Genomic DNA, 115,343 nt, shown 5'->3' with positions numbered 1-115,343 from the left:
CCGCTGCATAGTCATTAAAGCAAATCAAATGGTCAAATTTAAAATCAATCTCAATTAATCGTGTCGCGTAAATTCGCTTGCCCGTGTGTTGTTCTGATACTAGTTTTAAGGGTTTTACATGAAGTTGCTGTTGAAACCACCATAATATTTCATGCATTGGTAGTGGTGTATTATTGCTAATGATATAACTTGCTTCAACTTTAGCTAAATTAACTAATAGCGCTAAAAACTTTGCTAAATCATCAATATGAATGCGATTACTAAAATGGATTGCGGGATAAGTTAGACTCTGTTCTGCCATTTTTTTGAGTCGGGCGATTGAAGTCCCATAAATACCAGTCGGACGCACAATAATACTCTGCTGCGGATAATGCACTTGCCAAAGTAACTCCATCTCCCTAAGAATGCACCCTTGCTCATCAGCAGGCTGTATCAGCGACTCATCATCAATCCGCTCACCTGCATTTTCACCATACACCCGAGTCGAGGACACGATCACGATCCGTTGCACAGCATGTCCCCTAAGTGCTGCAACAATCGGTGCAACACTGTCGACATAAGTATGTTGATAAGCATCAATCCCGCTTTGAGAGGGCGCCAAAATCACATAGACCACATCAATCGGGGCTATGCCTGTCAAATCCAGTTGTTGCACATCCTGAATATAATGGGTCGCGTAACAATCTGTTTTTTCACTGCGACTTATTGTGCTAATGTGGTGACCTTGCTCAAATAAGTGTTTAGCGACACGTTGAGATGTTTTACCATAACCAATAAATAAAATATGCATACACACCTTTGAGCAGAGATGACATCAGTTCAGCAATTACAAGGCGTTGGTGCTGCCGCAGCGACCCTCTTAGAAAAGCTTCATATTTTTAGCACGGATGATTTGTTATTCCATCTTCCTCGTGACTATGAAGATCGTAGCACTATTATTCCAATGAATCAGCTGATCGTTGGACGAAGTTACTTGCTTGAAGGTGAGGTTCGTTCTGTCGATTTCCCTCCGGGGAAAAAGAAATCGCTCGCTGCCCTGCTACAAGATGATTTTGGCAAAGTCACTTTACGCTTTTATCATATTTATAAAGGTCTGACTGATCGCATCCAAATGGGGCAACGATTACGGATTTTTGGTGAAGTCCGTGTTGGTGCACGGGGTTTGGAGCTATACCACCCTGAAATTCAGGTGATTCAACAACATACTGCTTTACCGAAAACCCAACTCACCGCGATTTACCCCAGCACCGAAGGCTTAACGCAGCCCAAGCTGCGTGAATATGTACGCCAAGCACTTAAGCATCATAGTGATGACTTAGCTGAATTATTGCCCAGCAAATACAGCAATGGTTATGAACTAAAACAGGCCCTACATTACATCCATGAACCACCGATTGATGCCAATATGTTGCAACTCAATCAGGGTTCACATCCAGCACAACAACGCTTGATTTTTGAAGAACTGGTTGCTCATCAAATCAGTTTACTCACCCGTCGTGCTTATATTCGGCAAATTTCTGCCCCGCGCTTTAGCAGCAGTAAAGTACTTGCCAAGAAGCTGTTAGAGGGTCTGCCCTTCCAAATGACCAATGCACAAAAACGGGTTTCCAAAGAAATTTTGCAGGATCTTAAACAAGATCAACCGATGTTACGTTTGGTGCAAGGCGATGTCGGTGCAGGTAAAACCCTTGTGGCTGCCGTGGCTGCCTGTCATGCGCTGGAAGCCGATTGGCAAGTGGCGCTTATGGCACCGACTGAGATTTTAGCTGAACAGCATTATTTAAACTTTAAACGCTGGTTTGAGCCTTTGGGCATTCAGGTTGCATGGCTGTCAGGCAAACAAAAAGGCAAAGCCAGAACTCAAGCTGAACAACAGATTAAAGAAGGTCATGCGCAACTGATCGTGGGTACGCATGCTCTATTTCAAGATACAGTCGGTTTCTCAAAGCTTGGTTTGGTGATTATTGATGAGCAGCATCGTTTCGGTGTTGATCAACGTCTTGCCTTACGCAATAAAGGTGCGGACCAGTTTACACCACATCAATTGGTCATGACTGCTACCCCAATTCCTCGGACACTCGCCATGAGTGCTTATGGGGATTTAGATACCTCGATTATTGACGAACTTCCGCCTGGACGCACCCCGATTCAAACCGTGACCATTCCATTAGAACGGCGTGAACAGGTATTACAACGCATCGCCACAAATTGTCGTGAAGGTAAACAAGCTTATTGGGTCTGTACTTTGGTGGAGCAATCCGAAACACTGGATGCGCAAGCGGCTGAAGCCACTTATCAAGAAATTAAAGAGCGCTTTCCAGACATCAACATTGGTCTGGTACATGGCAAGATGAAGGCCGATGAAAAGCAAAGTGTCATGCAAGCCTTTAAAGACAATCAGTCTCAGCTGTTAATTGCCACTACGGTGATCGAAGTCGGAGTCGATGTCCCGAATGCGTCGATCATGGTGATTGAAAATGCCGAGCGCTTGGGTCTTTCCCAATTGCATCAATTGCGTGGTCGAGTGGGTCGTGGTGCAACCGCCAGTTTCTGTGCCCTACTGTATAAAACCCCATTATCGCAGAATGGTCAGGAACGCCTTTCGATTTTACGTGAAAGCAATGATGGCTTTGTAATCGCAGAAAAGGATTTGGAAATTCGTGGGCCGGGAGAATTACTCGGCACCAAACAAACCGGAGATATGGGCTTTCGTGTCGCACGTTTAGAACGCGATGATCATCTGCTGACCCAAGCACATTATGTGGCTGAGCAAATCCTGAAAGAGTATCCACAGCATGCGGATGGACTACTCAAACGCTGGCTACCTGAAGCCCCAAGATATGCCTATGTTTAAACGACTTGGCACATCAGCACAGCAGATTTTTGATTATTTTACGCCTTGTAATCTCTGTGATATCGGCATGAAACGTCAATTTGGTGTATGCCACAGTTGCTGGCAACAACTGCCGTGGCTAAAGCAAAGTATTGAACGTAACCAACAACAAGTCTTGGTCGCCTGTGATTATGCCTATCCGATTGATCGGATCATTCAACAGTTTAAATATGAGCAAAAACTGCATCATCAAAGAATATTAGATGGCCTACTATTACAACTCAAACTTCCCAAAGTGCAGGCAATTGTGCCGATGCCCATCTCAGCTGATCGTCTAGCAGAACGTGGCTTTAATCAGGCCCTTCTACTCGCCAAGGCATTGAGCAAAAGCTTGAATGTCCCCGTCTGGCAACCCGTACAACGCTTGGCTCAGCACTCACAAAAAGGGCTATCCCGTTTAGAACGTCTTGAAAATATTGAGCAACAATTTGTGGCTGCACCACCCAACTCAATACGTTATCGCAAAGTCCTCATTGTCGATGATGTGTTGACCACAGGCAGCTCAATCAGCGCCTTATCCCAAGTCCTAAACCAACTCGGCTGCCAACACATCTATAGTGCTTGCGTAGCCGCCGCACAACCACGACAAACTAAGTTAATTGATTTTGCTGACACCACGGAATCACAATCTCTCTAGTTAAAGGCGCCAACACAGTGGCTTGATCATCCAATTCAATCCATTTCATTTCAGCAATTTCAGCAGCAATTTGAGGGGCCTGTTTTAATTCAACCGCATACACATAACTCACCAGCATATGATCTGGTTCATTGGCTGCAGCCGTTTCAAAACGACCAATGAATTGTTTCAATTCACATTCACAGCCAATTTCCTCCAAAATCTCACGTTGCATCGTGATTTCTGGTGCTTCATTGATTTCGAGCTTTCCGCCGACTTGCATAAAAGCATGCGTATTTTGTTTACGCACTAACAGCAATTGATTTTGTGCATTCAAAATCACAGCAGCCGCCACAGTGATGATTTTCACAAGTTGCTCCTTAAGCTTGAATTTCGGTCGTGGACATCCATTTTGGTGTCACTGGCTGGTAAGCCGAGAATGCCGCCAGAATATCCTCAATCTGCTCTGCAACAATCAGTTTATCGACAAAGCGTTCTTGACTAAAACCACGCTCAACAGAACCTTGCAGCATTTTAAGCAGATCATCATAGAAGCCCACAACATTTAAAAAGGCACACGGTTTCTGATGAATCCCTAATTGGCTCCAGGTCCATTGTTCAAAAATTTCTTCCAGTGTTCCTGCACCACCAGGCAATGCCACAAAGGCATCAGACAGCTCCGCCATTTTGGTTTTACGCTCATGCATATTGTTGACGACATGCAACTCGGTAAGACCTGTATGTGCCAACTCTCGATCAACCAAAGCATGAGGAATTACCCCAATGACACGACCACCAGCCTGTAAGGCACTATTGGCGACAACCCCCATTAAACCAGAACGGCCACCGCCATAGACCAAAGTTTGGCCTTGTGCAGCAATTGCCTGACCTGTTGCCTCTGCCATTTGCTGATAAATGGGATCATTACCGAGTGAAGAACCACAGAAAACACATATAGAATTCATACAATTAAAACCGTTTTATATAACTGTCATGCTGATAAAGTAGGCTATGTAACAAGATTTTTGAGAAAATAACGTTTAGGCAAGTGTTTTTCGTTTCATCCTTGTCTAAAATACACCCTGCTTTTCGGTAAACGACCGAAAACATTACACCGACTGCGCGAGGAAAAAAGACATGCTTGAAGCCTTTTATGCCACAGAGCGCGGTAGTCTAGAAGATGCAACCATCAACGGAGGTTTCGACCTCCACCCCGAACTGGTCTGGATTGATCTCATCGCCCCCTCCCAAGAAGAACAACAATGGGTTCTAGATGCGTATGACCGAAACTTACCGACCCTAAAGTCGCTTGAAGACATTTCATCATCGGCACGATTTTACCGTGATGATGATGGAATTTTGCATATCAGCACCTATTTTTTAACAAAGAATAAAAACTTTCAAGTCGATGGTGATACTGACGACTCCTTACCGATGCTCGCAATGGTACAAACGGTTGCATTTATTTTGCATAAAGATCGCTTATTTACCATGCGTGGTGAAAAGTTGGTTGCATTCCGTGCATTTCGTGCCCGCGCTCGTCGTAATGACTATGATATGGACTATAAAGACCCAACCTGGATCTTGCTCGGCCTACTTGAAGCGAAACTGGATGAGCTTGCGGATATCTTAGAAGATATCCACAAAGACCTAGAACGATATTCCACAGAAGTCCTGAATAACCACCATCGCGAAAAAATACTCGACTTAGATGACATGATTACACGCCTCGCCCAGCAAGAAGATATGCTGGGAAAGGCACAACTGTGTTTAATTGATTTACGCCGTGTATTGACCTTTTTAGCGCGGCCGCGTGCCTTAGGCAGTCATATTTATGATGCCGACATTCGCGAGTTGAGTGAAGATGTTCGCTCACTGGTCGAACATGATGCCTTCTTATTCCAAAAAGTACGATTCTTACTGGATACCACCTCTGGATTCATTAATACCGAACAGAATGACACGATTCGTCGATTCTCGATTTTACCCAGTATGCTTGCACCACCGATGCTAATTGCCAGTATTTATGGGATGAACACCGATGTACTGCCCTTTGCACACGGTAGCCTCAGTTTTTGGATTGTGATTGGTATTCTGATGGCCTTCCTAGTCCTACCCATGTTTTACTTCCGTTGGAAAAAATGGATCTAGACAAGAAAGGATTATTTCTATTTTTGAATATAATCCTTTCAATCTCAACAGCGTTTGCATGTGCACCACACTCCCCCAAAGATGTGTTTATCACACGTGTCCAATCTATACAAAAGCGGTCTTCTGACACCCAAAATCAATTTGAATTTCAGCATGTTCGCTTTGTATTTCAGCATTTTCTCACCAAGTTATTTACACCTAAACCCACCCAATGGCACAGTGATTTCCCTGCCAAAACAATAAAAACCAATGATTTAGTGATTGGTCTTGCCTATCCCGCAGATTCTGACGCCCCCAACAATTACCAGATCAGCACTCTGGCATTATTAGGTTGTGAGAAAAACATCATATCGATCGATCATCCCATTGCCCCCTTTACGGCATGGGATAACAAGTTAAAAGCTGCAGTAATACCCCATCTAGCATCAAATTATTGGATGGTTTTTTAGAATATGATCAAAATTATTATCTAGCAAAGTTACATCAAAAATATCCAAGCTGTGAGGCGCTATTTTCTGCTTTTCCCAAAAGTTAAGCATAAAAAAAGAGAGCTAAAAATAGCTCTCTTTTTCCACGCTGCCAGATCAATCAAATCAATTTCAAATCGTCTTGTAAATGGCACGCTTGGATGATTTTCAGCATCTTCTCAGACACATTTTTAAAATGCAGCCCTTTATTCTCAGGGGTTTGACGCAACCATTGCACCAAAACCGCCAAAGATAAAGTATTACCTTGTTCAAGCTGGGCCAAATCCACAACCAAAGGAAAATTCTTGTGTTGCTGAATATACTTTAAACCTGCCTGATAGATTTGCCCTGCATTTTCAAAATTAATCGTTTTAGAAACAATTAGTTGCTGATCAATATACTGAATCACACCACCACCTTATTTTTTGCTAACAGCAGCATCTGCATCTGGTTTAAATGTTGCAATCGCTTTATTGATGTCACCACCATTACGTTGAACCGTTGCAGCAAACTGGTTACGGAACTGTAAACCAAGGTCAATACCAGACACATTGATATTACGTACCTTCCATTGATTGCCCTTGTCGGTTAACTGGAACGATACTGGAATTTTTTCGCCATTATGCAAGAAGTCTAAAGTCACCACAGGGTTTTTACTGTTGGTCGATTTAAACGGACGCATGGTGTAGCTTTCGTTGGTATATTTCGCGAAAGCGCCGCCATAGTTCTCAATAATAACCGCACGGAAATTCTGTTCAAACTGAGCACGCTGTGCAGCCGTAGTGTACTGATTATTTGCATAAGTACCCAACACAATACGGGTAAACGCTTGTGAGTCTACATATGGGTCAAGGTTTTGACGAATAATGGTACGAACCAAAGCTGGATTATTCTGTAATTTTGCATTATCTGCTTTTAAACGTGTAATCAAGCCATCAGCCACACGCTTCACAAAATCAGGCGGGGTCTCTGTAGGTGCTGCAAATGCCGCACTTGCAAGCATAGTTGATAAAACGCTTGCTGTTAGAGTTTGTTTCAATAATGTATTCACTTCAATCTCCTAACCTGAATTACTCAACAAAAGACGGTTCTGCTTCAGCAGCGGGCTGCGAAGCTGAACTTTCTGTCGCAGTTGAGCTTGATGTGGCTTTGCCAGCACCGCCAGTAATAAACTTACTGATTAAATCTTCTAAATCCATTGTTCCTTGGGTATTTGAAACCACGTCACCACGTTTTAAGTAGTTCACACCACCACCGGGTACAACTTTCAAATATTTCTCACCCAAAAGACCATTGGTTGCAACCATAATATAAGCATCTTCATCCAAAGTTGTGATGGAGGTCATGTTTGCAATAAGTTGCTGTTCCATTTCTTTTTGTTTCGCAGCATCTGCCTGTTGATAATCAGCGCTATAACGCAATTCTTCAAGTGCATTCTTTTGCACTTCTTTTAATTGCTCTGGGTTAAAACTCGTCAACTTACCATCCAGATCAAATTTGACTGTTGCTAGACGTGTCACAGGATCAAGCGTAATCGACTCCACACGACCAATTGTCACACCACTCATGGTCACTTTCGCACGTGCCTTTAAACCATTTACGTTATCAAACTGCGCTGTCATGCTATAGCTATCACGTAAATTAGTACCGACTAAACCACTGACTTTCATCGCAAGAAAAAATAGAGCGATACCGAAGATAATGACAAAAATACCTACGGCCAGCTCACTAGTACGTGATTTCATTAAATCCCTCCGAACATGACCGCAGTCAACACGAAATCAAAACCTAATACACAAAGTGAAGAATATACAACCGTTCTCGTCATTGCGGTCGCGATACCTTCTGGCGTCGGATCACAAGCATAACCTTGATAGACCGCTACCCATGTACAAACTAAAGCAAATACAATGCTTTTGATGATGGTGCCATTAAAAATGTCATGCCAGAATTGTACGCTGCTTTGCATACCTCCCCAGAATGAACCTTCATCTGCTCCCAAGAAATCAACACCAACCATTTTGCCGCCAATAATACCAATGGTTGCAAAAATCACCGTGAGCATTGGCAAGCTGACAATCCCCGCCCACAAACGAGGTGAGACGATTTGTCTGAGTGGATCAACACCAATCATTTCCATGCTAGCAAGTTGTTCACTCTGTTTCATCGAACCAATTTCAGCGGTTAATGCTGAACCCGCGCGTCCCGCAAATAACAATGCAGCAACCACAGACGCCAGTTCACGAAGCAATGTCAATGAAATCGCTGTACCTAGCATTGCTTCACTACCGAAGGTCACCAAAATGCTGTACATCTGCAAGCCCAGTACTGCACCAATAAACAAACCTGAAACCGCGATAATCAGCAGGGACATGACCCCGACACGATACATCTGATAAATAAAGCGCTGAAACCCGCCTTTCGATGGCATGGAAAATAAAACTTGTAAGAGCATCAGCGCCGCAGCACCAATCCCCTTTATCCGCTCAATAACGAGTCTACCTAACCAGGCAATCGCATTCATGGACGAACCTCGTTATCTAAATATGCTTGGTGTGTAAATTGATATTCCACAGGTCCTTCTATTGAACCTGTTAAAAATTGGCGTACAAATGGTGAGGCATGATTTTTTAATTGTTCAGGTGAGCCTTCACCCTGAATTTTACCTTCAGCAACTACATAAATATAATCTGCAATCGACAAGGTCTCTGCAACATCATGCGAGACAATAATCGTTGTTAAATCGAGTGCTTCTCTGAGTGAGCGAATGAGACGAGTTAAGACCCCCATAACAATCGGGTCTTGGCCTGCGAAAGGCTCATCATACATAATCAATTCAGGATCAAGAGCAATCGCACGCGCCAAAGCAACACGACGGTTCATACCACCAGACAGCTCAGACGGCATTAACTGTTCAGCACCACGTAAACCCACTGACTCCAGTTTTAAACCCACCAATTCTGCAATGATATGTTCAGGAAGCTGGGTATGTGCACGAATTGGGAAAGCGACATTTTCGTAGGTCGACATATCAGTAAATAAGGCACCACTTTGAAATAACATCCCCATACGCGCACGCGCAGCAAATAATTCGTGGCGAGACATGGTCGCAATGTTTTTACCATCGAGCAGCACTTCGCCCTGATCAGGAATCAATTGCCCGCCGATCAAGCGCAATAAGGTGGTCTTACCTGTACCAGAAGGACCCATAATTGCAGTAATTTGACCACGTCGAATTTTAAGACTGATATCGTCATAAATGACGCGTTCTCCTCGACTAAAGCTCAAGTTTTTAACTTCAATTAAGGCTTCTGTATCGAGAGGAGAGTTGTTATTCATAATGGCATTCATTCCTGCACTTTTTATGCACGCATACTATACACTGAAACATTAAACGCTTGTTTTTATTTTGATAACCGATGTATCAAGATTATTTAATTTATGTAGTTATTCTTTGAAACAGTTTGACTGGTGGTATGTTGGGAATTGGCATTAAAAGAATCAGAGTGATTGGTATCAAACAATGCATACGCAAAAAATAAGCCATTACAGAGCATTAAAATGACAAATAGACACGGCAGCCCTTCACTACACATGAAAGACCAAGTTTGACTCAAAAGACTTTTATTTTGCTTAACCCTATTCATTTCTTATTTAAAATTTGAATTAGTACACATTTTTATAATTTTACATGACTAACACAAAATAAAAAAGCCAGTTTTTCAACTGGCTTCTTGTTTTTATCGGTTTTTAACGATTAAAAATCGTTTTTGCGACGACGGTCGCCACCGAAAGTTTCTTCACGTGAACCGCGTACTGGACGCTCATCGCTACCAAACTTACGCTTTGGACGGTCTTCACCACCGAAACTGCGTTTTGGACGATCATCACCGAAGCTACGCTTTGGACGGTCGCCGAAGCCACCTTCACGTTGTGGACGATCACCGAAATCACGTTTTGGACGGTCACCGAAGCTACCTTCACGACGTGGTTTGTAGTCTACACGGTTACCACGGTTGTCATCATTCGAATCAAAACGCGGCTTATCATTGAAACCACCTTCACGACGTGGGCGATCAGAATTGAACTCGCGACGTGGACGGTCTTCACCACCAAAGCTACGCTTTGGACGATCATCAAAACCACCTTCACGGCGTGGACGATCTGAATTGAACTCGCGACGTGGACGGTCTTCGAAACCACCTTCACGGCGTGGACGATCAGAGTTGAACTCGCGACGTGGACGGTCTTCGAAACCACCTTCACGGCGTGGACGATCTGAATTAAATTCGCGACGTGGACGATCTTCACCACCAAATGATGGACGTTCACCACGAGGTTTGTCATCGAAGCTACGACGTGGACGATCATCACCGCCTTCACGACGTTTGAAGTTACCTTCGCCTTCAAAACGACGACCACCGCCGAAACCACCACGACCACGACCGCCGCCATCACGACCACCGCGACCACGACCACCGCCATCACGACCTGAACGCGCAGGAGGTGGAGATGGCTCTAAACCTTCGATTTCAGATACATTCAAACGTGCATCTAAATAATCTTCTAAAGCACGGATTTTACCACGCTCACGGTAAGTCGCTAAAGTTACCGCCTGACCTGTACGGCCAGCACGACCTGTACGACCAATACGGTGTACATAGTCTTCATTTTTCATCGGTAAACCGAAGTTAATGACGTGAGAAATGGTTGGTACGTCTAAACCACGTGCTGCTACGTCAGTTGCAACCAAGATTTTTGCACGACCTTCACGAATGCTACGTAAACGACGGTTACGCACTGTTTGTGGCATTGCACCGTGCAACGCAACAACTGAGTGACCTGCTTCCGCTAATTCTTCAGCAAGCATATCGGTATCTTCTTGCGTGCTTGCGAATACAACAGCTTGATCTACTGATTCGTCAGATAACCAATGTGTAAGTAATTTTTTCTTGTGTTCAAAACCATCCGTCCAATGTAATGTTTGAGTTACATCAGTGTTGGTGCTGTGACCTGTTTCAATCGCAATACGTTGTGGATCATTCATCATGCGCTCAGCAAGACGGATAATACGATCTGCAAAAGTTGCAGAGAACATCAACGTTTGGTTACGGTTAGCAGCTAATTCACCAATTGCTTCTAAATCTTCAGCAAAGCCAAGATCAAGCATACGGTCAGCTTCGTCAACGATTAAAGATTCAACTTTATCAAGTTTTAATTGACGACGGTTTACAAGATCAAGTAAACGACCAGGAGTCGCAACAACTACTTGTGCACCTTTAAGCTGTTGGATTTGTTTACCAAAAGGCATACCACCCATAATTGCAGCAATACGAACACCTTTCATGTGACGTACAAATGCAATCGCGTCTTGGCTAACTTGTTGAGCCAATTCACGTGTAGGAGAGATAACTAAAATTGTTGGCTGGGTAACAGCTTTCATGCGCTCTTTAAATGGCACAAAAGTTTCTTCACCCGCTAACGCGTTTAATGTAGGAAGTAAGAATGCTGCTGTTTTACCAGAACCTGTCTGGCTTGAAACTAATAAATCTTTTCCTTCTAACGCAGCTGGAATCGCTTGTTCTTGCACAGGAGTTGGCGTAGTAAAACCTAAACCTTCTAGGGCTTGTTGTAAGGTTTCGTGCAAAGAAAATTCGGCAAAAGTTTTGCTCATAGAGAGTTTCACCCTTGTGGGTGCTCCATTTTAATAAATACAAAAAATAGACATCGGCAACAAGCGGCAAAGCGACTCAAGCTGAAAATAGATGAAATTCAGCGGCGATCCGAATAACGACGATGTGGACTAAACGCACGCTTGATTACTGCCTCAACCTGAAGAATCGCTAAGCGATTTGGGCGCAAGATGTGGTCCTCTCTATGGACAGCGTGCGCTAATATGAATAGAACTGAATGTTCAGGTAATGAACTGGAATTTAAGTGCGTGGGCGGATTATAGCAGAATAATTTTAAAAGTCACCTTTTTTAATTGGTTTTTTCAATTTCATCACACTTTATATTTGTATCCAAGCCACAGCAAAAACAAAAGATTAAGAATAATTAGGTACTTGAGTAAAAATTTTTCCTATATCTAAAGATTCATCATTTAATATATTTTCAATAGTGCTTACCAAACACTCAATCGTCATTTCTTTAACAACCAACATATCGGCGCACCAAAAATAAGAACCCAAAGCAGACTCACCTGTTCTACTATCTTTAGTCATTAAATATTGAATATTAGCGAGTGTAAACGCACTTCCAGAAAATGTCTTACCATTCACAGTTAACCAAAAATCAATATTTTGTTCTTCAATTTTATCCTCCTGTATTTCATGAGATGTTTTTATATAAAATCGCTCATTCTCATAAATGATCTTCATAACTTCCACTAACCAAAAGTAAAAAAACCCTCAAATACTGAGGGTTTTTTTTGAAATCTACAAATTATTTTGCAGCATCGCCCCAAGCTGGAACAACCGCTTGCATTAATGGTTTTAACATTTTAAGCGAACATGCAAGCACTTGACCATTGTCAAATGACTCACTCCCACCACGCGCATCAACCACAACACCGCCTGCTTCTTTCACAATCAACTCACCCGCAGCGATATCCCACGGTTTTAAGCCCAACTCAAAGAAACCATCAAAACGACCAGCTGCAACATAAGCTAAATCTAATGCAGCAGAACCACCGCGACGGATTTGTGCGCCTGCTTTAGTTACAGCCAATAATGAAGCGAAATGTTGTTCTGCATAAGAAACAATTTCACCATTACGCTTTGCACGATATGGATGACCGACTGCAAGGAAAGTATTTTCCAAGCTATCTTTTACATTGACACGAATACGGCGTTGATTCATCACTGCACCGCGACCACGGCTAGCAGAGAATAATTCATCACGGACTGGATCATAAATCACACCGTGTTGAGTCACACCTTTATGTTGTACAGCAATCGAAATACAGAAATGCGGAAAGCCGTTGATAAAGTTTTGCGTACCATCTAAAGGATCAATCACCCAGCACCAATCTGCATCGTGACCTTTACCTTCTTGCATACCAAACTCTTCACCAAGGAAGCTGTGGTTTTTATAACTTTTACGAAGCGTTTCAATTGTCAATTCTTCCAAGTAACGATCAACACGCGTTACTGGGCCATCAATGCCTTTTTCTTCAACTTGTAAATCGAGTTTATGACGATTTTGATGAGCCTTTAAAAGCTCTTGACCAACTGTTTGAGCCGCACGCGCAGCCATAACCACCATAGGTTCCATTGAACACCCACTACAAATTTGAAGATTTTGACAAAGAATAATGCATAAAAGCCCCTATATTCTATCAAATATAAGCGCTTTTAGGGGAAAAATGTTGCTAAAAATTATTCTAACTTTTACATCAACTTAGTGATGAGAAAACCAAGCTTGCTCAATTGAAGCCAAGATTCCTTGAGTATCTAAACCACAATCATGCAGCATCTGTTGATGCGTAGCTTGATGTAAGAACGTATCTGGCAAGCCCAGATTCAAAATCGGCTTGAGAATACGTGCTTGGGCCAAAAATTCATTGACGGCACTGCCCGCGCCTGCCATCACCGCATGTTCTTCAACAGTCACAAAAAGTTCAGTCTGTAGTGCTAAGTCACGCAGTATTTGTTCATCCAATGGCTTCACAAAGCGCATATTTACCACACGCACAGCAACCGCATGTTTTTGTGCAAACTGTTCAGCAGCATCGATAGAGGCTGCAACACGACTACCAAAGGCAAGGACACTAATCTGCTGTTCAGCATCCAAATTAAATTCAGCCACGATTTCAGCTTTACCTATTTCCATCGTGGTCATCTGCTGCTGAATTTCAACGCCTGTGCCGACACCACGCGGATAACGTACCGCTGTTGGCCCTTGGTAAAGGTAAGCGGTATGCAACATTTGACGACATTCATTTTCGTCTTTTGGTGCCATGATCACCATATTGGGTACAGTACGCATATAAGCATAATCATATGCACCTGCATGGGTTGGGCCATCTTCACCGACCAGACCTGCACGATCTATTCCAAAAGTAACATCGAGATTTTGCAGTGCCACGTCGTGGATCAGCTGATCATAGCCACGTTGTAAGAAAGTCGAATAAATCGCAACAACTGGTTTTAAACCTTCACATGCCATACCTGCCGCTAAAGTCACCGCATGTTGTTCTGCAATGGCCACATCAAAGAAACGCTCAGGATATTGCTGCGCAAATTTAACCATGCCTGAGCCTTCACACATCGCTGGCGTAATTGCCAATAAGCGTTGGTCTTGTGCTGCTTCATCACACAGCCATTGCCCAAATACGTCTGAATATTTAGGTGGCGCTTTTACCGTTGATGTTTTTGCAGCGGTAGCAACCACTGGTGCAATCTTGGTAATGGCGTGATAGGTAATTGGATCAGCTTCCGCAGGCGCGAAACCTTTACCTTTTTTTGTATAAATATGAACTAAACGTGGGCCTTTCCGTTTTTTCAGCGCATGGAAAACTTGTGCCAGCTGTTGCACGTCATGACCATCAAATGGTCCAAAATAATCAAAACCAATCGCTTTAAATAAATTATCAGCGGCATCAGTCGCAGATTGATGTAAGCGCGAATTATAAGTCCACTTTGGATGTGGCTGAACATAGGCTTCCCCTTGCTCATTCACATTAATCAATTGACCTGTTTCCCAAATCGCCGCCAAATGCTTGGCAAAACCACCGGTACTACAAGAAATGGACATATCGTTGTCATTTAAAACTACGATTAAATCGGCATCATGTGCAACCGCATCATTCATGGCTTCAAAAGCCATCCCTGCCGTCATCGCACCATCACCAACAATCGCCACCACATCACATGGATCTTTTTGATAGCGACGCGCCAAGGCCATACCCAAACCAGCTGAAATTGCAGTTGAGGAATGCCCTACGCCAAAAGTATCGAACGCAGACTCATCACGTGCTGGAAAAGCAGCTAAACCATCCTTACTGCGAATCGTGGTGATCCGCTCACGACGACCTGTTAGTACTTTATGTGGGTAAGCTTGATGGCCAACATCCCAGACTAAACGATCATCAGGCGTGTTAAAACAATAATGCAAGGCAACCGTCAGTTCGATCACCCCTAAATTTGCACCAAAGTGTCCACCGCTTTGTCCTGCTGCATACAAAATATATTGACGTAACTCATCCGCCACTTGTTCGAGTTGGCTTTGTTCGAGCTGACGTAATTGTTGTGGATGGTCAATTCCATCTAACAATGGCGTAACAGGACGTTGAGTTGGAATTTCGGTATACAACATAATGTGGCAAAGCCTTTTTAAGCCTGGCAAATCCGAAGCTGGGTTAAATGGGGGCAATCATACAATTAAATACGATCTACCTTCAATCAGCCACATGAGCAAATGATGCAGTGCTGAACATTTGCATGTCAATCTTAATGACTGGCCCGCAGATTATCCTGAATTATGTCACTGTTTATCAACCATTATTGTGTGCTTTGTATGAAAAAGAAAAACTTATGTGAAAAATCAGAAATTCCAATTCACGCAATCTTCATACATTAGGCTATACTCAGACTGTTTTTATTATCATAGTGAGCTCTCTGTGCCGATTGAATTTATTGCAACATCAAAGCTTCCCACCGCTTTTGGTGACTTCAATATTTCTGTGTTTCAAGACCCTAAAACGGGCGAAGAACATGTGGCGCTTTCCAAAGGTTTAGAAACGGCTCCAGACCAGCCGGTACTCGTGCGTATCCACTCAGAATGCTTGACAGGCGATGCTTTCGCCTCGCTGAAATGTGATTGTGGCCCCCAGCTCCAAGCCACTCAACGCTTAATTAATGAGGCGGGTCAAGGCGTGATTTTGTACTTACGCCAAGAAGGCCGTGGTATCGGTTTGACCAACAAAATCCGTGCTTATGCCTTGCAAGATCAAGGGCATGATACGGTTGATGCGAACCTGTTATTGAACCTACCTGCCGATGCGCGTCGTTATGATATGTGCAGCATTATGCTTGATCATCTTCAAGTTAAAGAAGTGAAATTAATCACCAATAATCCTTTAAAACTAAAAGCATTAACGGATTTAGGCATCAATGTGGTTGATCGTGTCCCATTGACAGTGGGTCGAAACCCATTTAATGAGCAGTATTTAAAAACCAAACGTGAGCGTATGGATCATCTCTATAAAAAGGATGACTTCTGAGTTTAGAGTCATCTCGCTCGTTAAAGAGTATTTATTAATATGCAGTTATTCAGTATTTTCTTAGTAACAGGTCTCCTGTTACTAAGTGGCTACACTCAAGCAAATGAGCATAAAACACCCTCTTCAAATACTAAAATTATCAATCAATTACATAAATTTAAGCAGCAAGATCATTTTCTAAGTGATGGCTATCTCTATACAGGCGTTCAAGATAATCAATTGAAAAGAGTATTGAATCAAAAAGTAGCCCACACTGCTGAAGCGTACATCCAGCTTTATCAGCACTCTGATCAACCGAGTAAACAACAGCGACTGAAAATACTTTCTGACGGTATTCATCAAATTGATCCTGATTCACTTGGTACAGATGACAGGGAGCAAGTTGCAGGTACATTTGAACATTTTTTAGATATTACGGGCTTGGAAAGTTCTGAAGGTATTTTAAATACTTGGCTATATAACGAAGAAATTAATCGGCTTATTGAAAAGAGTCGCGCTGCGCAGTCTAAGTAAAAATAGGGTTATCCCCTAGCACCACACCCTAGACCATGCATTTTTCATCTTGACTCAAAAATCCCTTACTTTTCTTATGGAATTGTGTTTTGATATCAATAATTCCTAGATCACTTTAAAAGGATCATCATGCAGCATCCAACTTCAGCTGATATTCAACGTGTTCGTGAGTTTTTACTCGATCTACAGGCACGGATTTGTGCAGGACTAGAGCAACAGGAACGTGCTGGCGGTGGCACCGCTGAGTTTATCATTGATGATTGGCAGCGAACCGAAGGTGGCGGTGGTCGCTCTCGCGTTTTGCAAAATGGTGAAGTGATTGAAAAAGGTGGGGTGATGTTTTCCCACATCAATATCAGCAAGCTACCTGCTTCTGCGACTGAACGTCATCCACAAATTGCAGGCGCGAAAGCACAAGCTTTAGGTGTCTCGTTGGTGATTCACCCGAAAAATCCCAATATCCCAACCTCGCATGCCAATGTTCGCTTATTTGTCGCTGAGCCTGAAGGCCAAGATCCAGTGTGGTGGTTTGGGGGTGGCTTTGACCTAACCCCGTTCTATCCTGACGAGCAAGATGTTCTCAACTGGCATCAAACTGCGTATGACTTATGTCAGCCCTTTGGCGACACGGTTTATGCAGAACATAAGCAATGGTGTGATGATTATTTCTATTTAAAGCATCGTGATGAGCAGCGTGGTGTCGGCGGTTTATTCTTTGATGATTTAAATCAATGGGATTTCGAAACTTGCTTTAAATACATGCAAGCTGTAGGTAATGGCTATTTAGCAGCGATTTTGCCAATTTTTGAAAAGCACCGTGAACAGCCATATACTGAAGCTCAACGTGAGTTCCAGCTGTATCGTCGTGGTCGTTATGTCGAATATAACTTGGTTTATGACCGTGGTACCTTGTTTGGCTTACAAACTGGTGGCCGTATTGAATCGATCTTGGTGAGTTTGCCGAATCTTGCAGGTTGGTCGTATCGCCCTGAGTGGGATGAGAACTCAGCAGAAAAGCATCTTACCGATTATTATCTAAAACCAAGAGATTGGTTGGGTTTGAATGCTTAACCATCTAAAAGCCAAAGCAACCATCTGCTTTGGCTTTTTTCTTAATCTAAATGCATCCGATACTCAATAATCCCTGGCTTTTCTGCAATCCAGTCATAGAGTTTCTGTGCCGTATGATTCGTTTCCTGTGTATGCCAGTATAAGCGATCACACTGATGTTCCCTCGCTTGTTGCTGCACATATTCGATTAAGCGCTTTCCGATCAACTGCCCCCTTTGTGCTGGTGAAACGAATAAATCTTCTAAATAACAATAGTTATTTTTCGCCCAAGTTGAACGGTGAATGACGTAATGTACAAAACCTAAAAGCTGATCTCCTTGTTTTGCAACCGCACAGTAGACGGGCTCAGTTTGATCAAGGAAACGTTGCCATGTGGTTTGTGTAACGGCGCTAGACAGTTCCACCTTGTAAAAATTCTGATAGGCCAGCCAAAAGGGTAACCACTGTTGATAGTCATCTTGTTGCACAGGAGTCACGTGGATGTCTTGATGCTGCATGAAATTTTCCTTAAATTTTATGGTCTTGGAAATGAAGTTAGCAGTGTAGTTTTGATTGTGGATGGTTTATAAGATACAGTTTTGATTTATTTGACAGTACCAGTTTACTCGAAATGAAAAATTCATCTGCTGCCCATTTTCCTCATCTCGTCTTAGCGCAAGGCAACATTAAAGACGCCTTATACACAGCCTTACATACCGCCATTTTAGATGGCAGGCTTCATGCTGGAACAAAACTTCCATCAAGTCGCACATTAGCAGAAATGATGTCTATCTCTCGTAACTCGGTTTTAGCAGCATTAGAGCGCTTATTGGATGAAGGTTATCTCACCACCAAACCAAGTTCTGGAACCTATGTCAGTACGCTCATCCCCGACCAATTCATTCAAGCACAAGCTCAACCTCCTATTAATTCTTCAATAACAGCTCAAAACTTAGATATTAATCATGATCTGGCCCAACATCTTAAAACTTGGCAATTACAACAAACATCACAAGAAAAAAGAGTTTTTCATGTAGGAGTCGGATGTGTTGATCTTTTCCCACACCAACTTTGGGAGAAGCTGCTGAGCCGAGCTTGGCGGCAGTCATACCACCAATTGGGGCAAACGCATGACCCTCGTGGTTACTTGGCTCTACGACAAGCAATTTGTAACTATGTTCGTTCAACACGCGGCTTGAATTGCACAACACAACAAATTTTGATTGTGAACGGAACCCAACAAGCGATCCATTTAACCGCTTTCGCCTTATTGCAGAAGCAGGATCAGGTCTGCATGGATGAACCTGGTTATGATGCCGCTTTAGCAGTTTTCCAGAGTTTTGGGGCAAAAACACAACCCATTTTAAGTGATGATGAAGGGATGAATATTCCAGACATCGTTCAACATCATGCACAAAGTAAATTGATTTATACAACACCCTCACATCATTTTCCATTAGGCGGTACATTGAGTTTAAAACGCCGCTTAATGCTGTTGGAATGGGCTACGCAACAGCAAAAATGGATTTTTGAAGATGACTATAATAGTGAGTTTCGTTACGGCTCTCGTGCTATTCAAGCCTTACAAGGATTAGATCATCAGCAACGTGTGATTTACTCAGGAACATTTTCTAAAATGATGTTCCCTGAGTTTCGCTTAGGCTTTATGGTGATACCAGAGGCATTAGTCGAACTATTTAGTCTTGCAAAGAAGCAAATCGACAGCCAATGTTCTTATTTAGAACAAGTTGCTTTAAGCCTTTTTATCCAAGAAGGCCATTACGCAAGGCATGTCCGCAAAATACGTAAAGCATGTTATGAGCGTCAACAGGTATTAATTCGCGCGATCCAAACCTATCTCGCAGATATTTTAACAATTCAAGTAACTGACTCAGGAATACATTTACTCTGTTGGTTAAATACAGATTGGACGGAACAAGAGTTTATTGCTTACTGCTTAAAGGTTGATTTGGCGGTTCAACCCCTTTCTCGATATTGCCAAACCGACGATTCCCCAAGCGCAGTCTTATTTGGTTATGCGGCACATCAACCTGATGAAATTTGGCGCAATATCCAAAAGCTGGCTGAAGCCATCAAAGTATCCATGATCTGATTGCGATCAAATCAATAACTTTATACACTTCAGCTATTTTCTTCAGTTGATCGTCGCACAATGACCAAACAATTTGCTGTAATTGGAAATCCGATTGAACAATCCCGCTCACCTGAGCTTCATCATGCATTCGCAGCAAAAACTGGGGTCGATCTACACTATAAAAAAATCCTTGCGCCCTTAGATGGTTTTGAAAATGTCGCCAAAGATTTCTTTGCGCACAATGGCGTCGGTATGAATGTCACCGTACCGTTTAAAGAGCAAGCTTTTGCGTTGTGTGATCAGTTGACTGAACGTGCCAAGATCGCCAAAGCTGTCAATACGTTATGGATGCAGGATGGCAAGCTCTATGGTGATAATACTGATGGTCAAGGCTTGGTTGCGGCAATTCAGGCATTGGATTGGAACTTAGAAAATAGCCGTATTTTAATTTTAGGTGCAGGTGGCGCAACCCGCGGTGTGATCTACCCTTTGGTACAAGCAGGTGCACAACAGATTGTGATTGCCAACCGTACCCTCGCCCGCGCTGAACAACTCGTTGACGATTTAAAGGACGCAGTCCCGCAAGCTGAGCTGAAAGCGATTGGCTTAGATCAATTGACAGGTGAATTTGATCTTGTGATTAATGCAACATCCGCAAGTTTAACTGGGGATACGCTACAACTGCCTGAAAGCTTAGTGTTTCATCATGCTTATGAAATGGCTTATGGCAAGCCCTCCAGTTTCCTCGATCAAGCCAAACAACGCCAGATCCCGTCTACTGATGGTTTTGGCATGCTAGTGGGTCAAGCGATTGAAGCATTTTCGATATGGAATGGGGTAAAACCTGAACTCAAAGACTTTTTATAATTATCCAAATACAAAATAAAAAAACCTGCATTTTGCAGGTTTTTTATTGAGGATAAAGAAATTATTTAACGGTCAGCATCTTCTGATACACCTCTTTAAAAATCTCATAATCAATAAATTCGTTATGCTCGATTTTTAAAGACTGAATCGACTTCCCAGACAATTTATTCTTACGCGCATCTACATACACTTGCCCTAAGATATTTGCGGTCTGTCCAAGTAAGACTTTTTCCTCACTTGAAGCGCCGTTCTCTTGTTCGAACTGGATTTGATATTGCTTGGCAAATAACTGCTGTGGTTGCTTATATTGCGCTTGTAGCTTTTTCCACGCTTGGCGATATGTATCACCATGTACTGCATCCAGTACAATACGATTCACCGCTTGTCCCAAAGTATCATCAAACTGGTCTTCGTTTTCAAGATGATGCTTCTTCTGTAAGGCTTCTATGCTTTGTAGCACTTTCCCTTTTGGATTATAAACCTCTTCATTGGCATACCAGTATGCATATACAGTGGCAATTTCTTGCAACTCTTGACTTGAATAACGCTGTACAATTTGTGGTGCATTTTCTGTCAATTTTGCAATGAATACTGCTTTATAGGTTTGGTCATAAGCATGCGTTGCATCATAGCGTTGTTCCGCAATTACTTTGAGTTGATCTTCCAAAGACATGGTATATGGTTCTGCTGAACGTTCTTGAACCCCTGCTTGACCTAATTTCTCAGAGAAACTGTTCACTGCTTGTTCTAGCATAGAGCCTTTACTTGCTTCTGACCAACTCTTCGCACGTTTCAATTGTGCCTGATCAATTGGGGTGGCTTTGCCATAATTTGAAATCAACATATCGGCTTTGACACTAAAACGTGACTTCAACTCAGATAGGCCATAGTTTAAATCATAGTCTAATTTAACCGCACGCCCTTGGGCATCCAAACCAATATCCATAGTAAATGGATTTCGTTTCTCAACTGGTGGCAATGCTTTTGCAATATCCGCTTGATGCTTGATCCAAAGTGCCTTAAATGCCTGATCATCAATAAATTGATTTTGATCATAGGCAGCAAACTGTTTTTCGACCGCTTGTAATTTAGTGATATAACTCAAGAAACCAGATTCAGCTTGCGTACCAAAGACATCAATGTCATACATACTTTGGCAATACTGTGCATCGCCATATGTGGTTTTTGCTGTATTTTGCAGAGCTGTACATTGCTCCTCAGTTAAACCCGCCTGTTCGTCTTTGGATACTTCTGAATCATCGGATACTTCAGCATATTCAGATGCTTCTGGATCATCAGCCGCTGCTGCAACTGCTCGCGCCGCTGCGGCTAACGCCGTATCTTCCTCGGCCTGATCCATATCTACTGCTTCAGCATCATATTCAGTTTCCTCATCCTCCACACCAAAGTGTTTATTCACCAAGCGATACAATTCTTGGCTTACCACACTGGCATCATCCGCTGAATTTTTCTTATCCAATAATGAAGCGGTTTTTTCTGATTTACTTGCAGCATCAACTTCATTGGCAATCAGTTTCTCAAGATTCTCTTCCTTAATGTTGAGAACATTTTGCATGAAGTATTTTTCATTGACCTTGCTATACAAATTGGCTTGTAAAATCAGTTCTTCAATTGAACTTTTTAAACGAATTTTCTCGACCACACCTGCTGCTTGATCAGCAGAAGAAACCGATAAGGCTTGAAGGTTATTTTGATCTGCAAGACGATAATAGACGGCGCCAGAAGCTTTCGTATATTCAGCAAATTTTTTGTAATCCACGTGCTTGAACATATCCTGATATTTAGAAAAATCTAAATAAGCCAGATTATTCTGACTGTCATTATTGACCAAATACGGCATCAGGGCAAAATAGTTGATATAAAATTTATAATTATTCAGATCAATGACCATCGGTATTTTAGCTTGTACCAGCAAAGTTGGCTTTTCATAACGTGCTGTCAGGTTAAATGAGCCCATTTTCTGGCGATAATGCACTGAACCATCATATTCAAACTGCATGTCATTGAGAACATTGGCCATGATTTGGGTAAACTTATCCACCTTGGTCTGACCATTGCTTTTTTGTTCTTGTGCCAAGGCCACATACAACGCTTGTTTTTGTTTTGCGTTTAAATTGACCTTCTGATCTCGTAAATATTGATCGACTTTTTGTTTCAATGCCGTATCCAGAACAGCATTTTCTGCTTTTGTATTGCTATGCTGTTGACTCGGTTCAACATGAATATTAAATTTTCCGCGATAATCATAGCTCGGATATTCATACATCGCATTCATACTATTGATGGCTTTCTGTTCCAGATTGGTCGAAGCTGTATTGGTTTTAATGACATGTTGTGAACATGCAGAAAGACTCAGACCCATTAAGCATAAAGTTAAATATTTTATACGCATAGCTTTACCAAACACCTTTATATCATTATATTTTCAATTCTAAAATTGAGTAATTTTCACATTTCATATCCGTTTTGACACCAACAGAAATGTGGTTTTTCTAAGAACTTATCTTCAAGGAAATTCGCTTTTCTGACATTCTTTTCCCAAGTGATTATCAATGTATTTTTATCACCATTGTGAATAATCAAAGTATCGAAACAGATAATCCAAAATGATTCAAATACAGGATTAAGATTATGCCAGCTTATAAAGCCCCGCTCCGTGATATTCGTTTCTTAATGAACGAAATGTTAGATTATCCAGCACATTACCAAACTTTGACAAGTGGTCAAAATGCGGATGCTGAAACAGTTGATATGATTCTTGAAGGTGCAGCAGATTATTGCGAAAACGTACTTTCACCATTGAATCAATCTGGTGATGAAGAAGGCTGTACGTTTAACAACGGCGAAGTCACTACACCAAAAGGTTTTAAAGAAGCATACGACCAATTCGTTATGGGTGGTTGGCAAGGTCTTTCTTATCCAGAAGAGTTTGGCGGTCAAGGCTTGCCAATGTCTTTAAACCTGATCAAATCTGAAATGATGGGAACGGCGAACTGGTCATTCACCATGTACCCAGGTTTGAGCACAGGCTGTATGAACACGATCATGCAGTTTGGTACAGATGAGCAAAAAAATACCTATATGCCTAAACTGGTTGAAGGGACTTGGTCTGGCACAATGTGCTTAACTGAACCTCAATGTGGTACCGACTTAGGTCAAGTTAAAACTAAAGCAGAACCTGCTGCTGATGGCACCTACAAAATCTCTGGTACTAAAATCTTCATCTCTGCGGGTGAGCACGATTTAACCGAGAACATTATTCACATCGTACTTGCGCGTCTTCCAGATGCACCAGCAGGTACACGTGGTATTTCGCTGTTCATCGTACCTAAGTTCATCCCGACTGAGGATGGTGGCGTAGGTGAGCGTAATACCGTTTCTTGTGGTTCAATCGAACACAAGATGGGGATCAAAGCCTCTGCTACTGCAGTATTGAACTTTGACAATGCAACGGGTTACTTGATCGGCGAAATCAACAAAGGTTTACATGCAATGTTTACCTTTATGAACACTGCCCGCATCGGTACAGCAGTTCAAGGTATTGCGCACGCTGAACTGTCATTCCAAGGTGCTTTACCATATGCAAAAGACCGTATGTCTATGCGTGCCCTTTCTGGTAAGAAAGAGCCTGAGCGTGTAGGTGATGCGATCATTCACCACGCTGACGTTCGCCGTATGTTATTGACGCAAAAAGCGATTGCTGAAGGCGGTCGTTCAATGATCTATCATGCTGCTAAACTTGCAGACAAAATGACAGATGCATTGGTCAATGGCGATCAAGCAGCGTATGAAGCTTATGATGACAAACTTGGTTTTTATACCCCGATCTTAAAAGGTTTCTTGACTGAGCTTGGCTTAGAAGCAGCCAACCACGGTATGCAAGTCTACGGCGGCCATGGCTATATCCGTGAATGGGGTATGGAGCAAATCGCACGTGACGCACGTATCTCTACCTTGTATGAAGGCACGACGGGTATCCAAGCACTTGACTTGATTGGCCGTAAAGTGCTGTTAAGCTCAAAAGGTAAAGTGGTTCGTGACTACACTGCTGAAATCTTGAAGTTCTGTGCAACGCACGCACGTAACAAGTATCTCCGTCGTTTTGCTTGGGACTTAACTAAGCTTTGCGCACAATGGAATACCTTAACCGTTCGTATCATGCTTGCTGCACGTAAAGATCGTGACATCGTTTCTTCAGCTTCAGTTGATTTCTTGATGTTCTCTGGTTATGTCATGATGGCTTACTTCTGGGCACAACAAGCAGTGGTGGCTTCTGAGAAATTAGAAGCGGGTGACGGAATCGAAACACCTGAATTCTATAAAGCAAAAATCAAAGTTGCAGATTTCTACTTCGACCGCCTATTACCACGTGCACAAGGCCATGCGGAATCAATGGTGACAACCTCTCGCACCTTGACTTCACTTGCACCTGAACATTTCAGCTTCGATTACTAATCGGAACTAAAACAAAAAAGAGCGCTGAATGCGCTCTTTTTTGTTTTGAATATAGGTGATTTAATCTACTTTCTTAAATATATAGGCCTGTTCTGGGAATGGATATTCTTTAAAGAACTTACGGTTACGTCCATTATCGCCATTCCAGATCTTGTCCAGATCCATCACCAAGTCCTGATTTGGACTGACTTGATAATACAAATTGACATCCGCAGCATCACAACGAATCATAATTTCATTCAGTTCTTTATGCACATGCCACTGGACCTGCTTACAGGTTTGCTCAATCTTGGCAATATTACGTGACGGGTCTGAACCAAGTCGGCTAAAACTGGTATTGGTCCAAAATACGGAGCCATCCGCCATTAAATTCAGAATATATTCCGCTTCTTTCTCATTATTGACGCAGCCCGCAAAGGCATCACTACAAGGAATACGTGCATGATAACGGCCCGCATAGACCAAATCGGCTTCTGAAGGCTTACTCAAATTATGTTTACGGTCCGCAGAGTATGGCAATGTTGCTTGACCAGCCACTTGGGTCAATGACAAGCCTTGTGTATCAGAGGCAACGGATTCCTGTTCATCGGTCAGCACTTCACTTGCATTACGACTCGATTGCATCTGGGCTTGTTGTTGCTTCATTGGCTCGGGATGATGGCTATCACAAGCACTCAAACCAAGACTCAATAGAACTCCTACACTCACATACTGTAAGAATAACCTGAACTGCATATTCATAAATCTCTAACATCAATATCGTTATCGCGTGCGTTTCACAAACAGACCCCGAACCTCGGAAAATATAGGGATCATTGCCGTGTTCGTCTATTCCCCAAATGGGTAATAGCCAATGCGATAGGACTGAAATAGCAAATTGACAAAGCAGTATGCTTTAATTCGGTGCATTTTAGGCGATGCTGTTGGTTTTTCCATCAAAGATTTACACAACTTAACTAATTTCCCATCTGTTTAAACTTTAAAAAATTCAGTTCGACCCTATTTCTTAATTAACAGCATCCTAAACTGAAATAATTTAATTTTTTACTGCTGTTTCATAAATTTAAGGAGACAAACTCGATGGCCAACTCTGGTTTATATCGCTCAAACCAACAAAGCATGATCGCTGGTGTGATGGGCGGTATTGCGGAACGGTTTGGTTGGAACGCAAATTTATTACGCCTGATCTTTGTTGTGATCTCACTCATGAGTGCAGCCTTCCCAGGTATCTTGGTCTATTTGATTTTATGGTTGGTGATTCCAAAACAACAGCAAGCCCGTGTTGATCATGTGCAAGGTTATAACCAACCTGTAAAAACGATTTATGAAGACCAAAGCATAAAACGTTAATTCTCTTTTACCTTTTTGGTCGCTACGGTTGAAATTACCCCTAATCCAACCGTAGCTTTTTTTAGCTAAAATTTAGGCTTGACGATTCAGTTGTTGTTGCAAGGCTGCAATCATATCCGCACGGCTGATTATCCCAATCAAGCGTTGCTCTTCAACCACGGGAATATAGTTAAACGACTTTTCGACAAAGTAAGGCACCAAATCCTGAATCGGCTGCGTAGGACTGACCGTCACGACTGTATGGCTCATGATTTGTCGCACATAATGCTGCCAAGAGTTGCGTGGATCTGTTGCACCCTTAAACCACTCCACCACTTCATATAAGGCCAAAGTCCCAACCAAATGATCATCGGCATTCACGACTGGCAAACTCATTAAATTCACCGCCTTAAACTTATCTAAGGCCTGATGAATATCATCATGCTCATGTAGCTTAATCACATCACGACTCATAATATCCTGACAAACGAATGTATTCACCAAGCGTTCATTGGCATGCGATTGCGCTTCCAGAATAATTTTTTCTAAATCGTACTGGCTAATATCCAACAGCTCCGTGTGATGCTCTAAGGCATATTCAATATCTTTGGGTTGAATCGAAACTTTCTGGGTCGGTGTCGGATCTTTAGAACGCTCATTCACATGGGCTGTGAGTGGATAATGTCGTCCAATCAAACGATTAAAGAACACCGCAAATACGAGTAATAAAATAGAGTTCAATAACACTGGATATAAGATGAAATGAAAGCCCAATCGATGCACTGCATCCCCACCTAATACAGCGGTAATCGCAACCGCACCACTTGGTGGATGTAAGGAGTCCGTTGTCATCATCAGGAAGATCGCCAAACCGACAGCAACGCTAAAAGCACCAGTTAAGTCAGGTAGATATTGCGTACAAACCACACCAATAAACCCAGCCAAGGTATTTCCGACAATCACATTCCATGGTTGTGCCAAAGGACTATTGGGTACTGCAAATAACAGTACAGAAGATGCGCCCATCGGTGCGATATACCATGCATTCATCCCACCCAGCACATACCAGCTGATCAGTGATGAAATCGCCAAGCCGCATAATGCACCAAGCGCGGAAAGCCCCCTCTCTTTTAAAGGTAGAACTTTATAGTTGGGTTTGAGAAAATTTAGCCAGTCTGATCGGGTCAAGCTCACAATGCACCTTGCTGGAATCGTGTTGTTTTATTCGATGCAGCAGTATACGCCTACTCAAGCTTAAGATGTATTTAAATTACAGTTTTAAGTAATGACTAAAACGATTAAATAAGGAAGCTGATCAATTTAAATATTCTTTTAGCTGTTCCAATCGCTCAGCATATTTTTGCATCGGACAAAATTCATACATTGGTGAACCGATATAGGCACCCGCATTACGACATTCCTGATCCACAAAATTTTTCCAGAGTTGCTGCGATTTCATAATGTCATTATAACGTTCAGGCTGCTTATACTCCTGACTCTGTTTTTTAATTCGATCCAATAATTGTACAATCTGCTTGGTATATAAGGTTTTAGTTCTGGTACTACAGATTTCCACCACTGCATTGTTGATATTACCCAATTTTAGCTCTTGAATGGTTTCGTCAACACATTGGCTATAAGGATCTATGGTTTTATCCTGTGCTTTGGCAAAAGCATGAGCACTCAAACAGGTCATTATCAGTAATGCGACTTTAAACATTAATTTTGTCATTGATTGGCTCTTTTGTTTTTTGTCATCTTTTCAAATCATAATCAAAAATTACGCTGATGCTGATTTTTTTATTCTTCCACATACGGCTGGTCATGGTTGTGAAGCAATCTATTTTGCAAGGATCCAACTAGGCTAAACATATTTTTCATTCAGATAACGCCAATAACGTTTCGGCAGATATTGCACATGCAATTTAATATTTTGCCGTTCTTTAATATTGATACTCTGAAAATAATCTTTCCAAAGCTGATCATATAAGATCTCTTGTTCATCCAACTCTAACTGAAAACTTTGGCTACCGCCCTTTTGCAGATTGCAATCAATCTTATCAGCATCCATAAAGACCTCATGAATCTGCTTGAGGTCGTAATAAAGACCATAGTTACGCTGCTCATCATAAATCAGCCAGCGCTGATCCTGATAACGGCGTCTAAAATGCGGTTGAATCAAAGGCAGTACATTAAAATCGGGACGAACCAAACTTAAAAACAGCCCATCCGTGGTTTTCTTAAACCGTACAAAAGCCTCCATCCGATGCTTTTCACGGCCAACTTTTTTAGTCCATTGAGAAATGGCCAGCACACTCGGATGTAAATAATCTTTTTCAATCGAATAGGACTGCTGAAACACATAGATGCAATAATTAAAGAGATGCTGATAAGCCTCTAGTGACTCAGACAAGGAGGCAAAATAAATCTGCTTTAGCGCAGCTGGAGAAAGCTTCTGTTGTAAAGCAGACCAAACCCGTTGGGCATGTGGCTCATGATTGGCGACATCAACAACATCGGAAAATAAACCATGTTGTGTCTCACCCAATAAACACAGTTGTACCTCAAATTCTTTAAACTGAAAAGCGCGAAATACACAGCTCAGCAAACCTAACATGGAACCATCAAAACAATAGCTCAGTTGCTCATTCAACATCACTAGAACCCCAAACTCAACTGAGGCGAAAGTGGCTTGATATATTTGGATGTACTTTGGGTCAAAATTTGCTGACGAATAAAACCAGAAGAAAGTTCTTTCTGGAAACGTGGACTATCCTCACAACGAATAAAATATTGTGCACGTGAATAGGCCACACCTAACTGCTTTAATAAATCGACATGAATTTTGCCAAAACGACGCGCCTGTACAATTTTCTTGGCGGATCTCACTCCAATACCCGGCACGCGTAAAATCATCAGGTAATCAGCACGATTTAAATCCACGGGAAAATGCTCTGGATGACGCAATGCCCAACTAAGTTTCGGGTCAACATCCAGATCCAGAAGCGGGAATTTTTCATTGACGATTTCATTGACCTGAAAGCCATAAAAACGCATCAACCAATCACTTTGATAAAGTCGATTTTCTCGTAGCAACGGTGGTGCAGAGCCAACCGCAGGTAGATAATTATTCTCGGTATTAATCGGGATATAACCTGAGAAATAGACCCGTTTTAATTTAAATTCTTTATAGTGGCGATCAGCCATAAACAGCACATCTTGATCGGTTTCCTGATGTGCCCCGACTACCATCTGTGTGGTCTGCCCTGCGGGGACATATTTCGGCACATGCTTGATAATCTGACGTTCATCTTTAAGCTGAATCAAGCGATCACGAACCAGCCCCAAATCTTTTTGTACTTCTTGATGTGATTTTTCTGGGGCAAAGGCTTTTAAACCGACCTCGGTTGGCATTTCCAGATTAATACTCATTCGATCGGCATACAGACCCGCTTCATGAATCAATTCAGGCGAAGCACCTGGAATGGTTTTAAGATGAATATAGCCATTAAAGTTTTCTTCCAAGCGGAGTTTCTTCACCACTTGCAGCATACGTTCCATGGTATGGTCGGCTGACTTGAAAATACCAGAACTGAGAAATAGCCCTTCGATATAGTTACGGCGATAGAAATTAATGGTCAAGTCAACCACTTCCTGTACCGTAAATGCCGCCCGTTTGACATCATTGGAACGACGTGACACACAATAGGCACAATCAAAAATGCAGACATTGCTGAACAGGATTTTCAACAAAGAAACACAACGTCCATCTTCGGTATAGCTATGACAAATCCCTGCCCGACTCGCGTCACCAAGACCTTTATCTTTATTTTTACGGTCACTGCCACTGGAGGAACAGGACACATCATATTTGGCAGCGTCCGCTAAAATTTGCAGCTTTTCACGAATGCGATCAGACATTTCAAACGACCTGAAGAGAACAGAGAATATCGTTTAAAAATTAACATTTCAAAGTTGTGAAATTAAGCGCATGTGAGATGCAATACGTCATGAGCTGACGTATAGTTGTGGGTCGAGGACTTGTTATAAGCAAAAATCAAGATAATTCAATGCAATAGCTTGATTAACTCTACAACCTAAATATAAACAATTGAAATAAATAAAGATTAAAATACCATGAACCCCGTACTTCAAAAACTTGCACAACCATTCACTCAAAAACTGATTGTCAGCAAAGCACAAATTTGGCGCTGTTTGATCCAAACACCCTTCTATGCAGGTGTTCCCATCTATCTTATATTGGTGGCTTTTTTTTCGCCCCACGATTACTTTTCTGTCCAAATATTCAAAGTATGCTATGAGATGTTCTTGGTTGTCCTGTACATTGCCTTGATCTATTTCATTCTTGTTTTTCTTCCAAGCTATTTTGTGCAACTGTTGCTACAAAAATACCAAGTGCTGAATTTCTTTTCCATTATGGCTTATGCTCTTTTATTTACTGTTATTGTCCCGAGCTTGATCATTATTTTAAATACCGCCCAAATCAATATTGTCCCATTCAGATTCTTTGTTATTCTCTGTTTTTTCTCTCTTACATTTGCCGTGATCAATTGGATCCTATTAGTCAGAACAGCAAATAAATCTAAAAGCTGTTCAAAGCTGAAATTCCCCAACTAGCCTTTGCCACTCACCACCAAAATCCTTATACTTAAGCACAATTTTTGTTTGATTCCAGTGGATGCACCATGAGTCGTGCTATATCGCATATTGATACCTTTCAGGGCTTAATTCTTGCCCTACAAAACTATTGGGCGGAGCAAGGCTGCGTCGTATTACAACCATATGATATGGAAATGGGCGCAGGTACTTTCCACACTGCAACCTTCTTACGTGCATTGGGGCCAGAAACCTGGAACGCGGCTTATGTTCAACCATCACGTCGTCCAAAAGACGGTCGTTATGGGGAGAATCCGAACCGTTTACAACACTACTATCAGTTCCAAGTGGTACTTAAACCAAACCCAGACAATATCCAACAGCTTTATCTTGATTCGTTAAAAGCCATCGGTATTGATACCCTCACTCACGACATTCGTTTCGTCGAAGACAACTGGGAATCTCCAACCCTCGGCGCATGGGGCTTAGGTTGGGAAGTTTGGTTAAATGGTATGGAAGTGACTCAGTTCACTTACTTCCAACAAGTCGGTGGTATTGAATGTTACCCAGTGACAGGTGAAATCACTTATGGCTTAGAACGTCTCGCCATGTACCTGCAAGGTGTAGACTCAGTTTACGATCTGGTTTGGACCAAAGGCCAATTCGGTACCGTAACTTATGGTGATGTATTCCATCAAAACGAAGTTGAGCAATCAACCTATAACTTCGAATACGCGCCAGTCGATAAAATGTTTGAATTGTTTGACTTCTATGAAGCAGAAGCCTCTCGTTTAATCGAAGCTGAACTACCACTTCCTGCTTACGAGCAAGTCATCAAAGCCTCTCATTGCTTTAACTTGTTGGATGCCCGTGGTGCGATTTCGGTAACTGAACGTCAACGTTATATTTTACGTGTTCGTACTTTGGCGCGTTCAATTGCTCAAAGTTATGTGGCGGCCCGCGCGAAACTTGGTTTCCCTATGGCAGAACCGCATTTGCGTGATGAAGTATTGGCTCAACTTAAAGCACAAGTTGAAGCAGAAGCAGCCCAAGCTGAAAAAGCGAAGGAGAATAAATAATGACTAAGCATACAGTTTTATTCGAACTTGGCTGTGAAGAACTTCCACCAAAAAGCTTAAAAACTTTGCGTGACGCACTCAAAGCAGAAACCGAAAAAGGCTTAAAAGATGCTGGCTTAAACTTCGCTGCTATCGAAGCCTATGCTGCACCACGTCGTTTAGCCTTGAAAATTGTTGATATCGATGCGGCTCAAGCAGACACGCAAAAACGTTTTGATGGCCCTGCTGTACAAGCAGCTTATGATGCTGAAGGCAAACCGACCAAAGCACTTGAAGGATTTATGCGCGGTCAAGGCATCACGGTTGACCAGCTTTCGACGTTCCAAGCAGGTAAAGTTGAAAAAGTATGCTTCTTGAAAGATGTCAAAGGTCAAAGTCTTGACGTTTTACTGCCACAAATTTTACAGACTGCATTGGATAACTTACCAATCGCAAAACGTATGCGTTCAGCGGCAAGCCGTACTGAATTCGTACGCCCAGTAAAATGGGTCGTGTTACTGAAAGATGATCAAGTGGTTGAAGCAACCATTCAAGATCATACAGCAGGTAATGTGACTTATGGTCATCGTTTCCATGCACCTGAAGCCGTGACTTTGATGCATGCAAATGACTATTTAGCAACTCTAGAACAAGCCTATGTGGTTGCGAACTTCGAAAAGCGTCAAGCAACCATTCAAGCACAAGTGAAGACATTGGCAGATGAAGTCAATGCGACCGCTATTGTGCCAGCAGACTTGCTTGATGAAGTCACCAGTCTGGTTGAATGGCCTGTAGCTTTACGTGCAACTTTCGAAGAACGTTATTTAGCGGTTCCACAAGAAGCCTTGATTACCACCATGCAAGATAACCAAAAGTATTTCTGCTTAATCAACGCCGAAGGTAAATTACAGCCTTACTTCATTACCATTTCAAATATTGAGTCGAAAGATCCGATTCAAATTATTGAAGGGAATGAGAAAGTTGTACGTCCTCGTTTGTCTGATGCGGAATTCTTCTTCTTACAAGACCAAAAGCAACCGCTTGCGTCTCGTAAAGAAAAATTAGCCAATATGGTGTTTCAAGCACAATTGGGTACGCTGTGGGATAAATCACAACGTATTGCGAAACTGGCTGTAGCATTATCTCCAATGACGGGTGCCAATGTTGCTGATGCTGAGAAAGCAGCATTACTTGCTAAATGTGACTTAACTTCTGAACTGGTGGGTGAATTCCCAGAACTTCAAGGGATTGCAGGTACTTACTATGCACGCCTTGAAGGTGAAAATAATGAAGTTGCCGAAGCGTTAGGTGAGCAGTATTTACCGAAATTTGCTGGTGATGTATTACCGCAAACCAAAACAGGTACTACTATTGCCCTTGCGGATCGTTTAGATACATTGGTCGGTATTTTCGGTATTGGTCAAGCGCCAACAGGTTCAAAAGATCCATTTGCATTACGTCGTTCTGCAATCGGTATCTTGCGTTTAATCATCGAAAATGAACTTGATGTGACCATTGAAGAATTGGTGAACTTTGCCTTACAAGGTTATGGCGACATCATTAAAGATCACGATAAAACCCGTGCGGATGCGGTTGCATTCCTTGAAGGTCGTTACCGTGCCAAATATGAAGACCAAGGCGTTGCGGTTGATGTGATTCAAGCGGTACAAGCACTTGCACCAAAATCGCCACTTGATTTTGACAAGCGTGTAACTGCGGTCAACCATTTCCGTACATTGCCTGAAGCGGCAGCATTGGCCGCAGCCAATAAACGTGTTGCCAATATTCTTGCCAAAGAAGCGACACCGGAAGGTGCTGTGGTTGAAGCCAATCTGGTTGAAGCGGCTGAAAAAGCACTTTATGCAGAATTGTCTGCACTCACGCCTGTGGTTCAGCCTTTGCTTGCTGCACGTAACTACACAGAAGCCTTGTCTAAGCTGGCTGCGCTTCGTGCACCAATTGATGCCTTCTTTGAAGGCGTGATGGTGATGGCAGATGATGTAGAGTTAAAAGCCAACCGTTTACGTTTACTCGCTCAATTACGTGATTTATTCACGGCAATTGCAGATGTAAGTGTATTGCAAGGCTAAGCCTGTATTTATTTGAAATTATTAAAAAAACCTGCTAAAAATAGCAGGTTTTTTTATTTACACTTTTTATAAGACTATAACGACATGAAAAAATACACTTTATTGCTCTCTATTCTTTTAGCGATTGGACAAAGTGCTTGTTCTTTAAATCCTAGTTCTAGGGCTCAGCCAGAGATAGAAAACCATCAAAATATACAGAACCCTATCGCGATTGGCATGGCTCGAAGTGAATTTATTACCAAAGTGATTACACCAAGCTCAAGTAAATTAATCGGTGATCAACGGATTGATACTTTTATATTCTATAAAAGAGAGGACAGCGCTAAGATGTACGGACAAGCTTTATACAATGGTTTAGTCGCAAGTACATTGCCCTTTGATGCATTAATAGAAAAGGTATCAATCCCAGACTCAGCGTTTAGAGGAGACAAAGCAATTATTCAAGTGATCTATGACTCATCTGATCGCGTGGAAAAAGTTGTAAGAATCCAATAAATCAACTTTGAAAATGAGTACTGTCTCAATTTGCTCAACCTCGTTCATCAATGAATGCATTCATTCAAAGTGCCATCGTGCTGACGCAGCTAAGTGTATGTAGGGTTAAGCTGATATTTGCAGCTATTCAACAAACCTGCTAGTAATAGCAGTTTTTTAATAAACATTGATTAATAAAAATGACGCTACCTAAAAATTATTATCGTATCGATATCATTCTGACCGTTATACATGCCGCTTTACTCTTAATCAGTTGGATAAGCTACACAGTATTTCCATTTATTCGAACCAAACCCGATATGAGTGGCCTGTTTTTTATGATCATTTCGATTTTGGGTGGAATGATTGCACTAATTCTTTTGGCAGTTGTCTTACCTCGTTTAGATCAATCTGTCAGTCAATTAGCACTCAAGAAATTTTTATTTGCCTTACTCTACTGGATCAGCAGCAGCATCATTTTTATTTTATTTGGCAATACGCTATTGCTCTTTAATCAGCCACTCCCTTGTATCCTTATTTTCTCATTTATCTTTTTAGGCTCAATCTATTTCTCCGTCATACGATTCGCACATATACGCAAACAAGATTACTTCATTGTTTTAGGCATTTTTGGCTTTTTATTTCTCTTCTTTTTCTGCATAAGTTTTAGTTAAAGGTTACTTACCGTATCAATTTCATATCATCTTGACTCTTTTCTTCGAACCAACGATAAGATATAAAATCTCGATTGCGACAATATCGCGGAAAGGACAAAAAGATGATCAAAAAAGTACCCGCACTCTGTTTAGCGACTGCACTGATTGCATCGTCTTCGCTCTGGGCAGCAGACCCAACTAGCACCACAAGCACTGCTTCTAATGCTGTCCCTGAAAAAGCCATGCCCTATGGCGATAATCCAAGTCTAGGACGTGTCTTATTGTATAAAACGGGCAAAGGCATGCAGAATTTAGGCGATTCAATCCAAGGTGCATCTGATAACACCTCACAAAAGATCAGTGAAAAATGGCAAGACACCAAGAAATATACGGAAGAGCAATCTGAAGTTGTTCAAGCCCAAACCGAAAAAGCCAAACAGTACACGGCCAAAAAATGGCAAGACACTAAAGATGCTGTGGTAGGCACCAACGAAGGTAATGTTCCGATTGAACGTGCTGGACTGAGCCAACCTTCAAGTAACTAAACCCAAGAACCTCTACCATGTAGAGGTTTTTTATGGCGGCCGATTCATTAGAATAAAGATTTTTTCGGGCTATAAAATATCAGTTATATACAGCGGATTTGTTATAGTGATTTGAAAAATAGGTTTTAAATTTACAGTGTACGCTCAAAACATTTATTGAACTTCACGAGTTTTGCCGACAGACTCAATCGTATAAATTCATCGGACTGGAATTTTGCACATGACGCAACAAAAATTTAAAACCATTCTATTTTCCTGCATCAGTGCAATCAGCTTCACTGCTTGCTCATCATTATCCACGCCCAACAATGGCACACAAACATTACAACAAGTGAAGAATATTGGTGCCACGCCTTCAACTGAAGGCAATACTGCAAAACTGAGCAAACAAGGTCAACACTGCAACATTGAATTTACGGGCTATTTTGATGGTGGTCAGGCCGTTGAGCAGTGGGTGTTTAACCAAAATGGTTTAATTTCAGCAAGCTCTACCACCCAACACTATCAAGATAAAACGCTTGCTCAGCCCACAACCGCAACTGCTTTTGATGTGCAAGATGCGACTGTTCAAGCCAACTTTCAAAAACTGCAAAGTAACTTTAGTGCGGATAAACTAACACAATGTCATTAAGCCTATAAAAAACGCGTTGCATCTATCTCTAGTTGCAACGCGTCATGGCTTTTAAACTATTTTTGGATCGATCTTTCAACTATAAAATCATCTTAATTCGAACTGAGTCCGCTGGTTGCAGCCAGTAAATCAATGCGTGGGAACACCAAACCTGTACGCGTATCGGTAATCGGCTTACCTGTCACTCTTAAACGATTTACGGTTTGATCGATAGTCTCTGATGGTGTCACAGCATTGGCACGTAATAAGGCAATTGCCCCTGCCACATGAGGCGCTGCCTGTGAAGTTCCGCCCTGAGTTTCACCGCCTGCAGTAATCATTGCACCCGGTGCCAATAATGTCACCAGTGAGCCACCATTACTAAAGCAGGTCACTTTATCGGCAGCTGTGGTTGGATCAGAGCATTTCAACGGATTACCCCAAGATACACCACCAATATTACTGTCGTACACCGCGCCTACTCTCACTGCACCTTTTACACAGGCTGGTGAAGAAATCCCATCTGCAAAGGCATCATTACCAGAAGCCACGACAGGTACAACCCCTGCTGCACGCGCATTGGCAAAAGCCGTACTATAGCTACTATTGCTACATTCAGAGGTATATTTCACCCCAGGTACACCCAAGCTTAAATTAATCGCCTTAATGTTATAGGTTTGTGCATTATTTACGGCCCAGTTAATGCCTGCCAGAATGTCGCTGTCATAGGCGGTACTTGCCCATTGCCCTTGTGATCTGACTTTTCTAAACGCATCAATCCCAATAATTTTGGTTTTAGACGCAACTTTGGCAACGATCCCTGATACGTTACTACCATGCCCATCATCATCCAGAGTATTGTCATCTGGTGCACTATCAAAGGCATAGACCACGCGACAAGTTGAAGCTGGGGTATTGACTGCGGTACAACCAAAGTCAGCATGTTTATAATTCACCCCAGTATCAATCACCACCACGCTTGAGCCTTCTCCAGTAAAACCATTTGTGAGCGCTTGTGGCTGGTTAATTAAAGGGAGGCTTTCCATTGTGGTCGGGATATTTTTACGGTTTGGATAAACACCTTTGACATTTGGATCATTCAAGACCTGTGCCAGCGTCTCCCGATTCTGAATACGATAGAGACCTAAAGGTAGGCCATTAAATTCTCGCAAGGTTTGAAAGCCTGCCGCTTTGCTAAATTTATTTTTAAACTGACTTTTACCATCCGCAATCAGACTCCGCTTTTCTCGCCCAAAACCCGAACTGGCCGCACTGGTTTCATACTCGATCAATAAATCATTCGAATCATTATCGACCAAGGCATTAATATTAATTTTGCCTTGTTCTACTTTGTTTAACGCTGCCGAGCTGAGGCTTTGTTTGAGTTGGACAGCATCGAGTGCCGCAGCTGAGGTTGTGGTGGTATAAAAAGCACACAGGCTTAAAAGTAGTAAGGTTTTATTGTTCACTATTGATCTCCATCGTTCTTGGATAAAGAACGGTTCTTAATATCTGTTTTTCTTGGATAAAAGAAGCCCAGACGATTTAAAGTTTTTTAATTTCATTGGCTGGATCAGTTTCAGGATCAATCGGTTGTATCGAAGGATCACTTTTAGTGTCATAAAATTGGTTGTTTTCTTGCGTTTTATCCAATTTTTTTAACATATGCGATGTGGTATGTTCTGTGGTTTTCACCTCCTCTTGATGTAATACAGTTGAAATACCGCCTGAAGGTTCAGGATGGATTTGATATACCGCAGTATCATCGGTTGAGCTGTTCGGTTCTGCAGGTTCAAAATAGAAGACCACCACGCCCAGCGCGATCAATACCAGCAGAAATGCTGCAATCTGTTTCATTCATATTCTCCAGTGCGTTATTTACTGGCCATTACTTGGTTTTCAATTCTTTTTCTATAAATAATGCGAATACAAGTTAAGATTCACTTTAAATTTCACCTATTTTTTTAAATAAAATACGATAGGAGTCATCGTACTATCAAAAAAGACAGTGATGTTTTGGTTCAGGCTTGCGCTTTAAAAAGTATCCTTAATGCACAAAGAATGATCTTGATGGGATAAATAAATTGCATTAAAAAAGTGCAATATTTATTCCATATAAATATACCAAGCAATAAAAATGCCATTTTTTTAATCTTTTTAAAAGCGCTTTAAATCAATTTATATATTCTTAATTTTCATATTCATTGCGATAAAATATAACCCGTAAAATAGTCAAACTGTTATCCATCAATGCTTTTAAAACTGAATTTTCACAGTTATTTATATTCATTAAAAAACTATACTTTTCATATTCTTATAAAAATAACGATTCTCCACAATTTATCTCCAGATTGTTTTTAAGCTGTAATCTGGTTGTAACGTTTGATGAAAATCACACATTTCTGATTTTTTGCTCGCTATGATGCAGTTGCGTTAATGAAGTACCCCAATACGGTACATCGCTTAAGGAAATCGCAATGAAAAAAATGATCAAAACAGCTATCGTGACAACTTCTATCCTTGCTTCTGCTTCAGTTTTCGCGCAGAACGTAGGCGCAAATGCCAGTGGCTCAGCTCAAGTCAATGTACAATCTGGTGGCCTGCTTAAAGGTGTCACAGGTGCAGTGAAAGGCACAGCACAAGGCGTCGGTCAAGTGGCTCAAGGTGTTGGTCATACTGCACATAATGTCGGTCATACCGCGCTAAATACTGGCGTTGCAGCAACTCAAAAAACCGTAAGCACAGCAACACAGGTGGGTTCACAGGTCGCAAATAAAACTGGTGAAGCGGTAAAAACCACAACCCATTATGCAGTAGACAAAGCTGTTGATGGTAAGGAATTAGCTGCGGAGACCACAGCCAACGTGAAACAGCGCATTGCAGACAAGAAAACTGCAACTCAATCTAAGTCCTTAAATTTAGGTGCTGAAACCAATGCTCAGGCACAAGTGAATGGTAAAACTTCAGCCGTGAATGCACAAACCGGCTTAAATGCAGATAAAAAGAGTCTTCAAACGGGTGCAAATGTGGGCGTGAAAGTATTAGGCGTGAATGCCAACGTCAATACCAATGCCAAAATTGGTACCAACTAATTTAAATCTGATCTAAAAAAGCCCTTTGAATATTCAAAGGGCTTTTTTTATTGAAATAAGGTCACTCAACATAATTGCAGTTTGGTCTGTTCATCTGCATTATTTTCGATGAAATGCGTCAAACCTTGTGCATCACAACATAAAGTCAGCTGCTTATAACTTAGATGATAAAAATCGGTATAGTGTTTAAACACCAACGGCGATTGATCCAGTGCAAAGGGCTCACCTTCTTTGACCAGTTTATGAATACCACGATCATTCATCGTGAGGAAGTAGTATTCATCATTCAACCTGAGCTTCACTAAACTATTGGCCGTCAGATTTAAAGGCAATAGATAGGCGGAATTGGCCGCAATAATTTCAGCGCTATAGCACTCTAATTTCAAGCTTGCCAAATTAAAGACCAAAAACTGATTCTGTGCATTGACCACATTGGCAGCTTGGGTCTCGGTATGTTGCACAAAATGCAGATGTACGCCGAGCTTATGTAAATTCTGTTCAGTGCCTTGTTTGAGATTAAACAGCTGCTGTACCAGTTTTTGTTTAAGTACCGCATCAAAATAACGCTCATCTAAGGCAATGTCGTTCTGTTGCAGAATTTTTAATAATGCCTGATGATGACGCGGCAACAAAGCATCCAACACATGTCGATAGTAGAACTTGCTTTGCTTTTTAACCTCTCGAACCCGCTGATAGAAATAAGTGATTTCAAATGGTTTAACCACAAAATCATTCAGCAACTGAGAACTTGCCAATACCGAAAGAGCTTCATGGCCTGTAAATGGTAAATGAATCACATGCATGTTAGGCAGTAAAGGCTGGATCTTTAGAAAGTGCTCTTTATCTTCTGCATAGTATGGATCATAGACGATGATGTATTCACGCGATGAATCCACCTCATCTGCCTGAATCTGCATAGCTTGATGGATAGATGCATCAAAGAATTCGGCGTAACGGCGATCTTCAACCACATCAGGATCAATCGAGAATTGTGGTACAAAAGCCACAATCTTTTGCATATTCAATAGATTTGAATACTTGATTGCTGCGTAGCCACCCATAGAGCCGCCATAGCCAACAATGCCTTTAAATTGCTGCAAAATCGGTTGAATCTGCTGCTGCATCTGCAACATACTACTTTTAGGAAACCATGATTTTTGCTTCGGCATAATGCCGATCACATTGTATTGATATTTTATTAAGGATTTTTCAGCATTAATTGACATGCCTTTAGCGCGACTAATCAAATCGCCAAACGAAATCACTAAAGTGTCACTTGAACCTTTTAAAAAAATAACGCGAATATGCTCATCTTCAAATATTATTTGCTTATCCATGCTCACACTGAAAAGTTGATCCTAGGTCTGTAGCAAAAAGTCACCAAATGATGGCTTTGCCAAACCATAATTGCGGAGTATCTTATTTTATAGAGATAAGACAGATTAAAAAGCGCAAAAAATGACACAATCCTTACATCCTGCTGCTCAAAAAGGCTTTAGTTTAGGGGCTGAACTGTACCAGCAAGTTCGCCCCAGTTACCCGCAAGAAATAGTGGTTTGGCTGCAAGATCGGCTCCAAATAGGTGAAAATTCCACTGTTGTTGACCTCGGTGCTGGGACTGGCAAATTCTTACCCTACTTGATTCAGACACAGGCAAAAGTGATTGCGGTCGAGCCTGTCACGGAAATGTTACAGCAGCTTCAACAAGCTTATCCGACAGTCGATTGTCGACAGGCATTCAGTAGCGAATTACCATTCGCCGATGCATCAATTGATGCCATTCTCTGTGCGCAATCGTTCCATTGGTTTGCCAATATTGAAACCCTAACAGAAATGCATCGTGTGCTGAGTTCCACAGGGCGTCTTGGTTTAATCTGGAATCAGCGCGATACCTCGGTCGATTGGGTCAAAGCCTTGGCCGATGAAATTGCACCTTTAGAAGGTGATACCCCTCGTTATCACAGTGAGTTATGGAAACAAGTGTTCGAGGAGCAAAGCTTATTTAAACTGGATGGATTAACCACCTTTCAACAGGCGCATCAGGGCACTGTCGAACAGGTGGTGAGTAAACGCTTGCTGTCTACTAGTTTTATTGCCGCAATGCCCTCAGCAGAGCAACAACAGTTAAAAGCAAAGTTTGAACAAATTGTATTTGATTTTACGGGCTTAACTGCGCAAGATCAGATGAGTTTCCCCTATACCACTTTCGCCTACCATTTTCAGAAAATATCCAACTAATTCTTGAACGAGCTCTGCTATGCCTAACTTAAAAACCACATTTGCCATCACCTGTGTACTCAGTTCAGCGCTGATGCTCAGTGCTTGTAATAAGGACAAAGAGCCAGCTGCAAAGCAACAACAGCAAAGCAGCGCAAGTAATGACGCGATTGGTCAACTCAATCAAACACCGATCAAGCAATTCCCTGCCACAGCAGATGATGGCCACGATATTGCCGTATTAGAAGACTATGATCATCGTTTTACCGACATGAGCGATAGTATGGAAATGGAATTGGCCAAGATGAAAGAAGCCAATAGCCTCACACCTGAATTCGAGCAGCAACGTCAAAAAGATAATGTCAACTCAGCGTTGAAGATGCTCAAAGAGCTAGAACTCAAAACTGAACAGGGTCGCTATATTCAAGGTTTGCTTTATGATTATTGGGAGCATCAAGCCCAAGTCTTGGAACAAGCCAATACCGCCCAAACAACAGATGCGAATCAGCAGGTCAATCAGCTGAATGAATATCTACACGCGCAAAGCCAGTTGCATCACTGGAGAAATGCGCAAACAGCTGAAAGCAAAATGCAAGCTGAGTAACTGAAATAAATAAAAAAAAGGGGGCATCAGCCCCTTTTTTTATTTCACATTCATTGTTAAATATTCTGCTTCTCAATCCAGTGAATGGAACTCACACGAAATAACTCACATGCGCCATCACCCACTCCACCTGGGGTTAAAGAAGATTTCCACACCAAGTCCTTATCTCGAACTTCGACCAGCTCACCTTTGAGTTGAACCAAGTCACCGCGTTTCACTTGTTTGATTTGTTTAGCAATCTCTGGATTGGCAGGAATAATATGCATATTGGACACCAGTTTGATCGCTTGATCGGGTGGCACAGGCAGTGTATTCATTTTCCAATTCAAATAACGATCATATTGACGTACATCAATCGTTCGAGCGATTGCAGGATCAGTAAACGCTCCCAAACTCACCGCATAGTCGATCGGAGAAAATTTGGCTTGCTCATCGTCATGATAAACTTTTGAGCCGAGAATACGGAAATTACCATCAAAAGGTTTTAATACCGAAATCGATTGATATTCCACAACTGGCGCTAAGCCATTGGCAATATTATATTCTGCCTGACCCGTTGATGCATGTGTTTGCCCAATTGCAGCCACCATGCATAAACTCATCCATAGACGTTTTTTCATGGCTCGATTATCCTCGAAAATATTAGAAAAGCCTTTCTCTTGATAGTATGCTGAGATGGTGAAAAAAAGTGCTTTTTTTGGTAACAATCAAACTTACTTTAGTCATATTTTTGTGCTGTTAGTGAAGTATCCTCTTTATTAAAACCAACGAATGGATCTCTATGATTTACCAATTTTACCAACGCCATATCTTTCCTCATTTGCTCAATCAGGTCATGCAAACTGCCAGCTTGATGGATCGACGTCGTGAATTACTGCTGCCGATTGAAGGTGAAGTGCTCGAAATTGGTTTTGGTACAGGGCTGAATATTCCCTTTTATGGCAATGTTGATTCAGTGTACGCCTTAGAGCCCAATCCTGATATTTATCAATTGGCCGTTGAACGGGTACAACATGCACCTTTCTTTATTAAACATGTGCAATCCAGTGCAGAAAAACTCCCCTTTGCCGACGCTTCTTTAGATCATATTGTATCGACGTGGACACTGTGTAGCATTGCTGATCTTGAACAGGCCTTAGCCGAAATACATCGGGTGCTGAAACCAACAGGTACCTTCCATTTGGTTGAACATGTCAAGCATCCGAACTCGGCAAAAATACAGTCCTTGCAGACGCTACTAACCCCAATTCAGAAACGGATAGCCGATGGCTGCCACTTAAATCGGGATATTGAACGCCAGCTCTTACAAGCCAAATTTAAATTGATCGAAAAGCAATATTTTGATGCAGAAGGAATCCCATCTGTGGCGCAAACAATGCTGTTGGCACGCGTACAAAAATTAGAAACGCCTCATTGATCTTCAAAATCAATTCGCAAGGTTTCAAAACGAATACGCCCTTCAGTGACCGCTTGAGCAATCGCCTGCTGCCCTTTGCTTAAGCGTGCGCCACCGCTTTTAATATCCAGTAAAATCACTTCAATATCTTCGGCTGTACCATCGCCATCTCGAAAGTCGGTATAACCATCAAAAACCACGTAATCGACAGGATCACCTAAAAATTTAGCATCACTGGGTAAATAACGAAACTCAGGCAGAATCGGTGCAAACTGCTCCGCCATTTTACCTTTCAATACCGCACGGCTGGTATTGACACTACGCTTCTGCGCATCGAGTAAAGCTTGCTTATGTTCCAGCTCCAATTCAGCAATATATTTCTCATACTCCGCCTGAATCCGCCCATTACGAGTGCTGGATAAAATAATCGTGGTGATCACGACACCAATACAACCACCAATCAGCATCGCTAACCAAACCGACATAGTCACTTTCCTTTGCTTGAATGCAGCTATTTAACTGCAACATGAAACTTTTGTCATGTGTAACACACTTGACCGAAAAAGATGCTAAGGTATAAACGAATACGAGAGCCTAGTTAATAAATCTAATTTCATGAAAACCATATTAATCGCAAATCAAAAAGGTGGCTGTGGCAAGACCATGACAGCTATTACACTCGCTGCCGCATTATCGCAGAAAGGCTATAAGGTGGCGCTGGCCGATGCTGACAACCAAAAATCGTCTTTGCAATGGCTCAAGCAACGTCCTGAAACGGTCACGGGCATTCAGAGTCTAGATTGGCGACATGAAAAATCGATTGGCGAAGCGCCCAAGAATTTAGATTATTTGATTATTGATGCCCCTGGTGCGCTCTCAGGCGAACATGCCGAGCAATTGGTCAGCGAAGCACATGCCATTGTAACGCCATTACAGCCATCATTCTTTGATATCGACAGTACTCGCCGCTTCTTAAAACATTTACAAGACATTAAGCGTATTCGTAAAGGCAAGGTACAAATCTTGTTGATCGCCAATCGTGTCAAACCGAACAGTGCCAGTTCCAAAGATATTCAAGACTTCTTTAGCAAGATTGAGCAAGACCCTGTGGCATGGATTTCAGAGCGTAGTGCCTATGGTACATTGGCAATGCAAGGGCTGAGTGTGTTTGATAAGACCCAGAAAAACTTTGTCAGCATCCAAAGCCAATGGCAGCCTGTTTTAAACCAGTTGGTCGATGATCCCAGCGAGTGGTTCTAAGACTTTGCAAAGAAACGTAATCTTTTGATATCAAATCTTAAAATGGGGAAATGAAAATTTCCCTCGCCTACTTTTTCAGTTAAGATGGTTTTATTCAATTTCTAGCACTTGAGAAATACTATCGTGCAACAATACGCTCCCATATTACAACGCGTTTTGCTGTTTGGACTATTTTTTGTCCTGCTCTTTTTGGGATTCAGTATTCTCAAATACTTTATTGTCCCTGTCCTTTGGGCCGCAATTATTGCCTATATGACTTGGCCCTTATATCTATGGGTACAGCGTCGTTTCTTTGGTGAAAACCGACCTACACTGAATGCCACCCTGATGATTAGCTTGGTGATTATCGTGATCGGTGTGCCGTTTATCTGTGCAATCTTTATGTTGCAACTCGAAGGTCGTAATTTATATTTTAATTTACAACGACAACTGTTTTCAGGTCATGTTCAAGTTCCTGAATTTATCAAAAACCTACCGATTATCGGCAAAGATATTAGCCGTACCGTTAATGAACTGAGTAGTGATCCAAACAGTATCACCAAGAATATTGCCGAATGGATTCAAAGCCATCTCAGCTATGGTCGTTTTGTCCTGAGTGAAATTAGCCGTAACTTGGTCAAACTGACTTTTGCCCTCATGACCTTGTTCTTCTTCTACCGTGATGGACAAATGATTTTGGCACAAGTGAGTCGTGCCTTAGAAATGGTGATTGGCCCACGTGTGCATCATTATCTAGATACCATTTCGGAAACGACTCGTGCTGTCGTATACGGCGTTGGTTTAACTGCAGTTGCACAAGCTCTATTGGCCGGCCTTAGCTATTTTGTCGCAGGCGTTCCAAATCCAATGCTGTTGACTATGGTCACCTTTATCTTGGCGCTGATTCCTTTTGGAACACCTGTTTCATATCTTGGAGTAGGCCTGTGGTTATTTGCTCAGGGGCAAACCATGGAAGCCATTGGGGTTGTGGTTTGGGGTGTGGTGATTGTGAGTAGCTCAGACAATGTGATTCGTCCATTGGTGATTTCAGGCGCAACCCAGATTCCATTTATCTTGATCATGTTCGGGGTATTAGGCGGTATTGCCAGCTTTGGTCTGGTCGGCCTATTCATTGGCCCAGTGATTTTAGCCATCCTGTTAGCGATTTGGCGTGAATGGCTGCATGAAAATGTTGACGAACCTGTTGCAGCGTTGGAAGCACCACCCGAAACTAAATAGGTATATTTCGTTTAATTTTTTGTCATGAATTGATTAATGTGGCTTGCGAGATATCCCTGACTTTGTTTGAATCATCAAATAAAGATAATTTATAAGGATATCTTCGCAATGACGTCAATGCTTCAAAAAATTTCTCTGCTCGGCTGTTTGAGTTTAAGTATCGCAGCCTGCTCTTCGGTTTCTCTCGATAGCAATGCGGCTAAAATCCAGACCAAGACCAGCACAACGGATCAAAAACAATTGATCCAAGTCTATCAAGTCGATGCCAATGGGGTTGGTGCTTCCATCGGAACGGTTGCTTTTCAACAAACACCAAAGGGTTTATTAATTACCCCTGCACTTTGGAAACTTTCTCCTGGCGAACATGGTTTCCACATCCATGAAAACCCATCCTGTGAAGCGGCGCTTAAAGATGGAAAAATGGGCGCCGCCTTGGCAGCAGGCAGCCACTTAAACCCTGAAAAGGTTGCACATCATGGTACGCCAGAAACTGGACATTTGGGTGACCTTCCTGTGTTGGTTGTAAATGAAAAAGGTTTTGCAACCACACCTGTGATTGCACCACGTTTAAAACTGGCTGATATCCAGAACCGTGCCATTATGATTCATGTCGGTGGAGACAATTATTCGGATACACCAAAACCATTAGGCGGTGGTGGTGACCGTATTGCCTGCGGTGTGATTAAGTAATTTCAATACTGTGGGTATCTTCCGAGTTATCCACAATTACACTGCTTTTAGCCATTTTTATTTCTTATCCAATCTTACAAGAACAAAATACAACTGAGCATGAATTTTGCATCTTATCTATTATTTGAAAGATCAAGCAAATATTGATGTTCAAAAATAGTGCCGCTTGTTGACTGACAATGCTTTCCTTTGGGACATTTATTTGTATGATGAAACCAGAACATATTCAAGAATAAGAATCGTGAAAAATTTATCTATCCTGTTCAATCGCTTTCGCTCCAACTCGATTCTGCTTTATTGCCTACAAATCCTGATTGTGCTTTGCGGCACAACACTCGGTTTACATTATTTCGGATTTGGACAGCTGATTGTGCCTGTAACTTTAGGGGCAATTGCGACCGCACTGACCGATTTTGATGATCGTCTCAGCATTCGTTTACGCAATCTGATCTATGTCTGCGCGCTGTTCTTTACGGTCAGTACTATTTTAGAGTTTCTCGCCCCCTATAAATTTTGGTTTATTGTCTATCTCAGCCTCTCGAGTGCGGCCTTGGTCATGATGGGGGCACTTGGGCAACGCTATGCCACCATTTCCTTTGGCACGATTTTACTCTCGATCTATACCATGTTCGGTCTAGGTGAATATCCACACTGGTACCAGCAACCCAGTTATTTTGTATTGGGTGCCTTGTGGTATGGGCTAACTTCAATCTTATTTTTTGTGATTCGCCCAACCCTGCCACTACAAGAAAAGATCTCAGCTATTTTTCAGGAGCTTGCTGAATTACTGCAAGCCAAATCACGTTTATTCGACCCAGATAATATTGATAATGTCGAAACACTACTATTCGAACTTTCTCACAAAAATAGCCAAGTGGTCACTAGTCTGAATCAAGCCAAAAACTCCTTACTGACGCGCTTAAAAGCGTCTCGGGTGAACAACACCAGTATTTATTGGCTAAACTTATATTATTTTGCTCAAGATATGCATGAACAAGTCACCTCCAGCTATCTGCATTATGAAAAAATTCATCAAAATTTTAGCCGCAGTGATTTGATTTTTCGTATTCAAAAAAATATGCAGCTACAAGCCTTGGCCTGTCATGATTTAAGCCAAGCAATCTTGCAGCATCAGAGCTATCAACCGCGTGAATCTGCCAGTAAAGCTTTAGGCAATTTAGAATTATCAATGCGTGACTGGGTGCAACAACATCCCAACAATCTCGAAGTTAAAAATCTGGAACTGATCTTCAATAATTTAAAAAGTGTGCATGAGCAGTTTACCCAACTGCAACTCAATCAGAATATTGAACAACGCGCTCCACAACAACATCATGACCATCTCAATTTGCTTGATGATGATATTCAGGGTGCGCAGGATCTACTTTTAAAAATCAAACAGCAACTCAGTCCGCAATCGGCACTATTCCGTCATGCCGTCCGCTTGGCTGTGATCTTTGCGGTTGGCTATGCTATTTCCTTATTACCATTTGCGCAAAATGGCTATTGGATTTTACTCACCAGTTTATTTGTCTGCCAGATTACCTATTTTGCCACCAAAAGCCGTCTCAAGCTCAGAACCATTGGCACTTTACTCGGAGTGTTATTGGGGATTCCTATTCTTTATTTTGTCCCCAGTATTGAGGGGCAACTACTCCTCACTGTGATTTGTGGGGTGTTATTTTTCTATTTAAGACAAAAAAAATATGCACTCGCCACGGTGATGGCCACCTTAATGGTGTTATTGATTTTTAATTTAAAAGGGGCAGGTTTTAGTATTATCCTGCCACGCATGATTGACACTTTTATTGGCTGCGCGATTGCATGGCTCGCAGTCAATTTCATTTGGCCCGATTGGAATTTCCGCAATATCTCCAGCAATATTAAAAAAAATAATCAAACCACCTTCGATTATTTTCATGTGGTGGTACAGCAATATCATCAAGGGCGTGAACTCGATCTGGAATACCGAACCACTCGACGTGCCGCACATAATGCTCAGATTGAGCTGTCTAATATGATCTCAAGTCTGAGTACCGAACCTCAGCCCAACCAAGAACTCATTCAACATGCGTTTCGCTATTTGGTCTATAGCCATAGCCAACTCAGTTATGTCTCAGCCTTGGGACATCAACGGGAAAAAATCGAAGATCTGAAACTGCTCCAACTGCTGGATAAAATTGAAGAGCTACTCAAGCAAAGCTTGATCGAACAAGCACCCATTCCACAACATCAGGTGGAACACTTGCTTAAAGAAATTGAAACATTGAATCTGCAAGAGCAGATCTCTGAACAGCATCCCTTGTTGTTAAAACAAATGAGTCTGCTGCTAGAAACGTTGACTGAATTAGTATCGTTAAAAAATAAACTGCTCAGCTTAGAAATTAAGTGAGCAGTCAATGGAAGCCAAAATTAATTCAACCCGTCTTGCTGACGTGCCAGCATATGCTGTTTCAAAGCTTGGCGTGGGGAGCTAAACCAGAATACGATCAAAACCAGACTGGCTAAAGCAAAGGCCCAGATATGGAAATGGGTATACAGTACTCGAACCAATTCAATCACGACAAAATAACTCACCATCATCAACATCGATACGGCTGCTGCGACTGTTCCTTTTGAGACTTCAGATGACATTAAGGCGAAGCGATACATCACCGAGAAGCTAATCCCTTCACCCAAGCTCACTAAAGTCATGCCAATCAAGAGACAAGGCACCAGATAAGTCTGCCAAATCACACCCAACACCAAGAAGACCGTACCCAATAACATAATTGGCAAACCAAACAGAATGGTTTGACCGAGAGGGAAACGATCAATGATCTTGATCAGAATGATATTACCGGCAATCAAGCCAAAAAACACAGGGAACTGTGCCAAGCCATATTGCACACTGCTCAATTTCAGCTCATCCACCAAAATAATCGGTGATAAGGCAATCCATAACATCAATGGCATCCCCACCATCGGTAAGGCGATGCTTAAGCCCAAGAAACGACGGTTGCTCAATACTTTTTTGAAGTCATCAAAGATATAGCTAAAAGGCTGCTTCGGTTGTTGACGGCTTTCTTGGGGCGCGGGCATAAATTTCTTTAAACCAAACCAACTGATAAAAGACACCGCAGCAATGGCAACAAAGCCCCAATGCCATGACACATAATCAATCAGAAATGCACCCAATACAGGGCCCAGTAAAGGTGCCAATAAGGAGATATTCGCCATCAGTGCCATGACTTTGATCGCGTCGCGCTCTTCAAAGGTTTCTTGAATCGCAGCATAACCCACCGCAGAAATGACGCTCAGCCCCATACCCTGCAAGAAACGTAGTGTCAGGAACTGTTCAATATTATGGGTCAGTAATATCAGCAAACAGCACAGCGTAAAAAATGCCACACCAGCCAAGAGCACTTTTTTACGCCCGAGACGGTCTGAAAGCGGTCCCAACAGCCAGGCAACACTGGCACCGCCCAATAAATAGAATGACATTGACGAGGGTGCCCACGTTGCACTGACCGCAAATTGTTCTGTAATCGACAACATTGCAGGTTGAATCAAGTCATTACCGATATAAACTGAAAATTCGAATAGCACTAAAGCTAAAGGAAACATGAGCGTTATACGGTTTAACGTCATGTTCTGATTATTCGTCATCATGTTTTATTCACAAAAATAACCAACTCGTGTTCGTCCCATTTTTCAAAACGAAAAAGGGATCATTACCACAAGGTTTTATGGCTTAGATTTAAATTAAATTTTGATTCCATGCTGTGAACCAGCATGTGATAAATGTGAAAACACCGTATTCACTGGGTGTATATAAGAAAAACAATTTATTACGTGAGGTTGGTAAATATTTTACCGTTTGGCTAAATTGCCACGCGCAACTGTAGCACTTTTTCAAAATGACCGCAATTTAAACAATCGATCACAGCAATTCAGCAATGTGCATAACCGAAAAGTTATCCACAATTTTGCTGAACTTTTATCCACTGTTTAATAATGCACAAAATTATGGGCATAACTCAAATTGGAAAGTTTCGGTATTCTCTCCTCTAGCACATTGATAACTTTGCTTCTTATTGACGACTTTCCAAGTATTCTGGTCGCGTTTTAATTGATACTCAGTACGCACCGCAATCACAGAATCATCCAACTGTGCTTGCTCCACTGTCACTTGTGCATCGGTTGGGTTTTCCGCACGATTGAATTGCTGATCGATTTTTAAATTACTGTCTTCATGAAACAGATTGGGCTGATCCGATAAAATCACATGCATCACTGTACTCTTTTGCACTTCTGCTTGCTGTTGCGAGGGTGCAATCGGCTGATTACATGCTGTGAGGAATAAAGCAGATCCCAAGATTATCGCAATTTTATGCATTTTGTACCTATCCAATCCATTTAGCTCATTTATGCTACTATGCAAAACTGAATGGCCACGCAACAAAATGTATGTGGCGTGCATTAAATTTGTTGTCATCATTCAAGATGATGATCATAACAAATGATTAAAAAAACACAGTTTATAACATCAAAATCACCTTAGTTTGGACATGCCGATATGTCAGATTTAGCAAAGAAATTAACGATTATTTTAATCCTTGGGAGCACCGCCTTAGGTTGCTCGAAAAAACAGGAAGACCCTGCCAGTGAAGCTGCAATGGCAACTGAAACTGCCGCTGCAGACAGTCAAGCAGTGCAAGACAATGCAGTCCAAAATCCAGAGCAATTAGTCAGCAATCAACAAAGTGCTTTGGAACAGAATCGTCAATTGGTCAAAAGCGCACAATTGCAATTTGAAGTGAAGGATGTGCTAAAAACCACATCAGCACTAGAGCAGCAGTTATTGCAATACAATGGTTATATCGAAGAGAAGCAGATTAATTATCAAGTCAGTGACCGCTCTGAACGTGATCGAATTGATGGCAGTGTCGACATCTATGAAAAGATTACCCCCACAGTGCAACTCACGGTTCGTATTCCCAATGCACAAGTCACCAGCTTCTTAAATAATTTACTGCCACTCATGCTGAACTTTAATACCCAAAGCTATGAAGCCAAGCGTTATGAGTTAAAATTGCTCGAAGAAAAACTCAATACCGCCAATCAAAGTAACAGCGGATCCAATGCGGTGAACAATCAGCTACAGCAACTGACCAATTTAGAAGTCAAAGACCGTTTGGCTTATAGCACCATTCGACTGGAATTCTTCCAGCAATCACAAGTGCGTAAATCCCATGATCTGAATATCAATCGTATTGCCACCTTAGACAGTGATCCGCTATTCAGTCGGATTTGGGAAGCGATTAAAGTGGGCTTGTACGGCTTTAGAGAAACCATCATTTGGTTAGTGATGTTATGGCCACTGTATCTTGCGATTGCAATTTTATGGGGCATTCGTCGTTGGTATAAAGCTAAAAAATCCAAAGCTGAATAGTTCAATTATTGACTTTTGATCAATAGTCTTTTGCTCATTTATGCATTTTTACTCATGAATAGATTTTCTAAAATGCGTTCCAGTTTTTAGAGATTTATTTTTGAGTAATCGTATGAGCAATATTTTAATTATTAATGGTGCCAAACAATTTGCACATTCGAATGGTGAGTTGAACGACACCCTGACCGAGTTTTCTCAAGCACATCTAAGCACCTTAGGTCATCAGGTACAAGTGACTCGTACCGACAGTGACTATGATATTCAAGCCGAAATTGCCAAATATCTATGGGCAGATGTGGTGATTTACCAAATGCCAGGTTGGTGGATGGGCGCACCATGGACCATGAAAAAATACATCGATGATATCTTCACGATTGGCCATGGTTCACTGTATGCCAGCGATGGCCGTAGCCGTTCAGATGCATCGAAAAAGTATGGTTCGGGTGGCCTAATCCAAGGTAAAAAATACATGTTGTCTTTGACATGGAACGCACCGATGGAAGCCTTTACCGATCCTGACCAGTTCTTCCACGGTGTTGGTGTCGATGGTGTTTATTTACCTTTCCATAAAGCTAATCAATTCTTGGGTATGGACTCACTACCGACCTTTATCGTCAATGATGTGATCAAAGCGCCAAACGTACCAAGTTATATCGAAGCGTATAAAGCCCATTTAGATCAGTTGTTTGCAACAAGCCATTAAGTGAGAAAATAATATGCTAACCATTATTGCTGAAATTTATACACATGCAGGTGCGGAACATCGCCAAGCCGTTTTAGATGCCTTTGAAAAAATTATTCCAACGGTACTGGCAGAAGACGGCTGTCATGGCTATGAACCCTTGATTGATCATCTTCCTGCCATTGAGATGCAGACCACTGATGAGAATACGATTATCATGTTAGAGAAATGGCAAAGTACCGCTCATTTAGCAGCGCATATGCAAACTGCCCATATGCAGCAGTATTTTGAAGCAACCAAAGACCATGTTGTCAATGTAAAAATTCGTATTTTAGAAAGCGGGATTTAACAGATAACACCCTACATCTGAGTCCGACAAAATATGAAATCATGGAATATTTAAGTCGAACTCAGGTAATGGGTAAACGAATTATTTCATTGATAGTAATGCTGTTTTAAATGACGGCTATAATCGGTTAAATAGGCTTCCAAACTGGTGCGACGATCGGCCTTCTGCATCGACTTTTCCGCCAACTGCTCGATCTTATGTTCTAATAAATTAAGAATCGCGGCTTGTTCTGCTTTAGGCAGTTGTACCTTTTCTTTCTGCTGCTTTTTAATTTCCAGATAATCTTCCGCCCAATGCCGTAATGGATCATTTGCATCGACTTGCGCAAACAGATCGGTAATCAGTAATTCAGGCATCTGCTCTTGAGTCGCCAACTCAGCTGACATCAAACCACGAATCGAATAAAAGACTTTCTTATAAGTAAAGTTATCTGCGGTTTGCATCACGTTCATGCCACCTTTTGCCAGTGATAAATAGTGGTGATACAACGCGCTATAGTCGATTCGCTCTAGTAATCCATCACGAAAACCCTGCCACTCAGGAAAGGCATTAAAATACACAATATGTGCTCTGACCCACTCCAAAACAGTGGGGTTACTTTTTGCCAATAACCCAAACATTTTATCCAAGTCATAAGAAACAAAATCAAAATCGCCATCCATGATCTCGATCAAGTCACGATGCTTTTTATAATCATAATACTGGTCTTTACTCGGTAGATGAAAACCGCGTACATCGTAGTCACTGTCAGGACTGGCCATGCCCCATAAACGGCTGCCACTTTCGATATAAAATAATGGGATATCTTGGTGTTGTTGAAACAGTTTTTCAATTTCGTAATGGATATTCATTGCAATGGCTTCATTATTTAAAAATTTATACTTGTGAGAGACAATACTCTTTTTGACTGTACTCATTAATTTGATTTTAAAAAGATCACCAACTGATAAAATCAAGCTCTATTCAATATAACAAATAGGATCATGCATGCAACTGACTTATGCGGGACAGGTTTTCTTGGTGGTGGTTGCGATCTTATGTATCTGGTCTTTTGTGCTGACAAAGTTTTGGCTGAAACGTTTAGCCAAAAATCGTGACAGTAGTAAGTTTGAATTTGCTTATTTATTTGTTGTGGTATTTAGCATCAGTTCTTTATTTTTTCCTTTTACTTATTGGGTGTCGCAAGCGGTATATGGTTTGGCAACCAAACCTAGCTATGATGCAACCATCGTGAGCTATAGCTCAGAATGGGTCGATACCGAACGTACAGATTCCAACGGGCGTAAATATAAGACCAAAACTTTAATGCATACCGCACAAGTACAATTCAAAGATGATCAAAACAGAACATTGATCTTGGATAACTCAGTTCGTTCAGGCGATGTGCCTGTGGTCGGAGATCATATTCAAGTGGTTTATGAGGCAGGTGATCATTCTGCTCAGGAAAAGAGTTGGCGCACGGGTCTACTGTTTGCCGCTACCCTATTTATGCTGTTTATTATGGGCTATATCTTGGTCATGATTATTGCCTATGCTTTGAATCGAAATATGACGCCTTACAAAGCCTTTGCTAAGGTCTTAATTTTTAGAATTACCCTTCCACTCGGCACAATGGCGATGTTTGGGATGTTGTCTTATTCAGTTTTTGCTTATTTCTTTTTGGGAGATCCACAGAATCTACCTGTCTGGGCAGTTGCAATTTGTGGCTTCTTTGCACTCTGCCTTTTACCGCTGATTTACCATATTTTGACAGGTTGGAAAGCGTATAAAAAATAAAAAAACGAATATCATCCAAATAAAGGAATGGAAAAAGGGCAATAGATCACTCCTAACCTAAACATAGGTGGGTTATGAGCTGTAGAATATAAATGGCTAATTTAAAACAATCTTTTTACTTTTTATATTATAGATAAAAGTAGTAGTAAATTTATTGGAGTCGATACCTACTCCTATGTCACTATTATTCTTAATAAAAAAACTAGATATATCTGAATAAGTAACCCTTTCTTTATTCTCAACCAGGCTTTGCAGTGTCATATCAGCACAGTAATCAGGTAGAGATTTTTTTACGGACAGGCAAGGTGAAATAAAACTATTTATACTCTTCAATACATCATACTTAGAAATTTTTTTATCTTTAAGATATTCTGAAAGACTTAGCTCCTTTTTATTGGAGAGACTCAGTGTGTAATATTTATTAAAGTATCTTTCTGTTGAGTTGCTGATATTATAATTAATTGAAAAACTTAATATTTTCTCATTCTGAAATAGCTTTTCAAAACTAATTTCTGTAGGGTACTGCTCATCTTCTCTATCAAAATTGGTTGCAATAAATTTAGAAATAGAATTATTAATCTCTTTAAATTGTTTTCCTCTTATTGATGGATATGAACCACTTAGCTGAAGATTGTGACTTGGTATAATATGATTGCTAATTAACTCATTATTTGTTTTTGTATGCCCTATAGCTATGTATGAAAAAAACATAAATATTAAACTGAATACTTTAAACTTCATGCTGCTTTCCAAAAAATAGTATGGCCTGCTGTTACTTTGGCAGTTAGTGATTTGCTTACGTTACTACCCGTGTTGTATTCAGAGTTTTACAAATATCAATAGGAGTCTCTCTGATAGTTTCTCGGATACAGCAGAACATACTAGAAAGTTCTAAATATTGGAAAATTCGTCCAAATGAAAGATAGCCAATTAGAAATAGAGTAGCCCCAAAGTTAAGAAAAATTGGGGGAAATAGAGAATTTACTTTAAAGTTGAGCAAGGAACATCAAATATTCTTTTATCTTGATGGGATAATAAACTTTCCCATTTTTGTTGTTTTTTACTAAGCCAACCATAGAATTCTGTATAAACATCCCCTTTTAAGTTCAATGCATCTTTATATTTATCTGAAAGTAAGAATTTTCCCATTACACATAGGGAATTAATTTGAGTGATCTCCATATCTTTTTCGAAGTCATCATTTTTACCAGAATCACGTAAAAACCTTTCAAAAAACATTGCTTTGGATATTGAGGAATCATAAATACTTTTTGTTAAGTCAGATGGTTGTTGTTGTAATGCTTTTGCATAAACAACACTATCAAAACCAATTAAAATAGGAGGTAATGGTATTTGCAATGCAAGTTGTTCTTTTGGAGGTGTTTTATTACTACAACCACTAGAAAGTAATAAAAGACATATGAGTATAATTTTTTTAGCAGCTAACATATTACTTGAACCTGTATCAGTATCTGAGGGTGTAAATAAGTGATTTAAAAATCACTCGCAAACCTCTACAAAATTCTTAGCAGTCCTATCTTTACTATCACGCAGTTTGATAATTTTTTGTCTTTCATTATAAAGATTATGAACATCATTTAAGGTTTCATCTTTAAGGTCTTTTTTGTATTTCCCTTCAATATTGTTTACATAGTTTTCCATGAATACTGTCATCCAACACACAGTGTTAAGATCTCCATAGTCATAACCATTTTTCTCCAAACCATCAATCCAATCAGGGTACTGTTCGTTTAAAAGACTTCGAGCTGTTCCTAACTTAACATATGCATTGTTAAACAAGGAGTTTTTCAATGCTGGCTCAGTGTTTACGTTTTTATTGGCTTCAATAAGCAATCTATAATTGTCTGTTGCATAATTTTTTAAATCTACTTTCACATAATTATCAATATCTTCTTTATCTGTCGATGCCTTACATGAAGTTAAAAAGATACAGGAAAGTACCAATATTGGTAGTAAAGTAATTTTCATAGTGAGAAGCGGTTTTTAGGTGGTGTGTATAGGTAACTCTGAATATATTGAGATACTGTTGCTCTATCATATGGGCGACCAAAGACATTTTGATACATGTATTCGTTGATTCCATATGGTCCATTGTTAGTAAAGGTAGCCAAAGCATTGGCTGCCAATACTGGTTTACTGGCATTGGATAGTGCTATATCTATAACTTTACCAAAACTCTTTTTAGCAATTGCCATACGAGCAGTAAAACTATTTTTTGCTAGCTCTGAAATAAACATTTCCCTTCATTGGTTGCATGTTTACTTTAATGTTAAACATTTTAATTGATCTAAATAATCCTTACTTCCGCTGAGTTTTTCAAGATAAATAGACTGCAATGATAAAGCTTTATTCATATCTTCTTGGAGACTTTGTGGAAATTTTTTCATATCGGTTGTATTAGAATATTTTTTAAAAAACTTATTAAAAATACAAAGCCCATCGATTCCTCCAATATCAATATCCTTATTGTTTTTAACTTCGTTTTCAAAATTTTCATTATTCATCTCATAACTGCCAAACAAAGAGTCAGTTTTATTTACAGCATAAATGAGTAGTTCATTATTAATCACTGATTTTTTATCAGCATTTTCATAAGCTGAAATATATAATCTTCTAGATTTATTAATATCATCACTAATAGCTATTGATCTTGCTTTTAGAATTTCACCAATAAGCTTTTCACTGTCTTCTTTGTTTGTATTATTTGCATGGCTACATCCGAAAAGAGCAAAAATTAAAAAAGATATGCATAAACGTTTCATTAATTATTCCAGTTGTTGAACTTAAAAGTTTTCATATTCTTCAGATTTTGGAACTTGATAACCATATTCTGTTCGGCACAGTTCATAGGCTTGTCTATTCCATTTTTTATTAAAAACCATTTGATAGAGCCGATGCCCAATCATAAATGTTCCTCTGTTATCTCTATTTGCTGCAGCTAAAGCTGTATATCTAGCTTTATCAAAAATACCATATCCTGCTGGGGTTAGCTTTATAATATCTTCTAGATTCTTATAGTGTGCTGTGACTCGGATATCAAAACTATCTTTTAAAAGTTCTGTCGCAGCAATAAGTGCTTTATCTCTAGAAATTTTATATAGATACGTAGAAAAACGTAAATACATCAATGTGTGAAAGTATTCTGTGTAAATTAATCCAGGATTACTTTTTTCTATTTCCTTTAGATCAAACTCTAGACCAAAACGTAAAGCCATATCATACTCGAAAGGCTGTCTATTCTTGATATGATCCCAAAGATGCTGCGGAATACAAAAAGTATAAGGCACTATTTTTCTTACCTTTATTAAATTTTCCCAACCACTACATACAGTCAAATATCCATCATCTGCTCTACATAAATTGGTATCTTCTTTTAGGTTTATTCGACTTGATGGTTCGGAATTTATAGGTGTCTTATCATAGTTTGAATGAAAAATTAATCGACCTTCATTGCTACTAACTCGATTACTACTTCCCATATATATCCCTTATAGCTCGTCTAATGGTTTTGATAGATCTACAGTGATTAACTGAACTGATTCTGGAGAGTATTCACTTTCATAAAGAGCCGTCATTCCCTGTTTATTTGTATATCCTTTTACGAGCAAACTACCAGTATCTTTACTATAGATCTCATATAGCATTTCAGAGATTCCTTCCTCTGTTTCCTCATCTACAATTTTAAACTGAATCTTATGGATTTCTTTAGATGGGGTTCCTACAAGAAAATCTTGCAAAGGTGTTAGAGGTGACGATGATATTGAAGAACAGTTAGTCCCCTGACTTTCCCCCACAACATGAGATTGTTTCGGTAAAATTTTAGCACCACAAGTAAGCTGATCACCGACATAAGCAACAGCTTTTCCATCAAGAATAATATGATCATGACTTTTAATAATCTTTGACCAACATTTACATTTAGGGCAAAAATGGCCATCCCCAGCTACCAAAAATAAGTTACCCATTTGAGAGGTTCTCATTTGGGTTGCAGGAATGATACCACCATGATTTGTCATCGAGTTATGAATTGCAAAGCCTACAGCCATGATTGTCTCCTAAGAAATTTAGTCATGACTGAGAAAACCTTGAGGGATTTCTTGATCAGCATACAAACGATACTCAAATACTGATTGTAGGCTTTCAATGATTTCATCACCATTTTCTAAACGGCTACCAACAAGTGCAATGTCATATCCTTCAATTGACCCTGCTTCGCCAGCACCCGAAATAATTTTAGAAGTTGTTCCATCCTTATAAATGGCTTCATCACCAACAACAGCAATAAGATGACCTTGTACTTTAATTTTTTGGTTCATCGTCGCTCTAATTAATCCACCATTTTTTGTTTTAGAGCCATGTGTCGCAGCAAAGAACTTTTTATGCTTCTGTTTATTCATAAACTCTTGTTCAGCAGCAATACGCTCATGAATTTCCTCTATAGATAAATTGGATACTTCATCTTCAGAAAAATGTTTTTTAGGATTCACTTATATATCCTCATTCTTATTTAATTGAATAATGAATACTAAATACATTATTTCTTTTTATTTATTCAATAAAAATCATATATAACACTTATAATTGGCATTTAATGTCAACAAATAATGAAAATGAAGTTTATATATTTACATTTTGTATTATAAGAAGAAACGTACAACATTAATTTTTTATTTACGGAAAATAAAAAAGCGTATCTTTCGATACGCTTTTAACAGAACTTCTTTTATCTCATCAAGCATTAAAGATCAAATAATTTGCCTGGGTTCATAATCCCATTCGGGTCAAACGCCAATTTCAATGCTTTCATATATTCAATTTCTTCAGGCGAACGTGAATATTCCAAATATGGCTTCTTAGTCATACCGACACCATGCTCGGCAGAGATCGAACCATCATATTTTTTCACGGTCTCAAATACGTATTTATTCACCACCTGACACTTGGCAAAGAACTCATCTTTGGTCAGGTTTGCAGGTTTTAAAATATTTAAGTGCAAGTTACCGTCACCAATATGACCAAACCAGCAGATTTCAAAGTCAGGATAATTATCTTGAACAATGGCATCAATCTCACGGATAAATGCAGGTACATGGGTAATTAATACTGAAATGTCGTTTTTATATGGAATAAACGGCGCGATTGATTCAGAAATATCTTCGCGTAAACGCCATAAGCTTTCCACTTGATCAAGGCTCTGGCTCATCACACCATCAAGCACCCAACCTTGTTCCATACAATGCTCAAAAATCTGCATTGCCTTGTCGACAATCGGCTCATACGGTGCTTCAAACTCAAGCAATACATAGAATGGGCATTGCGTTTCGAATGGGCGTTGTACATGACCACGATCAAGTACTTTTTGCATCGCAAGCTCACCAAAGAACTCAAATGCAGTTAAGTCGATATCTTTCTGGAACGCATGCAGTACAGGCATTACCGCATCAAAATCAGGCACCCCTAGAACCAAAACTTGTAGGTTCTGTGGCTGACGCTCAAGTTTAATTTCAGCTTCGGTCACGAGACCCAATGTCCCTTCACCACCAATAAACAAATGCTGTAACGAATAACCCGTCGCATTCTTAATCATGCCTTTGTTTAAACGCAGTACGTCACCTTTGCCCGTCACCACCGTCAGACCAAGCACCCAATTACGAGTCATGCCATACTTGATCACTTTAATACCACCCGCATTGGTGCCGATGTTACCGCCAATCTGGCTTGAACCTGCTGAAGCAAAATCCACTGGATAATACATGCCCTGTTGTTCGGCATAATTCTGTAATTGCTCAGTCACCACACCTGCTTGAACACGGACCATACGATCTGCGGGGAAGAACTCAAGAATCTGGTTCATCTTGTCAAAGCTAATTACGATCTCACCATTGGCAGCCACTGCACCTGCTGAAAGGCCAGTACGGCCACCTGATGGGGTAATTGCGACATTAAATTGATTGGCAAGTTTGACAATGGCCTGAACTTGTTCAGTGCTTGAAGGGAAAACGATGACTGATGGGTTCGGATCAAAATGTTTAGTGTGATCTCGTCCCCAATTTTCCAAACTGTCGGCATCGGTTTTAATTCGGTTTTCACCCACAATTGCCGTTAATTGGGTCAATAACTCAGGTGTTAAAGCGACTGAAGCATTCATCGTTTACAGGCCTAGCAAGAAGTAAAGATAGAGCATTTGAATAACAACATAATATTTTTCAATATCTTAAAATGCAGTATTCAACATATAGAAACTCGGCAGAACAGCGCAAACCTGATGTTTTCAGATTTGACTATCAGATCTCTGCATTTTACATAGAAGCAGGCACGGGATAAAGCTTAGGATAAAGATACTGTAATAACAAAATGTGTATAACCAATAAAATTCAGCTTCAACTGAAAAATTATCAATAATTCTGCTGTGGGAATTTTAAACCAAATATTTATATCTCAAAGCTCTATGCTATAGTACTGCAACTAAATTTTGGCCTTTGTAGCGGAGCCGTAATGAGCCAACATCTATCACTACCTAAAGACAAAATCCGTTTCCTTCTGTTAGAAGGTGTGCATCAAAATGCCATCGATACCTTAAATGCAGCGGGTTATACCAACATCGACTACCACAAAACTGCGCTTGAAGGCGACGCTTTGAAAGAAGCGGTTAAAGACGCGCACTTCATCGGTATTCGTTCCCGTACACAATTGACTGAAGAAATCTTTGCAGCTGCGAACAAACTGATCGCAGTCGGTTGCTTCTGTATTGGTACCAACCAAGTCGATTTAAAAGCGGCGATGTCTCGTGGTATCCCTGTATTCAACGCACCGTATTCAAATACACGTTCGGTTGCAGAATTGGTTCTTGCTGAAACCATTTTGTTGCTTCGTCGTGTACCTGAAAAATCGAAAGATACACATGCGGGCGGTTGGAATAAAGCTGCGGTGGGTTCATTTGAAACTCGTGGTAAGACTCTAGGTATCGTCGGTTACGGCTCGATTGGTTCACAACTTTCTGTATTAGCAGAAAGCTTAGGTATGAAAGTCATCTATTTTGATGCTGTGACTAAATTACCATTGGGTAATGCACGTCAAGTGGGCTCTTTAGATGAACTTTTAGAAACGGCAGATGTGGTAACGCTACACGTTCCAGATGTTCCGTCTACGCGTAACTTCTTCAAAAAAGAACAATTCGCGAAAATGAAAAAAGGCTCAATCTTCTTGAACGCAGCACGTGGTACCTGTGTGGTGATCGAAGATTTAGCAGATGCAATCAAATCAGGTCACATCGCGGGTGCTGCGGTTGACGTATTCCCGAAAGAACCAAAAGCCAATGGTGAAGAGTTCCTATCTCCACTTCGCGGTTTAGACAACGTGATTTTAACCCCACACGTGGGTGGTTCGACCATGGAAGCGCAAGCAAACATCGGTTTAGAAGTAGCTGAAAAATTCGTTGCTTACTCAGACAAAGGGATGACCCTTTCTGCGGTGAACTTCCCAGAAATCGCATTACCACTTTCTGATGGTCAACACCGTTTGCTTCACATCCACAAAAACGTGCCGGGTGTGTTATCGAAGATCAACACATTGTTCGCTGAACAAGGCATCAACATTTCTGGTCAGTCATTAATGACCAAAGGTGATATCGGTTACTTGGTGATGGATGTTGACGCATCTGCATCTCAAGAAGCGCTTGATACCTTGAACCATGTTGAAGGTACGATCCGCGTTCGCGTATTGTTCTAAGCAATATTTAGAATAATGTCGAAAAAGCCACAGTTGATGCTGTGGCTTTTTTATGGGCATTTGAATTATTATGTGAATATTATACTGAATGTTAAAAAAATAAGATGTCTAGCCCTGTACTGAAAACACCACTGCATGCTTTATTGCTGTTAATGATTGCCATGTTGTGTGTACAAGGTAGTGGTTCTTTGGCCAAAATTCTGTTTCAAAGCTTTCCTGTATTGACCGTCTCCGCCATGCGCCTATTTTTTGGTGCCATCATTCTGGCGGTGATTTTTAAAATCTGGACCATCAACTTCAAAGTGGTACGCTGGAAAGCCATTGTGACCTATGGGGTTGCGCTTGCAGGGATGAATGCGCTGTTCTATTTATCACTAGAACGCTTACCGCTAGGCCTTGCCGTTGCCTTTGAATTTATTGGTCCCTTAAGTGTGGCACTGTATCATGCTCGACAAAAATACGACTTTATTTGGGTCGGCTGTGCCATTTTAGGCTTAATCTTGCTGTTTCCTTTGCAACAGGCACAACAAGGTCTCGACATGGTCGGTGTATTTTTTGCGGTCAGTGCGGGTGCATGTTGGGCGTTGTATATTATTGCAGGGCAAAAGCCTTCGGGCATTTCTGGCAATCATACTGTTTGCTTAGGCATGTCAATTGGTATGCTCTGCCTACTGCCTTTCGCCCTCTTTTCAGGGGCGATTGATCGAGTCTTTGAACTGCCTAATTTATATTATTTTATCGGGCTTGCGATTTTAGCCAGTGCTCTACCTTTTACCCTAGAAATGATTGCGCTACGCAGTTTAACTCCGCTCAGTTTCGGGACCTTGATGAGTTTGGAACCTGCGGTGGCTGCCCTCTCAGGTTTTATCTTCCTCGGTGAAATGTTGCTTTGGAATCAATGGCTCGCATTGGGCACGATTATTATTGCCTCAATTGGCTGTACCTTTACCACGCAACAAGCGCGACAGCAAAAAGAGGCCAAATAAAAGATGTTCTCTCAAAATCAGAAAAGTGCTCTCGCTTATCGTGGAGATCTTAGATGAAAAATCTCCAATTGGTTGCTGTGCTGTACATGGTATTGTCCATGCTGTCCTATCAGATCAGTGCATCCTTTGCCAAGCAATTGATTGCCACACTTGATCCTTTGACCGTGACGATTTTAAGGCTCTGTTTTGCCACTATTCTAGTCGCAATCATGTTCCGCTCATGGAAAATCATTGCCAAATTGAAAGAGCTGAAATGGCGCGACTTACTCTGTTATAGCGCAGCCTTGGGTTGTATGAATATTCTGTTCTATACCTCTTTAGGCAAGTTACCTCAAGGCATTGCAGTAGGTTTAGAGTTTATTGGCCCATTGGGTTTGGCCCTGCTCTCGATTAAACAGCGCAGTGATTATATTTGGGTGGCCTTTGCGATTTTAGGCATTGCTTTGATGGTACCGTGGCACGATGCTCAAGCACAGCATTTTTCCTATATCGGTGCGGCATGTGCGCTGGGCGCAGGATTCTTCTGGGCCTTGTATATTTATTATGGACATCGTGTAGTACAGCAAAATATTGGCATGCATGCGCTAACTATTGCTATTGGTTTATCCGCACTGACCCTCCTGCCCTTCGGGCTATGGAATAATGCGCCTGTACTGCTAGACACTCAATATTGGGGCAAAGCACTGGTGATTGCCCTAATGGCAACTGCGATTCCTTATGCTCTGGATTTAATGGCACTCAAACGTCTGACCAAGCTCAGCTATGGCACACTTTCCAGCCTTGCACCGGCATTAGCGGCATTAGCAGGTTTGGTGCTGCTCCATGAGCGCATTAGCTTAATTCAATGGGTGGCTTTGGCCTGTATTATGGTGGCTTCGATTGGCGTTACCTTACGCGGTGGAAAAGCTTAGTGAGATCTAAGCCTCTATCCCGTAATAATTTGATAGCCCAAACGACAGATCAAAATACTCACCAGGATCAAGAATAAAATACGGATAAAGCCACTGCCATATTTTAAAGCCAAACGCACACCCAATAATGAACCCGCAATATTGGCAACGGCCATCATCAAGCCTAATGCAAATAGCACATGACCAGTTGGAATAAAGAAACTGAGTGCTGCCAAATTGGTCATGAAATTGCCAATCTTTGACAATGCCGAAGCATGTAAAAAATCGACTTGCAAAAAGCGAATAAAAAAGAAAATAAAGAAACTGCCGGTACCTGGGCCAAAAATACCATCATAAAAACCAATCGCTAAGCTACCCATCGCAGCCAGTAGCAGTAACTTTGGCGTGATTTTTTGATCGACATGGACTTGCCCAAACTGCTTTTTAGCGAAGGTATAAATCGCAATCACAATCAGCATAATCAAGACAATCGGTCTTAAGATATGCGTCGGCACCAATGACACACAGGCCGCCCCAATAAAAGAGCTAATAAAGGCAAATAATGCAATCACACCGAGTAATGGCCATTGCAATTTGACCCGACGCACAAATGAAAATGCAGCCGAACCTGTACCACAAATCGAGGCTAATTTATTGGTCCCAAATAGGGTCGCAGGGGCTGTTTGTGGTAATGCCCCCATCAAGGCTGGAATCTGAATCAAACCACCACCACCGACAGCGGCGTCAATGGTTCCCGCACAAAACGCAAAGAACACTAGTGTCAGAATCAGTTCCCATTCCATTGACTATACCCTTATAGATTTAACAAGCGTTTTGGTACCAGACGTTTTTTATCGGTGATTTCAGCCAAACCTAGGCAACGTTCACCATCAAAAACCAAGACTTCTGCTGCGGCTTCATGCTCAATATTACTTTCCTGACCGTTACCAAAGTACTTTTCCCGTCCTTCTGGCAATTGCACACGAGGAAAATGCTCAACAGGTGCATAGACAGGAAGTAATAATGCATCACGTTGTTCTTGAGTCAGGCTTTCGAGATATTCAATGGTATAACTTGGATTAATCTCAAAATGTCCTGTTTGGGTACGATGCAATTTAGTTAAATGCCCACCACAGCCCAAAGCCTCGCCAATATCTTCACCTAATACACGGATATAAGTGCCTTTTGAACAGGTCACATCCAATGTCAGACTATCTTCAGTAAAGCCAAGCAAGCTCAAGTTATAAATGGTCACTGGACGTGCTTCACGCTCAATTTCAATGCCCTTACGTGCCAATTCATAGAGTGGACGACCTTCGCGTTTTAACGCTGAATACATCGGCGGTACTTGCTGAATATCACCACGGAATTGTTCAAGTATTTGTTCAATTCGTTCTTGCGTCAATGCGGGCACTTCTCGTTGTTGCAGAATTTCACCTTCAACATCACCGGTTGCTGTGGTTTGCCCTAATTTGACCGTAGTTTGATAACGTTTGCTTGAATCCAATAAATAATGTGAAAACTTAGTCGCTTCACCTAAGCAAATCGGTAGTAGACCAGTCGCTAATGGATCGAGCGCTCCAGTATGTCCTGCTTTTTGAGCATTGAACAGACGGCGCACTTTTTGTAATGCAGAATTAGAACTTAAACCCAAAGGTTTATTTAATAGGAAAACACCGCTCAAATGACGATAAGAACTTTTTTTCATAAAAGAAAAATCAAAGCATAAAGACCTATTTTAGCAAAACTAGGTCGAAGATTTAAAAAAGGAATGGCTTTTAAGCACACGCAGACATAAAAAAATGCGCCGAGGGCGCATTTTTCTGCTTTACAACAAAGTTAAAATTAACCTTGTTTACGAGCTGGTAACTTTTCACGAATACGTGCAGCTTTACCAGACAACTCGCGTAGGTAGTAAAGTTTAGCACGACGAACGTCACCACGACGTTTCACTTCGATCTTAGCAACGATTGGAGAGTGAGTTTGGAAAACACGCTCAACACCAACACCGCTAGAGATTTTACGAACTGTGAAAGCAGAGTTTAAACCACGGTTTTTCTTCGCGATTACAACACCTTCAAATGCTTGAAGACGCTCACGGTCACCCTCTTTTACTTTAACTTGAACGATAACTGTATCGCCCGGTGCAAAAGCAGGGATGTCTGATTTTAACTGTGCATTTTCAACAGCTTGAACTAAAGGATGTTTACCACTCATGTGGAATCTCCAATATGTGCGGGAGAGAAGAGGTCTCTAACACCGCTGGGAATAGAGGCTAAAGCGCATATCTCCCGTTTAACTTTCCCCTTAAGACCAACGTCTTAAAGAGCCTATTTTTAACTTAAACATTGTTTAAGTAGAACTCGAAGCAAAGCTTCTCGTTGGGTGCGAAGATCAACTGATATCAGTTTAACCTTTCGAATTTTTTAACCATTTAATTTGCTGCTTACTCAACTCTACTTTTTCCACCAATTCTGGTCGACGCTCTAAAGTTCGTTGATAACGCTGCAAAAAACGCCATTTTTCAATATTGGCATGATGTCCTGATTTAAGTACCTCAGGCACATCCAACCCTTCAAAATGGTCAGGCTTGGTATATTGTGGACAATCCAGCAGACCGTCCACAAAAGAATCTTGGATCGCAGATTGCTCGTCAGACATGACATTGGGCAATCGACGAATAATACTGTCAAGCAACACCATCGCTGGCAGTTCACCACCCGATAAGACGTAATCTCCAATTGACCATTCTTGATCAACATAATGCTGGATTAAACGTTCATCGACCCCTTCATAACGCCCACACAATACAATCAAACCATCATAATCAACGAATTGCTGTACTGCCTGTTCATTCAAAGTCTTGCCTTGTGGTGACATATACACCACCGGGGCATGAACACAGCCTGCTTGTGTTGCAAGTTGTTTGGCATGGTTAATTGCTTTTGCCAATGGCTCGGCCATCATCACCATACCAGGGCCACCACCGAAAGGACGTTCATCCACTCGTTTGTAGTTGCCTTCAGCAAAATCTCGTGGGTTAATGCAAGTCACTTGCACGATGTCACGCTTTGCTGCACGCCCGCTAATCCCGTGCGCTGTAATCGCTGTAAACATTTCAGGAAACAATGTGATGACTGCAAAAAACACCGCAGACTCCTCTATTTTCCTGCTGCGCTACACTCCTCGAAAGGATTAGTAGTCTACGCCCCAATTGACGTAAATACGACCAGCTTCAAGATCAACGCGTTGTACCACATCTTTATGCCAAGGAATCATTCGCTCTTCAGCATCAATACTGTCAGGGGTCGCTTTCACAACCATGACATCATTAGCACCTGTTTCAAACAGTTCGTAGATTTGACCGAGATTGACTTCTTGTTCATCCTCTCCAAGACCTAACACGGTTAAGCCTTTAAGATCAGACCAGTAGTACTCGTCTACATCTGCTTTAGGAAGCTGAGATTTGGCAATCCAGATATTCGCGCCAACTAAGTTTTCTGCACCAGTACGATCATTCACGTCCTTTAGTGCAACAACCAAGCCTTTGCCATGTGGTTTCCAACGTTTTACATCTATAGTTTGCCAACCTGCCTTGGTTTCAATGTACCAAGGAAGGTAGTCAAACATATTGCTCATGGGTTCAGTATTTGAATACACCCAGAGCCACCCATTCAATCCATAAGCTGAACGTAACTGTCCAATCTGAATACGATCTTCTGGCACATTCTGTGTCGATGTCATGGGCTACCTACTACACTTAAGCAGTAGTTGCAGCTTTCTTAGCTTGAGCAGCTAAAGAAGCAACGCGATCTGAAGGTTGAGCACCTTGAGCAACCCAGTGAGCAAAACGGTCAGCGTCTAAACGAATTTTTTCAGCTTTACCTTGTGCAGTTGGGTTAAAGAAACCAATACGCTCGATGAAACGACCATCACGTGCATTGCGGCTATCAGTTACAATGATTTGATAGAATGGACGTTTTTTTGCACCACCGCGCGCTAAACGAATAACAACCATGAGAACAACCTTATAATTTTTACGGATTATCCCTGCCACCGACCATCGGCAACACTTCAAACCCCTTTCATAGAGGGCGATATTCTACGTTATATTTACCCTGAAAGAAAGATTAAATTTCAGCTTATCCACAGCTCTGAATTTAATTTATAAAATCAACGACCTTACCCGTCTTCGCTAGTATTGCCGCAAATTGATGCAATAATATTAGCGGCAGTTTTGATCAGCACCACTGATTAATAAAGAAGCTACGAGAACAAACTCATCATGATTTCAGCGAAAAGGATGCCATAAACAGATGACCTGTTTAGGTCACGTTCAACATAAAGTAACCCTTATTAAAATACCGACTTGGTTTTCCAATCACTCTACTGTTTTGTTTACTTAGCGCGGGATCGCAGCTTAGATCTGTGCGCCCCCCACAACAATGACCGCTTAATCAACCTAGATATCGCGTTTTTATTCACTGTCTTCGTACCATTTAAGCGGTACCAGATGTCGACGCATTTGATTGGCCGACATTACACCATTTCCGATTTTGTCTTTAGCACTTGTATTTAACAGTTGACGTACCAGTCCATTATCCTTTGTCGCAACACCAGACCCCACCATACTGTCGACAATCCCATGACCTGCACCAAAGCTCATGATGGTATTTTCATTAATTTTTTGCTCACAAACACCAAATGGCAAACAATAACGTTGAACCGTTGTCAGCCCTTTGGCTTGGACACTACAGCCCTTACCCAAGGTATCATTTGGATTATAAACACTGGCGTATAAACTTTTGTTCATTACCACCATTTCACCAAGGACTTTACTTCCTTGACTATCTTGAATTAGCCCTTCTTTACCATCCTTAACCTCAAGCCCAGCAACGTTAACCGCCAAAGTTGACCAACCAGATGACATAGAGGCTTTGACCTCTGCCAGCGTTTTCCCTTTAATCTGATCTGCTTTGGCCATATTTTTCAGATCAGACAGCACAATTTTAGCGGTATTATTTTGATTTATCGTAAAATTAGGCTTAACGACATCTTGGTCAAATAAATTATAAATCCGACTTGAAGACGTTCTATCACTCCACGGCAAGCTACGATTCCCTGATGCAATACTCACGACGGCTATAGGTTGCTCATAGCCATATACACTAAAACTAGGAGCTTCATAGAAACGATCCGCTGTATTTGAAAATAATAGGCTATACCCGCCCATATTCACTTGATTGGAAGTCTCTTTTTTTCCTAAATTTGCATCAAAATCAATACGCCAAACTTGCCCACCTAAATCACCGAAATACAAATGATCCGTCAGGCTATCACCATCACGATCTGCAACGGCAATACGACTCACGACACTATATTTCATATTATCAATTTTCAAACCATTTTGAGCTGGTACTGCTTTGGCGCTTGCCCACCACAACAAATCACCATTGTCAGCATCAAACATATAGACACCAGCACCTTTGGCAAAGCTTGGACTATAATCCGTTTTTTCATAGCCCATATCATAACCACCACCGACAAGCATGACGCGTTTACGAAGACCATTCCATTTGACATAAGTAATGGTCGGTTTTGACCAACTTTGCCCCATATAACTCAAAGGTGAGGTATTATCTGCATTGTCAGGATCAATATGAAATTTGAGTTTAGGCGCATCTAAATCGACTAAATCCAAAGCATAGTAACTCCGCCCGCCCATTCTTAAACCGCCATATGCGATCTGCTGACCTTTCGCAATGATCTGACCATTACTTTTAATCGTTCCAACGGTTGCAATAACGTTGCGGCTAGTACTTCCACTACTTCCTGGCTCTATTCCATATGCATATTCACTGTATACGGTCCATGCACCATCTACACCATATGGCATCTGCTCTCTCACCCCTTTACGCGTATGCATAAATGCCTCACGCTGCAAGCCTTTATAATATATTCGGGTCGGGTCTTTTGAATCTTCCAGCATCTCATTTGGAACAAAAGCAAATTTTTCCTGACCTGTTTTTGCATCCACAACATGTAAAACACCTTGTGTGGTTCCAAACAACACATAATCACTTCTTTTTTGAATGCTCTGATCTGCATTGAGGGTTGCTTCTTGGGTGAGCTTCACTGGAATCGAATGTAAATTCATTCCTATTTGCCAGTTCTTAAAGTTGATCTCGGTTAGATCTGCTGCAGTTGCATTCTGTGCAATTTGATAGCCTAAAAGGTTCATCAAATAATAACCTTTAGGATCTTTCAGGCTATTATTCAGTACACAGCGTTTTGCATTACTACTATCTAGATAATGATTATCAATGCTTTGTAGCTGGTCTGTCGCGATAAACTGATAACTATCACCTGCTTTTTGACAGCCGCGATTAATATACAGTTTGCGAGCTTTGCCCCGCAAAAAACCTAGAACCCCTCCTTTATGCCAGTCCTTAACATCATAAGACGGTGCATTGCTATCCCATGCATCCTTTAACTTATTGATTGCATTATCTGATTCAACATAATATTTTTTAAAATTACCAAACCAACTCGCTTTATATGTGGGTTCAAATAGACTTGTATACACACTATTTTCCATACGATACGGCGTCAGTGGATCCGCCGGTAAAGCTTGTAAACCAATTGGATCTCCATCCACTACGCCTAGATTGTCATGGAAGTTTTTAATACTTGCTGAAATATTGGCACTATTTGCAGAGTTATACCAACCACCACCACCGACTACCCCCCAACGCGCCATATTTTTAATGTCTTCTGGACTTGGCGGGAACAAACTATTCAGTAAGCTTTTTACCCCATTTCCAAGAGGACCTATTGCCAAAGTATCCAATAAACTTTTTACCGTTTTAGGAACAAACCCTGTCAATAGTTGATCTTCTGACACCGTCGTATTGTTAATCAGATCTAGACCACTGGTATCCTGCTCATTCATACGTCCATTAATTTGGCTGGGTAATTGTAAAAATGAACGATCCATTCCAATCACGGCCGTTGTAATTGGGTTACTGGACAATTTCCGAATATCTCTTGCATACGCTCCTATACATTGCCACGTAGCAAAGTCACTATCTCCTTTTTGTGTTTTTTTCAGTTCCGTAGAATTACATCTAAAATCCCATTCACGCATATCCCCATTTTTATAAGTAATCGAAATCGCTTGTTTTTGATCTAAAGAGCGCCCCATCATACGTTCAATTGCTTTTTCAACTCCACCAATCTTGGTTTGGCTATTGGGTTGCAATAATGCATCGGTAATCGTTGGTGAAATATTTGGAACTCCTCCCGCAATAACGATTAGACCATTGGCATCACACTCAGGACTTTCAGAAGGTGTTTTATAAAATTTATTATTTTGAGTTAAAACATTGGCTGTATTCTGATGTTTCAAACTGTTGCTAAAACCACTATATTCTGCATCCTGCTCAGCAACGAATCCGTAATAGAGGTCCTTCTCACCAATTTCAGCGAGGCTACCAACAATATTACCGACCGCTCCTAACAATCCTCCATCACCTAATAAGTTGCCGACCAGATCGCCCTCCACTTTGACCAGCTGCTTGATCTCTTCAGTGTCCCAATTCCAGTTCCAGCCTCCCCCAAACAATTTAAACTCTCTTTTTTGCCATTTGTTTGTTAAACAGTTTCCCTTAGCATCCCAGTCTTGACATCGATACTGTTGCTCTCCAATTTTAATCCCCAAGAGACTCAACGTAGTCGTTCGCATATACAACTGTCGAGCACCTGTTCCTTTGGTGGTCGTCCCTAATAGATAAGCTCCAGTTTCCGCATAACTGCTTGCCAACGGGCTATTGCCCCCCAATCCAAGAACACTTAATAACTTATTTAATTCACTATTGGTTTTCTCAAACTCTAATAATGAGCTCGCTGCGCCAAGCGGATTCGCCAAGATATTTAATACTTTACTTAAAACATCACTCAGTACAGCCCCAATCAGTTTCGGAATATTCTGAGCCAATAAATTTCCTACACTAAACTCACCTTGGGAAGCCATCTTCGGACTCGAAATATAATCGATCAAATGTTCACGATGCGTTTTTTCTGTTCCGTTTACGATATATTTTGTGCTTAACAGTTTTGGCTCACTGACAATCGCACCGGCCCGATCATTTTGAGTATGATCATCAGGAGAAACGGACAATCCGACAGCTGTGCTATCAGGAATACGCTCTATTCCCAACGCATCATTTCCTTTAAGGACATCAAGCAACGCCATACGAACGCGAGAACTCTTATCATAACAACGATAAAGACCAACCGCAGACTTGCCTGTCACGGGTTTTAATAAATCTAGGTTCATTTGTAAGTCACAGGTCTGCTCGATATATTCTTTTGCAGATAAACCTGTTGCACCTAACAGTGGCTTTAAAAGCCCATCTAAAGTGTCAACCACCAAATCTGTGGTTACGACCGTACAATATTGCCGAGGAAATGGATACTGATCCGACAGCTGCTCTGTGGTCACTTTTAACAACGGGTCTAAACTACCACCAAGTGCTTGTTGTAAAACATTCTTATCTACTGCACCCAAAATATTAGTGACAATATTACTGACATCAGTCTCTCCAGCAACTTTAATCCCTAAGTCCAAACCACCTTTACCAAGAACATTGGTAACGCCGCCTCCAACACACAAGGGATAATCTTTCACTAAATCTAATAAACCGGCCCCTCCCATGCTACGAGACTGATCGACCATCAACATAATCCGTTTTTTATTGCCATCAGCAGGTTGATACACTTCTATGTCACTTGCAGAAGCAACCGAAGTCAACACTAAGGAGCTAGACAATACCGAACAACATGCCAACAAGCTTTTTATTTTAAGTTCTTTGCTAGACTGATTTTTTATTCGGCTTTTCATTTTATTATTATTCATGACAATTTTTCCTTTATGAAGCTGAAGGTTCAAAGTCAGACAAGAAGCGGTATTCCGCGACCTGAGTGTTATATAAAACTTTATTCTTTTTTAAACATGAAATAAGACCTTGTTGCCCCACTGGTGGTTTAATACTGAGGTTGAGACATCCCTTCGTGCTATCAAATAAATCATCCGTATTGGCAAGTCCTTTCATGACAGAAGTTACATAGACTTGTAATCTTAGACTTTGTTCAGTTTTAGCACTCACAACATCAGTACCGCGAGCCATATCTGAAAAAGGCTGAGCATCCGTATCTGCTCGTTTAATATGTACCTGTGTGATCACGGCTTTACGACCAGCAGTATCATTCTTATCATCGGTACATGGCCCACCACCTGTTGCCATTTTTTGACGAAATGCAGTCGTGTTTTGCCAATATAGCCAACTGGTATTGGATAAATGAAAGGGCTGATCACCTCTAAAGCACAAAATCAGTTCTTTATCGTAATTATCTGCATTTCTAAAAAAACTGACGATTCCACTCGCTGCTGTAATATCAGTGCTGTTTTCTGGATTCTGCAATGCCAGCAAAGCAGCATCAGAGCTTTGTAGTAATAATGTTTGAATCTGATTATTGGTGACTAACTTTAAAGAACTTACACTTTGCCGAATAGCCAATGTTCCAATCACGGTAATAATCAGAAGCAGCATTAATACAACGACCAATGTTGAACCTTGTTGATGTTTGCTCATGATTCAACTCCCTCATTAATCCATCCCATGGCATTCCGCAATGAAATCGTTTGTTCAACAACTTGACGCAAATGAGTATTTTGATATTGGGTATCGAGCTTAATTTTTTCCTTTCCAAACATGGTAAAATCCGCCTTATTCTTCTCTACAACAAGGTCGGGTAAACCTGTACTACTTTCGGACTGTACCAGTACACCGATTTGAATTGCATGGACATGCGGAAGAATGGGCTGGACGACACCATCTATATTTTTTTGGTATTTCTTTTCCGTTTGATCTAAGTTGACGTAATCTTTTATATCGCTATAAACCAATGTGCTATTCACATTATTTAAATCGCCATCCATATACCCAATACGCACTTTAAAATAGTCAACATTCGGCAAAATAACCTGACTTGCTTCCCAAGCTAGAGCAAGCTTATTTGTCCCCGTTATTTTATCCAATTGAGCTTGGGTATACTGAGCAGCTTGGCAGCGCAACGACTGTCGCGAATCGGTTGAAGTCGAAGCCACAAAATAGCGTTGAATCACAAAGGTATTTTTTTCAACATCCTGACCTGAGCAATCAACGGTTGCTTGGGGTACTTGATAACGAATAATCAGCTGATTATTTTTCTTACCAACGACATTGGCTGTACCCAAATCCGCAAGTTGATTACTCTCAAAACATGCAGGGTTACAATTTAAATTAATTTTTTCGCCAATATTATCTGGCGTCATAATAATTCCGGCATAACCAATTTTATTATTTAATGCAGGCACGGGTGCACTCAGGTTGGCCTTACGGATATCGTTAATAATAAAGTTCAGCCCGAGACTTGCATTATCCTGTATATCCGCCATCGCTTTTTGTAGCTTATAGCTGGTGAGACCCGCAATAAACAACTGAGTTGCTGCGGCAACGATCAACAACCCCAGGGCCAAAGAAATAATCAACTCAATCAATGTAAAGCCAGCACTATGATTCACATGTGGCCGAGTATGAAGGCGCTGCTCAGCTTCGGTAATATGAAACTTCATCAACGCATCATCATGGCTTTCTGAAAACTGAGAATTGATCTGAAGGTCTGTATTCATTAATACGCCTCCAAAAATAAACAATGGGAGTTTGGAACATAAGTGCCATTTTCAATGCACTGTGTTAAATCCGTTTTCCCATCCTTGACCAATAGCGTTGTATTCCAAGCGACATAAATACATTGGCGGCTCTTCCCTGATGGACACTGATCGACAACCAAATTCATCCCATAGTCTTTTGCCTGACTTTGAATCTCGAGAACATCCTGCTTTGCAATTTTGGCGACGCTGTGCTCACTCACAACTAAAGGCTGATAATATCTCTTTAATGTCGCCTCTGGATTTGCCCGCATTCGTTCCGCCAAATCACGAGCAATGGTCAGTGCTAGAACTTGCTGCCGAGCTTCGGCACTTGCATCTATTGCTTTGAGCTGGAGGCCAATAAAACCCAAAATACCAATAGCCAATAACACAAGCGCCACAAGCACCTCAACTAAACCCACACCGTGTTGTATATTTTTCATGTGCAAGCCCCTTTTTTTATTATTGTGTCCCCAACAATGCCGACTTGAATGCAATACACAAAGCCATCTTTAGATAACTCAAAGTTCTTCGATGTTTTCACTCCGCCATTTTGATTAAATAACAAGCTTGTCGCTGACGTATTCACTACGCTTACACCATGCGCTAAATGCACCCAGAAAATCCGATCTGCATCAGTCTCTGGAATGGAGAGCGCTGCCGAACAGCTTTGTTTCGATAAAGAGTCTAAACAAAGACCTGTCGTATCACGTAGCAATACCGCTTGGCTTCTTGCTTCAGAGACTTTGATTTTTATGGTATTTGAGACTGATTCTATTTTTTTTTGCGTATACAATGCGGTAAAAGAAGGAGCTGCTAAGGTTGCAACAATAGCCAATACAGCAACCGTAACAATTAACTCTATCATCGTAAATCCACGGTGTGGATCAGTGAAAGGTGATCTCGTCTTAATAAATCCTTCACCCAAAAAATGGGAAGAATGAAATTTTAAACAATGGCCTCTTTTCATTTAGACCTCCTCACTACATATCTTATTGTTTTCGTTTTTTTGATTAACATTATTATGTTTAATTATCACTTTTTGCCAAAAGTGATTAAAAATCTATTGTTCACAGACAAATGGTAGAGAATGTCAGATAACCGAAACTGTTTCAGACTTTTGATAATATTTTTTTACATTTAGTGATCAACATCACAATAAATATTAAATTATAAATGTGTTGTTTTAGTCGCATAAAAAAAGCAAAGATCAGGATCTTTGCTTTTAAATAAATCAGAAGATTGCAGTGCTCTTAAGATTAACTCCATTTATTCTTACTAAAGTCACATGCCGTTTGGCCTTTCTCCCAATACCGCTGTCCTAAATGATTTAAACAAATAATACCATCCTGTTTTTGCCGGCCAGCAGAATCAGGTGTCGCAATAAGCGTCCATTCACCAGCCGTTACATTTGCAAGCTCTAGGCTATACAATTTCGTACCCGTCTGCGGAATAGCACCATTATGATTAAAATCAGCCAAGGTCACAGCCGCATTATTTTTCAGCAAATTGGAATTTAGTGCTTTATAGCGTTGCAACTTACTGGCTACATCCAACATTTCACTTTGTGCCGCTGTACGGTTTGTTTTGAGTATATAATCATTGTATCCAGGATAGGCGATGGCTGCTAATATCCCAATAATGACCACAACAATCATTACCTCAACCAGGGTAAAGCCCACATGATTACCAATCTTCACCTTGACCTCCACATGGGGTTGTTCCCGATAAGTTACTCGCTGTTAAGTCATCCTTAGCCAATTTCATTTTGGTTTTACATTTCATCCCATTGCTCATCATCAAAAAGCTATAGTTACCTGTTTGCAGAGGGTTGCAAGATGGGCAACTTCCTGGATGATTAATTTCAGAATTAGCTTCTGCCAATATAACCCAACCCACACCCATCGCAGCGGGATCATTTAATGCCTTGGATGGATCTATCACATCACGTACATAGACATTATAGGTAATATCCGCTCCCGTTTTACCTTCAGGTAACACTGAACCAGCAACTGTAAAATTTGCATAGCTAAAATTACGGCTTCTGTGCTTTTCCAACAGTGTCGCTAAACGTTGTATCTCTTGCTCCGCTTGTGAAGCTGTTCCTCGACGTACAAAATCTTTATAGCTGGGTATAACGATTGCAGCCAAAATCGCAACAATAATGACCACAACCATGACTTCTATCAGAGTAAAACCTAGATTCTTTTTCATCTTGTCTTATCCCATCATCGCTCATACCAACGTTGAGATACAAATTGAGTTTTTCCTGCATATTTTTTAATATTGCCATTACTAGGCAAATTCAAAACCATATTCCTAGTCTGGTTGATCCCACCAAAACTAATACCAATATTGCCTTTACCCAAGAAAATATCATCGGGACGCTCTGCGACAACAGCACCAGAGCTTCCTACTTTCGTACACTGCCCATATGGTAGGCAAAATTGTGAAACTTTACTTTCACCTCTTACGCCACCTGCGCAATCAACACCTACGATATCTTTGGCAGCATCAAAGACACTCACATAAAGATCATTATCAATTGCGACATGGTCATTTAAAATACGTTTTTTTGCCCCAACCGAATAATACCATCCGCCATTGGCTATGGTCGTTTCAGTATTACCGTTAACATTATTAACCAGATTTCGACCTGTTGCTCCATTCACCTTTACATCATAGGTATATAGCTCATTATTGAGTAAAATCGGTAAGTTACGACGTGTCACATCTTTATCATAGATCACATAGACAGCATCTTTATCATTATTTTTTGCTGACATTGGATAGCTAAAATTACCTGAACCAATCGTGATCGCAGCAAAAAGACCATTGTTTGAGTTATGAATTGTAAATGTTGGAGTGCTATAAAAACGTGGTGCATCGGTTCCAGACATATCTAAAAGGCGGACTGCACGTGTGGCAAAGTTATCACCACCTGTCTTCCCTGCATTGGTTGAACTACTTAAATCAATACGCCAGACTTGCCCACCCAAATCACCAAAATATAAATGATCAGCAATACCGTCACTATTACGATCTACTGTCTTAATACTACTGACAACACTGCGATTCAGATCTTTATTGTATGTTTTATTTGTTGAGTTCGATCCAGCGTTTGCACTGGCCCACCAAAGTAAATCACCATTATCTGCATCAAACATATAAACGCCAGCACCTTGATCTGTACCGCTTGGTGAATAATTGATATCTGCTTCATATCTAGGATCATAGCCACCTCCCACAAACATCACCAGTTTACGTTGCCCCTGCCAATTTACCCATGCAATCGTTGGTTTCGACCAACTTTGTCCCATACACCCCAAGGCATTGCTTGTGCTACAGCTCCCAGTTGGGTTAATACGGAATTTCAGTTTTGGGGTACCGCCAGTTGAAGTGACATCTGAAAGGTCTAGAGCATAGTAACTTTTACCTCCCATCCTTAAGCCACCATACACCCATTGTTTCCCACCTTTTACAGTCACAACAGGTGCCTTTGGTGTAGAACTAGATTTGGTTACATACTCTGTATAAGCCGTCCATTGACCATCTATACCATATTGTAAATTTGCAGCTTGATTATCTTGTGACAAGAATCCTTTGGCCTGATTTTCAATCATTTCATTTGGAACAAAAGTAAAGACCTCTTTACCACCATTACCATCGGTAGCATCTTTTCCTGCTGTGACTACATGTAAAACACCCTGAGTTGTTCCAAACAAGACCAAGTCATCTCTGTTGGTATAGGTCAGCACATCCTTTTCAAAGGCAGTCGTACCTTCTTGAGTCAACAATATAGGTCGAGAATGCATGACCGCACCCATTAACCAATCTCGTTTAGGTTGTTGCTGAATCACTTGCTCTAGTTCTGACTGGAATGTTGCTTCTTTCGGATATAGATCAAGGTTATAAGCTAAATCTTTTGCAATTGGATAGCCAAATAATGAAAGTAGATATCCTCTTTTTGGATCTTGTTTATACAATTTCTGGCTGGAAGAAATGAAGTCTGCTCGTCCTACTTGAATCAGATTACCAGAGTTAATACTGATGATATCGTTTTGACTATTATCAGTTGCATTTTGTCGTAGTGCTCGATCGGTAAAAATTCGTCTTTCATTGGGTGTTTGGGCGGTGTTATAGCCTAACAACATCCGACTTAATGCCCCACCCACCTTGACTTCAAGACTTTGTTTAACTCCATTTTCTTCTTTTTCAATCCATTTCTTGACTGACGTATCTGCCCAATAATCATTGATATCGTCTTTTAATAAGCCATTGCTATTGGCAACCGCACTAGAATCGCGATCATACAGCACCCCTTCAGCCACTTTAAATTTTTTCAAGTTTCCGAGCCAGGTAACAACACCTGTATTACCAATCGCATTGGGTTTTGGGTCAAACTGAGGGAAATACCCCCACGGTTGAATATTCTGTGTATCCAGTGCATCGACAGGAATAGTAACGGAACCCGTTGTAACAGGCGGAATATACTTGCCTAATTTGTGAATGAAGGCATTGACACTGTCAACAACGGCTTTATCGTTTGAACCCGAATAATAGCCACCACCACCAAGATCACCCCAAGCTTTTGCGGCGGCGACATCATTGGCGTATTTACCTGTGGATTCACCCAATGTACTACCAAAACCAACAACCGCGGTTAAAATACTCACCCCTTGCGGATTGTTCACAGGGCTACCACTATCATTTAACTTTCCATCTTTTAACCTTTTGGTTAAACCTGCTATACATTGCCAGTTTGTCTTTGCGATTTTGTTGCTATACCAACCTCTGTCACAAGATGTACCAGCCTGATTCCAACCACTACAATCATTATAAAAATTATTGGATAACATTCCTGATGTTGGATTTAAATCCGTTGCTGAACATGTATAGCTCGTATCATCTAATGCAGATTGCATAACATTTTCAGCAGAAATACGATTACTATATTCTGGTACACCATCGGTCAGAAAATAAATCCCCTGGGTATTACATTGTTTGGAGCGATCAATTTGCGCTGGTTTGTTATACTGATCATTATCCCGAATATTACCGACGACGGACTCTGTAAAACCACTTCCCGATAACCCCTTCGTTGTCCGGCCCAACAAATAAGCTGCAACCTCAGCATACGCAAATGCAGTAGGGGTACCATCATTAGCACTAAGATTATTGACTTCTCGCAACATTTTTTTACGATGAGTTTCGTAAGCTGCTCCGGTATAAGTCGTTGTTTTTGAAAATGATGCAGTAGATTCCTGCCTCACAGTTTCAGTAGTCGTAATGCTTTGTTGATTTTGTTTTTGTGTATCTTCATTTCTCGTGCATCTGTTCCAAAAATCCGTTTGCGTGCATTTCTCATTACTTGTTGACGGTAACAAGACTGCTGGAGAGGGCGTTGAAACACGGTCAATATCGGTTATGTTATTAAAACTAAGGTTCGTTATTTGCGAAACAGGTATCGTTCCAGCAAAATCTTCAGCTTGTTTTGTTGTAGCTACCCAACCATTGGCCTTGCAAGTATAGTTAGCATTCCAATCAACGCATTCCTGCGCAATAGGGCTTCCCGCCGTTTCATTTCCTATTAAGCTCCAGTTAGACTCAAACCAACTAGACCAACTTCCATTCGAACTTTGGTTTGACCAATTAGGGTTACTCCAACTTGACCAATTCCCACATCCCAAAAAACTACATGAGCGCGTCTGAACTCTTATCCTCTCTTGCCATGTTAGATCGGTTTTTGTACGCGACCGTGTTCTTTGTGCCAGCTGCGTCACCTGCTGAACTGTTCTAAACACCTCACGATTTCCAGCCAGTTGTACAGGCTCACCCAATGGTTTTGCCTCTAGCTTGATACGCCCTGTACTGGCATTAAATGTAGATAAGCCAACGATCAGCTTATCCTCAAGTGGTGCTATACCTTTACTACTATCTCCTTGTAATAAAGTCGTCATCCCATCCTTTAAGCTTTTTAAACGATTTTCGCCATAGCTATTCGAATTTGGATTCATACTTCCAGATACATCCAGCATAAACATAAGCGTGGTTTCTGAAGTCTGTGGTGCCTTATATAACTCGACATCGCTGGCCTGTGTGCTAACTGCCACACTCGTCACCATGGTTATCGCAGCAGCCTGGCAAGCAACAACCAATTTTTTTAGTTTCATCATTTTCATTGCCTTATCCCCATTTAACTGCTTTTTGTGGCATAACTAACCACGGCATAGTCCATCACTTGCTGACTATATGGCACACCGAGCTGATCAAAACAGTCGGTTACAGATTCTGTTCCATCATTCTGTGTCGATTTTTCATTGGTATAATTACTAAAACATTTGTTGACATCACTCTTCAGTGAACTCCAACTATTACTGCCTGTCGTTGCATTTGGAATAATCGTTGTCACCACGATACGCACAGGCTGTACACCATCAAGCTGTACCGTTGTCGTATCGGTACCTGTTGGGAAAAATTTAAACGGAACATCACTGTTAATACTACTTTTTTTCACAGCAATCTGCGAAATCATAATATCTCGACTACTACTAAAATCATTTGAGTCATACTTACAAAAGCCAGCTGTTCCAATTTCATTGTTTTTAATATTTTTTTTCCCATCACTATCCGTCGCCCATGACACAATACTGGCATTCTGCAAACTAAACATTTCTTTTTGAGTCTTAGGTCGATAACAGAACACCAATTCTTTATTTAAAAAACTATCTGATTTAACCATTCCCAACATCCCCAAAGAACTTAAATTTCTTTGCAGAATTTCTTTAGTTTTACTGTCTTGTTCAAGGGCAAAAAAGACGGCATCAGCGGTTTGTTGCATCAGGTTTCTGGCCTGACTATTGGTTGCAATGTTCAAGCCTAGAATACTTTGCTTTACAGCAAAAGTTCCAATGACTGTGACGATCAGTAAAACAAACAGTACCGTAATCAGTGTCGCGCCCTGTTGATTCATCTTATGCATTACAGGCTCTCCATTAATCCATAACCATTGCGCAACGCAACTGTTTGACTGACCACCTCTCGCACATATTTTTGCTTGGTTGCATTGGTCGTTAATTCAACTTTTTTATCCAATACTTGAAACGCTGTAGGTACGGTTTGATTTGCTGGAATTGCCTCTACTCCTCGCATGAGTATGCCTATTTGAATCGACATAATACGCCCTCGAGCTTGGCCATCCTTAACCAACTTGCCATTCCCCATATAATCGCTAATTGGCATATATTTATATTCATCCCGAACATTATCTTTAATGCCCAATAACACATGAAAATAATCAACACGGCGAATAATGACCTGTCCCTGACCACCGAAATCTGAAATTTTTGTCGGTAAACTTGCAGTAGGAACCATGGTTTTATAACGTCCAGCATCACAGGCAAGTGCCAGGTCATCGCCATCTTTTCTTAAAAAGTAGCGTTGAACAATAAAGACCCCTTCATTAATCTCTGCTTGACTAATGCCATTACCTTCACAATCCATTGCACCCGCAATAACCGCCTTGTATTGAATGACCAACTGGTCACTTTTCTCACTTTTTACATTACTTTCACCTAAGGCACTGGCTGTAAGCAGTTCAACTTTAGTGGTGTCATTGTCATTCAGATTGAACGGGAGATTTGCTGATTGTGTCTTCTGCTCTTCTTCAGTCAAAGCTTCGTAGCTTTTAAGCCCCGTCAACACCACACCACTATATAAGTTACGATCATTTAAAATAGCGAGGTTGGCATCTAAATTGGCAATACGAATATCTTTCGTAATATAGTTCAAGCCAAAATTCCCATTGTCTTGGAGTTCAGCTAATGTTTTCTGTAAGTTATAATTAATCGTACCCGCAAGAAAAGTCTGAAAGCCTGCTGCAACAATTATGAGCCCTAAGACCAATGCCACCATCAGCTCAATCAGCGTCATACCTTTTTGCTTTTTCATTTTAATATGCCTCCAAGACGACGCATTTAGAGTCTGAACGATAGGAGCCTCCCGTTGTACAATCCTTAGCATCCGAGCCATCTTTAGGGTTGGTCTCGTCCCAAGCAACAAAGATACAGTAACGATCCCGCTGAGTGCTTCCTGCACATTGGTTTACACCGATTTTCATTCCCATTTGGTAGGCTTTAAACAGCGCTTGATTTGCATCTTCAGTTGCAAAGTTTTCACTATTGCACGCTACGGCTGTTCCAAAACATTTTGAGTAACTATAACTACTTAAATTTTGTTTACCTTCAAATGCTTTAATATAGGCTTTATAACTTTCTTTCTTGCCATCTTTTTCTACTTCGATATTTTTCGTCAAGCCTTCCTGATTTGCTCGAATTCGCTCAGCAATATCTTTTGCCAATGCCATCCCTTGAATACGTTTTGATGCTTCTATCGAAGAATCTAGTGCTCGTACTTGTAACAAAGAAAAACCCAATACCCCAATTGCCAACAACAAAAGGCTTACCAGTACTTCAACCAACCCCACCCCTTTTTGGTATTGTTGCATCATGAGCACTCCTTGCCTTGTTTGGTGTCTTTGCTGACTGTGACTTTGCCAAAAGGCGTAATCTCGATATAATTTTTAATATTATTATTCGATAGCGTAATCTCTACACCTGATAAGACGACTCCTTCACGTGTATCAACCCCGTTCTGATCTTTATATCCCCGAGAAAGTTGAGCATTGCCATCTTGCGAAAAGGTCAATTGATCCACACCGGCAACGGCAGTCCCTACCCACTTTTCGCTTGTACAAACTAATGTTTTAAAAACCATCGTTTCATTTTCATCAACGGCCCAATATAAATCAGTTGGGCTGACAGTCCCCGTTTGATTTAAATGTACTGTGATGGTTTTACGATGTAACAGTGCGTCATAGCGTGCCTGTATCAAAGTCTTTTCAAAGTCCTTACTTGAAAAATCAACTTGCTGCTGATCTTGAAAGTTCTTAAAACTAGGTGCAGCAATCATTGTAATAATTGCAAATACCGCAATCGTCACCATCAGTTCAATTAAGGTGAAACCCCGAGTTTTCCCCATTTCCCCAGCACCTAATGATTAAAATTCACTACTCTATATTAAATTTTATTTTTACAGAACCAATACAAAGCAGATAAGCACCCAAAAAAAACGGATGGAGTGTCATCCATCCGTTTCTAGTTCACATTTTTCTAATAAAATTAGGCTTGTATCACTTGGATACGCAACTCTTTTGGTAGGCTAAAGGTAATGTTTTCCTCACGCCCTTGTAGCTCTTTGGGGGGTGTTGCACCCCAATCTTGTAAACGCTGAATGACTTGTTTAATTAAAATCTCAGGCGCTGATGCACCTGCTGTGACACCAATTTTACTGTCCTGTTTAAACCAAGCTTTTTCAAGTTGATCTGCATTATCGACCAAATAAGCAGACTTGCCCATCCGCTCAGCCAATTCGCGCAAACGATTTGAATTTGATGAATTCGGAGAGCCGACCACAAGAACCACATCACATTGCTCAGCCAAATCACGTACCGCATCTTGACGGTTTTGTGTGGCATAGCAAATATCATCTTTACGCGGCCCCTGAATCAGAGGAAATTTGGTTCGTAAAGCATCAATCACTTTAGCGGTATCATCAATTGAAAGTGTGGTTTGAGTGACAAATGCGACTTTTTCAGGATGCTTGACCATGAGCGCTTCGACATCTTGCTCATCTTCAACCAGATAAATCTCACCACCTCGAGACTTATCATATTGCCCCATGGTGCCTTCAACTTCTGGATGACCTTCATGTCCAATCAGAATTGCTTCCGTCCCTTCGCGTGCATATTTGGTCACTTCGATATGCACCTTGGTGACCAATGGACAGGTTGCATCGAAAACTTTTAAACCACGACGATCTGCTTCTTGCTGTACCGCTTTAGATACGCCGTGCGCACTAAAGATCACAATCGAATCATCAGGCACTTGATCCAACTCATCCACAAAAACAGCACCACGCTGACGTAAGTCATCAACCACAAATTTGTTGTGTACCACTTCATGGCGTACATAAATTGGTGGGTTAAAACATTCCAGTGCCCGATTGACGATTGCTATAGCACGGTCAACACCAGCACAAAAGCCTCGTGGATTGGCCAACACGATTTCCATAACATCCTCTCTCATCATCTGAATTTTTACACCAAACTATTTCGTTTAATGGCACGCTACACTACAATAGCCAAGATATTTTATCATATTCAGGAAAAATATCATGTCGGGTCTCTTGTTTGTCGTTTCTGCAGCTTCAGGAACAGGCAAAACATCTTTGGTCAAAGCCCTACTCGATCGAGTCAGCAACTTACACGTTTCTGTCTCACATACTACACGTGGTCAACGACCTGGCGAACTCGATGGTGTTCACTATCATTTTACCAGCAAAGAAAGCTTTTTAGCACAAGTGGATGAAGGCGGTTTTATCGAATACGCTGAAGTCTTCGGTAATTATTACGGCACCTCTCAAGCCAAAGTTAAAGAACAACTGCAACAGGGTCATGATGTTTTACTCGAAATTGACTGGCAAGGTGCTGAACAGGTTCGTCGACTTTTTCCTGAATCAAAACAAATCTTTATTCTCCCTCCAACACAGTATGACTTAAGACAGCGCCTGTCTAATCGCGGTACAGATTCTGTCGATGTGATTGAGCATCGTTTAAGTTGTGCAGTCGAAGATATGCGTCATTTTGCCAGTTTTGACTATGTCATTATTAATGATGATTTCAATAAAGCCGTACATGACTTGGAAGCAATTATTACTGCAAACCGTTTAGTGACCTTACAACAAAGCGCTCGCCATCAACAATTAATCGAAAACTTGATTACCCTTAATCGCGAATGACTTGAGTCTAACAGAAAAGCCTTTTATACTACTCAGTCTTTTCAAATGTAATGTTCAAACGAGACAACTTATGGCACGTGTAACCGTTGAAGATTGTTTAGACCATGTAGATAACCGCTTCGAGTTGGTACTGGTGGCGAGTAAACGTGCACGTCAATTGGCACGTCAAGGCATGGAACCAACTGTAGAGTGGGACAATGACAAACCAACCGTAGTTGCATTACGCGAAATTGCGATTGGCCATGTCACCAAAGAAATTTTAAAACAACGCGATCAAGACTACCAAACATCAAATCTTGATATGGTATTGTCTACAAATTCATTGAACTTAGAAGGTTTCACTTTCTAAATCGAATTTGTTATGCGAAAAGCCCATTGTGAATACTTTGGGCTTTTTTCTTTCTTGCAAAATTCAGCGCATATTGATAAAAGCAATATCCGTCATTGAAAAAATTTACGAGTTTTTCTAATGAACAAATTGACAAGTTTGTCAATTTGCTTTTCATTAGAAGATAAGCGTAATGTTTGTGAGTACTTGCGCTAGGAATGAGTCTTCAATGCGATCCCATAGATTAAGCACATGAAGATTGTACTGAATCACAAAAGCATTCATGCAATAGATCGTTAAAGTATCAACAGACAGATGATTACTGAATTCAAGTTATAAAAGGTGTTATATGCCAGGCGAAGAAGTCAGCCAAGCGAAGCAGCAGCTCAAAGCAATTATTGAAGCCTATCTCAAAGATAGTGACGTTCAACGTGTGCTTGCTGCCTGTGATTTTGCTGATCTAGCGCATAGCGGTATTACACGTAAAAGTGGTGAGCCCTATGTATTGCATCCGATAGCCGTCAGTTGCATTTTGGCACACATGCGTCTTGATGCTGAAACGTTGATGGCTGCACTTTTACATGATGTGATTGAAGATACTGAATTTACCAAAGATGAAATTGGGCAGAAATATGGTGTCGTCGTCGCCGAACTGGTCGATGGCGTCACCAAGCTCAGCCATTCCAGCGATAAAGAATATAACAAAGCTGCATCATTCCGAAAAATTCTGCAAGCGACTCTACAAGACCCACGTGTCATTATTATTAAACTGGCTGACCGTTATCACAACATGACCACCTTGGGCGCGTTGCGTCCAGATAAGCGTGCACGCATTGCCCAAGAAACCCTCGATATTTTTGTGCCAATGGCGCGTCTGGTCGGTATGAACGAGATGGCGGATAACCTTGAACATTTATGTTATCAAAATCTTGATTTAGACATGTTTAATGATGTGCAAACCGCATTATTGGAAACCAAACCAAAACGTTGTGAATACCAAGCGGTTTGGGAGCAAAAACTTTCTGAACTGCTAAAAGCCTATGACCTCAAGGGTCGAATTAAAAAGAAAAACAACAATATCGAATTACTGCGTCATTTTATTAAAAATGAAATCGACTTAAATGAACTTAGTCACAGCCATGCCTTTGAAATTATTTTACAAAGCATTGCTGACTGCGACCGTCTGGTTGATGCGCTAAAAGACAATTTTCAAGTTTTGCAATATCGCGATCATATTCGCCGTCCTTTACCCGGCGGCAACCAATCGCTCATGATCCAGTTGAAAGGTGAGAAAACCACACTTTCATTGACCATCCAAACCGAATTGATGCGTAAAGCAGCCCGTTTTGGTGTTGTCCTTGGTGAAAATGCACCGCAAGCCTGTCGCTCAGCGATTCAGGCATCCATGCAGAACTTGAACACCTTAATTGATAGCGGTTGTGCAAAAACCACCTTTAGTGATCTACTCGATTATTTGCACCAAGAAAAAATTTGGGTCTATACCCCACATGGACAATTGCACGAATTACCCCAAGGCGCCACGGTGGTTGATTTCGCCTATTCAGCCAGCCTGTTCTTAGGTAACCATGCTGTCGGTGCCAAAGTCGATGGTGAAATTCGACCATTATCCACCCCTCTGCATAGTGGCCAAGTGGTTGAGATCATTACTGATGTGTTGGCAACACCAAATCCAGATTGGCTCAGCTTCATTAATACCCAAAAAGCACGTCGGGCGTTACAGAATATTCTGAGAGAACAAGACATCGATGAGCAACGCTTAGTCGGACAACAGGCCTTAAATCGCGCCTTAAAACTGTTTCAGCGCTCAATCAATGATCTTTCTCCAACCGATTGGATCAATGTACTTGAATGGCGGCATTTAAGCAGTAAAGACACCTTATTTGAACAGATTGCAGTCGGTGACCTATTACCACAGCTGGTTGCCAACCATTTATTTGCACAAGACTATCATTCACAGCACCAAGATGCTTCCGATCGTTTAATCGTCGGAACAGAAGGCGTTGATGTCAAATATGCGCATTGCTGTAACCCAGTATTGGGTGATCCAATTCAAGGACATTTGTCGCGACGTGGTCTCATTGTGCACCGTTCCCGTTGTCGGAACTTATTACACGAACAGCATCTGCATCCTGAAAACATCATGCCGCTACATTGGCAATCTGAAGAAATTGATGATGTTCGTTTTAGTGCCTATCTATGCATCCATATGGCCATGAACGATGAACAAATTTCTGATTTGATCTATCAATGCCGTAAAGCCAAAACCGGCGTAGAAATGGTGCACTCGCAAGACCAAAAAACCTATGTCAATATCGTGGTCAGCAACCGAAATCAAATTGCTCAAATCATTCGAGATCTGCGTATGCACTTTGGCTTCCCACGTATTGAACGCTTAAATATGCCGATTGTTCAGCCTGAAGTTGCAAAATTAGCCACCGCCAGCTCAATCTAAGCGCACTGTTCCCATTCAGCGTTCTCGCTGTTTATAGACAGAAAAGTGCAAACAAAAACCTCCTTCATGGCGACTACACAGTATTCAGCTCTTTCGTCGCTATGGTTTTGTGTTAAAGTCACATGGATTTAAGATAGAAAAACGACATAGGAGAGCTAAATGTCACGCCAAGTTATTCATACTGAACACGCCCCTGCTGCTATCGGAACCTATTCTCAAGCAATTTTGGTTGGCAACACGCTCTATCTCTCTGGCCAGATTGGTTTAGATCCGTACAGTATGGAACTTGTAGAAGGCATTGAAGCTCAGATTCGTCGCGTATTTGATAACTTAAAAGCGGTTTGTACTGCTGCAGGTGGTAGTCTGGCAGACATCGCGAAATTGAATATTTTTCTAACTGATCTCTCCCACTTCCAATTGGTCAATCAGATCATGGGAGAATACTTTGCTCAACCTTATCCTGCGCGTGCAGCATTGGGTGTTGCCAGCTTACCCAAAGGTGCCTTGGTTGAAATGGATGGGATTGTGATCATTCCATAAGCATTTTTTTAAATTTATATTTATCAAAAAGATATAAATCATTAAAAATATCGCCGATTAGGCGGTATTTTTTTATTCAAATTCCCAATAAGAATATACTCATTGTTAGAATGAAATTCATTGACAAACGATAATAATTATCAATAATATCAATTATCGCATTTATATTTGTGGCTCACTCCCATGTATGTTTGTTTATGTCGTGGAATTACAGATCAAGATATCAAAGACGCCGTTGCAAATGGCGCCGAGAGCTATCGTGAAATCCGTGACCTACTCGATCTAGGAACATGTTGTGGTCGTTGTGCTCCTGAAGCACGTGCTATTATCAGCGACGAACTTGCTGAAATCGCTGCGCGTATTTCTATAGCTGCCTGATTTATCTTCAAAATTATTCCTCCAATTCAACTCGTGTTTTACGACTCCACCGCTTCCTGTAGAACCTAAAAAGTTCCTCATTTAAGCGGTTTTTTTATAAAAATCATAACCATATCAGGATGTTTTTGATTGTGATTTTCATTTGCCGTTCTATAAATTACTCGCCAGACGATTCTTTGTTGATTAAAATAGAATAAATTGCCTTAGCAACTAGGGCATCACTTGGTGTTTTTGGAGTAAGTGCAATGAAAGGCAATCGCGAAGTTATCAATCAGCTCAATCAAGTGCTGTACCACCATTTAACTGCGATCAACCAATATTTCTTACATTCTCGTATGTTTAATGATTGGGGAATTGAACAATTAGGTTCAGCTGAATACAAAGAATCTATTCGCCAAATGAAACATGCAGATAAAGTGATTGAGCGCATTTTATTCTTAGAAGGCTTACCGAACCTACAACACTTAGGCAAGCTCTATATCGGCCAACATACTGAAGAAGTTCTGAATTGCGATATCCGCAAGGTCAAAGAAAATATTGAAGCCCTCAAGCAAGCCGTTGAACTTGCAGAAGTAGAACAGGATTATGTGACCCGTGATTTGGTTCAAGAAATTCTAGAGAAAGAAGAAGAGTATTGGGATTGGCTCGACACCCAACTAGATCTGGTTGAGAATGTAGGGATCGAGAATTATATTCAAAGCCAAATCTAATTAAAATCATGCTTCAATCCCAAATATAGTTTGGATTGAATAAAAAAAGCCCTGTACAGGGCTTTTTTTAGACTGCTCGTTTATTCATTTCAACCACTTCTGGCAAGCTGAGTGTTTGCTTATACAACTGCCGTAAAATGAAAAGTTGCTGTTCCGCTTCTTCAAATTTGTGATTATACGCAAGCAACTGTGCATACTTCTTCAAGTTATAAGGCGTCGCCTTATTTTTAACTAAGGCATCAATCTGCTTCAAATCGCTGTCTGACATTCGTGTTTGCGGTTTTAGAGCAATCCAATCAAGCCGTTGTTGAAATTGAGTCAATAATAGAATTTTAGAACTTCCAAATATCTCTACTGTTGGTTGCTGCTTTTTAAAGACTAAACGGCTATTTTCTTGGAAAAGCTTATAGTCACGCCAAATCAGCACCAAAACAACCAATGCGATCAACCAGATTAAGCGAATAACGTTTTTATTTAGCGTCACCGCTTTGAGCTTAGGTGTTTGTGCTTGAACTAAACCTAAGAGAACCCCCATAGGCAGTAGGAAATACGCATAACGTTGCGGAAACTCCAGCATGGCATGAATCAGGATTGCAGCAACCATCATGATTGCAATCACGGAAGTGCTGTCCTTGGCATTTCGATCTAACCAAAAAAACCATAGGCCCATATAAGCAATAAGCAACAGTCCAATAGGCAAACCATTCCACACCAAGATATCGAGCAGTACATTATGTGCACTGATCACCCATTCATGTGAGGGATGCAAGTTGAAAATACTGATTTGCGCAACACTGGTCTGATTCCAGCCATAACCAAACCACGGCTGCTCTTTCAACGCCAGCAACATTTGCGTCCAGATATCAAAACGCAAATAGCCTGAACTGGCACGTTCAGCCAGACTACTGGTTTGAATCAACTCTGAATTTGAAAAGGTTTCAATAAGATTGGTCAGCTGTGGTAAGCCCCAAGCCGCAATCACAAAAAAACCCACACACCAGATCCAAAGCTGAGCGAAGCTAAAGCGAGGTTGCTGCTTGTACTGCTTATACATCCAATAGAATAAGATAAATACGCACACCACCCATGACGTTCGAGACTGAGTTAAAGCCACCGTAAATAGAATCAATAAACTCGCTGGTAATAACCAATACGAAGCCATAACTCTTTTTTCATAAAGATATAATGCGCCCATCAACCCCATAATCAAAAAGGTTGCCAAGTGATTTGGCTGGCCAAAGTTTGCATAAGGCCGATCCCCTTTGAGTTGCATGATGCCATTAATGGTGCCACCTAGGCCACACCACTGCACAATCGCCATGACACTACAAACTATCGCGATACCCAATAAGAGTTTAGAAAACTCCTGCATGAGAGATTCACGTTGATCTGTCTGCAAAGAAAGATTGTAGCCAAGTACAATCATCAGCCAAAAAGCAAAAATATAGGTGCTACTTAGGAGTGCTGTGCTAAAGTCATTCACTAATCCAAAGCCCCATTGCAGCATTGGAACAACAATAATCGGCGCAATTAAAAGCTGTGCTCTTGGCACTACAATATTTTTATTTAAATAAATCGCCAGTAATACCCATCCAGCCCCAAATGCAGCGAGCTCACCAGAGAAAGTCACCCAAGGATAGACATGAAATGGAGAAAGCCAAGCAAAAGCTATCAAAATGCTGGCGAGGAAAAGGCAGAGATATCGCATACGTTGTACATGGAAAAAAGGCTTGGTGAATTATATCGCCAAGCCTTCTGCTACAAACTAAATATAAGATAAAAACTACAATTTACTTCCCAGGACGCAAATCAACAATTTTAACCACTTCACCTTTTTCTTTATTTATGAGAACCGTCATATCAATAACATTTGTTTTCAGTGGTAGAAATGCATCTGCTTGTGGATACTTAGACAAAATTAGTGAGGTATTGGCATTATATTTTTCTAAATCCTGTAAAGCGAATGCTTGTGTTGACAAAGCTTGTCGGGCCTTATTCATAGAATCATATAGTTCTGGTTTTTTTACAGCTAAATTCATCCCCATAAAATCATAAAACCGTAATTCTTTACCCTTTTGTGTTTCGATATCTGGTCTTTTTATACTCACAAACTGCGGCTTGCTAACAATGTGGCTTTGATAAGCGACAGCGGCTTTTTTTTCACTCTCCAAATCGACCTCATTCGCTCTAACCAAATAGAAACTATCTTGATCAAAAGCAATCCACAATGGACGACTTTGATAAATATTAAAAACCCCATAAATGAGAGCAATACATTGTATGATCACAATCACACTGAGATCGAGTTTTAAGGTTTTCTTGCCCTTTTTATACACCAAGAAGGTTAATAAAGGACCAACAATGATATCAATACCAACCATCATCAAAAAGATGGGCGTAATTTTTGTAGCAATCTCTAATGGTGCGATAAACCAGACTTTATAAATAATAAAGGCACAGACCAACCCAACTAAAGCACTTAGACTTAAATGTACCGCAAATGCTTTAAATTTATCCCTCAACATACTCCCCTCAATCTTTTGCATAACTTATGATAAACCCGCACCTTGCTTACACTGTTGAAGCGTTGCTTTTGCTGCATTCGATGTATTTGCTGAATAACTCAGACCACCATTAATATCCACACTCACCGTCACTTGGCAGACTGTATTATCAAACGTCAGTGTCGCTGGCTGATTTGTAACAACAGGACTTGGACTAGATGATAAGCCGGTTGTTGATGATATTGTATTATTAATCATGCTACACCCCCCAGCCTCAAGTACGCACATTTGCAGATTGATGGTTTGCCCCGAGACCACCTTCATTGCAGCAGCCCCATATGATACAGACACATATTCACGATAAGCAGGAATAGCCACTGCAGCCAATATTCCAATGATCGCTACAACAATCATTAACTCAATTAAAGTAAATCCTTTTTGCATAACCCATCCCCCATTCAATATCTAAAATATCAACAAGAATCATGCCAAAAATAAAATTGATATAAAACAATTGCTTAGAATAAGTTATTTTCCATTTATAACATTTTTTGTCAATTAACTATTATTTTTTGCTATTTCTCTCTGCCACTTCTTAAAAAATAAAAAAATCCCCATAAAGATGAGGATTTTCAAACTAAACGAAATTAGTTAAGTTTTGCGCCTTCTTGACACTGTGGTGTTGTTGCCGAAGCTGTACCAATACTATTAGCAGCGGCTGCAAATGTAACAGCACCATTTTCAGTGATAGTAGCTGTAACAGCACAACCTTTATTGACAGCAATAAGATTTACGCCAGTTTGTTCAGCAATCGGACCGTTTCTATAAACAACTGTTTGACCTGTAGCAGCAGTCGGTACTGTTGCTGTAATTTCAGAGTTGGCTGAAGTACATCCAATTGCTGTTTGGATACACGCTTGAGCTTTAGGTACAAAGTTATTTACGCCACCCATTGCCGAAGCACCATAAGAAGTTGCTACATATTCACGATACGCAGGAATCGCAACTGCCGCCAAGATACCAATAATCGCCACAACGATCATCAATTCGATAAGAGTAAAACCCTTTTGCATTGATTTCATAACATTTCTCCAATGAGTATTTTTTTATAAGCTTTTTTCAGCTATTTAGTAATTAGCATGTTTTATGCCAGTCCTTAGCTTAGCTAATTTTAACTTAAAAAAACAGGGACTTAAAAGAAATTCCACCTGTACAAAAGAAGATCAAATCAGACATTTTCAGAAAAAAAATGACAATTAACGTCATCTTTACTGCTTAATTATTCATTTTTTTTGCTAACGAATTTGACTACTTTCTACTTGTATGCAAATTGAGCGACTCAATTCACAAAAAAAATATTTTTAATTATTTTATTTTTTCTCACCGTTTATCGGAAGCTGGCTGCAAAGACCATGGAAGTGACTGCCGAACAAGCACAGACAGAACATTCTGCACAATAGTAGATTTCTTTAAAAATCTCAAGCGCTATTTCTACTCGAAACACTCAACGCTATTTTAGTTTAGGATAATTGGCTCATTCGGCAATTCATTCTGATCATTTGGTTCGGTTTTTACATAATACTGATCTAAGACCTGCCCAATTTCCGTTACGCCATTATTCACGGCCTGTAGATACTGCTTTTGAGCCAAGAGCAGCACAATGCTTTGACAGATCCCATTCCAAGTTTCAGTCGGCGTGGCATTTTTTAAACCACGATCAATCACAATCTCGACTTTACGCTCGCATAAATTGAGATAGAGCAATACACCACTATTCAACTCGGTGTCCCAAACACCCAATTCAGCAAACAGTTGTTGCGCACGTAAACGAGTATTTTGGTGGTAGGCCTGCGAGCAAGGGATATGCCCTTCGATCACCACCTGAATCTCTCCCACATGGCCCTTTTCAGCTTGCTGGACGGCTTTGGCAATCTCGACTCGATCTTGCTTACTAAAATAACGATGTGCAGAGGAGACATAGAGAAAGTGCTTAAACCAACGTTTCAAACTCGGTTGCACCTGCTCATCCAGTTTCGGCTGAGTAATAATCTGTGTTGTATCTGTCTTGGTTACCATGAGCCTGATGCTCCTCCCCCGCCAAAGCTGCCGCCACCACCACTATAACCACCGCCGCTGCCACCACCAAATCCTCCACCTCCGCCACCACGACCACCACCAGATAGAAAGGCTTGGAAAATCAGTTGTGCCAACGAGGTAATCAGTAAAAAGAAAATCCCGACACCGAGCAATAAGCTCATCACTAGACCTGCACCATTGACGAGACCTGCAACGGTTGCAGCCACGGCTGCAGTGGAGGCACTCAAACGATTACCGACAATAAACGAACCGACCACACCCGCAATCAGGATAAATAAGGCCATGGTCAAGGTATTGTCTTTGGCTTGTTGCGCTTGGATTGCTTGTTCATGCTGATCTTTCAATTCTTGTGCCGCTTGCTGTGCAATCTCTGGATCTAAATTGACGATACGGCTAATCTCATCCAAGCCTGCTGAAATACCTTGAGCATACTGCCCCTGTTTAAAATAAGGGGTGATTTGATTGCGGATAATTCGACTCAGCACCACATCGGGCAGTACGCCTTCCAAACCATAACCCGTCAAGATTTGAATATTACGGTCATTCACCGCAATTGCCATCAACAAACCATTATCGCGCTTGGCTGAACCCAACTGCCATTTCTCTCCTGCACGCAAAGCAAAATCAAAAATGGCTTCCTGTCCAGTGGTCGGTACAATAATCACCCCAATTTGGGCTTTACCTTGTTGATACAGACCCAAAATTTTCTGGTTGAGCTGCTGCATTTCGGCATCACTCAAGACTTTGGCCTGATCAATCACAGGTTGGTTTAAGGTCGGCAAACCACGGATGGATTCACCTTCGGCCATATCATTGGCCACTTGCGCTAAAGCTGGTGTTTCTGGCTGCTGAGGTGTTGTCGATGAGGTATTTGCTTTTTGCTGTTGTTGAATAATCTTACCCGCAACAATCACATCGCTTTGATCAGTTGCGGTCGCGACTTCAGCCCAAACCGTATGCTGGAAAAGCAGTGTCGCAAAAACGATGCTTAAAACAGGTAAAATCTTCTGTTTTAAGTGCTGCTTAAACAGGTTCAACATACGGCAACTCCTCACAGTTCAGAACAATTTCACAGATTAATTAAATGAAACTGTCGGTGCTTGCTGTGCAGATTGTTCCGCCTTGAAGTTCTCTTTGGTTTTCATGCCAATCACTTTAGCCGTCATTACTTGCGGGAACTGACGTACATAAGCGTTATAGTCTTGAACCGTGGTGATATAGCGGTTACGGGCAACTGCGATACGGTTTTCAGTGCCTTCAAGCTGTGCCTGTAAATCACGGAACTGCTCATTGGCTTTCAGGTCAGGATAGTTTTCTGACACGGCAATCAAGCGCGATAAAGCACCCGTCAATTGGCTTTGCGCCTGTTGGTATTTCTCGAATAATGCGGGATCTTCCAGCACTTCTTTATCGACTTTTAAACCTGCCACATTAGAACGTGCCTGAGTGACTTCGACCAACACTTGCTCTTCATGTTTGGCATAGCCTTTCACCACATTAACTAAATTCGGTACCAAATCGGCACGGCGTTGATATTGGTTCTGCACTTCAGACCAAGACGCATTCACGGCTTCATCTTTGACCTGCAAAGTGTTATAGCCACAACCAGTAAATAACAAGGTGCTTGCCAATACGGTTGCCAGTGCAGTTTGTTTGATGATTTTCATAAAAATTTATCCTCAAGTTTTTCTTTATATTTTTGCGATAATTCATTGTAATGGGATTTTTTGTCAGCTGTGTAACATTTATTAAAGTTGATTTATGAGTCTTTAAATAAAAAAGGCATTCCCCAAGCAAGCTTGAAGTAATGCCGCGCTAAGCACAAACGTTGTCATTTGAATTGAAATTAACTATAAATTTTAGATGCTGTTTCTTCTTGAAAACTTGCCATCCCATATTCATCGGCCATACGCGCTTTCCAGTAATTCACCAATGCACTGTAATCATGTTTGGCAGGATGAAAATCCGCTTGATAATACGATAAATACTCGGGTATCAACTGCAGTAGCATTTTACTAAGTAAATACATACCAAATAGATTGCCACCGAGTTTCGGTAAGCTTTGCCATTTATCTTGCCAGATCAAACGCGTAGTCGCATAAAAAGTCAAACTGGCAAAGCCTGTCGTCACACTGCGCATCAGTAAACGGCGAATACGGTCATCACCATAGACATCTTGATAAACATCAAATGCCACCGAACGATGCTCGATTTCTTCAATTGCATGCCAGACCCATAGTTTCATGGCATCATCATCCAAGGTACTGAGGATTTCAGGATGCTTGAGAATATAACCGCCTAACATCGCGGTAAAATGTTCAAAGGCACAGGTCAAAGCCAGTTGTAGTTTCGGATGAATATTACGCAGTACATCATCGCGCTTGGCCAACCATGCCTGAAAACGATCAAGATTATAATCCTCACGTCGCCAAGCATCATTAAACTCCGTATGCGCTTTGGAATGCATCGCCTCCTGCCCAATAAAAGCCGCAATCTGTGCTTGTAATTGTGGGTCTTGTACTTTGTCTCGGACATTGCGCACACTATTGACAAAATACTGCTCCCCAATCGGAAAAGTTGAAGACAGTGCCGTGAGTAAATGTGACATTACTGGGGAATTGGCAAAATAATGACGTTTGATTTTGTTCGGATTAAATTGCAAACGTCGTACTGTAATTCCCAAGGCTTTGGGACGATTTAAATAAGTTTTTTCTACCTTCACATTTGCAAGAGTCATCTCGATTACCTGCATCATTTTCTAGACTGTGTTCGAGTATTACGCTGTAAAAAATCCATGCACAGGGCAAAAAAGCTTACAAAATTTGCCAAAACTACCAAAATGATAACTGGTCTAGGTCGATGAGATCGGTGCGATACATTCTTGTTTAATTTTTCTTAAGCTCCACATCGCTGCAAGAAATAGTCCACCCATGATCACCACCACCACATGGAATGCCAATAGCTGCGCCTGTGCCATCGAATAATGCAAGCTTATCACTGCCCATTTGATCATAAACGCAGTCAGTGTACCCAATACAGCAATGCCAAAAGTCAGTCCAAGTTGTCTGAGCATATTTAAAATTGCCGCAGCAAAGCTAGCATCTGCCTGCGATACTGCATGCAGGCTCAAGGTACTCGAACTCGGCACGATCAATCCAATGCCGGCTCCCATCAGGCCGCTTAAGCCCATAAACAACAGATAAGAAGAATTACTCTGGAAACTGATCATTGCGATCAAGGCGATTCCAGAAATGAATAACCCTAGTCTGAGTAAGGGCAATGCACCATAACTTTGCTGTAACCGACCAAAGCAAATAGAAACCAGCGCCTGCATCAGAAATTGTGGGGCGATCAACCAACCAGCTTGAGCCGCGCTTAAATGAACCTGTTCCTGATAAAACAAGGCAAAGACAAATAAGGAGCTATAGCCTGCAAACCCCAATAGAAAAGAGATCAGATTAAAACGTAAAAAAATGCGGTTATGGAATAAATGACGTGGAATCAGCGGATGCAAAGCGTGTTTTTGATGTCGAATAAAAATCAGCGTAAACGCCACCGAAAGTAGGAAACTAAAAACAATTAAATACCCTATATGTGCTTGCTGAACCATGATAATGCTATAGGTCAAGGTGGCAATCGCAATCACGCTATAGATCAGCCCCAAATAATCAAAACTGATTTTTTGCTGATATTGATCGGCGGCAATACCTTTCCAGCCCAAAAATAAGGCCAATAACCCAACTGGCAGATTCAACCAGAAAATACTTTGCCAGCCCAAATAATGCACCATCAGGCCACCCATCAAGGGCCCAACAATCAAGGCAAAGGCACTGAATGAACTCCAGTTGCCAATTTCCCGTGCTTTGCGATTGGCTTGGGTAAAATGATGTACGATGATCGCCAAAGTCAATGGAATCAACATCGCACCTGCGATGCCCTGAATCACTCGCCCAATAATCAAGATACCAAAATCCGGTGCTGCGGCACAAATCACCGAGCCTAAAATAAAGATCCCGACACCGACCAACCATAAGCGTTTACGCCCCAACCATTGGCTTAACGCCCCCACTGCCAACATCAAACTCGACATACTCAACGCATAGCTATCAATCACCCACTGTAAATCGGCGAGATGACTATTGAACTGTGTCTGAATTGCAGTTAAAGCCAGATTGACACTGCTTAAATCCACCAAGCAGAGAAAGGTACTGGTATACAGTGCCGCAATTAACAACCGATCATTGAGTTTCGATGTCATTATTTTATCCACTCAGCAAAAATCAAAAATGAGAATTATTATCATTAATAGCATAGCAAGGTATTGACTACTTGTTAAAGTTTTATTTTCTTAGTCCATAAGAACACATACCAGCAGCCATCGACAAAATAAAAAAGCCCAAGCACGAGGCTTGGGCTTTTGAATAACTTAAATATGCAAAATAGGTTTATACACCAAGATAATCCAAGATGCCTTCAGCAGCTTGACGACCTTCCCAGATCGCGGTGACCACCAAGTCAGAACCACGAACCATATCTCCACCTGCGAAGATTTTTGGATTCGAAGTCTGGAATTTAAATTCTTGCTGTTCAGCCGCAACCACACGGCCTGAACCATCTAAACTCACATTCGCACCACCGAACCAGTCTGCTGGGCTTGGACGGAAACCAAAGGCCAATAATACGGCATCTGCTGGTAGAATTTCTTCAGAACCCGGAATTGGTTCAGGGCTACGACGGCCACGGCTGTCAGGCTCACCCATTTGTGTAGTGACCACCTTAACGCCTGTGACTTTACCATTCTCGCCCACAATCTCGATTGGCTGACGGTTGAACAGGAATTTTACACCCTCTTCATAGGCATTCTTCACTTCACGTGCAGAACCTGGCATGTTGCTTTCATCACGGCGATAAGCACAAGTTACATCATGCGCACCTTGACGTAATGAAGTACGGTTACAGTCCATGGCCGTATCACCACCACCTAAAACGATCACCTTTTTACCATCGACACTGATGTATTCGCTTGGATCTTTTTCCCAACCTTGGCAACGGTTCACGTTGGCAATCAAGAAATCTAAGGCATCGTAAACACCGTCAAGATCTTCACCAGGGAAACCACCTTTCATATAGGTATAAGTACCCATGCCCATAAACACGGCATCGTATTCCGCAAGCAATTGCTCAATGGTCACATCCACACCAATTTCAGTATTTAAACGGAATTCAATGCCCATCCCCGTGAAAATCTCACGGCGACGTTTCATCACATCTTTTTCCATTTTAAATTCTGGAATACCAAATGTGAGTAGACCACCAATTTCAGGACGCTTGTCAAATACAACTGGTTTAACTCCACCACGCGCCAAAATATCCGCACAGCCTAAACCTGCAGGACCTGCACCAATGATCGCCACTTTCTTATTGGTCCATTTGACCCCAGACATGTCTGGACGCCAGCCCAAAGCGAAAGCAGTATCATTGATATATTTTTCCGCATTACCAATCGTGACTGCACCAAAACCATCGTTTAAAGTACATGCACCTTCACAAAGTCGGTCTTGTGGGCAAACACGACCACAGACTTCTGGCAAGGTATTGGTTTGATGGCACAGTTCAGCTGCTTGGAAAATCTGACCTTCTGCAATGAGCTTTAGCCAGTTTGGAATGTAGTTATGAACTGGACATTTCCACTCACAATACGGGTTACCACACCCTAAACAACGGTGGGTCTGGTTTGCAGCCACTTCCGCGGTAAAAGGTTTATAAATTTCCACAAACTCTGCCTTGCGGACAGTAATATCTTTTTTCTCTGGATCTTGGCGTGCTACATCCAGAAATTGAAAGTCATTATTAAGGCGCTCTGCCATGTCTCTCTCCGTGGGTAGGCGCAGTGATGTCCTTCACCGCTGCACCTGCCTATGTCTTTGCAGTCGTGGAATTATTGTGGGTCAGCTTGGGTTGTTTTCAAAAGCGTTTGCAAATTAGCAGCTTTCGGTTTTACAAGCCAGAACTTACGACTATAGAAGTCGAACTCATTACGGATTTTGTAGGCCCAAGCACTACCTGTCTCTTGGATATGCTCATCCAGAATACGTAATAAATTCTCTTTATGATCTTCCATCGCCTCAGTAGAAATACGATTCAGATCAATCAGCTCATGGTTGTAATAATCCACAAAGTCATTATCAAGGTCGAGAACATAGGCGAAACCACCTGTCATCCCTGCACCGAAGTTATGACCGACTTTACCCAATACCGTCACTACACCACCGGTCATATATTCACAACAGTGGTCGCCAGCACCTTCAATCACCGCAAATGCACCTGAGTTACGAACTGCGAAACGCTCGCCTGCAGTACCAGCTGCAAAGACTTTACCGCCCGTTGCACCATATAAACAGGTGTTACCAATGATTGCTGTGTTTTGGGTTTGGAATGGTGAACCTTTTGGTGGGAAGATCGATACGCGACCACCCGCCATCCCTTTACCGACATAGTCGTTGGCATCACCTTCCAGTTTGATATGCAAACCACCTGCGTTCCAAACCCCAAGCGACTGACCTGCAGTCCCGACAAGGTTCATCACCACTGGGCTGCTTTCCATCCCCAAGTTGCCATAGCGACGCGCAATCTCACCAGAGATACGTGCACCAATCGAACGGTCACAGTTACCCACAGTGAAGTTGAATGAACCACCTTGACCTGCTTCAATCGCTGGCAACATTTCAGCCACCATTTTCTCAGCCAAGACACCCTTATCAAATGGTGCATTGCCTTGAACTTGGCAATATTGTGCCTTACCTTCTGCAGAAGGATGCGACGTCAATAACGCACTGAGATCAAGATGTGCATGTTTCTCTGTTTCACCTGGTAAAACTTCGAGTAAATCAACACGGCCAATCAAATCTTTGAGTGATGCAACACCCAATGCGGCTAGCCATTCACGCGTTTCTTCTGCAATAAACTTGAAGAAGTTGATTAGCATTTGTGGCTCGCCAATATAATGCTCTTGACGTAAATGATCTTGTTGTGTTGCTACACCGGTCGCACAGTTATTTAAGTGACAAATACGCAGGTATTTACAACCTAATGCAATCATTGGCGTTGAACCAAAACCAAAGCTTTCAGCACCTAAAATCGCAGCTTTGATCACGTCTAGACCAGTTTTCAAACCACCATCGGTTTGTACACGCACCTTGCCACGCAAGTCATTCACACGTAACGCTTGATGCGCTTCACTGAGACCCAACTCCCATGGCGAACCCGCATGGTGAATCGATGACAATGGTGATGCAGCTGTACCACCGTCATAACCCGAAATGGTAATAAAATCGGCATAGGCTTTTGCCACACCCGCAGCAATCGTACCAACGCCCGGCTCAGATACCAGTTTTACTGAAACCATCGCTTGAGGGTTGACTTGTTTCAAGTCAAAAATCAATTGTGATAAATCTTCAATCGAATAAATATCATGGTGTGGTGGTGGCGAAATCAGCGTTACACCCGGCACTGAGTAACGTAAACGCGCAATTAAGCCATTCACTTTACCGCCTGGTAACTGACCACCTTCACCTGGTTTTGCACCCTGCGCCACTTTAATCTGCAATACTTCTGCAGAGGTTAAGTATGCAGGGGTAACACCGAAACGACCTGATGCAATCTGTTTGATCTTCGAGTTACGGATGGTGCCATAACGCGCTGGATCTTCACCGCCCTCACCTGAGTTTGAACGACCACCAATGGTGTTCATGGCAATGGCAATGGCTTCATGTGCTTCTGGTGACAATGCACCTAAAGACATGCCCGCAGAGTCAAAGCGTGGCAGAATCTCTTCAATCGTTTCAACCTGATCCAAGGCAATTGAATCCGTGGTTTTCAACTTAAATAAGTCACGAATCGTTGCAACAGGACGGTTATTCACCAGCTCTGCATATTCTTTAAAGTCTTGGTATTGACCTGAACGCACCGCTTTATGCAGTGAGTTAATCACGTCTGGGTTAAACGCGTGATACTCTTTACCAAATACGAATTTAAGCAAACCACCTTGATCAATCGGCTTACGATGTTGCCAAGCTGTGGTCGCCAATTTTTTCTGGTCATTTTCAAGGTCAGCAAAAGTCGCACCTTGGATACGGCTAGGTACACCAAGGAAACATTTATCGACCACTTCAGATGATAGACCCACCGCTTCAAACAATTGACCGCCACGATAAGAAGCAACCGTCGAGATTCCCATCTTAGAAAGAACTTTGAGTAAGCCTTTCTCAATCCCTTTACGGAAGTTGGCTTGTGCATGGATTGGGTCACCCAAAAGTTCGCCTTTCGCAACCAAGTCATTGATCACGTCATAAGCCAAGTATGGATATACCGCAGTTGCACCAAAACCTAACAAGACTGCAAATTGGTGTGGATCACGAGCAAAACCTGTTTCAACTAAAATGTTTGCATCGGTACGCAAACCAGTTTTAATTAAATGATGGTGCACAGCGCCTGTTGCCAATGCAGAGTTTGCAGGTAAGAAACCTTCACGCAGGTTCTTATCGGTGAGCACAATCAGTGTTTTACCATCACGAACCGCTTGTGCAGCTTCTTCACAAATCCGCGCAATCGCTGCTTGTAAACCTTCAGCTTCTGCATAGTTCAGATCGATATCAACAACGCCATAACCTTCACGTTCTTTTTCAACGTCACGAAGCTGCTGCATTTTCGAATTTGACAATACAGGGCTTGAAATGATGATCCGATCCGCATGTTCTGGGCCTTGCTCAAACACGTTCTGTTCACGCCCCAAACAGGTTTCCAATGACATGACGATTGATTCACGTAATGGGTCGATTGGTGGGTTAGTCACTTGCGCAAACTGTTGACGGAAGTAATCAGACACGTGACGCACTTGACGAGACAATACCGCCATTGGCGTATCATCACCCATTGAACCGACTGCTTCTTGGCCACTTTCTGCGATTGGACGTAACAATTGGTCGCGCTCTTCAAATGTCACCATAAACATTTTTTGAGCTGCTTTTAATGCATCACCCGTTAAACCTTGGTCAAGCAACTGCTCTTCAAGCTGAGGATTAGCTTGTAAACGGATGGCATGATCACGTAACCATTCACGGTATGGACGCATATTTTTCAGATGGTTACTGACATCTTTGGTATCCAGCACTTTGCCAGTCAAAGTATCAATCACTAAAATTTGACCTGGGCCCACACGACCTTTAGACACCACATCTTCAGGTTCATAACCCCATACACCAATTTCTGATGCAAGTGTGATGTAATCATTCTTGGTGATCACCCAACGTGCTGGACGTAAACCATTACGGTCAAGCATACAGATCGCATGACGACCATCTTGAATCACCAGACCCGCTGGACCATCCCAGGCTTCCATATGCTTCGAGTTAAACTCATAGAATGCACGTAAGTCAGCGTCTAAAGTCTCAACGTTTTGCCATGCTGGCGGAACCAACATACGGAGTGCACGGAACAGGTCCATACCACCACCCACCAAGATTTCAAGCATGTTATCTAAGCTTGAAGAATCCGAGCCAGTACGGTTCACAATTGGATTTAACTCCGTTAAACCTGGTAGTAATGGATTTTCGAATTTTGGCGTACGTGCCAATGCCCAGTTACGGTTTGCTGTAATGGTGTTAATTTCACCATTGTGTGCCAAATAACGGAACGGCTGCGCCAACGGCCAACGTGGTAGCGTGTTGGTCGAGAAACGTTGGTGGAACACCACAATATGCGAGGTTAAACGCGCATCCGCCAAGTCGGTATAGAAGTCAGCAATTGCCGCTGGCATCATCAAACCTTTATAGCTGATCACCGTTGTCGCCAACGTAGTCACATAGAAAAGCGGATCATTTTGTAATTGTTGTTCTGCACGACGACGAGCTAAGAAGAGTTTACGGTTAAACTCAACCTCAGTTAAACCCATCGGGCAGTTCACGAGAATTTGTTCAAATGCAGGTAAGGATTGTAGTGCAATCTCACCCAAGGCATCATTATTTGTAGGTACAACACGCCATGCTGCAACAGTTAAACCTTCAGCAGCAATTTCTTTATTTAAAATATTTTTGGCATTTTGCGCTAAAGCAGGATCGATGTTTAGGAATACAGTTCCTGCAGCAAAAATTTCAGTCAGGTTACTGCCTAATTTCTGTGCTTCTTCACGGAAAAATTGTTTCGGCATCGCCAATAACAATCCGCAACCATCTCCTGTCTTACCATCCGCGGCAATACCACCACGGTGCGTCATGCAACTTAAACTGTGAATCGCAGTTTCGACCAGATGATGGCTTGAGTCACCCTTCATATGGGCAATCAGACCAAAACCACAGTTATCCTTAAACTCGTCAGGCTGATATAAACCTTGAGCGGGAGCTACAGTATTAGGCGATGGCATGTGCATAGCGTACCCTTCTTTCAACATGGCTCTTTCGAGCAACAAACAATCAATTCATTTTCTGCGATATTGCCGATTAACTCATACAAAGTTCAATGCTTCGCGAAAACATTTTTCATGGCGAATTTGCAATATACGTCTTTCCTTTACAAGATTGCACCCTATAAAGTGTTTTCAGTTATTACACCTTCACCTAGGTTTGTAAAGCACAAAAACTTTCCATTTCACCCAATTAATGAACTGTTTAGCACAAAACAGGGCAATGAGCAGACAAATTAGCACCACAAAAAAGCAAAAAACATGCCATATAGGCATGTTTTTACTAAATCATTAAAAAAGTTAAAATAACATCAAGATACAAGGAAGAGGGAGCTCATTTTTGCGCACAAAAATGCACCAAAAACTATCATCATGCTATAAAAAGAATCATTAACGCACATTAATGGTGCAATTTTAATTAAAAGGATCACTCACTTCACGCTTAGAAGCATCTGAATTTTCTTTTATTTTTTCAGCAGTTGCAGGTGGTTTCGGTGCAGATTGGGTTTGTTTTACGTTCACCACATTACCCTGCGCATCACGCTGTGTGACGGTGGTTTTTACTGTGCTCGATGTATCTGTGCTACGTGCGTTGCTTGAGGCAGATGTTGTTCCAATCAATAAACTTTCATCCACGCGTGGCAATGCAGCAGGTCTTAATTGCACAGCATAGAGCTGATTGGTTGCCGACTTCATTTCATCAGAACCCAAATCATTGACCAAGGCAGCATAACTGGATAGCTGGTGGGCTGTAGGTTGAATTGATTCAGGTAAGGCCAAATTCAATTGCGCAAATTGACGGCTTGCATCTTCGGCACTGCTAAACACACCATAAGCAAGTACATATTGCTCAACCTGATCTTCACCACTCAAGCGAAAATACACAAACTTTCTACGGTCTTCACGGTTTAACAAAAAGTTTTTAACAATTGCCTCATCTGAACTACGGAAAATTTCCATGGTCCATTGGCGCTGATTTTCTTTAATAAATTTGGTGCCACGGAATTCAGGCGCATGCTCATTGGAAACCACGACACGCGTGGTCAAATCCAGAGGCTTAACTTCATCTGAAAGCGCGCCTAAATGCGTGGTCGCTGCAACTTTTTCAGGTTGAATCTGAATCTGAGCCTGAGTTTCTTTTTCAGCTGGCTGTTGTTCTTTCACGAGCGCCTTACTATCCGTCACGCCCCAGAATATCAATGCAGCAATTAAACACGCCACAGCAAAAACGAGCCAGCTATATTGTTGAATATTTTGCCAAATTGATCGTGATACAGCCATGCTTTTCCCAAATGATTAATTATGCAGATTGATTTGCAAGAATAGATTGTTTCATCAGCTCAATATCAAAATCTTTGGTAATCACCGCTTGCCCTAATTTTTTCAATAAAACCAAGCGTAATTGACCATTTAAGACTTTTTTATCGTGCGACATATAAGCCAAGAATTCATCTAATGGAATTTTCGGACATGATATCGGTAAATGAGCACGGTGAATGATATTTTTTGTACGTTGCAAATCTTCAGCAGTGATCCAGCCTAAACGCTGCGACAAATCTGCCGCCATCACCATTCCTGTTGCTACCGCCTCACCATGTAACCATGTGCCATAGCCTAGATAGGATTCAATCGCATGCCCAAAAGTATGCCCAAGATTGAGCAACGCACGCTCACCCTGTTCTTTTTCATCATTGGCCACGATACGTGCTTTATGCGCACATGAGCGAAAAACGGCTTCAGCCAGTAAGTTTGCATCACGCCCAACCAAGGCATCTATGTTTTGCTCTAACCAGACCAGAAAATCGACATCACCAAGTAAGGCATATTTAATCACTTCCGCCAAACCTGCAGACAATTCACGGTCAGGCAAAGTATCCAATTGCGCCATATCGGCAAGCACCACTTGCGGTTGCTGGAAAGCCCCTAACATATTTTTACCTAAGGGGTGATTAATCCCCGTCTTGCCACCAACACTGGAATCGACTTGCGACAATAAAGTAGTGGGTACCTGCACAAAGTTTACGCCACGCTGGAAACAGGCTGATGCAAAACCTGCCATATCCCCAATCACGCCGCCACCCAAAGCCAGTACGGTACAGTCACGGTTAAAACCCGCTTCTAATAAAGCATCAAAAATTAAATTCAGGTGCTGAATATCTTTATATTTTTCACCATCTGGCAAGATGCACTGTGCAACCTGTTTTTCCAACTGGGTTAAAGCATTAAGATAATGTTGTAGGTAGAGTGGCGCAACCGTTGTATTGGACACCAACATGACTTGTCTGCCATGTAAATAGGGCTCAAGTAAGGTTTTAGGATCTAAATGACTGCCAATAAAGATTGGATAACGACGATCACCTAACTCAACATGTAACGTTTGCATAAACTTAGACCAACCAGAAACGACTTAAACTTGTTTAGATAAAATAACGTGCAAAATGCGTTGCGCTAAATCCCGTGCCGCACCTTGATTTGTTTCAATAATATAGTGCGCAACCTCACGATACAAAGGATCGCGGATCGCCAAGAGATCACGTAATTTTTGCTCTGGATTTTCGACTTGTAATAATGGGCGATTTTTATCACGGTAGGTTCGCTGTAGTTGTAATTCTACAGGTGTATAAAGATAAACAACGATGCCACGTTGTTTTAGAAATTCTCGATTTTTCGGTTGAGTAACAGCACCACCACCCGTCGCCAGTACCAATAATGGACGAGAGGTTAAGTCATTTAAAACATTGGTTTCACGTAAACGAAATCCGACTTCACCTTCTTTTTCAAAAATCCACGGAATGGTCGCACCTGTTTTACGTTCAATTTCATGATCACTATCAATAAAATCTCGACCTAACAATTCTGCTAAATGTCGGCCAACTGTTGTTTTTCCTGCCCCCATCGGCCCTACCAAATAAACATTTGGTAGGGTTTCAAACGCTTTGCTTGGCAACGCGCCACCTATATTCATTGCAATTATTGAAAATATATTAATGATTTCTGGTCAAAGTGTCATTAACAATTCTCGGTGTCACAAAAATAAGCAGTTCACTTTTATTTTCAGTTTTTAGATCTCTTCGGAATAATCTCCCTAGATAAGGAATGTCTCCCAAGAATGGCACTTTGGTTTGGGCATTACGATTCGATTGCTCAAAAATCCCGCCTAAAACAACAGTTTCACCATTATCAACCAATACATTGGTATCAATTGCATTCTTATTCAGGATCAGTTGTCCATTTGGTGCGGGTTGTCCAATCGAGTCATTTGAGATATTTAATCTCATTTGCACTTTCCCTTCAGGTGTAATACTTGGCGTAACATCCAAACTCAGCAATACATCTTTGAATGCGGTACTGGTCGTCTGGTTACCCGCTGTTCCTGTGACTGTTTGATATGGAACTTGTGTCCCTGACATGACTTTTGCTGGTTGCTTGTCGGCTGTCATGACTTTCGGTGTTGAAATGACTTCACCATAACCATCCGCCTGCACTGCAGACAGCTCCAAATCCAGCATAAAATCAGACAAACTAATTAAACCAAACGCAATACGGCTAGCACCGGCGGTCGTCGCACCTAAGTCCACATTCAGGTTATCTGGACGTTCAATTTCATACTTCCAGCCCCCTGTATCATCATTTTTCTCTGGCTTGCGTAAATTCCATAAGGTTGTATCACTTCCCCCAACCAACAGATCATTATTGTTGGTAATTCCTTGTGATAAAATCCCCCACTTCACCCCCATCTCTTTCGTAAAGTCAGTGCTGGCACGTACAATACGCGCTTCAACCATCACTTGTTTAACGGGTACGTCGAGTAAATCCACCATTTTTCGAATCTGGTCAATTTTTTGTGAAGTATCATTCAAAATTAAAGTATTGGTTCGAGGGTCAATCGATATGGTGCCTCGTGGGCTTAATAAGCCGCCCTCTAAGGTATCATTGCTTAACATTGATCCTGAGTTATTACCCGAGTTATTACTATTACCATTGCTACCGTTATTGTTAACATTTTTGCCTTGAGTAATCAGCTTCTCAATATCTACGGCTTTTGCATAACTTAACTGGATATATTCTGTTTGCAACGGAGCTAGCTTCACACTCTGTGCAATCGCTTTCGCCTCTTCCTCTTCTGCTTTAATCAGCTCAGAAACAGGTGCAATCCAAATCACATTACCATTACGGCGCTTATCCAAATTTTTGGTTTTTAATACAATATCAAGAGCTTGATCCCATGGCACATCTTTAAGGCGCAGGGTAATATTCCCTTGTACCGTATCTGCTGCCACCATATTGATGCCAGTAAAATCAGCCAAGAGCTGCAATACACGACGCACTTCAATATCTTGGAAATCTAATGAGATTTTATTGCCCGTATAAGTATGCGCCTTCGCCTTTGCAGGAGATTTATCTTCAGGACGTTTCAAACTAATGGTCAGCTTGTTTTCTGCTTGATAGGCCATATATTCATAGCTACCCGCAGACTGAATGGTAATCACCCCATTGCCTTTGTCATTATATGCATCAATACTGGCAACTGGTGTTGCAAAATCATTGGTATTTAAACGACGCGCTAAATGAGTCGGAATTTTGTTCCCCATCGTACGTACGACAATCTTACTGCCTTGTTGTTGCACATCGACTGGGGTATTACTGCCCAACAAATCAATCACGACCAGACCTTCACCTTGATTTCCTCGTTGGAAACCAATATTGGAAACGCCTTGTTGTATCTGACGTGAACTAACTGATGGTGCATTCACGCTAGTCGGTTTCGCTGAATTAATTTTCAATACAAAAGTATTGCCTTCAACTCGTGTCGTAAACGCACCCGCCTCTTTTAAATTCACAATCACACGAGAACGTTGATCATCTGACGCAACCTCAATCGAACTGGCCTCTGCTGTTGAAACAGGAATTGAGTTTTGCTTTAAACTCTGCTGAGCCTTATCAAAATCCAAAATCAAACGAGACGGCTGCTCAAGCTGGTACGCTTGTGGTTGTGGTGGAAGACCATTAAACATCACACGAATTTCCGTGCCCTGATCAGCCAAACTCATCGGTACAATATTGGTCATACTCACTTGCGCCGATGCAACTTGCATCACCGCAATTGCAACAGCACCCATAGAAAATTGACGGAATGCATGATTCATGGTCTTCGCTTCCCCAAATAAAGAATCTTTAAACTGTTTTTTCATTGTTATTCCCTTAATCTTACGGCGCTGGTCCAATTAAAACGAGTGTACGAGGTCTTTCGACATAGCCCTCTCGGCCATCGGGTACAATCTCCACCAAATCGATTTGAGTCGGGCTAATTTTAATAATGCGACCTTGGTTCATCCCCAAATAACTTCCCACTTGCACCCGTTCAATTTGACCATCTGGTGTCTGAAGCAGAGCAATCGTATCACTACGTTTCCCCCTCATGCTGCCTTTCATGTTCAATGACTCTAATGCATACGCCTCTAAAGGCTGTGGCTGGCGATTAAAATTCGGATAAACCCGCTTCCCTGCCATAATCTTCAATTCAGCTGCCAAAGAACTTGGCATGAAAGGACTTTTTAACTGATGTGCTGCGTAATTAAACAAAGGCACAGGGCTAAATACGGGTGCTGGTTCAATCGGCAAAGGTGGTTGATTACGGATTTCCGCCATTTTTTGACTGACCGCATCAATCCGGGAATCACACCCAACCAAGCCCAACCCAAGCAGAAAACTCAGTAGCAATTTATAATTATTCATTTACTATTTTCCTCCTGAGACAGGTGGATTATCTTTCGGTGCTTTTGATTCATTTACATGCTCATCAACACCAATATAACGATAGGTTTTTGCTTTAACGGTATAGTTCACTACAGGAATGTCAGATTTTTTCTGCGTATCTTCTTTTGCTTCAACCGTAAAGTCATGCAAGGTCACAATACGTGGCAAAGCGGCAATGCCCGTGACAAATGCACCAAAGGCATGATAATCACCTGTGGCATCAATACTGATTGGCTGCTCAATAAAGAACTCTTGCTTCACTTCACTTTCTAGACGGATGTTTTTAAATTTCAATCCAGAATTCACACCGGTTAAGTTGATATCCTCAACCAAACTCGGAATTTCTGTTTCTTTAGGCAGCTGTTCTAACTGTTGATTAAAATTCGCTTCCATTTCTTGCAGTTGTGCTTGGTATTGTTGCAAATTACGTAATTTTGAATCTTTCTCTCTAAACTCATTGAGTAAGCTTTGCTCTTTGGCTTGCTCATTCGCGATGGATTCAAGTTGAGACTTGATCACTACAAAATAACCTAATGCAACAACTGCCAAGAACACAAAAATCCAGCAGGTAATTTTGACCGATAGTGGCCAACTACCATAATTGTTCATATCCAACGTATTAAACTGTTGGAAAAACTGTTCAACCGTCATTTTCTTTTTCTTGATCGCAACGGTATCTTGATTTAAATCATCAGCTTTATCTAACTTCATTTTGCCACCCCGACTACCCCTGATGCGGCTGCTTCTGATGTTGGTGCAGCTTCCGCAACTGTCCCGATCTCACCCAGATCTACAGTGACCACAAAACTGCCATAATTTTCCTCAACACGAGGCACCAACGACGTTGCTGTTTTGTCTTTATTTTTGTTTTCATCCACGGCAAGGAAGGAGTTCATAAAGGCATTTCGATACCAAGGCGAAGCCTCTAGATTACGTAACAGTTCAGCCACGGTATTCGGGCTTTCTGCCTTTCCTTCAATCGTGAATTTATCCCCTGTACGACTAAATTTGGTTAAGTACATTGTCGGTGGCGTGACTCGAACCAATTCATCCACCAAGCGGACGGTAATTGGACGTTGTCCTTGTAAGCCTTGGATCAGTTTCATCCGCTCAATAATGGCGTTACGACGTTCCTGCAAACCATCCAGTGCTTTGAGTTGCGTATCTAAGTTTTGATTGGTACTGACAATCAATTGATTGGCTTGTTCTTGGTCATTGAGTTTATGATCAAAGTACATCCATCCAAAAAATACCGAAGCAATGCCTAATGCAGCGACCCCAACGCAAAATGCGACAAACTGTTTCTTTCGTTGTTCTCTTAGCTCATCACGCCAAGGGAGTAAGTTAATCTTTGCCATTAATCAAAACTCCTCAATGCCAAACCACATGCCACCATTAAAGAGGAAGCATCGTTTTCAATTTTTTTAATATCAATTTGGGGAGAAAAACCCATTTGTAGGAATGGATTGGCAATGGTGACGCGATAACCGAGTTTTTGTTGTAATAACTTGGCAAGGCCTGGAATATTGGCATTCCCGCCCGCCAACAAAATATGGTCAATTTCATTGAATTGTGAAGATGAAAAGAAGAACTGGAGCGAACGTGCCGCCTGTTGAACCACAGCATCCAAGAAAGGCTCAAGGACTTCGGTATCGTAATCATCTGGCAAGGTGCGCTCTTTCTTAGCACGCCCTGCTTCTTCAAAAGAAAGACCGTAACGAGTCTGTACATCTTGAGTCAGTTGACGACCACCAAAGACCTGCTCACGGGTATAAATGATTTTGCCTTTTTGCATCACCGACAAAGTGGTCATGGTATGACCAATATCTAAGATCCCAACCGTATTTGCACCCATTGGCAAGGTATCAGCAAATACACTGAATGCACGCTCCATCGCATAGCTTTCTACTTCAGCAATTTTTGCAGTTAGGCCAGCCAGCTCTAGAACCTCGACACGTGTATCGACATTCTCAGTCCGTGTTGCAACTAAGAGGACATTGACCCGATTTGGATTCGCTAAACGATCAGGTAAAACTTCAAAATCAAGACTGACTTCATCTAATGGGAACGGAATGTATTGCTCAGCATCCATGCGGATTTGAACTTCACGTTCTTCATCCGTCATGTCGGCATCCATCTCGATAATCTTGTTAATGACCATGGATGTCGGCACAGCAACTGCAACATTGGTGGCATGAGGATTGGCAAGGTTGACCACCCTCTCAAGTGCATCACCTACCGCCTCTGGATTCAGTATGCTTTTTTCCACGACACTGCTTTCAGGCAATGGCATCACCGCATAACTTTCAACCCAATATCTACCGTTCTTTACAGAGAGCTCCAATAACTTAACAGTTGTCGAACTAATATCGACACCCACTAACCCCTTATTTGGTTTACGATATAACCTGAGCACAGTACTTTCCTATTTATTTTTTTATCCCCAAAAATACAACACACTAATTTTGTTTTGGTCTTTAATTGCTACGGATACAATAACTCATCTAACAATCCGCAAGTCTAAAGGATATACTGACCACAATTAGTTTGCCATTCGCTCTTATTAAAACTTACTTATTATGAAAAAGCTATCCAGTTCTGGTATTGTTCGCCCATTTTTTTTGATCATTATTATTATCTTAGTCTCACTTCCAATGGGATTTTATGGCATGTATCTCTATCTTGCACCTTCACTGCCAGATATGAGTTCACTCAAAAAAGCGCCTTTACTAAAACCATTGCAAGTCTATACGACAGATGATCAGTTAATTGCGGAATATGGCGGAAAATTATCCATTCCTGTTAAATATGAACAGATCCCTCCTTCTTTTATCCACGCCTTTCTGGCAGCGGAAGACTCATCCTTTTTTGAGCACAATGGGATTAGTTTTAAAGGGCTTGGGCGAGCACTGACTGAATCTGTTACAGGGTCTGATGTCCAAACTGGGGGCTCGACCATTACCATGCAGGTAGCGAAAAACTATTATTTAAGTCCAGACCGAACACTTCGACGCAAACTAACAGAAGTGTTTCTGGCACGTAAAATCGAGCAAAACTTAACAAAACAGGAAATTCTGACCGCTTACGTCAATAAAATTTTCTTAGGTAAAAATGCCTATGGAATTGCAGCTGCCGCACGTGTCTATTACAACAAAAATATTAATGAACTTAGCACTGCACAAATGGCGATGATTGCAGGTCTACCCAAGGCACCATCAAAATACAATCCTGTCGTAAATCCTGAACGCGCCCTTGAACGCCGTAACTGGATTTTAGGTCGTATGCTACAACTCGGCTACATTAACCAAAATCAATATCAACAAGCGGTCGCAGAACCGATCAATTTGAATATGGTTGATCGCTCAGTGAGCAATGTATTCCCTTATGTAGGTGAAATGGTTCGCTCAGAATTGGT

111 protein-coding genes and 2 pseudogenes (2 of these 113 cut by a window edge) are annotated in these 115,343 nt (G+C 41.4%); 39 read left to right on the top strand and 74 right to left on the bottom strand.

The features are described 5' to 3' along the window. A protein-coding gene (locus V6E90_RS10330) for an NAD-dependent epimerase/dehydratase family protein (protein ID WP_332605273.1) crosses the window boundary here: on the bottom strand, positions 1-790 show its 5' portion. 29 nt of this gene lie to the left of the window's left edge; only the first 790 of its 819 coding nucleotides appear in the window; its start codon is at positions 788-790; its stop codon lies beyond the left edge, outside the window. 18 nt (positions 791-808) lie between these two features. Between V6E90_RS10330 and recG the strand changes: the two genes are divergently transcribed. Beyond that, positions 809-2,854, top strand: a complete 2,046-nt coding sequence (recG, locus tag V6E90_RS10325; RefSeq protein WP_332605272.1) for an ATP-dependent DNA helicase RecG — start codon at positions 809-811, stop codon at positions 2,852-2,854. Further along, positions 2,847-3,530, top strand: coding sequence for a ComF family protein (locus V6E90_RS10320; RefSeq protein ID WP_016542821.1), 684 nt, complete (start codon positions 2,847-2,849; stop codon positions 3,528-3,530). Before recG ends, V6E90_RS10320 begins: the two co-directional genes overlap by 8 nt. On the opposite strand, the gene V6E90_RS10315 is transcribed toward V6E90_RS10320, so the two are convergent. Next, positions 3,484-3,879 carry an NUDIX hydrolase gene (locus tag V6E90_RS10315; protein WP_016542820.1) on the bottom strand — a complete coding sequence of 132 codons (396 nt, stop codon included), beginning with the start codon at positions 3,877-3,879 and terminating at the stop codon, positions 3,484-3,486. The genes V6E90_RS10320 and V6E90_RS10315 overlap by 47 nt on opposite strands. Positions 3,880-3,889: 10 nt before the next feature. Further along, positions 3,890-4,474: a TIGR00730 family Rossman fold protein gene (locus V6E90_RS10310; RefSeq protein WP_262756399.1), complete on the bottom strand. Its 585-nt coding sequence runs from the start codon at positions 4,472-4,474 to the stop codon at positions 3,890-3,892. 172 nt (positions 4,475-4,646) lie between these two features. Between V6E90_RS10310 and V6E90_RS10305 the strand changes: the two genes are divergently transcribed. Next, positions 4,647-5,660 (top strand): magnesium and cobalt transport protein CorA, encoded by a 1,014-nt coding sequence (locus V6E90_RS10305; RefSeq protein WP_004657647.1) that lies wholly within the window; start codon positions 4,647-4,649, stop codon positions 5,658-5,660. Next, a pseudogene (locus tag V6E90_RS10300) lies at positions 5,651-6,195 on the top strand (hypothetical protein). The gene V6E90_RS10305 and the pseudogene V6E90_RS10300 overlap by 10 nt, the downstream one beginning before the upstream one ends. 53 nt (positions 6,196-6,248) lie before the next feature. Here the strand turns inward: V6E90_RS10300 and V6E90_RS10295 are convergent. From V6E90_RS10295 to dxs, 9 genes are all read right to left on the bottom strand, one after another. Then, the gene (locus tag V6E90_RS10295; RefSeq protein ID WP_332605271.1) at positions 6,249-6,536 is read right to left on the bottom strand and encodes an STAS domain-containing protein; all 288 of its coding nucleotides are present in this window, start codon (positions 6,534-6,536) and stop codon (positions 6,249-6,251) included. A gap of 9 nt (positions 6,537-6,545) precedes the next feature. Then, on the bottom strand, positions 6,546-7,178 hold the full coding sequence (locus V6E90_RS10290; RefSeq protein WP_016542816.1) for an MlaC/ttg2D family ABC transporter substrate-binding protein: 633 nt from the start codon (positions 7,176-7,178) through the stop codon (positions 6,546-6,548). Between the two features lie 19 nt (positions 7,179-7,197). After that, complete coding sequence (gene mlaD, locus V6E90_RS10285) at positions 7,198-7,872, bottom strand: outer membrane lipid asymmetry maintenance protein MlaD (RefSeq protein ID WP_023271256.1); 675 nt, start codon at positions 7,870-7,872, stop codon at positions 7,198-7,200. After that, positions 7,872-8,651 carry a lipid asymmetry maintenance ABC transporter permease subunit MlaE gene (mlaE, locus tag V6E90_RS10280; RefSeq protein ID WP_016542814.1) on the bottom strand — a complete coding sequence of 260 codons (780 nt, stop codon included), beginning with the start codon at positions 8,649-8,651 and terminating at the stop codon, positions 7,872-7,874. The genes mlaD and mlaE overlap by 1 nt, the downstream gene beginning before the upstream one ends. Then, positions 8,648-9,466 (bottom strand): ABC transporter ATP-binding protein, encoded by an 819-nt coding sequence (locus V6E90_RS10275; protein WP_016542813.1) that lies wholly within the window; start codon positions 9,464-9,466, stop codon positions 8,648-8,650. Before V6E90_RS10275 ends, mlaE begins: the two co-directional genes overlap by 4 nt. A 418-nt stretch (positions 9,467-9,884) precedes the next feature. After that, entirely contained in the window at positions 9,885-11,801 is a 1,917-nt protein-coding gene (locus V6E90_RS10270) for a DEAD/DEAH box helicase (RefSeq protein WP_332605270.1), read from the bottom strand. Between the two features lie 373 nt (positions 11,802-12,174). Further along, positions 12,175-12,507, bottom strand: coding sequence for a hypothetical protein (locus tag V6E90_RS10265; RefSeq protein WP_016660135.1), 333 nt, complete (start codon positions 12,505-12,507; stop codon positions 12,175-12,177). A gap of 64 nt (positions 12,508-12,571) precedes the next feature. Continuing rightward, a complete protein-coding gene (locus tag V6E90_RS10260) occupies positions 12,572-13,402 on the bottom strand; it encodes an inositol monophosphatase family protein (protein ID WP_005238523.1) in 831 nt (276 codons plus the stop codon). 126 nt (positions 13,403-13,528) lie between these two features. Beyond that, positions 13,529-15,445 carry a 1-deoxy-D-xylulose-5-phosphate synthase gene (dxs, locus tag V6E90_RS10255; protein ID WP_065343264.1) on the bottom strand — a complete coding sequence of 639 codons (1,917 nt, stop codon included), beginning with the start codon at positions 15,443-15,445 and terminating at the stop codon, positions 13,529-13,531. A 304-nt stretch (positions 15,446-15,749) separates the two neighbouring features. On the opposite strand from dxs, the gene ribA reads away from it, so the two are divergent. The 3 genes from ribA to hemF all read left to right on the top strand — a co-directional run bounded on the left by ribA (position 15,750) and on the right by hemF (position 17,936). Continuing rightward, entirely contained in the window at positions 15,750-16,352 is a 603-nt protein-coding gene (ribA, locus tag V6E90_RS10250; protein WP_016542807.1) for a GTP cyclohydrolase II, read from the top strand. Between the two features lie 39 nt (positions 16,353-16,391). Further along, entirely contained in the window at positions 16,392-16,865 is a 474-nt protein-coding gene (locus V6E90_RS10245; RefSeq protein ID WP_332605268.1) for a DUF4844 domain-containing protein, read from the top strand. Positions 16,866-16,994: 129 nt separating this feature from the next. After that, positions 16,995-17,936, top strand: coding sequence for an oxygen-dependent coproporphyrinogen oxidase (gene hemF, locus V6E90_RS10240; protein WP_332605267.1), 942 nt, complete (start codon positions 16,995-16,997; stop codon positions 17,934-17,936). Between the two features lie 41 nt (positions 17,937-17,977). Here the strand turns inward: hemF and V6E90_RS10235 are convergent, their stop codons facing one another. Next, a complete protein-coding gene (locus V6E90_RS10235) occupies positions 17,978-18,433 on the bottom strand; it encodes a GNAT family N-acetyltransferase (RefSeq protein WP_332605266.1) in 456 nt (151 codons plus the stop codon). 113 nt (positions 18,434-18,546) lie between these two features. On the opposite strand from V6E90_RS10235, the gene pdxR reads away from it, so the two are divergent. Both pdxR and aroE read left to right on the top strand, forming a co-directional pair. Next, positions 18,547-20,028, top strand: coding sequence for a MocR-like pyridoxine biosynthesis transcription factor PdxR (gene pdxR / locus V6E90_RS10230; protein WP_332605265.1), 1,482 nt, complete (start codon positions 18,547-18,549; stop codon positions 20,026-20,028). A 60-nt stretch (positions 20,029-20,088) separates the two neighbouring features. Then, complete coding sequence (gene aroE / locus V6E90_RS10225) at positions 20,089-20,877, top strand: shikimate dehydrogenase (RefSeq protein WP_016542802.1); 789 nt, start codon at positions 20,089-20,091, stop codon at positions 20,875-20,877. A 61-nt stretch (positions 20,878-20,938) separates the two neighbouring features. Here aroE and V6E90_RS10220 read toward each other — a convergent pair whose 3' ends face one another. Continuing rightward, the gene (locus tag V6E90_RS10220) at positions 20,939-23,290 is read right to left on the bottom strand and encodes a hypothetical protein (protein ID WP_332605264.1); all 2,352 of its coding nucleotides are present in this window, start codon (positions 23,288-23,290) and stop codon (positions 20,939-20,941) included. Positions 23,291-23,529: 239 nt separating this feature from the next. Here V6E90_RS10220 and V6E90_RS10215 point away from each other — a divergent pair, with 239 nt between their 5' ends. Beyond that, the gene (locus V6E90_RS10215) at positions 23,530-25,353 is read left to right on the top strand and encodes an acyl-CoA dehydrogenase C-terminal domain-containing protein (protein WP_332605263.1); all 1,824 of its coding nucleotides are present in this window, start codon (positions 23,530-23,532) and stop codon (positions 25,351-25,353) included. Between the two features lie 60 nt (positions 25,354-25,413). Here the strand turns inward: V6E90_RS10215 and V6E90_RS10210 are convergent, their stop codons facing one another. Further along, positions 25,414-26,088, bottom strand: coding sequence for a hypothetical protein (locus tag V6E90_RS10210; protein ID WP_332605325.1), 675 nt, complete (start codon positions 26,086-26,088; stop codon positions 25,414-25,416). 345 nt (positions 26,089-26,433) lie between these two features. Between V6E90_RS10210 and V6E90_RS10205 the strand changes: the two genes are divergently transcribed. Then, entirely contained in the window at positions 26,434-26,703 is a 270-nt protein-coding gene (locus V6E90_RS10205) for a PspC domain-containing protein (protein ID WP_005276002.1), read from the top strand. Positions 26,704-26,775: 72 nt separating this feature from the next. Here V6E90_RS10205 and V6E90_RS10200 read toward each other — a convergent pair whose 3' ends face one another. From V6E90_RS10200 to V6E90_RS10185, 4 genes are all read right to left on the bottom strand, one after another. Continuing rightward, positions 26,776-27,876 (bottom strand): HPP family protein, encoded by a 1,101-nt coding sequence (locus tag V6E90_RS10200; protein WP_016660131.1) that lies wholly within the window; start codon positions 27,874-27,876, stop codon positions 26,776-26,778. A 121-nt stretch (positions 27,877-27,997) separates the two neighbouring features. Further along, positions 27,998-28,414 carry a lysozyme inhibitor LprI family protein gene (locus V6E90_RS10195; RefSeq protein ID WP_023271251.1) on the bottom strand — a complete coding sequence of 139 codons (417 nt, stop codon included), beginning with the start codon at positions 28,412-28,414 and terminating at the stop codon, positions 27,998-28,000. A gap of 132 nt (positions 28,415-28,546) precedes the next feature. Continuing rightward, on the bottom strand, positions 28,547-29,338 hold the full coding sequence (locus tag V6E90_RS10190) for a TIGR03915 family putative DNA repair protein (RefSeq protein WP_332605262.1): 792 nt from the start codon (positions 29,336-29,338) through the stop codon (positions 28,547-28,549). A 2-nt stretch (positions 29,339-29,340) separates the two neighbouring features. Then, positions 29,341-30,603, bottom strand: coding sequence for a putative DNA modification/repair radical SAM protein (locus V6E90_RS10185; RefSeq protein WP_332605261.1), 1,263 nt, complete (start codon positions 30,601-30,603; stop codon positions 29,341-29,343). Between the two features lie 785 nt (positions 30,604-31,388). On the opposite strand from V6E90_RS10185, the gene glyQ reads away from it, so the two are divergent. The 6 genes from glyQ (at position 31,389) to V6E90_RS10155 (ending at position 36,753) form a co-directional block, all read left to right on the top strand. After that, a complete protein-coding gene (gene glyQ / locus V6E90_RS10180; protein ID WP_004775941.1) occupies positions 31,389-32,378 on the top strand; it encodes a glycine--tRNA ligase subunit alpha in 990 nt (329 codons plus the stop codon). Further along, on the top strand, positions 32,378-34,447 hold the full coding sequence (gene glyS, locus V6E90_RS10175; RefSeq protein ID WP_332605260.1) for a glycine--tRNA ligase subunit beta: 2,070 nt from the start codon (positions 32,378-32,380) through the stop codon (positions 34,445-34,447). The genes glyQ and glyS overlap by 1 nt, the downstream gene beginning before the upstream one ends. Positions 34,448-34,531: 84 nt before the next feature. Then, positions 34,532-34,942, top strand: a complete 411-nt coding sequence (locus V6E90_RS10170) for a hypothetical protein (protein ID WP_332605259.1) — start codon at positions 34,532-34,534, stop codon at positions 34,940-34,942. A gap of 179 nt (positions 34,943-35,121) precedes the next feature. Next, the gene (locus tag V6E90_RS10165) at positions 35,122-35,595 is read left to right on the top strand and encodes a hypothetical protein (RefSeq protein WP_332605258.1); all 474 of its coding nucleotides are present in this window, start codon (positions 35,122-35,124) and stop codon (positions 35,593-35,595) included. A gap of 104 nt (positions 35,596-35,699) precedes the next feature. Continuing rightward, the gene (locus V6E90_RS10160) at positions 35,700-36,122 is read left to right on the top strand and encodes a hypothetical protein (RefSeq protein ID WP_332605257.1); all 423 of its coding nucleotides are present in this window, start codon (positions 35,700-35,702) and stop codon (positions 36,120-36,122) included. A 220-nt stretch (positions 36,123-36,342) separates the two neighbouring features. Continuing rightward, positions 36,343-36,753: a hypothetical protein gene (locus V6E90_RS10155; RefSeq protein ID WP_016542788.1), complete on the top strand. Its 411-nt coding sequence runs from the start codon at positions 36,343-36,345 to the stop codon at positions 36,751-36,753. 92 nt (positions 36,754-36,845) lie between these two features. Here V6E90_RS10155 and V6E90_RS10150 read toward each other — a convergent pair whose 3' ends face one another. Together V6E90_RS10150 and V6E90_RS10145 are read right to left on the bottom strand one after the other, a co-directional pair. Continuing rightward, positions 36,846-38,201, bottom strand: a complete 1,356-nt coding sequence (locus V6E90_RS10150) for a S8 family peptidase (RefSeq protein ID WP_332605256.1) — start codon at positions 38,199-38,201, stop codon at positions 36,846-36,848. A gap of 76 nt (positions 38,202-38,277) precedes the next feature. Continuing rightward, the gene (locus V6E90_RS10145; RefSeq protein WP_016542786.1) at positions 38,278-38,589 is read right to left on the bottom strand and encodes a hypothetical protein; all 312 of its coding nucleotides are present in this window, start codon (positions 38,587-38,589) and stop codon (positions 38,278-38,280) included. A 620-nt stretch (positions 38,590-39,209) separates the two neighbouring features. Here V6E90_RS10145 and V6E90_RS10140 point away from each other — a divergent pair. After that, a complete protein-coding gene (locus tag V6E90_RS10140) occupies positions 39,210-39,824 on the top strand; it encodes a hypothetical protein (protein WP_016542785.1) in 615 nt (204 codons plus the stop codon). A gap of 65 nt (positions 39,825-39,889) precedes the next feature. On the opposite strand, the gene V6E90_RS10135 is transcribed toward V6E90_RS10140, so the two are convergent. Next, on the bottom strand, positions 39,890-41,161 hold the full coding sequence (locus V6E90_RS10135; protein WP_332605255.1) for a hypothetical protein: 1,272 nt from the start codon (positions 41,159-41,161) through the stop codon (positions 39,890-39,892). Between the two features lie 121 nt (positions 41,162-41,282). On the opposite strand from V6E90_RS10135, the gene V6E90_RS10130 reads away from it, so the two are divergent. Beyond that, complete coding sequence (locus V6E90_RS10130) at positions 41,283-42,062, top strand: class I SAM-dependent methyltransferase (protein WP_332605254.1); 780 nt, start codon at positions 41,283-41,285, stop codon at positions 42,060-42,062. Between the two features lie 19 nt (positions 42,063-42,081). Continuing rightward, a complete protein-coding gene (locus V6E90_RS10125; RefSeq protein WP_332605253.1) occupies positions 42,082-42,645 on the top strand; it encodes a hypothetical protein in 564 nt (187 codons plus the stop codon). Positions 42,646-42,701: 56 nt separating this feature from the next. Here the strand turns inward: V6E90_RS10125 and V6E90_RS10120 are convergent, their stop codons facing one another. Beyond that, the gene (locus V6E90_RS10120) at positions 42,702-43,265 is read right to left on the bottom strand and encodes a hypothetical protein (protein ID WP_023271237.1); all 564 of its coding nucleotides are present in this window, start codon (positions 43,263-43,265) and stop codon (positions 42,702-42,704) included. A gap of 161 nt (positions 43,266-43,426) precedes the next feature. Between V6E90_RS10120 and V6E90_RS10115 the strand changes: the two genes are divergently transcribed. Beyond that, positions 43,427-44,062, top strand: coding sequence for a class I SAM-dependent methyltransferase (locus V6E90_RS10115; RefSeq protein WP_023271236.1), 636 nt, complete (start codon positions 43,427-43,429; stop codon positions 44,060-44,062). Here V6E90_RS10115 and V6E90_RS10110 read toward each other — a convergent pair. Continuing rightward, positions 44,056-44,526: a Holliday junction resolvase-like protein gene (locus tag V6E90_RS10110; RefSeq protein WP_004657567.1), complete on the bottom strand. Its 471-nt coding sequence runs from the start codon at positions 44,524-44,526 to the stop codon at positions 44,056-44,058. The genes V6E90_RS10115 and V6E90_RS10110 overlap by 7 nt on opposite strands. A 130-nt stretch (positions 44,527-44,656) precedes the next feature. On the opposite strand from V6E90_RS10110, the gene V6E90_RS10105 reads away from it, so the two are divergent. The 4 genes from V6E90_RS10105 to yccS all read left to right on the top strand — a co-directional run bounded on the left by V6E90_RS10105 (position 44,657) and on the right by yccS (position 49,601). Continuing rightward, a complete protein-coding gene (locus V6E90_RS10105) occupies positions 44,657-45,301 on the top strand; it encodes a ParA family protein (RefSeq protein ID WP_004657565.1) in 645 nt (214 codons plus the stop codon). 123 nt (positions 45,302-45,424) lie between these two features. Next, a complete protein-coding gene (locus V6E90_RS10100; RefSeq protein ID WP_005201278.1) occupies positions 45,425-46,519 on the top strand; it encodes an AI-2E family transporter in 1,095 nt (364 codons plus the stop codon). A 108-nt stretch (positions 46,520-46,627) separates the two neighbouring features. Further along, positions 46,628-47,209: a superoxide dismutase family protein gene (sodC, locus tag V6E90_RS10095; protein ID WP_023271235.1), complete on the top strand. Its 582-nt coding sequence runs from the start codon at positions 46,628-46,630 to the stop codon at positions 47,207-47,209. A 241-nt stretch (positions 47,210-47,450) separates the two neighbouring features. After that, a complete protein-coding gene (gene yccS / locus V6E90_RS10090) occupies positions 47,451-49,601 on the top strand; it encodes a YccS family putative transporter (RefSeq protein WP_032865897.1) in 2,151 nt (716 codons plus the stop codon). A gap of 20 nt (positions 49,602-49,621) precedes the next feature. Here yccS and craA read toward each other — a convergent pair whose 3' ends face one another. Together craA and V6E90_RS10080 are read right to left on the bottom strand one after the other, a co-directional pair. After that, the gene (gene craA, locus V6E90_RS10085; RefSeq protein WP_409360517.1) at positions 49,622-50,857 is read right to left on the bottom strand and encodes a chloramphenicol efflux MFS transporter CraA; all 1,236 of its coding nucleotides are present in this window, start codon (positions 50,855-50,857) and stop codon (positions 49,622-49,624) included. A 358-nt stretch (positions 50,858-51,215) separates the two neighbouring features. Next, positions 51,216-51,587, bottom strand: coding sequence for a hypothetical protein (locus V6E90_RS10080; RefSeq protein ID WP_016542775.1), 372 nt, complete (start codon positions 51,585-51,587; stop codon positions 51,216-51,218). A gap of 180 nt (positions 51,588-51,767) precedes the next feature. Here V6E90_RS10080 and V6E90_RS10075 point away from each other — a divergent pair, with 180 nt between their 5' ends. From V6E90_RS10075 to V6E90_RS10065, 3 genes are all read left to right on the top strand, one after another. Next, on the top strand, positions 51,768-52,643 hold the full coding sequence (locus V6E90_RS10075) for a DUF4349 domain-containing protein (protein WP_332605252.1): 876 nt from the start codon (positions 51,768-51,770) through the stop codon (positions 52,641-52,643). Positions 52,644-52,755: 112 nt separating this feature from the next. Continuing rightward, entirely contained in the window at positions 52,756-53,346 is a 591-nt protein-coding gene (locus V6E90_RS10070; protein ID WP_332605251.1) for an NAD(P)H-dependent oxidoreductase, read from the top strand. A gap of 13 nt (positions 53,347-53,359) precedes the next feature. Continuing rightward, positions 53,360-53,674 (top strand): putative quinol monooxygenase, encoded by a 315-nt coding sequence (locus tag V6E90_RS10065; protein ID WP_332605250.1) that lies wholly within the window; start codon positions 53,360-53,362, stop codon positions 53,672-53,674. Between the two features lie 86 nt (positions 53,675-53,760). Here V6E90_RS10065 and V6E90_RS10060 read toward each other — a convergent pair whose 3' ends face one another. Continuing rightward, complete coding sequence (locus V6E90_RS10060; protein WP_332605249.1) at positions 53,761-54,525, bottom strand: nucleotidyltransferase domain-containing protein; 765 nt, start codon at positions 54,523-54,525, stop codon at positions 53,761-53,763. 136 nt (positions 54,526-54,661) lie between these two features. Here V6E90_RS10060 and V6E90_RS10055 point away from each other — a divergent pair, with 136 nt between their 5' ends. Next, complete coding sequence (locus tag V6E90_RS10055; protein WP_065343241.1) at positions 54,662-55,450, top strand: xanthine permease; 789 nt, start codon at positions 54,662-54,664, stop codon at positions 55,448-55,450. 96 nt (positions 55,451-55,546) lie between these two features. On the opposite strand, the gene V6E90_RS10050 is transcribed toward V6E90_RS10055, so the two are convergent. The 9 genes and pseudogenes from V6E90_RS10050 to V6E90_RS10010 all read right to left on the bottom strand — a co-directional run bounded on the left by V6E90_RS10050 (position 55,547) and on the right by V6E90_RS10010 (position 61,619). Further along, positions 55,547-56,191 carry a hypothetical protein gene (locus tag V6E90_RS10050; protein ID WP_023271226.1) on the bottom strand — a complete coding sequence of 215 codons (645 nt, stop codon included), beginning with the start codon at positions 56,189-56,191 and terminating at the stop codon, positions 55,547-55,549. Between the two features lie 240 nt (positions 56,192-56,431). After that, on the bottom strand, positions 56,432-56,899 hold the full coding sequence (locus tag V6E90_RS10045) for a hypothetical protein (RefSeq protein ID WP_332605248.1): 468 nt from the start codon (positions 56,897-56,899) through the stop codon (positions 56,432-56,434). 51 nt (positions 56,900-56,950) lie between these two features. Next, positions 56,951-57,439: a hypothetical protein gene (locus tag V6E90_RS10040; RefSeq protein WP_016660124.1), complete on the bottom strand. Its 489-nt coding sequence runs from the start codon at positions 57,437-57,439 to the stop codon at positions 56,951-56,953. Continuing rightward, positions 57,436-57,731, bottom strand: a pseudogene (locus tag V6E90_RS10035) (hypothetical protein); the annotation flags it as partial. The gene V6E90_RS10040 and the pseudogene V6E90_RS10035, both read right to left, overlap by 4 nt. Continuing rightward, the gene (locus tag V6E90_RS10030) at positions 57,730-58,233 is read right to left on the bottom strand and encodes a hypothetical protein (protein WP_332605247.1); all 504 of its coding nucleotides are present in this window, start codon (positions 58,231-58,233) and stop codon (positions 57,730-57,732) included. The gene V6E90_RS10030 and the pseudogene V6E90_RS10035, both read right to left, overlap by 2 nt. Before the next feature lie 21 nt (positions 58,234-58,254). Then, positions 58,255-58,950 (bottom strand): hypothetical protein, encoded by a 696-nt coding sequence (locus V6E90_RS10025; protein ID WP_332605246.1) that lies wholly within the window; start codon positions 58,948-58,950, stop codon positions 58,255-58,257. A 9-nt stretch (positions 58,951-58,959) separates the two neighbouring features. Then, the gene (locus V6E90_RS10020) at positions 58,960-59,517 is read right to left on the bottom strand and encodes a PAAR domain-containing protein (RefSeq protein ID WP_016542763.1); all 558 of its coding nucleotides are present in this window, start codon (positions 59,515-59,517) and stop codon (positions 58,960-58,962) included. An 18-nt stretch (positions 59,518-59,535) separates the two neighbouring features. Then, positions 59,536-59,958, bottom strand: coding sequence for a PAAR domain-containing protein (locus V6E90_RS10015; protein WP_016542762.1), 423 nt, complete (start codon positions 59,956-59,958; stop codon positions 59,536-59,538). A 251-nt stretch (positions 59,959-60,209) separates the two neighbouring features. Next, a complete protein-coding gene (locus V6E90_RS10010; RefSeq protein ID WP_332605245.1) occupies positions 60,210-61,619 on the bottom strand; it encodes an FAD-binding oxidoreductase in 1,410 nt (469 codons plus the stop codon). 347 nt (positions 61,620-61,966) lie between these two features. Here V6E90_RS10010 and serA point away from each other — a divergent pair, with 347 nt between their 5' ends. The 3 genes from serA to V6E90_RS09995 all read left to right on the top strand — a co-directional run bounded on the left by serA (position 61,967) and on the right by V6E90_RS09995 (position 65,096). Continuing rightward, positions 61,967-63,199: a phosphoglycerate dehydrogenase gene (serA, locus tag V6E90_RS10005; protein ID WP_005185444.1), complete on the top strand. Its 1,233-nt coding sequence runs from the start codon at positions 61,967-61,969 to the stop codon at positions 63,197-63,199. A gap of 104 nt (positions 63,200-63,303) precedes the next feature. Then, on the top strand, positions 63,304-64,185 hold the full coding sequence (locus tag V6E90_RS10000; RefSeq protein WP_332605244.1) for an EamA family transporter: 882 nt from the start codon (positions 63,304-63,306) through the stop codon (positions 64,183-64,185). Positions 64,186-64,238: 53 nt separating this feature from the next. Further along, positions 64,239-65,096, top strand: coding sequence for an EamA family transporter (locus V6E90_RS09995; protein ID WP_016542759.1), 858 nt, complete (start codon positions 64,239-64,241; stop codon positions 65,094-65,096). 14 nt (positions 65,097-65,110) lie between these two features. On the opposite strand, the gene V6E90_RS09990 is transcribed toward V6E90_RS09995, so the two are convergent. The 19 genes from V6E90_RS09990 to ispH all read right to left on the bottom strand — a co-directional run bounded on the left by V6E90_RS09990 (position 65,111) and on the right by ispH (position 85,958). Continuing rightward, the gene (locus V6E90_RS09990; protein ID WP_065343235.1) at positions 65,111-65,878 is read right to left on the bottom strand and encodes a sulfite exporter TauE/SafE family protein; all 768 of its coding nucleotides are present in this window, start codon (positions 65,876-65,878) and stop codon (positions 65,111-65,113) included. 11 nt (positions 65,879-65,889) lie between these two features. After that, positions 65,890-66,783: a tRNA pseudouridine(55) synthase TruB gene (gene truB / locus V6E90_RS09985; protein ID WP_023271219.1), complete on the bottom strand. Its 894-nt coding sequence runs from the start codon at positions 66,781-66,783 to the stop codon at positions 65,890-65,892. 137 nt (positions 66,784-66,920) lie between these two features. Continuing rightward, entirely contained in the window at positions 66,921-67,292 is a 372-nt protein-coding gene (rplS, locus tag V6E90_RS09980) for a 50S ribosomal protein L19 (protein WP_004657502.1), read from the bottom strand. A gap of 192 nt (positions 67,293-67,484) precedes the next feature. After that, positions 67,485-68,225: a tRNA (guanosine(37)-N1)-methyltransferase TrmD gene (gene trmD, locus V6E90_RS09975; RefSeq protein ID WP_332605243.1), complete on the bottom strand. Its 741-nt coding sequence runs from the start codon at positions 68,223-68,225 to the stop codon at positions 67,485-67,487. 45 nt (positions 68,226-68,270) lie between these two features. After that, the gene (gene rimM / locus V6E90_RS09970) at positions 68,271-68,819 is read right to left on the bottom strand and encodes a ribosome maturation factor RimM (protein ID WP_005275908.1); all 549 of its coding nucleotides are present in this window, start codon (positions 68,817-68,819) and stop codon (positions 68,271-68,273) included. Positions 68,820-68,835: 16 nt separating this feature from the next. Beyond that, positions 68,836-69,093 carry a 30S ribosomal protein S16 gene (gene rpsP / locus V6E90_RS09965; RefSeq protein WP_004657497.1) on the bottom strand — a complete coding sequence of 86 codons (258 nt, stop codon included), beginning with the start codon at positions 69,091-69,093 and terminating at the stop codon, positions 68,836-68,838. A gap of 459 nt (positions 69,094-69,552) precedes the next feature. After that, positions 69,553-73,992 (bottom strand): PilC/PilY family type IV pilus protein, encoded by a 4,440-nt coding sequence (locus V6E90_RS09960; RefSeq protein WP_332605242.1) that lies wholly within the window; start codon positions 73,990-73,992, stop codon positions 69,553-69,555. Positions 73,993-74,005: 13 nt separating this feature from the next. After that, positions 74,006-74,728, bottom strand: coding sequence for a PilX N-terminal domain-containing pilus assembly protein (locus tag V6E90_RS09955; protein WP_278493100.1), 723 nt, complete (start codon positions 74,726-74,728; stop codon positions 74,006-74,008). Beyond that, positions 74,725-75,807, bottom strand: coding sequence for a PilW family protein (locus V6E90_RS09950; protein ID WP_016542753.1), 1,083 nt, complete (start codon positions 75,805-75,807; stop codon positions 74,725-74,727). The genes V6E90_RS09955 and V6E90_RS09950 overlap by 4 nt, the downstream gene beginning before the upstream one ends. Further along, positions 75,807-76,271: a type IV pilus modification protein PilV gene (gene pilV / locus V6E90_RS09945; RefSeq protein ID WP_016542752.1), complete on the bottom strand. Its 465-nt coding sequence runs from the start codon at positions 76,269-76,271 to the stop codon at positions 75,807-75,809. Before pilV (V6E90_RS09945) ends, V6E90_RS09950 begins: the two co-directional genes overlap by 1 nt. Further along, a complete protein-coding gene (locus V6E90_RS09940; RefSeq protein WP_016660121.1) occupies positions 76,268-76,798 on the bottom strand; it encodes a pilus assembly FimT family protein in 531 nt (176 codons plus the stop codon). Before V6E90_RS09940 ends, pilV (V6E90_RS09945) begins: the two co-directional genes overlap by 4 nt. A gap of 289 nt (positions 76,799-77,087) precedes the next feature. Then, entirely contained in the window at positions 77,088-77,528 is a 441-nt protein-coding gene (locus V6E90_RS09935) for a type IV pilin protein (protein WP_016542750.1), read from the bottom strand. Beyond that, positions 77,515-78,042, bottom strand: a complete 528-nt coding sequence (locus tag V6E90_RS09930; protein WP_332605241.1) for a prepilin-type N-terminal cleavage/methylation domain-containing protein — start codon at positions 78,040-78,042, stop codon at positions 77,515-77,517. Before V6E90_RS09930 ends, V6E90_RS09935 begins: the two co-directional genes overlap by 14 nt. Before the next feature lie 14 nt (positions 78,043-78,056). Next, on the bottom strand, positions 78,057-82,010 hold the full coding sequence (locus V6E90_RS09925; protein ID WP_016542748.1) for a PilC/PilY family type IV pilus protein: 3,954 nt from the start codon (positions 82,008-82,010) through the stop codon (positions 78,057-78,059). Positions 82,011-82,024: 14 nt separating this feature from the next. Continuing rightward, a complete protein-coding gene (locus V6E90_RS09920) occupies positions 82,025-82,810 on the bottom strand; it encodes a pilus assembly PilX family protein (RefSeq protein ID WP_016542747.1) in 786 nt (261 codons plus the stop codon). Beyond that, a complete protein-coding gene (locus V6E90_RS09915) occupies positions 82,810-83,778 on the bottom strand; it encodes a PilW family protein (protein WP_016542746.1) in 969 nt (322 codons plus the stop codon). Before V6E90_RS09915 ends, V6E90_RS09920 begins: the two co-directional genes overlap by 1 nt. Position 83,779: 1 nt before the next feature. Next, positions 83,780-84,337, bottom strand: a complete 558-nt coding sequence (pilV, locus tag V6E90_RS09910) for a type IV pilus modification protein PilV (protein WP_016542745.1) — start codon at positions 84,335-84,337, stop codon at positions 83,780-83,782. Beyond that, positions 84,334-84,867 (bottom strand): pilus assembly FimT family protein, encoded by a 534-nt coding sequence (locus V6E90_RS09905; RefSeq protein WP_016542744.1) that lies wholly within the window; start codon positions 84,865-84,867, stop codon positions 84,334-84,336. The genes pilV (V6E90_RS09910) and V6E90_RS09905 overlap by 4 nt, the downstream gene beginning before the upstream one ends. Positions 84,868-85,007: 140 nt before the next feature. Continuing rightward, positions 85,008-85,958: a 4-hydroxy-3-methylbut-2-enyl diphosphate reductase gene (gene ispH, locus V6E90_RS09900; protein WP_016542743.1), complete on the bottom strand. Its 951-nt coding sequence runs from the start codon at positions 85,956-85,958 to the stop codon at positions 85,008-85,010. Positions 85,959-86,061: 103 nt separating this feature from the next. Between ispH and gmk the strand changes: the two genes are divergently transcribed. From gmk to bfr, 6 genes are all read left to right on the top strand, one after another. Beyond that, positions 86,062-86,685 (top strand): guanylate kinase, encoded by a 624-nt coding sequence (gmk, locus tag V6E90_RS09895; RefSeq protein WP_016542742.1) that lies wholly within the window; start codon positions 86,062-86,064, stop codon positions 86,683-86,685. Positions 86,686-86,755: 70 nt separating this feature from the next. Next, positions 86,756-87,034: a DNA-directed RNA polymerase subunit omega gene (gene rpoZ / locus V6E90_RS09890; protein ID WP_004803954.1), complete on the top strand. Its 279-nt coding sequence runs from the start codon at positions 86,756-86,758 to the stop codon at positions 87,032-87,034. 328 nt (positions 87,035-87,362) lie between these two features. After that, positions 87,363-89,486 carry a RelA/SpoT family protein gene (locus tag V6E90_RS09885; protein WP_016542741.1) on the top strand — a complete coding sequence of 708 codons (2,124 nt, stop codon included), beginning with the start codon at positions 87,363-87,365 and terminating at the stop codon, positions 89,484-89,486. 159 nt (positions 89,487-89,645) lie between these two features. Continuing rightward, positions 89,646-90,026, top strand: a complete 381-nt coding sequence (locus V6E90_RS09880) for a RidA family protein (RefSeq protein WP_004657462.1) — start codon at positions 89,646-89,648, stop codon at positions 90,024-90,026. A 183-nt stretch (positions 90,027-90,209) separates the two neighbouring features. Then, entirely contained in the window at positions 90,210-90,404 is a 195-nt protein-coding gene (locus V6E90_RS09875; RefSeq protein ID WP_004776027.1) for a bacterioferritin-associated ferredoxin, read from the top strand. Between the two features lie 245 nt (positions 90,405-90,649). Next, positions 90,650-91,114, top strand: a complete 465-nt coding sequence (gene bfr / locus V6E90_RS09870; RefSeq protein WP_016542740.1) for a heteropolymeric bacterioferritin subunit Bfr — start codon at positions 90,650-90,652, stop codon at positions 91,112-91,114. Between the two features lie 67 nt (positions 91,115-91,181). On the opposite strand, the gene V6E90_RS09865 is transcribed toward bfr, so the two are convergent. From V6E90_RS09865 to V6E90_RS09775, 19 genes are all read right to left on the bottom strand, one after another. After that, positions 91,182-92,822: a PglL family O-oligosaccharyltransferase gene (locus V6E90_RS09865; RefSeq protein WP_332605240.1), complete on the bottom strand. Its 1,641-nt coding sequence runs from the start codon at positions 92,820-92,822 to the stop codon at positions 91,182-91,184. Between the two features lie 82 nt (positions 92,823-92,904). Next, positions 92,905-93,660, bottom strand: a complete 756-nt coding sequence (gene tfpZ, locus V6E90_RS09860) for a TfpX/TfpZ family type IV pilin accessory protein (RefSeq protein WP_332605239.1) — start codon at positions 93,658-93,660, stop codon at positions 92,905-92,907. A 3-nt stretch (positions 93,661-93,663) separates the two neighbouring features. Continuing rightward, positions 93,664-94,062 carry a pilin gene (locus V6E90_RS09855; protein WP_332605238.1) on the bottom strand — a complete coding sequence of 133 codons (399 nt, stop codon included), beginning with the start codon at positions 94,060-94,062 and terminating at the stop codon, positions 93,664-93,666. A gap of 203 nt (positions 94,063-94,265) precedes the next feature. Further along, complete coding sequence (locus V6E90_RS09850; protein WP_409360516.1) at positions 94,266-94,691, bottom strand: type IV pilin protein; 426 nt, start codon at positions 94,689-94,691, stop codon at positions 94,266-94,268. A gap of 442 nt (positions 94,692-95,133) precedes the next feature. Then, positions 95,134-95,694, bottom strand: coding sequence for a TPM domain-containing protein (locus V6E90_RS09845; RefSeq protein WP_332605237.1), 561 nt, complete (start codon positions 95,692-95,694; stop codon positions 95,134-95,136). After that, a complete protein-coding gene (locus V6E90_RS09840; protein ID WP_332605236.1) occupies positions 95,688-96,755 on the bottom strand; it encodes a TPM domain-containing protein in 1,068 nt (355 codons plus the stop codon). Before V6E90_RS09840 ends, V6E90_RS09845 begins: the two co-directional genes overlap by 7 nt. Positions 96,756-96,791: 36 nt before the next feature. Continuing rightward, positions 96,792-97,382, bottom strand: coding sequence for a LemA family protein (locus tag V6E90_RS09835; RefSeq protein ID WP_016542733.1), 591 nt, complete (start codon positions 97,380-97,382; stop codon positions 96,792-96,794). Between the two features lie 179 nt (positions 97,383-97,561). Further along, positions 97,562-98,452 (bottom strand): metal-dependent hydrolase, encoded by an 891-nt coding sequence (locus V6E90_RS09830; RefSeq protein WP_332605235.1) that lies wholly within the window; start codon positions 98,450-98,452, stop codon positions 97,562-97,564. A gap of 114 nt (positions 98,453-98,566) precedes the next feature. After that, the gene (locus tag V6E90_RS09825; RefSeq protein ID WP_332605234.1) at positions 98,567-99,973 is read right to left on the bottom strand and encodes an MFS transporter; all 1,407 of its coding nucleotides are present in this window, start codon (positions 99,971-99,973) and stop codon (positions 98,567-98,569) included. Positions 99,974-100,160: 187 nt separating this feature from the next. After that, on the bottom strand, positions 100,161-101,582 hold the full coding sequence (locus tag V6E90_RS09820; protein WP_016542730.1) for an FAD-dependent oxidoreductase: 1,422 nt from the start codon (positions 101,580-101,582) through the stop codon (positions 100,161-100,163). Between the two features lie 71 nt (positions 101,583-101,653). Beyond that, entirely contained in the window at positions 101,654-106,132 is a 4,479-nt protein-coding gene (gene gltB, locus V6E90_RS09815) for a glutamate synthase large subunit (protein WP_171257957.1), read from the bottom strand. A 453-nt stretch (positions 106,133-106,585) separates the two neighbouring features. Beyond that, complete coding sequence (locus V6E90_RS09810; RefSeq protein WP_065343215.1) at positions 106,586-107,452, bottom strand: hypothetical protein; 867 nt, start codon at positions 107,450-107,452, stop codon at positions 106,586-106,588. Between the two features lie 19 nt (positions 107,453-107,471). Next, positions 107,472-108,554 carry a 3-dehydroquinate synthase gene (gene aroB / locus V6E90_RS09805; protein ID WP_016542727.1) on the bottom strand — a complete coding sequence of 361 codons (1,083 nt, stop codon included), beginning with the start codon at positions 108,552-108,554 and terminating at the stop codon, positions 107,472-107,474. A gap of 24 nt (positions 108,555-108,578) precedes the next feature. Beyond that, a complete protein-coding gene (aroK, locus tag V6E90_RS09800; protein WP_004657425.1) occupies positions 108,579-109,136 on the bottom strand; it encodes a shikimate kinase AroK in 558 nt (185 codons plus the stop codon). 19 nt (positions 109,137-109,155) lie between these two features. Further along, positions 109,156-111,318, bottom strand: coding sequence for a type IV pilus secretin PilQ (gene pilQ, locus V6E90_RS09795; RefSeq protein ID WP_171068252.1), 2,163 nt, complete (start codon positions 111,316-111,318; stop codon positions 109,156-109,158). 61 nt (positions 111,319-111,379) lie between these two features. Beyond that, positions 111,380-111,907 carry a pilus assembly protein PilP gene (locus V6E90_RS09790; protein ID WP_016542724.1) on the bottom strand — a complete coding sequence of 176 codons (528 nt, stop codon included), beginning with the start codon at positions 111,905-111,907 and terminating at the stop codon, positions 111,380-111,382. Positions 111,908-111,910: 3 nt separating this feature from the next. After that, positions 111,911-112,639 (bottom strand): type 4a pilus biogenesis protein PilO, encoded by a 729-nt coding sequence (locus V6E90_RS09785; RefSeq protein WP_016542723.1) that lies wholly within the window; start codon positions 112,637-112,639, stop codon positions 111,911-111,913. Beyond that, positions 112,636-113,286, bottom strand: coding sequence for a PilN domain-containing protein (locus V6E90_RS09780; protein ID WP_016542722.1), 651 nt, complete (start codon positions 113,284-113,286; stop codon positions 112,636-112,638). Before V6E90_RS09780 ends, V6E90_RS09785 begins: the two co-directional genes overlap by 4 nt. Beyond that, entirely contained in the window at positions 113,286-114,344 is a 1,059-nt protein-coding gene (locus V6E90_RS09775) for a pilus assembly protein PilM (protein WP_016542721.1), read from the bottom strand. Before V6E90_RS09775 ends, V6E90_RS09780 begins: the two co-directional genes overlap by 1 nt. Positions 114,345-114,507: 163 nt before the next feature. Between V6E90_RS09775 and ponA the strand changes: the two genes are divergently transcribed. Next, positions 114,508-115,343, top strand: partial view of a penicillin-binding protein PBP1a gene (ponA, locus tag V6E90_RS09770; RefSeq protein WP_332605233.1) — the 5' end (the start) only. It continues 1,765 nt past the right edge of the window; only the first 836 of its 2,601 coding nucleotides appear in the window; its start codon is at positions 114,508-114,510; the stop codon falls past the right edge of the window.

Origin of the sequence: Acinetobacter sp. ESBL14, from assembly GCF_036668815.1 — a bacterium.
Classification (GTDB): Bacteria; Pseudomonadota; Gammaproteobacteria; order Pseudomonadales; family Moraxellaceae; genus Acinetobacter; species Acinetobacter gyllenbergii.
This window is presented reverse-complemented; position numbering and strand designations above follow the sequence as displayed.

Excerpts from the sequence above, each read along its gene's own strand:
- rimM (WP_005275908.1), bottom strand. The coding sequence starts at position 68,819 with ATGACATCGACACAGAATGTGCCAGAAGATCGTATTCAGATTGGACAG.
- V6E90_RS09850 (WP_409360516.1), bottom strand. The coding sequence starts at position 94,691 with ATGCAAAAGGGTTTTACTCTTATCGAATTGATGATCGTTGTGGCGATT.
- V6E90_RS10165 (WP_332605258.1), top strand. The coding sequence starts at position 35,122 with ATGACGCTACCTAAAAATTATTATCGTATCGATATCATTCTGACCGTT.
- V6E90_RS09885 (WP_016542741.1), top strand. The coding sequence starts at position 87,363 with ATGCCAGGCGAAGAAGTCAGCCAAGCGAAGCAGCAGCTCAAAGCAATT.
- V6E90_RS10310 (WP_262756399.1), bottom strand. The coding sequence starts at position 4,474 with ATGAATTCTATATGTGTTTTCTGTGGTTCTTCACTCGGTAATGATCCC.
- V6E90_RS10145 (WP_016542786.1), bottom strand. The coding sequence starts at position 38,589 with ATGAAACAGATTGCAGCATTTCTGCTGGTATTGATCGCGCTGGGCGTG.
- pdxR (WP_332605265.1), top strand. The coding sequence starts at position 18,547 with ATGAAAAATTCATCTGCTGCCCATTTTCCTCATCTCGTCTTAGCGCAA.
- V6E90_RS09990 (WP_065343235.1), bottom strand. The coding sequence starts at position 65,878 with ATGGAATGGGAACTGATTCTGACACTAGTGTTCTTTGCGTTTTGTGCG.
- recG (WP_332605272.1), top strand. The coding sequence starts at position 809 with ATGACATCAGTTCAGCAATTACAAGGCGTTGGTGCTGCCGCAGCGACC.
- V6E90_RS10140 (WP_016542785.1), top strand. The coding sequence starts at position 39,210 with ATGAAAAAAATGATCAAAACAGCTATCGTGACAACTTCTATCCTTGCT.
- V6E90_RS10080 (WP_016542775.1), bottom strand. The coding sequence starts at position 51,587 with ATGCATAAAATTGCGATAATCTTGGGATCTGCTTTATTCCTCACAGCA.
- ispH (WP_016542743.1), bottom strand. The coding sequence starts at position 85,958 with ATGGAAATCGTGTTGGCCAATCCACGAGGCTTTTGTGCTGGTGTTGAC.
- bfr (WP_016542740.1), top strand. The coding sequence starts at position 90,650 with ATGAAAGGCAATCGCGAAGTTATCAATCAGCTCAATCAAGTGCTGTAC.
- V6E90_RS10160 (WP_332605257.1), top strand. The coding sequence starts at position 35,700 with ATGATCAAAAAAGTACCCGCACTCTGTTTAGCGACTGCACTGATTGCA.
- V6E90_RS09925 (WP_016542748.1), bottom strand. The coding sequence starts at position 82,010 with ATGAAAATGATGAAACTAAAAAAATTGGTTGTTGCTTGCCAGGCTGCT.
- V6E90_RS09810 (WP_065343215.1), bottom strand. The coding sequence starts at position 107,452 with ATGGCTGTATCACGATCAATTTGGCAAAATATTCAACAATATAGCTGG.
- V6E90_RS09880 (WP_004657462.1), top strand. The coding sequence starts at position 89,646 with ATGTCACGCCAAGTTATTCATACTGAACACGCCCCTGCTGCTATCGGA.
- V6E90_RS10155 (WP_016542788.1), top strand. The coding sequence starts at position 36,343 with ATGACGCAACAAAAATTTAAAACCATTCTATTTTCCTGCATCAGTGCA.
- V6E90_RS09840 (WP_332605236.1), bottom strand. The coding sequence starts at position 96,755 with ATGTTGAACCTGTTTAAGCAGCACTTAAAACAGAAGATTTTACCTGTT.
- V6E90_RS10195 (WP_023271251.1), bottom strand. The coding sequence starts at position 28,414 with ATGACAAAATTAATGTTTAAAGTCGCATTACTGATAATGACCTGTTTG.
- V6E90_RS09995 (WP_016542759.1), top strand. The coding sequence starts at position 64,239 with ATGAAAAATCTCCAATTGGTTGCTGTGCTGTACATGGTATTGTCCATG.
- glyS (WP_332605260.1), top strand. The coding sequence starts at position 32,378 with ATGACTAAGCATACAGTTTTATTCGAACTTGGCTGTGAAGAACTTCCA.
- V6E90_RS09830 (WP_332605235.1), bottom strand. The coding sequence starts at position 98,452 with ATGACTCTTGCAAATGTGAAGGTAGAAAAAACTTATTTAAATCGTCCC.
- mlaE (WP_016542814.1), bottom strand. The coding sequence starts at position 8,651 with ATGAATGCGATTGCCTGGTTAGGTAGACTCGTTATTGAGCGGATAAAG.
- sodC (WP_023271235.1), top strand. The coding sequence starts at position 46,628 with ATGACGTCAATGCTTCAAAAAATTTCTCTGCTCGGCTGTTTGAGTTTA.
- rplS (WP_004657502.1), bottom strand. The coding sequence starts at position 67,292 with ATGAGTGGTAAACATCCTTTAGTTCAAGCTGTTGAAAATGCACAGTTA.
- truB (WP_023271219.1), bottom strand. The coding sequence starts at position 66,783 with ATGAAAAAAAGTTCTTATCGTCATTTGAGCGGTGTTTTCCTATTAAAT.
- rpoZ (WP_004803954.1), top strand. The coding sequence starts at position 86,756 with ATGGCACGTGTAACCGTTGAAGATTGTTTAGACCATGTAGATAACCGC.
- V6E90_RS10055 (WP_065343241.1), top strand. The coding sequence starts at position 54,662 with ATGCAACTGACTTATGCGGGACAGGTTTTCTTGGTGGTGGTTGCGATC.
- V6E90_RS09960 (WP_332605242.1), bottom strand. The coding sequence starts at position 73,992 with ATGAATAATAATAAAATGAAAAGCCGAATAAAAAATCAGTCTAGCAAA.
- V6E90_RS09825 (WP_332605234.1), bottom strand. The coding sequence starts at position 99,973 with ATGACATCGAAACTCAATGATCGGTTGTTAATTGCGGCACTGTATACC.
- V6E90_RS09875 (WP_004776027.1), top strand. The coding sequence starts at position 90,210 with ATGTATGTTTGTTTATGTCGTGGAATTACAGATCAAGATATCAAAGAC.
- dxs (WP_065343264.1), bottom strand. The coding sequence starts at position 15,445 with ATGTTGTATACCGAAATTCCAACTCAACGTCCTGTTACGCCATTGTTA.
- V6E90_RS10215 (WP_332605263.1), top strand. The coding sequence starts at position 23,530 with ATGCCAGCTTATAAAGCCCCGCTCCGTGATATTCGTTTCTTAATGAAC.
- V6E90_RS10030 (WP_332605247.1), bottom strand. The coding sequence starts at position 58,233 with ATGAAACGTTTATGCATATCTTTTTTAATTTTTGCTCTTTTCGGATGT.
- V6E90_RS10210 (WP_332605325.1), bottom strand. The coding sequence starts at position 26,088 with ATGCAGTTCAGGTTATTCTTACAGTATGTGAGTGTAGGAGTTCTATTG.
- V6E90_RS09855 (WP_332605238.1), bottom strand. The coding sequence starts at position 94,062 with ATGCAAAAAGGATTTACTTTAATTGAGTTAATGATTGTTGTAGCGATC.
- V6E90_RS09950 (WP_016542753.1), bottom strand. The coding sequence starts at position 75,807 with ATGAATACAGACCTTCAGATCAATTCTCAGTTTTCAGAAAGCCATGAT.
- aroE (WP_016542802.1), top strand. The coding sequence starts at position 20,089 with ATGACCAAACAATTTGCTGTAATTGGAAATCCGATTGAACAATCCCGC.
- V6E90_RS10275 (WP_016542813.1), bottom strand. The coding sequence starts at position 9,466 with ATGAATAACAACTCTCCTCTCGATACAGAAGCCTTAATTGAAGTTAAA.
- V6E90_RS09905 (WP_016542744.1), bottom strand. The coding sequence starts at position 84,867 with ATGGGGAAAACTCGGGGTTTCACCTTAATTGAACTGATGGTGACGATT.
- serA (WP_005185444.1), top strand. The coding sequence starts at position 61,967 with ATGAGCCAACATCTATCACTACCTAAAGACAAAATCCGTTTCCTTCTG.
- V6E90_RS10130 (WP_332605254.1), top strand. The coding sequence starts at position 41,283 with ATGACACAATCCTTACATCCTGCTGCTCAAAAAGGCTTTAGTTTAGGG.
- V6E90_RS09915 (WP_016542746.1), bottom strand. The coding sequence starts at position 83,778 with ATGAAAAAGCAAAAAGGTATGACGCTGATTGAGCTGATGGTGGCATTG.
- aroB (WP_016542727.1), bottom strand. The coding sequence starts at position 108,554 with ATGCAAACGTTACATGTTGAGTTAGGTGATCGTCGTTATCCAATCTTT.
- V6E90_RS10170 (WP_332605259.1), top strand. The coding sequence starts at position 34,532 with ATGAAAAAATACACTTTATTGCTCTCTATTCTTTTAGCGATTGGACAA.
- V6E90_RS10305 (WP_004657647.1), top strand. The coding sequence starts at position 4,647 with ATGCTTGAAGCCTTTTATGCCACAGAGCGCGGTAGTCTAGAAGATGCA.
- V6E90_RS10235 (WP_332605266.1), bottom strand. The coding sequence starts at position 18,433 with ATGCAGCATCAAGACATCCACGTGACTCCTGTGCAACAAGATGACTAT.
- craA (WP_409360517.1), bottom strand. The coding sequence starts at position 50,857 with ATGACGAATAATCAGAACATGACGTTAAACCGTATAACGCTCATGTTT.
- V6E90_RS09790 (WP_016542724.1), bottom strand. The coding sequence starts at position 111,907 with ATGAATAATTATAAATTGCTACTGAGTTTTCTGCTTGGGTTGGGCTTG.
- V6E90_RS10070 (WP_332605251.1), top strand. The coding sequence starts at position 52,756 with ATGAGCAATATTTTAATTATTAATGGTGCCAAACAATTTGCACATTCG.
- V6E90_RS10135 (WP_332605255.1), bottom strand. The coding sequence starts at position 41,161 with ATGGATAAGCAAATAATATTTGAAGATGAGCATATTCGCGTTATTTTT.
- V6E90_RS10050 (WP_023271226.1), bottom strand. The coding sequence starts at position 56,191 with ATGAAGTTTAAAGTATTCAGTTTAATATTTATGTTTTTTTCATACATA.
- V6E90_RS10010 (WP_332605245.1), bottom strand. The coding sequence starts at position 61,619 with ATGAATGCTTCAGTCGCTTTAACACCTGAGTTATTGACCCAATTAACG.
- V6E90_RS10320 (WP_016542821.1), top strand. The coding sequence starts at position 2,847 with ATGTTTAAACGACTTGGCACATCAGCACAGCAGATTTTTGATTATTTT.
- V6E90_RS09920 (WP_016542747.1), bottom strand. The coding sequence starts at position 82,810 with ATGCATAAGATGAATCAACAGGGCGCGACACTGATTACGGTACTGTTT.
- V6E90_RS09940 (WP_016660121.1), bottom strand. The coding sequence starts at position 76,798 with ATGAAAAGAGGCCATTGTTTAAAATTTCATTCTTCCCATTTTTTGGGT.
- V6E90_RS10245 (WP_332605268.1), top strand. The coding sequence starts at position 16,392 with ATGCAGTTATTCAGTATTTTCTTAGTAACAGGTCTCCTGTTACTAAGT.
- V6E90_RS10000 (WP_332605244.1), top strand. The coding sequence starts at position 63,304 with ATGTCTAGCCCTGTACTGAAAACACCACTGCATGCTTTATTGCTGTTA.
- V6E90_RS10270 (WP_332605270.1), bottom strand. The coding sequence starts at position 11,801 with ATGAGCAAAACTTTTGCCGAATTTTCTTTGCACGAAACCTTACAACAA.
- tfpZ (WP_332605239.1), bottom strand. The coding sequence starts at position 93,660 with ATGCAAAAGATTGAGGGGAGTATGTTGAGGGATAAATTTAAAGCATTT.
- V6E90_RS10120 (WP_023271237.1), bottom strand. The coding sequence starts at position 43,265 with ATGAAAAAACGTCTATGGATGAGTTTATGCATGGTGGCTGCAATTGGG.
- V6E90_RS10065 (WP_332605250.1), top strand. The coding sequence starts at position 53,360 with ATGCTAACCATTATTGCTGAAATTTATACACATGCAGGTGCGGAACAT.
- V6E90_RS09835 (WP_016542733.1), bottom strand. The coding sequence starts at position 97,382 with ATGAAAATCATCAAACAAACTGCACTGGCAACCGTATTGGCAAGCACC.
- aroK (WP_004657425.1), bottom strand. The coding sequence starts at position 109,136 with ATGAATATAGGTGGCGCGTTGCCAAGCAAAGCGTTTGAAACCCTACCA.
- V6E90_RS10110 (WP_004657567.1), bottom strand. The coding sequence starts at position 44,526 with ATGTCGGTTTGGTTAGCGATGCTGATTGGTGGTTGTATTGGTGTCGTG.
- V6E90_RS10125 (WP_332605253.1), top strand. The coding sequence starts at position 42,082 with ATGCCTAACTTAAAAACCACATTTGCCATCACCTGTGTACTCAGTTCA.
- pilV (WP_016542745.1), bottom strand. The coding sequence starts at position 84,337 with ATGATGCAACAATACCAAAAAGGGGTGGGGTTGGTTGAAGTACTGGTA.
- V6E90_RS10025 (WP_332605246.1), bottom strand. The coding sequence starts at position 58,950 with ATGGGAAGTAGTAATCGAGTTAGTAGCAATGAAGGTCGATTAATTTTT.
- V6E90_RS10185 (WP_332605261.1), bottom strand. The coding sequence starts at position 30,603 with ATGTCTGATCGCATTCGTGAAAAGCTGCAAATTTTAGCGGACGCTGCC.
- V6E90_RS09785 (WP_016542723.1), bottom strand. The coding sequence starts at position 112,639 with ATGAAGTTAGATAAAGCTGATGATTTAAATCAAGATACCGTTGCGATC.
- V6E90_RS09955 (WP_278493100.1), bottom strand. The coding sequence starts at position 74,728 with ATGAGCAAACATCAACAAGGTTCAACATTGGTCGTTGTATTAATGCTG.
- V6E90_RS10045 (WP_332605248.1), bottom strand. The coding sequence starts at position 56,899 with ATGTTAGCTGCTAAAAAAATTATACTCATATGTCTTTTATTACTTTCT.
- V6E90_RS09845 (WP_332605237.1), bottom strand. The coding sequence starts at position 95,694 with ATGGTAACCAAGACAGATACAACACAGATTATTACTCAGCCGAAACTG.
- V6E90_RS10020 (WP_016542763.1), bottom strand. The coding sequence starts at position 59,517 with ATGGCTGTAGGCTTTGCAATTCATAACTCGATGACAAATCATGGTGGT.
- V6E90_RS10260 (WP_005238523.1), bottom strand. The coding sequence starts at position 13,402 with ATGGAACCTATGGTGGTTATGGCTGCGCGTGCGGCTCAAACAGTTGGT.
- V6E90_RS10220 (WP_332605264.1), bottom strand. The coding sequence starts at position 23,290 with ATGCGTATAAAATATTTAACTTTATGCTTAATGGGTCTGAGTCTTTCT.
- gmk (WP_016542742.1), top strand. The coding sequence starts at position 86,062 with ATGTCGGGTCTCTTGTTTGTCGTTTCTGCAGCTTCAGGAACAGGCAAA.
- V6E90_RS10115 (WP_023271236.1), top strand. The coding sequence starts at position 43,427 with ATGATTTACCAATTTTACCAACGCCATATCTTTCCTCATTTGCTCAAT.
- pilQ (WP_171068252.1), bottom strand. The coding sequence starts at position 111,318 with ATGAATCATGCATTCCGTCAATTTTCTATGGGTGCTGTTGCAATTGCG.
- rpsP (WP_004657497.1), bottom strand. The coding sequence starts at position 69,093 with ATGGTTGTTATTCGTTTAGCGCGCGGTGGTGCAAAAAAACGTCCATTC.
- V6E90_RS10040 (WP_016660124.1), bottom strand. The coding sequence starts at position 57,439 with ATGAAAATTACTTTACTACCAATATTGGTACTTTCCTGTATCTTTTTA.
- V6E90_RS09930 (WP_332605241.1), bottom strand. The coding sequence starts at position 78,042 with ATGAAAAAGAATCTAGGTTTTACTCTGATAGAAGTCATGGTTGTGGTC.
- mlaD (WP_023271256.1), bottom strand. The coding sequence starts at position 7,872 with ATGAAATCACGTACTAGTGAGCTGGCCGTAGGTATTTTTGTCATTATC.
- hemF (WP_332605267.1), top strand. The coding sequence starts at position 16,995 with ATGCAGCATCCAACTTCAGCTGATATTCAACGTGTTCGTGAGTTTTTA.
- V6E90_RS10105 (WP_004657565.1), top strand. The coding sequence starts at position 44,657 with ATGAAAACCATATTAATCGCAAATCAAAAAGGTGGCTGTGGCAAGACC.
- V6E90_RS10075 (WP_332605252.1), top strand. The coding sequence starts at position 51,768 with ATGTCAGATTTAGCAAAGAAATTAACGATTATTTTAATCCTTGGGAGC.
- pilV (WP_016542752.1), bottom strand. The coding sequence starts at position 76,271 with ATGAAAAATATACAACACGGTGTGGGTTTAGTTGAGGTGCTTGTGGCG.
- V6E90_RS10205 (WP_005276002.1), top strand. The coding sequence starts at position 26,434 with ATGGCCAACTCTGGTTTATATCGCTCAAACCAACAAAGCATGATCGCT.
- gltB (WP_171257957.1), bottom strand. The coding sequence starts at position 106,132 with ATGCCATCGCCTAATACTGTAGCTCCCGCTCAAGGTTTATATCAGCCT.
- V6E90_RS09865 (WP_332605240.1), bottom strand. The coding sequence starts at position 92,822 with ATGCGATATCTCTGCCTTTTCCTCGCCAGCATTTTGATAGCTTTTGCT.
- glyQ (WP_004775941.1), top strand. The coding sequence starts at position 31,389 with ATGAGTCGTGCTATATCGCATATTGATACCTTTCAGGGCTTAATTCTT.
- V6E90_RS10060 (WP_332605249.1), bottom strand. The coding sequence starts at position 54,525 with ATGAATATCCATTACGAAATTGAAAAACTGTTTCAACAACACCAAGAT.
- V6E90_RS09780 (WP_016542722.1), bottom strand. The coding sequence starts at position 113,286 with ATGGCAAAGATTAACTTACTCCCTTGGCGTGATGAGCTAAGAGAACAA.
- V6E90_RS10265 (WP_016660135.1), bottom strand. The coding sequence starts at position 12,507 with ATGAAGATCATTTATGAGAATGAGCGATTTTATATAAAAACATCTCAT.
- V6E90_RS09820 (WP_016542730.1), bottom strand. The coding sequence starts at position 101,582 with ATGGCAGAGCGCCTTAATAATGACTTTCAATTTCTGGATGTAGCACGC.
- V6E90_RS10190 (WP_332605262.1), bottom strand. The coding sequence starts at position 29,338 with ATGTTGAATGAGCAACTGAGCTATTGTTTTGATGGTTCCATGTTAGGT.